This window comes from Litorimonas haliclonae (assembly GCF_965138505.1).
Taxonomy (GTDB): Bacteria; Pseudomonadota; Alphaproteobacteria; order Caulobacterales; family Maricaulaceae; genus Litorimonas; species Litorimonas haliclonae.
Map to the genome: position 1 here is coordinate 1 of NZ_CBCSCO010000006.1, position 110357 is coordinate 110357.

113 protein-coding genes and 2 tRNA genes are annotated in these 110357 nt (G+C 50.4%); 63 read left to right on the plus strand and 52 right to left on the minus strand.

All coding sequences use genetic code 11. The features are described from left to right. The 3 genes from ACNA05_RS12195 to ACNA05_RS12205 form a co-directional block, all read left to right on the plus strand. Window positions 1-838 (plus strand): S16 family serine protease (locus ACNA05_RS12195; protein WP_415811781.1); only part of this gene is annotated, 838 nt, incomplete at its 5' end. A gap of 220 nt (window positions 839-1058) precedes the next feature. Next, complete coding sequence (locus ACNA05_RS12200) at window positions 1059-1439, plus strand: DUF6152 family protein (RefSeq protein ID WP_415811782.1); 381 nt, start codon at window positions 1059-1061, stop codon at window positions 1437-1439. A gap of 23 nt (window positions 1440-1462) precedes the next feature. Continuing rightward, complete coding sequence (locus ACNA05_RS12205) at window positions 1463-1924, plus strand: DUF2214 domain-containing protein (RefSeq protein WP_415811783.1); 462 nt, start codon at window positions 1463-1465, stop codon at window positions 1922-1924. Between the two features lie 210 nt (window positions 1925-2134). On the opposite strand, the gene ACNA05_RS12210 is transcribed toward ACNA05_RS12205, so the two are convergent. The 5 genes from ACNA05_RS12210 to ACNA05_RS12230 all read right to left on the minus strand — a co-directional run bounded on the left by ACNA05_RS12210 (window position 2135) and on the right by ACNA05_RS12230 (window position 4449). Further along, on the minus strand, window positions 2135-2668 hold the full coding sequence (locus tag ACNA05_RS12210) for a hypothetical protein (RefSeq protein ID WP_415811784.1): 534 nt from the start codon (window positions 2666-2668) through the stop codon (window positions 2135-2137). A gap of 10 nt (window positions 2669-2678) precedes the next feature. Next, window positions 2679-3116 carry a hypothetical protein gene (locus ACNA05_RS12215; protein WP_415811785.1) on the minus strand — a complete coding sequence of 146 codons (438 nt, stop codon included), beginning with the start codon at window positions 3114-3116 and terminating at the stop codon, window positions 2679-2681. 102 nt (window positions 3117-3218) lie between these two features. Continuing rightward, window positions 3219-3530, minus strand: a complete 312-nt coding sequence (locus ACNA05_RS12220) for a hypothetical protein (RefSeq protein ID WP_415811786.1) — start codon at window positions 3528-3530, stop codon at window positions 3219-3221. Between the two features lie 407 nt (window positions 3531-3937). Next, a tRNA-Asp gene (locus tag ACNA05_RS12225) sits at window positions 3938-4014 on the minus strand. 78 nt (window positions 4015-4092) lie between these two features. Next, window positions 4093-4449 (minus strand): MmcQ/YjbR family DNA-binding protein, encoded by a 357-nt coding sequence (locus ACNA05_RS12230; protein ID WP_415811787.1) that lies wholly within the window; start codon window positions 4447-4449, stop codon window positions 4093-4095. Window positions 4450-4536: 87 nt separating this feature from the next. Here ACNA05_RS12230 and ACNA05_RS12235 point away from each other — a divergent pair. Together ACNA05_RS12235 and ACNA05_RS12240 are read left to right on the plus strand one after the other, a co-directional pair. Continuing rightward, window positions 4537-4612: transfer RNA gene (locus ACNA05_RS12235), tRNA-Val, on the plus strand. 835 nt (window positions 4613-5447) lie between these two features. Then, window positions 5448-6812: an NAD-dependent succinate-semialdehyde dehydrogenase gene (locus ACNA05_RS12240; RefSeq protein WP_415811788.1), complete on the plus strand. Its 1365-nt coding sequence runs from the start codon at window positions 5448-5450 to the stop codon at window positions 6810-6812. Here ACNA05_RS12240 and ACNA05_RS12245 read toward each other — a convergent pair. The 4 genes from ACNA05_RS12245 to ACNA05_RS12260 all read right to left on the minus strand — a co-directional run bounded on the left by ACNA05_RS12245 (window position 6809) and on the right by ACNA05_RS12260 (window position 12105). Further along, window positions 6809-7285, minus strand: a complete 477-nt coding sequence (locus ACNA05_RS12245; protein WP_415811789.1) for a MaoC family dehydratase — start codon at window positions 7283-7285, stop codon at window positions 6809-6811. The two genes, ACNA05_RS12240 and ACNA05_RS12245, sit on opposite strands and share 4 nt — an antisense overlap. Beyond that, the gene (locus ACNA05_RS12250; protein WP_415811790.1) at window positions 7285-8454 is read right to left on the minus strand and encodes an isovaleryl-CoA dehydrogenase; all 1170 of its coding nucleotides are present in this window, start codon (window positions 8452-8454) and stop codon (window positions 7285-7287) included. Before ACNA05_RS12250 ends, ACNA05_RS12245 begins: the two co-directional genes overlap by 1 nt. A gap of 190 nt (window positions 8455-8644) precedes the next feature. Next, entirely contained in the window at window positions 8645-10519 is a 1875-nt protein-coding gene (locus tag ACNA05_RS12255) for an acetyl/propionyl/methylcrotonyl-CoA carboxylase subunit alpha (RefSeq protein WP_415811791.1), read from the minus strand. A gap of 2 nt (window positions 10520-10521) precedes the next feature. Continuing rightward, window positions 10522-12105, minus strand: coding sequence for a carboxyl transferase domain-containing protein (locus ACNA05_RS12260; RefSeq protein ID WP_415811792.1), 1584 nt, complete (start codon window positions 12103-12105; stop codon window positions 10522-10524). Window positions 12106-12187: 82 nt separating this feature from the next. Between ACNA05_RS12260 and ACNA05_RS12265 the strand changes: the two genes are divergently transcribed. The 4 genes from ACNA05_RS12265 to ACNA05_RS12280 are packed head-to-tail and all read left to right on the plus strand — an operon-like array spanning window position 12188 to window position 14985. Then, window positions 12188-12811, plus strand: a complete 624-nt coding sequence (locus ACNA05_RS12265; RefSeq protein WP_415811793.1) for a TetR/AcrR family transcriptional regulator — start codon at window positions 12188-12190, stop codon at window positions 12809-12811. Further along, window positions 12804-13517 carry a CoA transferase subunit A gene (locus tag ACNA05_RS12270; protein WP_415811794.1) on the plus strand — a complete coding sequence of 238 codons (714 nt, stop codon included), beginning with the start codon at window positions 12804-12806 and terminating at the stop codon, window positions 13515-13517. The genes ACNA05_RS12265 and ACNA05_RS12270 overlap by 8 nt, the downstream gene beginning before the upstream one ends. After that, the gene (locus ACNA05_RS12275; RefSeq protein WP_415811795.1) at window positions 13517-14170 is read left to right on the plus strand and encodes a CoA transferase subunit B; all 654 of its coding nucleotides are present in this window, start codon (window positions 13517-13519) and stop codon (window positions 14168-14170) included. The genes ACNA05_RS12270 and ACNA05_RS12275 overlap by 1 nt, the downstream gene beginning before the upstream one ends. A 2-nt stretch (window positions 14171-14172) precedes the next feature. Then, window positions 14173-14985 carry an HpcH/HpaI aldolase/citrate lyase family protein gene (locus ACNA05_RS12280; protein ID WP_415811796.1) on the plus strand — a complete coding sequence of 271 codons (813 nt, stop codon included), beginning with the start codon at window positions 14173-14175 and terminating at the stop codon, window positions 14983-14985. A 14-nt stretch (window positions 14986-14999) separates the two neighbouring features. On the opposite strand, the gene ACNA05_RS12285 is transcribed toward ACNA05_RS12280, so the two are convergent. After that, the gene (locus tag ACNA05_RS12285) at window positions 15000-16259 is read right to left on the minus strand and encodes a sensor histidine kinase (RefSeq protein WP_415811797.1); all 1260 of its coding nucleotides are present in this window, start codon (window positions 16257-16259) and stop codon (window positions 15000-15002) included. Window positions 16260-16506: 247 nt separating this feature from the next. On the opposite strand from ACNA05_RS12285, the gene ACNA05_RS12290 reads away from it, so the two are divergent. The 7 genes from ACNA05_RS12290 to ACNA05_RS12320 all read left to right on the plus strand — a co-directional run bounded on the left by ACNA05_RS12290 (window position 16507) and on the right by ACNA05_RS12320 (window position 22061). Then, complete coding sequence (locus tag ACNA05_RS12290; RefSeq protein WP_415811798.1) at window positions 16507-17397, plus strand: ABC transporter substrate-binding protein; 891 nt, start codon at window positions 16507-16509, stop codon at window positions 17395-17397. After that, a complete protein-coding gene (locus ACNA05_RS12295) occupies window positions 17394-18392 on the plus strand; it encodes a FecCD family ABC transporter permease (RefSeq protein ID WP_415811799.1) in 999 nt (332 codons plus the stop codon). Before ACNA05_RS12290 ends, ACNA05_RS12295 begins: the two co-directional genes overlap by 4 nt. Then, window positions 18392-19150, plus strand: a complete 759-nt coding sequence (locus tag ACNA05_RS12300) for an ABC transporter ATP-binding protein (protein WP_415811800.1) — start codon at window positions 18392-18394, stop codon at window positions 19148-19150. Before ACNA05_RS12295 ends, ACNA05_RS12300 begins: the two co-directional genes overlap by 1 nt. A gap of 250 nt (window positions 19151-19400) precedes the next feature. Further along, a complete protein-coding gene (locus tag ACNA05_RS12305; protein ID WP_415811801.1) occupies window positions 19401-19682 on the plus strand; it encodes a hypothetical protein in 282 nt (93 codons plus the stop codon). 43 nt (window positions 19683-19725) lie between these two features. Beyond that, complete coding sequence (locus ACNA05_RS12310) at window positions 19726-21228, plus strand: ATP-binding protein (protein ID WP_415811802.1); 1503 nt, start codon at window positions 19726-19728, stop codon at window positions 21226-21228. A 7-nt stretch (window positions 21229-21235) separates the two neighbouring features. Further along, on the plus strand, window positions 21236-21631 hold the full coding sequence (locus ACNA05_RS12315; RefSeq protein ID WP_415811803.1) for a response regulator: 396 nt from the start codon (window positions 21236-21238) through the stop codon (window positions 21629-21631). Between the two features lie 55 nt (window positions 21632-21686). Continuing rightward, on the plus strand, window positions 21687-22061 hold the full coding sequence (locus ACNA05_RS12320) for a response regulator (RefSeq protein ID WP_415811804.1): 375 nt from the start codon (window positions 21687-21689) through the stop codon (window positions 22059-22061). A gap of 48 nt (window positions 22062-22109) precedes the next feature. On the opposite strand, the gene ACNA05_RS12325 is transcribed toward ACNA05_RS12320, so the two are convergent. Beyond that, complete coding sequence (locus ACNA05_RS12325) at window positions 22110-22802, minus strand: ParB/RepB/Spo0J family partition protein (protein WP_415811805.1); 693 nt, start codon at window positions 22800-22802, stop codon at window positions 22110-22112. Window positions 22803-23838: 1036 nt separating this feature from the next. Here ACNA05_RS12325 and ACNA05_RS12330 point away from each other — a divergent pair. Genes ACNA05_RS12330 through ACNA05_RS12340 form a run of 3 tightly spaced genes read left to right on the plus strand, consistent with a single transcriptional unit; the run spans window position 23839 to window position 25402 of the window. Then, window positions 23839-24255, plus strand: a complete 417-nt coding sequence (locus ACNA05_RS12330; protein ID WP_415811806.1) for a hypothetical protein — start codon at window positions 23839-23841, stop codon at window positions 24253-24255. A 26-nt stretch (window positions 24256-24281) separates the two neighbouring features. Continuing rightward, window positions 24282-24674 carry a response regulator gene (locus ACNA05_RS12335; RefSeq protein WP_415811807.1) on the plus strand — a complete coding sequence of 131 codons (393 nt, stop codon included), beginning with the start codon at window positions 24282-24284 and terminating at the stop codon, window positions 24672-24674. A gap of 44 nt (window positions 24675-24718) precedes the next feature. Beyond that, on the plus strand, window positions 24719-25402 hold the full coding sequence (locus ACNA05_RS12340; RefSeq protein WP_415811808.1) for a sensor histidine kinase: 684 nt from the start codon (window positions 24719-24721) through the stop codon (window positions 25400-25402). Here the strand turns inward: ACNA05_RS12340 and csgH are convergent. After that, a complete protein-coding gene (csgH, locus tag ACNA05_RS12345; RefSeq protein ID WP_415811809.1) occupies window positions 25383-25769 on the minus strand; it encodes a curli-like amyloid fiber formation chaperone CsgH in 387 nt (128 codons plus the stop codon). The two genes, ACNA05_RS12340 and csgH, sit on opposite strands and share 20 nt — an antisense overlap. Window positions 25770-26113: 344 nt before the next feature. Continuing rightward, window positions 26114-27208, minus strand: a complete 1095-nt coding sequence (locus tag ACNA05_RS12350) for a helix-turn-helix transcriptional regulator (RefSeq protein ID WP_415811810.1) — start codon at window positions 27206-27208, stop codon at window positions 26114-26116. 310 nt (window positions 27209-27518) lie between these two features. Here ACNA05_RS12350 and ACNA05_RS12355 point away from each other — a divergent pair, with 310 nt between their 5' ends. From ACNA05_RS12355 to ACNA05_RS12385, 7 genes are all read left to right on the plus strand, one after another. Beyond that, window positions 27519-28091, plus strand: a complete 573-nt coding sequence (locus ACNA05_RS12355; RefSeq protein WP_415811811.1) for a curli assembly protein CsgF — start codon at window positions 27519-27521, stop codon at window positions 28089-28091. 31 nt (window positions 28092-28122) lie between these two features. After that, window positions 28123-29271: a CsgG/HfaB family protein gene (locus ACNA05_RS12360; protein WP_415811812.1), complete on the plus strand. Its 1149-nt coding sequence runs from the start codon at window positions 28123-28125 to the stop codon at window positions 29269-29271. Between the two features lie 160 nt (window positions 29272-29431). After that, window positions 29432-29758, plus strand: a complete 327-nt coding sequence (locus tag ACNA05_RS12365) for a hypothetical protein (protein WP_415811813.1) — start codon at window positions 29432-29434, stop codon at window positions 29756-29758. Beyond that, window positions 29755-30969 (plus strand): hypothetical protein, encoded by a 1215-nt coding sequence (locus tag ACNA05_RS12370; RefSeq protein WP_415811814.1) that lies wholly within the window; start codon window positions 29755-29757, stop codon window positions 30967-30969. Before ACNA05_RS12365 ends, ACNA05_RS12370 begins: the two co-directional genes overlap by 4 nt. Window positions 30970-31070: 101 nt before the next feature. After that, window positions 31071-32855 (plus strand): beta strand repeat-containing protein, encoded by a 1785-nt coding sequence (locus ACNA05_RS12375; protein ID WP_415811815.1) that lies wholly within the window; start codon window positions 31071-31073, stop codon window positions 32853-32855. A gap of 66 nt (window positions 32856-32921) precedes the next feature. Further along, window positions 32922-33725: a hypothetical protein gene (locus ACNA05_RS12380; RefSeq protein ID WP_415811816.1), complete on the plus strand. Its 804-nt coding sequence runs from the start codon at window positions 32922-32924 to the stop codon at window positions 33723-33725. 63 nt (window positions 33726-33788) lie between these two features. Further along, window positions 33789-34388, plus strand: coding sequence for a hypothetical protein (locus ACNA05_RS12385; RefSeq protein ID WP_415811817.1), 600 nt, complete (start codon window positions 33789-33791; stop codon window positions 34386-34388). A gap of 233 nt (window positions 34389-34621) precedes the next feature. On the opposite strand, the gene ACNA05_RS12390 is transcribed toward ACNA05_RS12385, so the two are convergent. Then, window positions 34622-34747 carry a hypothetical protein gene (locus ACNA05_RS12390; protein ID WP_415811818.1) on the minus strand — a complete coding sequence of 42 codons (126 nt, stop codon included), beginning with the start codon at window positions 34745-34747 and terminating at the stop codon, window positions 34622-34624. A 440-nt stretch (window positions 34748-35187) separates the two neighbouring features. On the opposite strand from ACNA05_RS12390, the gene ACNA05_RS12395 reads away from it, so the two are divergent. Continuing rightward, the gene (locus ACNA05_RS12395) at window positions 35188-35967 is read left to right on the plus strand and encodes a class I SAM-dependent methyltransferase (RefSeq protein ID WP_415811819.1); all 780 of its coding nucleotides are present in this window, start codon (window positions 35188-35190) and stop codon (window positions 35965-35967) included. 407 nt (window positions 35968-36374) lie between these two features. On the opposite strand, the gene ACNA05_RS12400 is transcribed toward ACNA05_RS12395, so the two are convergent. The 7 genes from ACNA05_RS12400 to ACNA05_RS12430 form a co-directional block, all read right to left on the minus strand. Next, window positions 36375-37658: an aminotransferase class V-fold PLP-dependent enzyme gene (locus ACNA05_RS12400; RefSeq protein ID WP_415811820.1), complete on the minus strand. Its 1284-nt coding sequence runs from the start codon at window positions 37656-37658 to the stop codon at window positions 36375-36377. Between the two features lie 81 nt (window positions 37659-37739). Then, on the minus strand, window positions 37740-40340 hold the full coding sequence (locus ACNA05_RS12405) for a TonB-dependent receptor plug domain-containing protein (protein ID WP_415811821.1): 2601 nt from the start codon (window positions 40338-40340) through the stop codon (window positions 37740-37742). A gap of 39 nt (window positions 40341-40379) precedes the next feature. Next, window positions 40380-41735, minus strand: a complete 1356-nt coding sequence (locus tag ACNA05_RS12410; protein WP_415811822.1) for a DUF3526 domain-containing protein — start codon at window positions 41733-41735, stop codon at window positions 40380-40382. Continuing rightward, window positions 41732-43162: an ABC transporter permease subunit gene (locus ACNA05_RS12415; RefSeq protein ID WP_415811823.1), complete on the minus strand. Its 1431-nt coding sequence runs from the start codon at window positions 43160-43162 to the stop codon at window positions 41732-41734. Before ACNA05_RS12415 ends, ACNA05_RS12410 begins: the two co-directional genes overlap by 4 nt. Before the next feature lie 8 nt (window positions 43163-43170). Continuing rightward, window positions 43171-43905, minus strand: a complete 735-nt coding sequence (locus ACNA05_RS12420; protein ID WP_415811824.1) for an ABC transporter ATP-binding protein — start codon at window positions 43903-43905, stop codon at window positions 43171-43173. 650 nt (window positions 43906-44555) lie between these two features. Beyond that, window positions 44556-46757 (minus strand): S46 family peptidase, encoded by a 2202-nt coding sequence (locus ACNA05_RS12425; RefSeq protein ID WP_415811825.1) that lies wholly within the window; start codon window positions 46755-46757, stop codon window positions 44556-44558. A 142-nt stretch (window positions 46758-46899) separates the two neighbouring features. Continuing rightward, window positions 46900-48234 carry an alkaline phosphatase PhoX gene (locus ACNA05_RS12430; RefSeq protein ID WP_415811826.1) on the minus strand — a complete coding sequence of 445 codons (1335 nt, stop codon included), beginning with the start codon at window positions 48232-48234 and terminating at the stop codon, window positions 46900-46902. A 233-nt stretch (window positions 48235-48467) separates the two neighbouring features. On the opposite strand from ACNA05_RS12430, the gene folE reads away from it, so the two are divergent. The 6 genes from folE to ACNA05_RS12460 all read left to right on the plus strand — a co-directional run bounded on the left by folE (window position 48468) and on the right by ACNA05_RS12460 (window position 51743). Then, entirely contained in the window at window positions 48468-49079 is a 612-nt protein-coding gene (gene folE / locus ACNA05_RS12435; protein WP_415811827.1) for a GTP cyclohydrolase I FolE, read from the plus strand. A 27-nt stretch (window positions 49080-49106) separates the two neighbouring features. Next, complete coding sequence (locus ACNA05_RS12440; RefSeq protein ID WP_415811828.1) at window positions 49107-49745, plus strand: DUF1826 domain-containing protein; 639 nt, start codon at window positions 49107-49109, stop codon at window positions 49743-49745. Between the two features lie 174 nt (window positions 49746-49919). After that, entirely contained in the window at window positions 49920-50231 is a 312-nt protein-coding gene (locus tag ACNA05_RS12445; protein ID WP_415811829.1) for a hypothetical protein, read from the plus strand. Between the two features lie 237 nt (window positions 50232-50468). After that, window positions 50469-50927 (plus strand): transcriptional repressor, encoded by a 459-nt coding sequence (locus ACNA05_RS12450; RefSeq protein ID WP_415811830.1) that lies wholly within the window; start codon window positions 50469-50471, stop codon window positions 50925-50927. Between the two features lie 50 nt (window positions 50928-50977). Continuing rightward, window positions 50978-51334 (plus strand): MerC domain-containing protein, encoded by a 357-nt coding sequence (locus ACNA05_RS12455; RefSeq protein WP_415811831.1) that lies wholly within the window; start codon window positions 50978-50980, stop codon window positions 51332-51334. A 52-nt stretch (window positions 51335-51386) separates the two neighbouring features. Next, entirely contained in the window at window positions 51387-51743 is a 357-nt protein-coding gene (locus ACNA05_RS12460; RefSeq protein WP_415811832.1) for a hypothetical protein, read from the plus strand. On the opposite strand, the gene ACNA05_RS12465 is transcribed toward ACNA05_RS12460, so the two are convergent. The 5 genes from ACNA05_RS12465 to ACNA05_RS12485 all read right to left on the minus strand — a co-directional run bounded on the left by ACNA05_RS12465 (window position 51726) and on the right by ACNA05_RS12485 (window position 56771). Further along, the gene (locus ACNA05_RS12465; RefSeq protein ID WP_415811930.1) at window positions 51726-52988 is read right to left on the minus strand and encodes an ABC transporter permease; all 1263 of its coding nucleotides are present in this window, start codon (window positions 52986-52988) and stop codon (window positions 51726-51728) included. The genes ACNA05_RS12460 and ACNA05_RS12465 overlap by 18 nt on opposite strands. A 5-nt stretch (window positions 52989-52993) precedes the next feature. Further along, window positions 52994-53695 carry an ABC transporter ATP-binding protein gene (locus tag ACNA05_RS12470; RefSeq protein WP_415811833.1) on the minus strand — a complete coding sequence of 234 codons (702 nt, stop codon included), beginning with the start codon at window positions 53693-53695 and terminating at the stop codon, window positions 52994-52996. After that, complete coding sequence (locus ACNA05_RS12475; protein WP_415811834.1) at window positions 53685-54167, minus strand: DUF3299 domain-containing protein; 483 nt, start codon at window positions 54165-54167, stop codon at window positions 53685-53687. Before ACNA05_RS12475 ends, ACNA05_RS12470 begins: the two co-directional genes overlap by 11 nt. 200 nt (window positions 54168-54367) lie before the next feature. Continuing rightward, window positions 54368-55102, minus strand: a complete 735-nt coding sequence (locus tag ACNA05_RS12480) for a DUF2796 domain-containing protein (RefSeq protein WP_415811835.1) — start codon at window positions 55100-55102, stop codon at window positions 54368-54370. Between the two features lie 307 nt (window positions 55103-55409). Beyond that, complete coding sequence (locus tag ACNA05_RS12485; RefSeq protein WP_415811836.1) at window positions 55410-56771, minus strand: PepSY-associated TM helix domain-containing protein; 1362 nt, start codon at window positions 56769-56771, stop codon at window positions 55410-55412. Between the two features lie 598 nt (window positions 56772-57369). Here ACNA05_RS12485 and dusA point away from each other — a divergent pair. Continuing rightward, window positions 57370-58365 carry a tRNA dihydrouridine(20/20a) synthase DusA gene (dusA, locus tag ACNA05_RS12490; protein ID WP_415811837.1) on the plus strand — a complete coding sequence of 332 codons (996 nt, stop codon included), beginning with the start codon at window positions 57370-57372 and terminating at the stop codon, window positions 58363-58365. Then, window positions 58365-59204, plus strand: a complete 840-nt coding sequence (locus ACNA05_RS12495; protein ID WP_415811838.1) for a sulfite exporter TauE/SafE family protein — start codon at window positions 58365-58367, stop codon at window positions 59202-59204. The genes dusA and ACNA05_RS12495 overlap by 1 nt, the downstream gene beginning before the upstream one ends. Here the strand turns inward: ACNA05_RS12495 and ACNA05_RS12500 are convergent. Next, window positions 59201-59803 carry a TIGR02281 family clan AA aspartic protease gene (locus ACNA05_RS12500; protein WP_415811839.1) on the minus strand — a complete coding sequence of 201 codons (603 nt, stop codon included), beginning with the start codon at window positions 59801-59803 and terminating at the stop codon, window positions 59201-59203. The two genes, ACNA05_RS12495 and ACNA05_RS12500, sit on opposite strands and share 4 nt — an antisense overlap. Before the next feature lie 98 nt (window positions 59804-59901). On the opposite strand from ACNA05_RS12500, the gene ACNA05_RS12505 reads away from it, so the two are divergent. Both ACNA05_RS12505 and ACNA05_RS12510 read left to right on the plus strand, forming a co-directional pair. Continuing rightward, window positions 59902-60873 (plus strand): nicotinate-nucleotide--dimethylbenzimidazole phosphoribosyltransferase, encoded by a 972-nt coding sequence (locus ACNA05_RS12505; RefSeq protein ID WP_415811840.1) that lies wholly within the window; start codon window positions 59902-59904, stop codon window positions 60871-60873. 92 nt (window positions 60874-60965) lie between these two features. After that, window positions 60966-62009, plus strand: a complete 1044-nt coding sequence (locus tag ACNA05_RS12510; RefSeq protein WP_415811841.1) for a Glu/Leu/Phe/Val family dehydrogenase — start codon at window positions 60966-60968, stop codon at window positions 62007-62009. Here ACNA05_RS12510 and ACNA05_RS12515 read toward each other — a convergent pair. Next, a complete protein-coding gene (locus ACNA05_RS12515) occupies window positions 61996-62514 on the minus strand; it encodes a hypothetical protein (protein WP_415811842.1) in 519 nt (172 codons plus the stop codon). The genes ACNA05_RS12510 and ACNA05_RS12515 overlap by 14 nt on opposite strands. A gap of 127 nt (window positions 62515-62641) precedes the next feature. Here ACNA05_RS12515 and queC point away from each other — a divergent pair, with 127 nt between their 5' ends. Beyond that, window positions 62642-63364, plus strand: a complete 723-nt coding sequence (queC, locus tag ACNA05_RS12520) for a 7-cyano-7-deazaguanine synthase QueC (RefSeq protein WP_415811843.1) — start codon at window positions 62642-62644, stop codon at window positions 63362-63364. Beyond that, window positions 63361-64005 carry a 7-carboxy-7-deazaguanine synthase gene (queE, locus tag ACNA05_RS12525; RefSeq protein ID WP_415811844.1) on the plus strand — a complete coding sequence of 215 codons (645 nt, stop codon included), beginning with the start codon at window positions 63361-63363 and terminating at the stop codon, window positions 64003-64005. Before queC ends, queE begins: the two co-directional genes overlap by 4 nt. Before the next feature lie 19 nt (window positions 64006-64024). Here queE and ACNA05_RS12530 read toward each other — a convergent pair whose 3' ends face one another. From ACNA05_RS12530 to ACNA05_RS12555, 6 genes are all read right to left on the minus strand, one after another. Continuing rightward, window positions 64025-64648: a hypothetical protein gene (locus tag ACNA05_RS12530; protein WP_415811845.1), complete on the minus strand. Its 624-nt coding sequence runs from the start codon at window positions 64646-64648 to the stop codon at window positions 64025-64027. Window positions 64649-64727: 79 nt separating this feature from the next. Then, window positions 64728-65168 carry a hypothetical protein gene (locus ACNA05_RS12535; protein WP_415811846.1) on the minus strand — a complete coding sequence of 147 codons (441 nt, stop codon included), beginning with the start codon at window positions 65166-65168 and terminating at the stop codon, window positions 64728-64730. A gap of 91 nt (window positions 65169-65259) precedes the next feature. Next, entirely contained in the window at window positions 65260-67353 is a 2094-nt protein-coding gene (locus ACNA05_RS12540; RefSeq protein WP_415811847.1) for a hypothetical protein, read from the minus strand. After that, on the minus strand, window positions 67346-70144 hold the full coding sequence (locus ACNA05_RS12545; protein ID WP_415811848.1) for a DUF4159 domain-containing protein: 2799 nt from the start codon (window positions 70142-70144) through the stop codon (window positions 67346-67348). The genes ACNA05_RS12540 and ACNA05_RS12545 overlap by 8 nt, the downstream gene beginning before the upstream one ends. Then, complete coding sequence (locus ACNA05_RS12550; RefSeq protein ID WP_415811849.1) at window positions 70141-71043, minus strand: DUF58 domain-containing protein; 903 nt, start codon at window positions 71041-71043, stop codon at window positions 70141-70143. Before ACNA05_RS12550 ends, ACNA05_RS12545 begins: the two co-directional genes overlap by 4 nt. Window positions 71044-71045: 2 nt before the next feature. Beyond that, entirely contained in the window at window positions 71046-72053 is a 1008-nt protein-coding gene (locus tag ACNA05_RS12555) for an AAA family ATPase (RefSeq protein ID WP_415811850.1), read from the minus strand. 194 nt (window positions 72054-72247) lie between these two features. Between ACNA05_RS12555 and ACNA05_RS12560 the strand changes: the two genes are divergently transcribed. The 5 genes from ACNA05_RS12560 (at window position 72248) to ACNA05_RS12580 (ending at window position 76146) form a co-directional block, all read left to right on the plus strand. Then, window positions 72248-72847, plus strand: coding sequence for a DUF1285 domain-containing protein (locus tag ACNA05_RS12560; protein WP_415811851.1), 600 nt, complete (start codon window positions 72248-72250; stop codon window positions 72845-72847). Between the two features lie 2 nt (window positions 72848-72849). Continuing rightward, window positions 72850-73473 carry an NUDIX hydrolase gene (locus ACNA05_RS12565; protein ID WP_415811852.1) on the plus strand — a complete coding sequence of 208 codons (624 nt, stop codon included), beginning with the start codon at window positions 72850-72852 and terminating at the stop codon, window positions 73471-73473. A gap of 260 nt (window positions 73474-73733) precedes the next feature. Further along, on the plus strand, window positions 73734-74966 hold the full coding sequence (locus tag ACNA05_RS12570) for a CCA tRNA nucleotidyltransferase (protein WP_415811853.1): 1233 nt from the start codon (window positions 73734-73736) through the stop codon (window positions 74964-74966). 2 nt (window positions 74967-74968) lie between these two features. Then, the gene (locus ACNA05_RS12575) at window positions 74969-75616 is read left to right on the plus strand and encodes a glutathione S-transferase (protein ID WP_415811854.1); all 648 of its coding nucleotides are present in this window, start codon (window positions 74969-74971) and stop codon (window positions 75614-75616) included. After that, window positions 75616-76146 carry an adenine phosphoribosyltransferase gene (locus tag ACNA05_RS12580; protein WP_415811855.1) on the plus strand — a complete coding sequence of 177 codons (531 nt, stop codon included), beginning with the start codon at window positions 75616-75618 and terminating at the stop codon, window positions 76144-76146. Before ACNA05_RS12575 ends, ACNA05_RS12580 begins: the two co-directional genes overlap by 1 nt. A 15-nt stretch (window positions 76147-76161) precedes the next feature. On the opposite strand, the gene ychF is transcribed toward ACNA05_RS12580, so the two are convergent. The 4 genes from ychF to ACNA05_RS12600 are packed head-to-tail and all read right to left on the minus strand — an operon-like array spanning window position 76162 to window position 78780. Beyond that, window positions 76162-77259, minus strand: coding sequence for a redox-regulated ATPase YchF (gene ychF / locus ACNA05_RS12585; protein WP_415811856.1), 1098 nt, complete (start codon window positions 77257-77259; stop codon window positions 76162-76164). A gap of 4 nt (window positions 77260-77263) precedes the next feature. Continuing rightward, window positions 77264-77833, minus strand: a complete 570-nt coding sequence (pth, locus tag ACNA05_RS12590; protein WP_415811857.1) for an aminoacyl-tRNA hydrolase — start codon at window positions 77831-77833, stop codon at window positions 77264-77266. 59 nt (window positions 77834-77892) lie between these two features. Then, the gene (locus tag ACNA05_RS12595) at window positions 77893-78552 is read right to left on the minus strand and encodes a 50S ribosomal protein L25/general stress protein Ctc (RefSeq protein ID WP_415811858.1); all 660 of its coding nucleotides are present in this window, start codon (window positions 78550-78552) and stop codon (window positions 77893-77895) included. Between the two features lie 12 nt (window positions 78553-78564). Further along, window positions 78565-78780, minus strand: coding sequence for a hypothetical protein (locus ACNA05_RS12600; RefSeq protein ID WP_415811859.1), 216 nt, complete (start codon window positions 78778-78780; stop codon window positions 78565-78567). Window positions 78781-78790: 10 nt separating this feature from the next. Here ACNA05_RS12600 and ACNA05_RS12605 point away from each other — a divergent pair, with 10 nt between their 5' ends. Next, on the plus strand, window positions 78791-82033 hold the full coding sequence (locus ACNA05_RS12605; protein ID WP_415811860.1) for an Eco57I restriction-modification methylase domain-containing protein: 3243 nt from the start codon (window positions 78791-78793) through the stop codon (window positions 82031-82033). A 2-nt stretch (window positions 82034-82035) separates the two neighbouring features. On the opposite strand, the gene ACNA05_RS12610 is transcribed toward ACNA05_RS12605, so the two are convergent. The 4 genes from ACNA05_RS12610 to lgt form a co-directional block, all read right to left on the minus strand. After that, window positions 82036-82977 carry a ribose-phosphate pyrophosphokinase gene (locus tag ACNA05_RS12610; protein ID WP_415811861.1) on the minus strand — a complete coding sequence of 314 codons (942 nt, stop codon included), beginning with the start codon at window positions 82975-82977 and terminating at the stop codon, window positions 82036-82038. 106 nt (window positions 82978-83083) lie between these two features. Beyond that, window positions 83084-83833 (minus strand): peptidoglycan editing factor PgeF, encoded by a 750-nt coding sequence (pgeF, locus tag ACNA05_RS12615; RefSeq protein WP_415811862.1) that lies wholly within the window; start codon window positions 83831-83833, stop codon window positions 83084-83086. After that, window positions 83830-84939, minus strand: coding sequence for a class I SAM-dependent methyltransferase (locus tag ACNA05_RS12620; protein ID WP_415811863.1), 1110 nt, complete (start codon window positions 84937-84939; stop codon window positions 83830-83832). The genes pgeF and ACNA05_RS12620 overlap by 4 nt, the downstream gene beginning before the upstream one ends. After that, on the minus strand, window positions 84936-85856 hold the full coding sequence (gene lgt / locus ACNA05_RS12625) for a prolipoprotein diacylglyceryl transferase (RefSeq protein WP_415811864.1): 921 nt from the start codon (window positions 85854-85856) through the stop codon (window positions 84936-84938). Before lgt ends, ACNA05_RS12620 begins: the two co-directional genes overlap by 4 nt. 127 nt (window positions 85857-85983) lie before the next feature. On the opposite strand from lgt, the gene ACNA05_RS12630 reads away from it, so the two are divergent. Next, a complete protein-coding gene (locus tag ACNA05_RS12630; RefSeq protein ID WP_415811865.1) occupies window positions 85984-86361 on the plus strand; it encodes an accessory factor UbiK family protein in 378 nt (125 codons plus the stop codon). 299 nt (window positions 86362-86660) lie between these two features. Here ACNA05_RS12630 and ACNA05_RS12635 read toward each other — a convergent pair whose 3' ends face one another. The 4 genes from ACNA05_RS12635 to ACNA05_RS12650 form a co-directional block, all read right to left on the minus strand. Next, on the minus strand, window positions 86661-87173 hold the full coding sequence (locus ACNA05_RS12635; protein WP_415811866.1) for a hypothetical protein: 513 nt from the start codon (window positions 87171-87173) through the stop codon (window positions 86661-86663). 46 nt (window positions 87174-87219) lie between these two features. Then, window positions 87220-88899, minus strand: coding sequence for a winged helix-turn-helix domain-containing protein (locus ACNA05_RS12640; protein ID WP_415811867.1), 1680 nt, complete (start codon window positions 88897-88899; stop codon window positions 87220-87222). 522 nt (window positions 88900-89421) lie between these two features. Continuing rightward, entirely contained in the window at window positions 89422-89883 is a 462-nt protein-coding gene (gene lysM / locus ACNA05_RS12645) for a peptidoglycan-binding protein LysM (protein ID WP_415811868.1), read from the minus strand. A gap of 13 nt (window positions 89884-89896) precedes the next feature. Beyond that, the gene (locus tag ACNA05_RS12650) at window positions 89897-90271 is read right to left on the minus strand and encodes a VOC family protein (protein ID WP_415811869.1); all 375 of its coding nucleotides are present in this window, start codon (window positions 90269-90271) and stop codon (window positions 89897-89899) included. A 129-nt stretch (window positions 90272-90400) separates the two neighbouring features. On the opposite strand from ACNA05_RS12650, the gene ACNA05_RS12655 reads away from it, so the two are divergent. From ACNA05_RS12655 to ACNA05_RS12700, 10 genes are all read left to right on the plus strand, one after another. Then, a complete protein-coding gene (locus ACNA05_RS12655) occupies window positions 90401-90532 on the plus strand; it encodes a hypothetical protein (RefSeq protein ID WP_415811870.1) in 132 nt (43 codons plus the stop codon). 22 nt (window positions 90533-90554) lie between these two features. After that, window positions 90555-91532, plus strand: a complete 978-nt coding sequence (locus tag ACNA05_RS12660; protein WP_415811871.1) for a calcium/sodium antiporter — start codon at window positions 90555-90557, stop codon at window positions 91530-91532. Window positions 91533-91555: 23 nt separating this feature from the next. Beyond that, entirely contained in the window at window positions 91556-91936 is a 381-nt protein-coding gene (locus tag ACNA05_RS12665) for a 6-pyruvoyl trahydropterin synthase family protein (protein WP_415811872.1), read from the plus strand. After that, window positions 91914-92681, plus strand: a complete 768-nt coding sequence (locus ACNA05_RS12670; protein WP_415811873.1) for an SDR family oxidoreductase — start codon at window positions 91914-91916, stop codon at window positions 92679-92681. The genes ACNA05_RS12665 and ACNA05_RS12670 overlap by 23 nt, the downstream gene beginning before the upstream one ends. A 1-nt stretch (window position 92682) precedes the next feature. After that, window positions 92683-93096, plus strand: coding sequence for a dihydroneopterin aldolase (gene folB / locus ACNA05_RS12675; protein ID WP_415811874.1), 414 nt, complete (start codon window positions 92683-92685; stop codon window positions 93094-93096). Continuing rightward, entirely contained in the window at window positions 93093-93470 is a 378-nt protein-coding gene (locus tag ACNA05_RS12680; protein WP_415811875.1) for a DUF2237 family protein, read from the plus strand. The genes folB and ACNA05_RS12680 overlap by 4 nt, the downstream gene beginning before the upstream one ends. A gap of 9 nt (window positions 93471-93479) precedes the next feature. Then, window positions 93480-95357 (plus strand): excinuclease ABC subunit UvrC, encoded by a 1878-nt coding sequence (gene uvrC / locus ACNA05_RS12685; protein WP_415811876.1) that lies wholly within the window; start codon window positions 93480-93482, stop codon window positions 95355-95357. Window positions 95358-95386: 29 nt separating this feature from the next. Beyond that, window positions 95387-96067 (plus strand): CDP-alcohol phosphatidyltransferase family protein, encoded by a 681-nt coding sequence (locus tag ACNA05_RS12690; RefSeq protein ID WP_415811877.1) that lies wholly within the window; start codon window positions 95387-95389, stop codon window positions 96065-96067. Then, complete coding sequence (pgsA, locus tag ACNA05_RS12695; protein ID WP_415811878.1) at window positions 96067-96702, plus strand: CDP-diacylglycerol--glycerol-3-phosphate 3-phosphatidyltransferase; 636 nt, start codon at window positions 96067-96069, stop codon at window positions 96700-96702. Before ACNA05_RS12690 ends, pgsA begins: the two co-directional genes overlap by 1 nt. Before the next feature lie 221 nt (window positions 96703-96923). Next, window positions 96924-98309: a class II 3-deoxy-7-phosphoheptulonate synthase gene (locus ACNA05_RS12700; RefSeq protein WP_415811879.1), complete on the plus strand. Its 1386-nt coding sequence runs from the start codon at window positions 96924-96926 to the stop codon at window positions 98307-98309. Window positions 98310-98378: 69 nt separating this feature from the next. Here the strand turns inward: ACNA05_RS12700 and ACNA05_RS12705 are convergent, their stop codons facing one another. Beyond that, complete coding sequence (locus ACNA05_RS12705; protein ID WP_415811880.1) at window positions 98379-98651, minus strand: HU family DNA-binding protein; 273 nt, start codon at window positions 98649-98651, stop codon at window positions 98379-98381. Between the two features lie 250 nt (window positions 98652-98901). Between ACNA05_RS12705 and ACNA05_RS12710 the strand changes: the two genes are divergently transcribed. Together ACNA05_RS12710 and ACNA05_RS12715 are read left to right on the plus strand one after the other, a co-directional pair. Next, window positions 98902-99804 carry a Gfo/Idh/MocA family protein gene (locus ACNA05_RS12710; RefSeq protein ID WP_415811881.1) on the plus strand — a complete coding sequence of 301 codons (903 nt, stop codon included), beginning with the start codon at window positions 98902-98904 and terminating at the stop codon, window positions 99802-99804. A 30-nt stretch (window positions 99805-99834) separates the two neighbouring features. Next, entirely contained in the window at window positions 99835-101433 is a 1599-nt protein-coding gene (locus tag ACNA05_RS12715; RefSeq protein WP_415811882.1) for a serine hydrolase, read from the plus strand. Window positions 101434-101467: 34 nt separating this feature from the next. On the opposite strand, the gene ACNA05_RS12720 is transcribed toward ACNA05_RS12715, so the two are convergent. Together ACNA05_RS12720 and ACNA05_RS12725 are read right to left on the minus strand one after the other, a co-directional pair. After that, window positions 101468-101758, minus strand: a complete 291-nt coding sequence (locus ACNA05_RS12720) for a type II toxin-antitoxin system RelE/ParE family toxin (protein ID WP_415811883.1) — start codon at window positions 101756-101758, stop codon at window positions 101468-101470. After that, window positions 101751-101996 carry a type II toxin-antitoxin system ParD family antitoxin gene (locus ACNA05_RS12725; RefSeq protein ID WP_415811884.1) on the minus strand — a complete coding sequence of 82 codons (246 nt, stop codon included), beginning with the start codon at window positions 101994-101996 and terminating at the stop codon, window positions 101751-101753. The genes ACNA05_RS12720 and ACNA05_RS12725 overlap by 8 nt, the downstream gene beginning before the upstream one ends. Window positions 101997-102130: 134 nt before the next feature. Here ACNA05_RS12725 and ACNA05_RS12730 point away from each other — a divergent pair, with 134 nt between their 5' ends. The 3 genes from ACNA05_RS12730 to ACNA05_RS12740 all read left to right on the plus strand — a co-directional run bounded on the left by ACNA05_RS12730 (window position 102131) and on the right by ACNA05_RS12740 (window position 105673). Further along, on the plus strand, window positions 102131-103801 hold the full coding sequence (locus ACNA05_RS12730) for an NAD+ synthase (protein ID WP_415811885.1): 1671 nt from the start codon (window positions 102131-102133) through the stop codon (window positions 103799-103801). Window positions 103802-103824: 23 nt separating this feature from the next. After that, on the plus strand, window positions 103825-105177 hold the full coding sequence (gltX, locus tag ACNA05_RS12735; protein WP_415811886.1) for a glutamate--tRNA ligase: 1353 nt from the start codon (window positions 103825-103827) through the stop codon (window positions 105175-105177). Between the two features lie 82 nt (window positions 105178-105259). After that, the gene (locus tag ACNA05_RS12740; RefSeq protein WP_415811887.1) at window positions 105260-105673 is read left to right on the plus strand and encodes a hypothetical protein; all 414 of its coding nucleotides are present in this window, start codon (window positions 105260-105262) and stop codon (window positions 105671-105673) included. A gap of 418 nt (window positions 105674-106091) precedes the next feature. On the opposite strand, the gene ACNA05_RS12745 is transcribed toward ACNA05_RS12740, so the two are convergent. From ACNA05_RS12745 to ACNA05_RS12755, 3 genes are all read right to left on the minus strand, one after another. After that, window positions 106092-106601: a SixA phosphatase family protein gene (locus ACNA05_RS12745; protein WP_415811888.1), complete on the minus strand. Its 510-nt coding sequence runs from the start codon at window positions 106599-106601 to the stop codon at window positions 106092-106094. 64 nt (window positions 106602-106665) lie between these two features. Beyond that, window positions 106666-107415 carry a DUF481 domain-containing protein gene (locus ACNA05_RS12750; RefSeq protein ID WP_415811889.1) on the minus strand — a complete coding sequence of 250 codons (750 nt, stop codon included), beginning with the start codon at window positions 107413-107415 and terminating at the stop codon, window positions 106666-106668. A gap of 141 nt (window positions 107416-107556) precedes the next feature. Next, entirely contained in the window at window positions 107557-108297 is a 741-nt protein-coding gene (locus tag ACNA05_RS12755; RefSeq protein ID WP_415811890.1) for a DUF481 domain-containing protein, read from the minus strand. Window positions 108298-108508: 211 nt separating this feature from the next. Here ACNA05_RS12755 and serS point away from each other — a divergent pair, with 211 nt between their 5' ends. Beyond that, the gene (serS, locus tag ACNA05_RS12760) at window positions 108509-109777 is read left to right on the plus strand and encodes a serine--tRNA ligase (protein ID WP_415811891.1); all 1269 of its coding nucleotides are present in this window, start codon (window positions 108509-108511) and stop codon (window positions 109775-109777) included. Between the two features lie 143 nt (window positions 109778-109920). Next, a complete protein-coding gene (locus ACNA05_RS12765) occupies window positions 109921-110172 on the plus strand; it encodes a hypothetical protein (RefSeq protein WP_415811892.1) in 252 nt (83 codons plus the stop codon). The last annotated feature ends 185 nt before the right edge of the window (window positions 110173-110357 follow it).

Here is a 110357-nt window from a genome sequence, read left to right on the forward strand (position 1 = left end):
AGATATCGTCCGTTACTATACGCGGGAAGCCGGTGTGCGGAGCCTGAAACGCGAAGTCGCTAGATTGGCACGTAAATCCCTAAAGAAAATTGTTTCCAATGAAGCGACATCTGTAGATGTGACGTCAGAGAATATCGGCGACTTACTGGGCGTGAAAAAATTCCGCTATGGGCGTGCTGATGAAACGGATCAGGTCGGGACGGTGACCGGCTTGGCCTGGACGGAAACAGGAGGCGACATTCTTACGATTGAGGCCTTGTCCATGCCGGGTAAAGGCGGCGTCAAGATCACAGGGAATTTGAAAGACGTGATGAAAGAATCCATCTCGGCCGCCAACTCCTATGTGCAGGCGAGGGCGCCCGAGCTGGGCATCAGTCCGCGCGTCTTCCGCAGCACAGATATCCACGTCCATGTCCCCGAAGCCGCCACGCCCAAGGACGGCCCGTCAGCCGGTATCGGCATGGTGACCGCCATGGTGAGCGTGCTGACGCAAATTCCCGTGCGCAGTGATATTGCCATGACGGGTGAGGTGACCCTTCGCGGCCGCGTTCTGCCGATTGGCGGCTTGAAAGAAAAGCTCTTGGCGGCATTGCGCGGCGGTATCAAAACCGTTCTCATCCCGCAGGAAAATGAAAAAGACCTGGCCGACATCCCAGAGTCAGTAAAATCTGCCTTGGAAATTATTCCTGTCAGCCTGGTGGATGAAGTCCTCGAACATGCCTTAACGCGTGAGCCGACCAAGATTGAATGGACCGCCAGCGATAAGGCGGCGCTCGCCGGAATTATCATGGGCACGCAGGCTACCGATCCCGCTTTGGGCGGTGGGGCCACCCACTAATCTCTCTGGACACCTACCTCTAGCCCGCCTTTCGGCGGGCTTTTTATTTGCCTCCCCTTATTTGCCTCCCCGTGGAGTGAATTTCTCATGCGAAGAGAGCGATGTTAGAGGCATCGGAACGCAAAGGGGTTAAAGACGTATGATCAACAATCTATAACTGTGATTGTAATAATTAAGACTAAGGCGACAATCTCAGTGAAGACAGCGTCAGGAGGACAGTATGAAAAATTTATTTTCCAAAACCATGATAATTGGACTGTTTGCTGTTCTCGTGAGCTCTCTTCCGCTCTCGGCTTCTGCGCATCATGGATGGGCCTGGAGCACTGGCGGTAATATTGAACTCACCGGGACCATTACGGAATCAAAACTCGGCAATCCGCATGGGATTTTGAAGGTGGAGGTTAATGGTGAAATCTGGACGGTAGAGGTGGGCCAACCCTGGCGCAATGAGCGGGCGGGGCTGACCGATGAGGATTATGCTCCAGGAAAGGAAATCCGGTTCATTGGGGAGCCGTCTTCCGATGAGAGCGAGCGCCTTCTCAAAGCCGAACGTGTCTATATTGATGATCGCGAATACGAGCTTTATCCAGATAGAGATTAACAAGGCGGCCGTTTCGTTCTGTCATGCAGCCCATTCTGGAATCGCTCGCGCAAACCGATATAGCGACTTATTTACGCAATTCCCGATGGGGGTTTGCGGCCGTTAACACGGCACATATATTCGGCATTTCCATTCTCTTCGGAAGTGTTCTTACTCTCGACCTACGGCTCATGGGACTCTGGCGGAAAGTTCCTATCGCTCCGTTCAGTTATGCTCTACCGCGAATTGCCGCTGTCGGGCTCGCCCTTGCGGTAATTACGGGTATTTTATTGTTTTCTGTCCGTCCCAATGAATACGTTGCACTGGGCATATTTCGTGTAAAACTGGCTTTAGTTAGTCTCGGGTTCTTGGCGGCGCTTCTGGCGCATGCGAGAGGGAGCCTGCACAATGACGATAGACGACAACAAATGGTCATGGGTGCCGTCTCCATTTTCTGCTGGGCAGGGGCCCTTATTTGCGGCCAACTGATTGCGTTCATGGCCTAATTTATCGCCTGTCATGCTGAACAATTTGAACAAGCTCTACTCCGCAGTCGCCATAAAAATCCCGCATGTTTGAACGCCTTGCTCAGCCTCGTTGTGGATCGCCATCCTTTTACGATTAATCAATCGAAGCTAGCTGCACGAAACATTTGTATCAGAAAACTTTGAAAGCGGTGCTTTAGCGGTTAAAATTTGGAGAAAACTAGAGGGTGTTTAGCTAAAGTCTTCTGCATTCAAGACATGATTCTCTTTAGTAAATTTATAAGTATAGGTTTCGGTATCCCTCAAGGCCAAACCTATAGTTAATCTTATTTGACCGCTGCTTTCCTTCACTGAGCACCTTAAGCCAACAGGTCCAACCAATTCTGCACGCGACAAACTTTGATTGATCTCATCAGCTTTTTCCGCACTAAGATTTTTGTTGTTTTTCAACATCTCTGTCAGTCGGGTACCGAATTCTTTTCCTTCAGGTGCAGAGGAGAAATTAAGTAAATAATCATTTCCGGAACAATCAAAGGCATAGGATATAGTGTGTGGGTTAACGGCAAAGAAACCGCCACTGCTACCGCCACCAATTATAGCGTCGGTGAAAAGGCTTAATTTGGAAGACCTATCCACAAAATTTAAAGGTGAGGTGTCCATTCTCTCTAATGCAGAACTTCTTGACGTTGGGCGTTCAGAACCTGCGGAGGCACAACCGGAAATCAATAGGGCAGCAGCGCAAGCCAATAAAATTTTGTCTATCATAGTCACTTCTTTATAATTTTACACATTCGCCCAAGTCGGCATCCTCAGGAACTTTTGGCGGCAAACTGTCACCATTTTCCCGAGAACTTACGCCTTGGTTAAGGTAAAAGTTCCTATCTGAATATTCAAATACCCTTGCATCTCCCCAAGGATCTATAACCGTCATAGTAAGAACATTTGGGTCAGCACCTAAGGCGACCGTTGCATCTGCTGCTGCCCAATCATCTACAGAAGGATATCTATATTCTAGGTTTATATCGGCATATATTGACCCTTGGCGCGGATGGTTATGAACTACAGAAACGACACTCGGAGCATTTACAGAAGTTATAGGATGCGCGACGCCGTAGGGATCATTGTTAGTATAGAAGCCGTTCTTATAAAAAATAGTATTGCCGTTATCCTGAACTAAAAGAGTGCCATACTCGTTTTCTAGGTCTTCACCCATTTGGAATTCCATTTCGTTCAAAATATCTCGAAAGAAATCAATGAGGCCTAATGTTTGGCTGCAATCTTCAGGGTTTTCGAAATCCGTTATCTCATCCTGAATCTAAGCCAGTACGTTGAGATCCGCTAGATCATCCCAATTTTCAAATAGATAGTCTTCGTATGACGGAGCTTCATGCGGTCTTATTATAGTCGCGACCACAATAACTTGATCGATACCACTCCACATTCCGCCTCCCAAATGCGTGGCATTAGTATAATCAAAACGAGTTCTAGAAAAGTTATCTACCACATAATTATCTGCGCCGTTCAACCCATCCGTCCCTCCAGTAGTACCTCCGCCAGTTTGCGAACTAGCCGTGAAAGGAACCAAAAGAAAGGTTGTTGTTAATAAAGCTTTACCTAATATATTCATTGTTTGCCTGTTACTATAGATTGTATTTATACGTGAGGGATTGCGGTTGGTAGGAGGTGAGTCAAGGAAAATAAAAATTAAATAGTCAAGGAAATGTTAAAATCTCTATTACTACTCCCGCCATTTAGCCACTGTAATTATAATAAAATGAAATTTATTCTAGGTAAGGAAGTGCTGAAAAATTCTAACGTATTCGAGCCAGTTTCTTTGACCGCGCCAAAGTCGAAAGATCTAAATGTTGGGTAGTTTGATCCTTCAAAATAGTGGCGGTTAAATTTGAAACAGTGTTGCCGGAGTATTTTGCCCTGATAACTCAGTTTATGGGGTCGCAGAACGAATAAAGATTACCGGAAAACAAAAAACCCGGCCATGGGCCGGGCTGTTTTTATCTTCCATTTCCGGGGAAATGGCGCGAGTGACGGGACTCGAACCCGCGGCCTCCGGCGTGACAGGCCGGCGCTCTAACCAACTGAGCTACACCCGCTAAGATGTGAGAGGGGCTTTAGCTATCGAGACCGAATGCGTCAACGCTTGTTTTATGTGTTTTGCAGTTATTTTCGTTTTATCCGGGATAGGGCGGCAGGGCGGCCTGTCGGGCCTTTGTCAGCCCAAAGCGAACAAGGGCGTAACTTTCTTCCACACGGGCAAGAATGTCGTCTTTTTCCAATTTATCTGTCAGTAAATCCGCCCAGCTTCCGCGTTTCATATGCGTGTGAATCTCAGCTACGCCAGCTTCGATCAAAAGCTCCCGACTCTCTATACTGCCGAGCTTGATAAGCATGTTCGGTTTGCCGGGCCGAAGGACGCAAAACATTTTGTCATCCGATATTTTGAACACATGTGAGCCCATCCATTGTTCCGTCATATAGGCGCCGGGCAGGGAGAGGGCGAAGTCGGATATCGCGTCAAACAAGGCCATGATTCGAATCTAAGAATTTTTTGCATAAATGTGAAGTCTTCCCTTGCGGTCACCCTATAGATTGGCCTATCTAGCCGCTCCTGAAGAGGGCGGTTAGCTCAGCTGGTAGAGCATCTCGTTTACACCGAGAGGGTCAGCGGTTCGAACCCGTTACCGCCCACCATTTTCCAATCGTTGAAATCTGTACGGCTCAAGAGCGCTTATTGCTGCTGGGCCACGCTTGCGCGTTTCAACTTTGAAGGGGGAAGGAAAACGCAAAAACCGGCCAGCCGTTTCAGGCCGATCGGTCGGTAGCATTAAATGCTAACCAGGCACCCAAATTTAGCGGTATGCCTGAAAAAACCTATTCGAAAGAAATCAGGCCTACATCAAAACGGCTCTAGGCAACGTGACATGCGTCAACGTTGCTGGCTAATGTCAGCGTGGCAGAAGTCTCTACTTAGGTAACACCGATGAGGATAGCAGCCGTACTGGAGATCAGCGCAGCGGCAACACCCATAGCAAATAATTCTAGGGGTGAGAGTTCTTCCACGGTTTTAATTTTGTGGGACTCGGAGGTGTTAACCAATGGGATATGTAATAAATCTGTTATCATGTTGTCATAAAACTATCACAATAGCGTCGCACTTGCAATCGAAATGTGTAGCTCCTCTGTAATAAAACTGTCTTATTCCTGTAATAAAAGCGCTTCAGAGGAAAAAGTTTCAAAAATTCCGCAGAAAATTGGCAAAAAATAAAACCAAGGACTGCTTTCCAGATGAAATTTGCCTTGGGCTAGTTTTGAAGCTTATTGCGGCTTTGGAGCCTGTTTATGACATTCGGGGCGTTAAACTGGCTGGATGTGGACTTGGAAATAGGGCGTCCATTATATCGGTCAGCTTTGTTTGAGACCTGTGCACTTTATGTCCCTCGACACCGCCTCGACTTTGCAACAAATCTGACGGGCTGACGTAAGCTAACCTATAAGACTTAGCGCCATCCAATAAAGTGAGGCAATTATGACTATTAAGACGCAAAACCCGGCAACTGGTAAAGTCGTGAAAACTTTTGAGGCTCACACTGACGCTCAGGTGGACGAGGCGATAAAGGCTTCACTCGCAGCGCATAAAGTTTTACGGGATTGGTCGTTCGAAAAACGCGCCAAGGCGATGAATAAAGCGGCGGATATTTTAGAAGACGAAGCCGAGCGCTTAGGTGAAATCATGACGCTGGAAATGGGTAAAACGCTCAAGGGCGCGAAAGCCGAGGCTAAGAAATGCGCCTGGGTCTGTCGGCATTACGCTGATACGGCGGAGGACTACCTGGCCGACGAGATGATAGAGAGCGGCGCGTCCAAATCTTACCGGAAATATTTGCCGCTTGGTCCTGTCTTGGCTGTAATGCCGTGGAATTATCCGTTCTGGCAAGTCATGCGTTTTGCCGCCCCCGCTTTAATGGCGGGGAATACAGGGCTTTTAAAACATGCGTCAAATGTCCCGCAATGCGCTCTGGCGATAGAAGATATCTTCAAACGCGCCGAATTTCCGGACGGGGCCTTTTCAGCTCTCCTTATCGGCGGCTCCAAGGTAGAACGTGTCCTGCGGGATGACCGGGTCAGAGCGGCGACATTGACGGGTTCCGAACCTGCGGGCGCGTCAGTGGCGTCCATTTGCGGGGAAGAAATCAAACCCACCGTCCTGGAACTGGGTGGGTCTGATCCCTTCATCATCATGCCGAGCGCGGATCTGGAAGAGGCTGTAAAAGTCGGGACGACGGCGCGGACCCAAAATAATGGTCAGAGCTGCATCGCGGCGAAACGATTCTTTGTCCACGCGGATATCTATGACGATGTGAAGTCCCGTTTTGTCGAAGCGTTCGAAGCGCTCAATATTGGCGACCCGATGAAGGAGGACACGGATATTGGACCGCTGGTCAATAAAGACGGCCGCGATACGATTGCAAAACAGGTCGAAAACGCGATTAAGGACGGGGCCAAACGTGTCACAGGCGCGGAAGCCATTGATGGAGACGGGTATTACTTCAAGCCCGGCATAATTGAAGACATTCCGGAAAGCTCTGACGCTTACCACGAAGAAATCTTTGGCCCGGTGATGTTGCTGTTCAAGGTGAAGAGCTTGGACGAGGCCATTAGTATTGCCAATGAGTCCCCGTTTGGGTTGGGCTCGTCGGTTTGGACCACAGACAAGGCCGAACAGGAAAAAGCCATCACGCGAATCGAGGCGGGCGCGACGTTCATCAATTCCATGACCGCGTCCGATCCGCGTCTTCCCTTTGGCGGAATCAAACGCTCAGGCTATGGACGTGAATTGGCGGCAGAAGGCATTCGCGCCTTCTGCAACGTCAAAACCGTTAGTATTGCTTAATCGGATTTCGGCTTTTTATGCTGAAGGCCGGAGCGCTCTAGAGAGCAGACAAGCTCGTCATTTTGATTATAGGCGCGATGCTCGAATGAAACGATACCTTGGGTTGGCCGTGATTTAGACTCGCGCAGGCCTGTTATTTCCGTCTCGACATGAATTGTGTCTCCGGCAAATAAAGGGTTGGGGAATTTGACATTGTCCATGCCCAAATTCGCAACAGCCGTGCCCATCGTGGTTTCATGTACCGAAATTCCGATAACGAGGCCGAGCGTGAATAAGCTGTTGATGAGAGGTTTGCCAAACTCGGTTTCTTTTTCGCAGTAATCAGCGTCCAGATGGAGCTGAGCCGGGTTGTGCGTCATGGACGTGAAAAGGATATTATCCGTCTCTGTTAAAGTGCGACGGATCGGGTGTTTAAATACCTGACCAACTTCAAGCTCATCAAACCACTTACCGCCTACGATTTGATTTGGCATTACTTCGTTTCTCCGAATAGCTCGCGGCCAATAAGCCAGCGGCGGATTTCGGATGTACCTGCGCCGATTTCCATCAGCTTGGCATCGCGGAGCAGGCGGCCTGTAGGATATTCGTTGATATACCCGTTACCGCCCAGCATTTGGATGCCTTCCAACGCAATCTGCGTCGCGCGTTCAGACGCGTAAAGCACGCAGCCAGCCGCGTCTTTACGGGTAGTTTCGCCGCGGTCACAGGCGGCGGCGACGGCGTAAGTATAAGCGCGGGCCGTAGAGAGCGAAACATACATATCGGCAAGCTTGCCCTGCATAAGCTGGAATTCTCCAATGGCTTTGCCGAATTGTTTGCGCTCGTGGATATAAGGCAAGACCACATCCATCACGGCCTGCATAATACCGACGCCGATACCGGACAGAACAACGCGTTCATAATCCAGACCGCTCATCAGAATTTCCGCGCCTTGTCCGACTTTGCCGACGACGTTTTCCTCGGAGACAAAGCAGTCTTCGAAGACGAGTTCGCAGGTGTCAGAGCCGCGCATACCAAGCTTGTCAAGCTTCTGTGCTGTCGAAAAGCCTTCCATATCCGGAGTGATCAGAAAGGCTGTAATGCCTTTGGAGCCACCATTTGGATCCGTTTTGGCATAGACCAAAAGCGCGTCCGCGGTCGGCGCGTTGGTGATCCACATTTTATTGCCGTTGAGCAGATAGCCGCCTTGTTGCTTTTCGGCCTTGAGCTTCATGGAAACCACGTCAGAGCCTGCGCCCGGCTCGCTCATGGCGAGGGAGCCAAGGTGTTCGCCGCTAATAAGTTTAGGCAGGAATTTGGCCTTTTGCTCTTCATTTGCCCAGCGGCGGATCTGGTTGATGCAAAGATTAGAATGCGCGCCATAGGACAGACCGACCGAGGCAGAGGCCCGGCTGATTTCCTCAACGGCAATAGTGTGCTCTAGATAACCGAGACCGGTTCCGCCATCTTCTTCGCCGACGGTGATGCCATGGAGGCCAAGCGCGCCCATTTTGGGCCAGAGATCGCGCGGGAATTTATTTGTTTCGTCAATTTCGGCGGCTCTAGGAGCGATTTCCGCTTGCGCAAATTGATGCACGCTGTCGCGGATCATCTTAGCTTCGTCAGAGAGGCCGAATTGGAGCGTTGGGTAATTGGTTGTCATATTAAAATCTCACGTCTTTAAAATTTCCTCCACCGCCGGGGCGGGGGAGGTGGGCCCAAAGGGCTCGGAGGGGCTAGGCGAAACGATTGAGGCCAAAGGTTTGTTGGGCAACGCAGACGCGTTGCACCCCCTCCGTCCTGTCGGACACCTCCCCCGCTTTCGCGGTGGAGGAACTCGTTGAAGGAAAGCCTCACTCTTCGTCCTCAAGCGTCAGTAGAACTTCGCCGTCGCTTACCAAATCTCCGACGCTGAATTTTACCTCGTCAACGGTGCCGTCGCGCGGCGCTTCGAGGGTCATTTCCATCTTCATAGCTTCCATCACGATGAGCGGATCGCCTGCGGAGACCGTCTCGCCGGGTTTGGTGTTCACAGCGATAATTTTGCCGGGCATAGAGGCGGTGAGAGCGTTGCCGCCCACAGCATCTGCAGCGCCTGCCGCCATGTTCTCCAATAGGTAACTCAGGCCGTCGACAAATACCACATCCCCTTTAGGCAGAGGAACACGTTTGATGTGGCTTTTGAGAGTTTGGGTTGTGGGTGTAATCCGTAAGGTCAGGTCTTCGCCGTTTAGAGTACGGGTAAAGGTCTCACGCGGCGGCTGATTGAGACGCCAGCCATCTGTGACGCCAAAGTCGGCACTTGTGGCTTTAGGCGCCATCGCGAAAGACAGGCTTTCCATATCTTCCTGCAAAGTGTCGTCGTAAAACAGATCGTCACCTTCATCCGCGATAAAATTGGTGGAAAGCTGACCGGCAATAAATCTTGGATGAGCCAAGCAATTTGCCAGGAAACGCGCGTTTGTTTTGATCGGGAATACGCCCGTGCCGCGGCACATATCTTCCAGAGCTGATATCGCATTGGCACGTGTGTCGGCCGCCGCAATCATTTTGGCAATCATCGGATCATAGTGAAGGGACACTTCGCCGCCCTGTTCAACGCCTGTATCCACGCGGTTACGGGTTGGCATATTTAATATCGTGAGATCCCCGACACTTGGCAGGAAGTCATTCGCCGGATCTTCGGCGTAGAGCCGTGCTTCAATCGCGTGGCCTTCCATTTTAATCTCGTCCTGCTTGGGCAGTTTTTCGCCCTGCGCAACGCGGATTTGCCATTCGACCAGATCAAGTCCCGTAATCATTTCTGTCACGGGGTGTTCCACCTGTAGGCGGGTATTCATTTCCATAAACCAGAAGCCGTCTGTCTTGAGCGCGCCAGAGCCGTCCACGATAAATTCAACTGTGCCGGCCCCGACATAATTGACGGCTTTCGCGGCGTCGACTGCCGCCTTGGTCATGGCGTTTCGAACGTCCTCGGTCATGCCGGGGGCAGGGGCTTCTTCGATGACTTTCTGATGGCGGCGCTGGAGGGAGCAATCGCGCTCAAACATATGAACAACGTTCCCGTGAGTGTCGCCAAAAACCTGCACCTCTATGTGGCGCGGGCTTAGAATATATTTTTCGATCAGGACTTCATCATTGCCGAAAGAGGATTTGGCTTCGCGCTGGCAGGAGGCGAGGGAAGCGTCAAAATCCTTTGAGGCATCAACCTTACGCATGCCCTTACCACCGCCGCCGGCGACAGCTTTGATGAGGACGGGGTAGCCGATTTCGTCCGCCTTGGATTTCAGCACTTTCGGGTCCTGGTCCTCGCCGAGATAGCCGGGGGTCGTTGGAACGCCCGCTTCGTCCATTAATTTCTTGGCGGCGTCTTTGAGGCCCATCGCTTCCATGCTCTCGGCCTTCGGACCGATAAATGTCAGTTTGGCTTTTTCACAAGCCCGAACAAAAGCAGGGTTTTCGGACAAGAAACCATAACCCGGATGGATAGCATCTGCCCCTGTTTCTTCAGCGGCGCTAATTATTTTGTCGATGACAAGATAGCTTTCATTCGCCGGGGACGGGCCAATATGAACGGCTTCGTCGGCTTGGCGAACATGCAGCGCTCTGCGATCTGCGTCGGAATAGACGGCGACCGTGGCAAGGCCCATCTTGCGGGCGGTTTTGATAACTCGGCAGGCGATTTCGCCGCGATTGGCGATGAGAATTTTTCTGATTTGCTTCGACATAATTACATACGGAACACGCCGAAACGTGTCTCCTCTTGAGGCCCATTTGCCGCCATTGCGAGGCCGAGGCCCAGAACGCGGCGCGTATCTGTCGGCGCGATAATGCCGTCATCCCAGAGACGGGCCGACGCAAAATAGGGGTGACCTTCTCTTTCAAATCTTTCCCGAATGGGTTTCTTGAAGTCTTCTTTTTCTTTTTCGCTCCAGCCCTCGGAGCCGCGAGCAACGGTGGCCAGAACGCTGGCGGCTTGTTCGCCGCCCATGATGGAAATCCGCGCATTGGGCCACATAAACATGAGGCGGGGGCCGTAAGCGCGGCCGCACATGCCGTAATTTCCGGCTCCGTAGGATCCGCCGACCACGACCGTAAATTTCGGCACTTTGGCACAGGCCACGGCATGGACCATTTTAGCGCCGTGTTTGGCGATGCCGCCGGCTTCAGCCTTGGAGCCGACCATGAAGCCTGTAATGTTTTGAAGAAAGATGAGGGGGATGTTCCGCTGACAGCAAAGCTCGACAAAATGCGCGCCTTTAACAGCGCTTTCCGAGAAAAGAACACCGTTATTGCCGAGAATGCCGACCTGATAGCCGTGAATTTTTGCAAAACCGCAAACCAGCGTTTCGCCAAAATCTTTTTTGAATTCGTGAAAACGGGAACCATCAGTAATACGCGCGATAATCTCTCGGCAGTCGTAAGGCTGCTTTGCATCTTTGGGCACAATACCGTTAAGTTCGCTTTCGTCGTAAGCCGGAGGTTCGACGGGGTCGGGGAGGTAGCTCGGGTTCGCTGCGCCAAGCGTTTTGATACTCTCTCTTGCAATCTGGAGCGCGTGGGCATCATTTGCGGCGAGGTGATCGACTACACCAGAGGTTTTGGCGTGAAGCGCGCCGCCGCCAAGGTCCTCAGCTTCAATTTTTTCGCCCGTGGCCGCTTCGACAAGAGGGGGGCCAGCGAGGAAAATCGTGCCCTGATCGGCGACAATAATGCTCTCATCCGCCATAGCCGGAACATAGGCGCCGCCGGCGGTGCAGCTGCCCATGACAACGGCAATCTGAGCAATGCCCTGGGCGCTCATATTGGCCTGATTGTTAAAACAGGCGCCAAAGTCGTCTTTGCCGGGGAAAATTTCTGCCTGGTTAGGCAGGTTTCCGCCGCCGCTATCGACCAGATAGATGCAAGGGAGGCGGTTCTCTTTCGCAATTTCCTGCGCGCGCGCCTGTTTCGCGCAGGTCATAGGGTAATAGGTGCCGCCTTTCACTGTGGCATCGTTACAAATGATCATGACTTCGCGGCCGGCCACGCGGCCCACGCCGCAAATTAGTCCGGCGCTCGGCACTTGGCCTTCATACATATCATAGGCGGCCATTTGGGAGAGTTCGAGAAAGGGCGTCCCGGGATCGAGGAGGCGTTCAACGCGTTCCCGCGGAAGGAGTTTGCCGCGATCCAGATGTTTTTTTCGGGCGCGCTCCGACCCGCCCTCGGCGATCTTGGCAACCTTTTCTCTAAGATCGGCGACGAGGCTTTCCATATGCTCGGAATTGGCGCGGAAGTCGGAACTGTCGGTGTTGATTTTAGACTGAATCATGGTGACCTGTAAATTTGTTTGACCCCGTGTATTAAAATTTGAACCTTGAGTCAAATTTATTGAAGTGATATGGCTTTATTTCATGAACGCCTCAGCGACCATAAAAGCTCCATTTGACCGGGATAAGCAATTTGCGGCCAAGAGACGGGCGGTGATACTTTCCGCGGCGAGCGCGTTTCGTCGCCGTGGCTATCATAACACCTCCATGGTCGATATTGCCAAAACACTGGGGCTGACCAAGGCGGCGCTTTATTACTACGTGCGCAATAAAGAAGAGATCCTGTTTGAATCACATCTTATGGCTTATGAGTCGATGGAGGCCATTTTAAAGAGACCTCAAGCAGGCGAGGACGGGCTTGAATGTCTGGAAAATGTCTTTCGGGAGTTCGTGAGTCTGTTGACGCAATCCGGCGTTTCCTTGCTGACCGACGTCGACAGCCTATCAGGGAAAGGCCGGGAACAAATTCTGGCGCGGCGGGGTAAAATTGAGAGACGAGTTATTAAACTTGTAAAATCCGGTCAAAAAGACGGCTCCATTCAACGAGGTGATGCCCGCTTGCAGGTCTTTTTCTTTATGGGGGCACTTAACTGGCTCAACGCTTGGTATGACAGCGAAGGTCGGTTAAAGGGAGACGATATTGCCGATCATTTCGTGAAACAGCTTAGGTCTGGAATCGCGGCCGATATAGGAGAGATTGATGAATAAGGTATTCAACACACCAGAAGAGGCGATGGAAGGCCTCTGCAAAGATGGAATGACCGTCATGAGCGGAGGGTTTGGTCTTTGCGGTATTCCGGAAAACCTCATCGCGGCGCTCCGTGACAGCGGTGCGAAAGACCTGACGGTTATTTCCAACAATGCGGGTGTGGACGGTTTTGGTCTCGGTCAGCTATTGGAAACCAAGCAGATCAAGAAAATGGTCAGCTCTTATGTGGGCGAGAACAAAGAGTTCGAACGCCAATATCTCGGCGGCGAGTTGGAGCTAGAATTCAACCCCCAAGGCACACTGGCTGAACGCATTCGGGCAGGCGGCGCGGGCATTCCGGGCTTTTATACTAAAACCGGTGTCGGCACGATGATCGCCGAAGGGAAAGAGCATAAAGACTTTACCAATATGGAGGGCGAAACCGAGACCTTCATTATGGAGACGGGGCTGAAAGCCGACGTGTCAATTGTCAAAGCCTGGAAAGGCGACGCGGAAGGCAATCTGATTTACAAAGCCACAGCGCGCAACTTCTCACCCATGATGGCTACGGCCGGGAAAGTGACGGTGGCTGAAGTGGATGAAATCGTGCCGGTCGGATCTTTGGATCCAAATTCCATTCATACTCCCGGCATTTTCGTTCAGCGGATTGTGCAAGCAGAATGTGAGAAACGTATCGAACAACGTACAGTGCGGGAGGCCGTGTAATGACTGAGCAGAAAACTGGATGGACAAGAGACCAAATGGCCGCGCGGGCGGCTCAAGAGCTCGAAGACGGATTTTACGTCAATCTCGGCATTGGCATTCCTACACTCGTGGCAAACCACATTCCGGACGGGGTGAATGTTACGCTCCAATCTGAAAATGGTATGCTCGGCATGGGCCCGTTCCCGACCGAGGACGAGGTAGATGCAGATCTGATCAATGCCGGGAAACAGACCATCACAACACTACCAAAATCGAGCTTCTTCGACAGCGCGACGAGCTTTTCCATGATCCGCGGCGGGCATATCGATTTGTCTATCTTGGGCGCGATGGAAGTTGCAGAAAACGGCGACATCGCAAACTGGATGATCCCCGGAAAAATGGTCAAGGGCATGGGCGGGGCAATGGACCTCGTCGCAGGCGTCAAGAAATGTATCGCCCTTTTCGATCACACCAATAAACGCGGCGAGAGCAAGTTCCTCAAAAGTTGCTCTCTGCCCCTAACGGGCCAAGACTGTATCGACATGATCATTACGGACCTCGGCGTCTTCAATCGTGAAGGGGACCAGAGACGGTTCCGCCTAAAAGAGATGGCTCCGGGCGTGACTTTGGCGGAGATCAAAGACAAAACCGAAGCGGATGTAGTCTACGATTAGATATGACTTATTATAGATCCCAATTATTCGTACCTGGTAACCGCGAAGACAGATTTGAAAAAGCCTGTCAGGCCGGAGCGGATTTGGTCTGTATCGATCTGGAAGACGCTGTCGGGCCATCTGAAAAGGACGCTGCCCGAGAGAGCGTTCTGAACTGGCTTTCAAGGACCGAACATAGAAACGTAAGTCTTCGCATTAATGGCCTCGATACAGAGGTCGGGGAAAAAGATATTGCCGCCCTTTCTAAGAGCGGATTGACCCTTCCTTTCGTGATGATTCCTAAAGTCGCGTCAAAAGAACAGCTGGACAGCCTGTCTAAAAGGCTGCCCGAAAAACTGGGGCCGTTTTTTGCGATTATTGAAAGCGCATTAGGGCTGATCAATGCTGAGGAAATTTTCTCTCATCCACGTGTGTCAGTGGGAATGTATGGGGCAATTGATTATGCCGGTGAAGTCGATTGCGATCTGGCGTGGGAGACCCATCTGTTTGCAAGATGTAAGCTTGTCGCCGCAGCGGCTGCCTATGATGTACAGCTCTTTGATACGCCGCATATTCATGTGCGAGACCTCGCGGATTGCGAGGCTACAACGCTTCAGGCCAAAGCGCTCGGCATCCATGCCCGCAGCGCCATTCACCCGGCGCAGATAGAGCGCATTCATTCTGCTCTCATGCCTACGGATGATGAAATCTCATATGCTCAAAGGGTTGTCGCGGCTTACGAAGAAGCGAATGGAAATGTTGTTCTGCTGGACGGAAAATTCATTGAGGAACCCGTTGTAAAACGTGCCCGTCGGGTTCTGACTTACATATCCTAAGTCAAGCTCATCGATTATAGTTCAAAGTCAATTTGAACAAAAAGCCCTTCAGGCCGGTAATGCGTTTCTATTGTTCCGCCGAGCTGGCTTGCGCTTAAATGAATCATGCGAGAGCCAAAGCCTTTTTTGCTTGTCACGTCATTATTGATTTCCGGACCGCCTGACTCTGTCCAAGTGAGGGATGCGGAGTCTTGAGAGAGCCGCTTTGTTTCAATCTGAATTGTCCCGGCCACGTCATCAATCCACGCGCCGTATTTCACGGCATTTGTGGTGAGTTCGTGAAGTATAAGTCCAAACGGCGTAATTTTGTCCGCCTTAATCCCCACTGAATCGCCGGACAGGAGGAGGATGTTTTTGTCAGAAACATACGGTTCCATGACTTTTTGTATCAGAGTTTGTAAATCTGCGTGATCTGTCCCGTGTCTCGATATCGTGAGTTCGTGAGCTTGTGACAGAGCCATAATTCTGCTCTGAATTTTGTCATTGGCCGTTTTAACGTCTGTTTCCATACGCCCCGTATTCCGAACGATAGACAAGACAATCGCGAAAAGATTTTTAATGCGGTGGTTAAGTTCTCCGGCAACTAATTCCGTTCGGGCATTAGCCTCTTTCAAATCCACGATATACGCTTGAGCGCTGACCAGTTTCCCAGCCCGCCATATTAGAAATATGGCGATTGTTAACATGGCCAGCACCAAGGAAAGTATCCATTTTAAGTAGCTTTGCGCCCGGCGATCCCGTTGGTCTGCGGTGGCAATGGCTTCTCTCAAAATCTCGCTTTCTTCATCAATCAATAGCTGGATTCCGTCTCGCATTTCCGTCATAATTTCGTCCGCGCGATCTGTATTGACCACCGCCATGGCGGCGACTTTCTGACCGCTTTTTACCAAATTAATCGTTTTTTCCATGATGGTAAATTTTGTTGTGACGGCTTGCTCAATGAGCGGAATCTGTTCCATCTGTAGAAGAGTCATCTGGTCCTCTAAAATATCATTTAGAGCGTCAAACGATTCCTGATATTCTGTTCTCCCTTGATTGTAAGGCTCTAGGTAACTATCATCGCCCGAAAGGAGATAACCGCGCTGACCCGTTTCCGCATTTAGCGCCGACCTTCTAATACGTCGGAGGTGGTAGAGGATTTCAGTGGTTTTCAGCGCTTGTTCTCTGGCTTGAGCCTCACTGTCAAAGGTTTTGGAAAGCTCAAAGGTCGTCCATGCCATACTTCCCAGTATGATGGCAAAGACGACTAATATGGCGGGAAGTAGTTTATTCATTATCAGTCACCTAAATACATAACGGCCCTAAATACACTCATCCGATCTTGCGGTTATCTATAAGGGGCCAGTTTAAAAGGTAGAAGAATTTGAATGCGCCGGATTTAAACTGAGTAAAGCTGACTTTAGGCGCAAAGACAAATTCTTTTTTTTCTTAAGGTTTAAGCAACCGGCCGAGAAAGTATCTCTTTTTTCAGTGTTAAGAGTTTGGGTTTCTTTAAATGCCGTTTGCGCTATGACAGCGAAGATGAACCTCCAATACGTCATATCGATTATATTTATAGGACTTGCCTTTTCTGGTTGCGATAATACTCGGGCGGTCAATAGTTACGTCTCAGAGCCTTCGATTTCAGGCACGCCGTCTCCCCAGCCGCAACGTATTGTCAGCCTGGATTATTGTGCGGATCAATATGTGCTGAAAATGGTGGAGCCTCATCGTATTCTGGCCGTTTCGCCTGATGCGGATAAGCCCTTTTCTTACATGCAAGAGCAGGCTGAGGCTTTAAAGGCGCAAGGCCTTAAAAGCGTCAGATCCAGCGCAGAAGACGTTCTCATACTCAAACCGGATCTCGTCGTCAGATCTTATGGCGGCGGCCCCAATGCGGCAAAGTTTTTTGAACAAGCCGGCGTCCCTGTACTAAACGTTGGCTGGGCGGGGGATTTGGCCGGGATTAAACGCGTGACGCGCGAAATGGCAAAAGGACTCGGCGTGCCGCAACACGGCGAGGATATAGTGTCAGATATGGAAGCCCGCCTAAAAGCCCTAGATATCAATATTGAAGGCAACCGCGCCCTTTATATGACGCCTTCAGGCGTGACGAGCGGGCCCGGTTCCTTGGTAGATGAAATGTTGACTGCGGCAGGCTTGGAAAACTTTCAATCCGAACCGGGCTGGCGATCTTTACCTCTCGAAAGATTAGCTTATGAGCAACCGGATATGGTCGCCGCTGCTTTTTTCGATACTAATGATCGCTCGAGAGATAAATGGAGCGCCATGCGCCACCCTATTGCGAAGGCTCAAATAAACACGCTTCCAACGGTGGCTATAAGCGGAGCAGTCATGTCTTGCGGCGGATGGTTTACCGTAGACGGTATAGAGGCCTTGGCGTCGCGTCAGTATATTGAGGGCGATTTGTGACTTCTGCGCGTTACCTGAGTCCATTCCTGATACTGATTTCAGTCATGGCGATTTTTGCGGCCTGTCTGCTCGGGACGACGCCGATGGCGTGGGGCCGGGTCCTTGCCGCTTTAGTCGGTCAAGGAGACGTCACGGATAGCCTTGTTATCTGGCAAATCCGCCTTCCGCGTGCGCTTGCGGCTTTCATTGTCGGGGCGGCTCTCGGGGCCAGCGGCGCAGCGCTACAAGGGCTGCTGCGAAACCCTTTGGCGGAGCCAGGGGTCTTAGGGGTCTCGGCGACAGCCTCTCTGACAGCCAGTTTCGTGCTTTATTACGGACTTATCGGGACTCAGACGTGGCTCCTTCCCATTGCCGCGATTGTTGGGGCGCTGATTGCGACGGCGATCATTGCTTTGGCTGCTATCCGAACGAAGTCGGTCGTAACGCTTATCCTTGTCGGGGTAGGGCTTTCCAGTTTCGCGGGAGCGGTCATGAGCTTGCTACTAAACTTGTCGCCTAATCCGTTTTCTCTATTTGATTTGATCAACTGGACATTGGGCTCAGTCGCCAATCGAAGTTTCGAAGATATTGGTTTGGCGGCGCCATTTTTATTCTTGGGATTTTTTATACTTTTCTTATCCCGCCGCGGTCTTTCTGCACTCACCTTGGGCGAAGAGGCGGCAAGCGGACTAGGCGTGAATCTTAAAAGTCAGAGAATCTATGTCGTGCTTGGAGCTGGTCTGGCGACTGGCGCCGCTGTCTCATTGGCGGGGGCTATCGGCTTTGTCGGCATTGTGGCGCCGCATATCGTACGCCCTTTTGTGCGTCATGACCCGGCGCGATCGCTTATCCCATCTGCGTTATTGGCGGGCGTCTTTCTGGTCGTCGCCGATATTGGCGTCAGGCTTGTTCCTACCCAGTCAGAGTTAAAGCTCGGCGTCGTGGCGGCTCTCTTTGGGGCTCCGGCATTTGTCTGGATCGCGATGAAGCGGCAAAGGAGAGGGGCAGGGCCGTAATGAATTTGAAAGCAGAAAACATCACTGTGCGGGCGCAGGGCGTGACCTTGGTCAAAGATGCGTCTTTCAAATTGAAACCCGGCGAGTTGGTGGCTTTGCTGGGGCCTAACGGCGCGGGTAAGACAACGTTGCTGCGGGCGTCTTTAGGGCTATCCAAACCGGCAGAGGGACATGTCACGCTAGGCAAGGATGAGGTTCAGACTCTGTCGCCCATGCAAAGGGCGAGACGAGTGTCTTATCTGCCGCAAATTCGGCCCCTAGCTTGGCCTAACACGGTTCGTGATGTCGTTGCTTTGGGGCGTTATTCGCATGGCGCCAGTCTAGGGCGGCTGAAAGCGAAAGATGCCGATGCCGTGGATGCCGCCATAGACGCTTGTGATATTGCCGCCCTAAGCCATAGAAAAACGGATACGCTTTCAGGCGGCGAGTTAGCGCGGGTTCATTGCGCACGGGCCTTTGCCGCGCAGGCCCCGCTACTGATTGCAGATGAGCCTGTGGCGGCCCTTGATCCCCGTCACCAATTCCGCGTGATGGATTTACTCAAGAAATATGTCCGTAACGGACAGGGGGCGTTAGTCGTGCTTCACGATATAGCATTGGCCGCGAAATATGCAGACCGTTTTATTTGGATGAAAGACGGCCGAATTCAAGCTCAAGGAACCCCTGAGGAGACACTCACCGAAGAACGTCTCGCCCAGATTTACGGCGTCAAAAGCCGTGTGGACGGAACAAAAGTCGTGATCGAAGGAGCGCTGTAAACGCTATTTTGTGAGGCGGTTTGTTACGATTTGAAAATAGTTAACGCCGCATTAGTAGTTTTTTCGTTTTGTTTCACACTTCGTTCAGAAAATTTATACTACGGCCCAGCCTACAACCTTAAAAGGTTTTCGGGTGATTCATTTCCTCTCTCCAGATCGATTGCCTGAGAGTCTAGTAATATAATATTCTCATGTGTGGGCGATCGTGGATTTAATAGAAAATGAAAATGATTTTCTGGGCAATGAAACAGTGGAATCTTCAACGGGTAATGATTCGTCGACCGGATATAGCCGCATAGATAAAATTCGCCATATTCTCGAAACACATCAGGACCTTGAGTATAATACAAGTGAGCCTGTGGTAGAATACCTCAATAAAGCGACAGCCAAACATTTCGGCATCACAGCTGATTTTACGGATGAACAACAGGCCTTAAACACATTACTGATGGATATGAACGCAGACCCTCATGCGATTACTTTAGCGTGGGGAACCTATATCGAGATTATGAAATCAGAAACCAATGTTTGATAATATCGAGTTTAGCCGTCTTTACAGGCGAGAATTGGTGAAAATGCCTGAACAAATTATGCATCGCGAATATCATTCAATACTCGATAATCACCCTGACCTCATCTGCCGTTTTGACTGTGATTACGTAATTAGGTTTGTGAACCGAACTTTCGCCAGTTTCTTTGGGGCTGATGAAGTCCCTGGAGGATGTACGCCTGACAGTTTCATCGGAAAGGATCTGATTGAAGTGGTTCAGAAAGGGCAGAGACAAAGGTTGAAGAGGAGGCTCGCTTCTCTCACACCCGAACACCCTCAAACCGAAATCAGAAGTATGAGAGTCTCCAAGACGGGGGAGGAAATTATCTTCAAATGGACTTTAATCGGCCTATTTGATGAGGCGGGAGAGATATATGAGTACCAATCTGCGGGTCGCGACATCACAACTGAATTCAACCTGACCAAAGCGCTGGAACAACGAAACCAAGACCTGGAAGTCCTTCAAACAGAGATGCGGCTGGTCTTGGACGCAATGCCTAATAAAATTTGGTATAAGGATGATAAAAACATCATCCTTAAACTCAATGAAGAAGCCGCTCAGTCTATGGGAATGGATGTTAAGTCGGTTGAAGGCGCTGATACTTACGATCTTTTTGGGGATAGTGCTAAATCCTATCACGACGATGATTTGAAAGTCATAAATTCGGGGAAACCGCTACTTGGCTATGTCGAGCGATTTACGCCAAACGACGGCACCATGGGATGGGTGCAAACCGACAAAATCCCCTTCGATCATCCCGTGACAGGCGACAAGCGCATATTGGTAGTGTCCACAGATATTACGGAGTTAAAAGAGCAAGAAGCTCTTTTAAAGACTATCAATAAAAATTTGGATGATTTCGCATCCCTAACGTCTCACGATTTGCAAGCCCCCCTTAGACATATCGGAATTTTTGCGGAGCTCTTACAAGAGGAGTGTGGCGATAACGTAAGCGCTGATGGTAGGCAGTATCTTGCCGAAATCAGAGACGGCGTCGAGCATATGAAAGGGCTAATCAAAAGCTTCCTTAAATTTATGCGAGCCTCCCCGGAAGGCGTTGAAATTGGTCGGGTCAACCTGACAGATATTATATCCAAAGTATGCCAATCTCGAGAGGCAGATTTAAAGGAGCTGGGCGGCGAAATCTCTGTCCCTGAGGATGAGATTATAGTGCGTGGCGAAGACGTCCTCTTGGAGCAGGTGGTAGCCAACTTAATTGATAACGCGATCAAATATAGAGAACACACACGGCCCATAAAGATTAATGTGTCGGCGGAGAAGTCTCATGGGGAGTGGCGAGTTTACGTCTCAGATAACGGCGTTGGTGTGGATTCTAATTTTGCCCCTCATGTTTTTGATTTGTTTGGGCGCGCAAAACCACATTCCCATCGGGAGGGCTCCGGTGTAGGGCTTGCCTTGTGCAAGAGAATCATTACTTTGCACGGCGGAACAATTGCGTTGATCGACAAGCAAGGTATGGGGAGTGAATTTATGTTTACACTCAAAGCTGCTCGGTCGTTGGAGTAAAGGAGCCATGAGTAAAATTCTCATTATTGATGATGATAAAACGGACCGGCTGCTTATCAAAAAAGCAATGCTAAGGGTGAGATCCGATATAGAGATTATTGAACTTGATAGCGGCCGGGAAGCTGTTTCAACGATTAAATCAGAAGCTCCTCTGGCGACGTTATTAGATATCCGCATGCCGGGTATAGACGGATTTCAGGTTTTGAAAGCTATCAGAGAAGAGACCGAAACCCGCACTCACCCGGTCATTATGGTGTCCGGGTCTGATGAATCAAGTGACAAAGATATGGCCACTGAATTTGGCGCCGATGGCTATCTCGTCAAACCCGACTCGTTCTTAGGATACGGAGACTTGGCGCAAGTCATTTGTAAAACCGTGTTTGAAAGACTGCCACCAGAGTAAGCCGATTTTTTCCTCTTTGAAATTTTCAATCAAAGAATTTAGTTAGCGCGTTGCTATGAGCGATCTTCAAATTTTATTGATCGATGATGACTTGGTTGAGCACAGAATTTTTAGAAAATTTCTGGAAGACGGAGTGAACTCTGACGCCGAACTTACCTGTGTTTCTAAATTAGACGATGCAATCGACATTTTAAACGAAAGGGCGTTTGATTTAGTCTTCTTGGATGATCGCCTCAGCCCCTATTCAAGCCTTTTAGAAACATTGCCTCGGATACACCCCTATACAGGGGGCGCAAAAATATTTGCGATATCGTCGTCTCTGGACAGCCCGCACCTTATGGATGCGCGAAAGACAGGAGTGGACAGAGTCTATGACAAAAATGATTTGAAGGCGGTTTTATCATCTATTTTGCCACCGGCGGGGTCGTGAATTTTACCTTGTCCACTTTAAGGCCTGCCTATATTTTTTCTGTGAAATTTAAGCTGCCTGGAAGATAGAAACCTGTTTCCATTTAATCTCTTCAGATTGGGGAGACCGACTTGGTAAAATAAGGATGTCACCATTCGGAAGGTTCACCACTGACTCGCCAGAAGAAATAGCTGAAATAATGTCTGCGTAGCCTGCAAAGGGCCCTATTTCTTGAAGCAGCCGCCATTGCGAAACTTTATTGGGAAGGGTGGAAAAGGCGGAAACCTGTGCCAAAGAAAGCATCCCTTTTGAAAATAGTTGTTTTATCTTCTGATTGAGATTTTCAAGAGATAGTGCTTGTCGGATGATGGTCTCAGAGCATTCAAACTGGTCCGAAAGACTAGCGATGTCGAGACCTTTGGAATGAGCCTTCATAATCAGCTCGTATAAATCGTACTCCGAGAGGAGTATTGGATCTTCACCGGTAGGCGGTTCATTCTGCAGAACACAGGGCAAAGTCTCCAGCGAGCGTGGCAGTTGATTGAGTTTGATGAGCCGATGTATCGCTAATAAACGTTTATTGCCGTCCAAAACCTTGTATTTCGAACCAGTGCGAATGACTCGAAGGGGCTTTAGAAGACCATATTCAAAAATTTCGTCGGCGAGGGTTTTTATTTCTTTAGAGCCATAGAGTCGTTGAACGCGGTCCTTGATTTTAAAAGGCCTGATAAGTTGTGTGGTCGGTATTCGAAATATCGTCATGTCACTTTCCCAAAATTTTCGCTTCTTTTTTCAAGTTCAGTCGCGGCCCGAGGTATTCAAGCCCAGTTTTTGAATATGATTTCGAAAGTGAACAAAAACCGACAAGAACTGCGGAGTTAGGGTTAATATGCACATAGGCGAAGGGAAGTTATACGCCTGGATTGTGAGTAAACCGACGTAAAACTTGAGAATTTTAGACACTTCCTCTTAACAAACATGGTAAATTTTACGTTTACACATTTATTTTGGAATTATCGGATGGGGCGCTAACAGGACCATCTAGGGCGGGAGTACACAGCCTTTGATTGTTTTGCGGTCCGGTAGCTTAAACGTAAAGAGGCTAGGGGCCGAAGGGAGCGTAAACAAAATAGAGGGCCCCTGCATTTATAGTGCTCCTACCTGAACGGTTATGGTTAAAACGAAATTAGTAATTCTGTTCAGTTGGTTCAGCTTCGGGTCAATTGATTTGTTCTATGTAGATTTCATCGCGCTGATACATATTCACTTCTGAATTTGAACGGACGCGTCGGAGAAGCGAAAATGAAAATTTTCAAACTTACATTCGTCACAACTTTGATGGCCGTTGGAACTATGAATGCCGCCGCGAGTGAGCAGACATTAAAAAGTGATCCGCCTAATTCCACGCAATCAGCCTACTCCCAGAGCTATGCCAAGACACAAACAAGAGTCCCCCAATACGATTCGTCCAGAAAAGTTCGTGTCATTCGGGAACCAGTACCCCGCCAAAGCCGCGTTTTGCGACAAACCAGTAGGCGCGGCCTGGTCGTTACGCCGCATCACGCGGCAGGTGCCGTGAAAATTATTCCCTATGACAAGAAAGGAGGTATGAATTCATCGATGCGGAATCTCTATTCCGACTAGACCCCTAGTAAATCTTACCTCCCCTAGTCCTTAGGGCGCAAACTTGACCGCTCCTAGGAGCGGTTTTTTTTATGGAGGTGCGGCCAAGGAGAGTTTGGTTAAGCCTTAATTAAGCTACGCCCGCTAGTTAAGTGGAACTATAAGGACAACGAAAATGTCTCAAAATTCCAACAAGTTTGAAACTGGTGAGCTTGCCGCGTCAAAATGGCGGCATATCTTTAAGATATTCATGTATGTAATTTTGGCGAAAAAGCGCATCTATCACGAGGAAATGACCATGTTCATCTTCATGACAAAGCGCGTGAAGTCGATATTAAGCCCGGATTTGGTTTTGACAGATCATATGTTGAAAGATTGGTTTGTTCTCAATCGGGAAGAGGTTTTACAAACTGTACAATTGGGTCATGAGGAACGCGAAATACACGAACACATGAACCATCTCGACGAAGTGGAAGACAAACTTACAATTATAAGAGCCATGCAGTCCATTGCGAAATGTGATGGTGAGCTACGAAGCGATGAAAGACGACTAATAACCTACGTTGCGCGGCAATGGCGCCTTGCCGCATAGACACAAGAAATATTCGAAACAGCTATATGATGCATATTTTATTACTTGATGATGAAAAAATTGAGGCGAAACTCATTGACCTGGCGCTGAGAAAATCAATCGGCCAAGGCTTTCAGCTCGATTTTGCCCTAACGGTTGCGGAAGCCGTCGATCGCCTAAAGGCGAAAAAATATGATTTGATTTTGCTGGATAATATGATGCCGCGCGGCGTGTCGGCAAAAAACACATTGCCCGTGCTGCTGCCGCATAAGGGGGAGGCGGAAATAGTTCTTATTTCCAGCTTGGTGGATGAAGAATTTCTTCGAAGCGAAGTCGGGCAGCACATCGATGACATTGTCGAAAAGTTTTATCTCAAAGAATATTTCCAAAAGAAGTTCAACACGTCGCCACCGAGTGCTTTAAAATCCGCCTCTCGATAGATGTCCTCTTTTAAGCACCTAGCTGTTTTAGTCGCGTGAACTCTATGGGGATCGAAACCAAAAGCCAGATTTCCGACTTGTCGAAAAAGGCAGGTCACGACCTTAAATCCCCGTTACGAAAAATTCGGCAGTTCGCTGAACTCATGAGTCTCGAATACTCAGACGCCCTAAACGGTGAAGGCGAAATTTACTTGAACGCGCTTACTGAGTCAGCAGAAGAAGCCTCCGACGTGGTTAATAGCCTTTTGCTCTATATCCGTTGTTTGACAGAAACACTGAGTCTTACTCAAGTCAGTTTAGAAGACGTTATAGAGACCGTCTCTACCCGCATATACGCAAGTTTCGGTCAGTCTATTTTCTTAGATTACAACACGCTTCCGACGGTCAATGCAGATCAAGGTATGATGACCTTGCTCTTTATGCATTTGATCGAAAATGGATGCCGTTTTGTGGCGCCTGATACCTCGCCTAAAGTCTCAATTGAGTCGGAAAGAACGGACAGTCACATTATCATTCACGTCGTCGACAACGGGATAGGGATTACAGGTGAGGGGGCAGAGAAAGTGTTCGAGCCTCTTATGCGTCTTCACCCCAAAAGTGGCTATAAAGGGTCAGGACTCGGGCTGGCGATTTGTAAAGTCATTTGTGACGCCCATGGCTGGGATATTGGGTTTTCTAATAACCCTCACGGCGGGACGACCTTTAAGCTCACTCTTCCGGTGAGTTAGAGCCCAGACTAATCTTATCTGTCACTTCGTGGCCATCAGGCCCGCTAACAGTTAATATCGCAATCACTTCTGTGCCGGATGTATAATCAACTGAGCTGAGTGATAATTGCACAGCTTCGCCAGCGGAGCTTTGAACCGACCCGCCTTGACTTGTTGACGAGCGTCCAGAGGCGCTCTTTTTTTCTAACGTCAGTTTGTATTTCAGCGTGGCATCCACGGGCCATTCGGCCATGCTTCGCATTTGGGCCTTACCGTCCTTTTTATCTAGCTCTATCCAGGCTTTCGCGTTGTTTTCATGACTGACCGCAGGTGACGCGGCCGCGAGAGCAGCCAAGACGACGCTAGATTTAAAAAAAAGTCCAAACATTAATCACCTCTTGTGACAACGGTTGAAGCAAGACATCTTGACCAAAGTCGGGTCCGATAAAACTTGCCTCAATCAAAGACGATGCGAGCTGTACAGCATTTACAGCTATAGTAGCCGCCCAGAGTCTTTTGCCGCGACAAAACTGCAGCCGCGCGTTTTAACGCGTTAGCAAGAAGAATTATCTGCTGAATCCATTTTTTGTCAAGTCGCTCTCTAGGGGCCGAGTTATGATATGGCGCAGATAGGCCGCGCTGTGGGGGATTGAAAGGACTACAGCTTCGCGACAAATTAACCCCTCGAATGGTTGAATGGGGTGTCGTACTCCTTTTAATTGAAATCGAGTTTCATTCCCTCGCACTGGATAAATCCAGCTCTCGGACGGCTTGAACCAAATCTTGACGTTTCGGATATAGCGTTTTCTGCAAAATATTCTTCACGTGCCATCGCGCCGTTTCGTAGTTGATATTGCACTGGTTCGCCGCCTCACGAAGATTATCGTCAGATTGAAGATGTTTGATCAGCCGTTGCTCCGCTAAAGTCAGCTTAAATGTTTTTGCAAAAATTTCTGTATTTACCGAGGGCGGCGAATTTGACTCGATGGATATCCGAGCCAAGGTGAAATTGCATCCAGGGCTGGTCCAAAGGATACTGTTAGGGACTTTCTGAATACCGAGTTTAACGCATCGAGTTTGGTCGATTGCCTTTTTCTTTCCAAAACCCAACTTAGCCGATGAACATTTCCCCTTAATGGCATGAGAGATGGCAAGGTGAAGGTACTCTGTTACCGTTGAATATTCAGAGCGAAGGAAATTGCCAGTATATTTTAGAGTCTCACAACTCTCTAAAATATGACGTAAATTGCCGGTCAGAGAAACTACCAGTAAATCGTTGTTTATGAGAGCCGTGGCAGTATCGCTGGACGGAATGTCTCCACAGAAGCCTAATACTGATACCGAGTAATGGAATGCGTTCACCAAGTGAGGTTGCAAGGATTTCAACTTTTCAACCTCTTTTGCCGAAAAAGGCTCTTTTTGAGTATCTCTATATATACTGAGAGCTATTCGACCGAATTGCACGGTGTCAAGAATCACAAGGTGAAGGCTGTTCCCGATTTCGTTATAAAGAGGAGTGTTTTTTAGATTTTCATTAGAGGCAGGATTTTGTCCACTCTTTACCATTTCCTCAATAATCCGCTTTGAAAACTTTAAATGCGGATCACTTCTATCTAATCCCTTATTGTATTTTTCAACATTCAAATAGTTGAGCCCATAGGAATAGGGGACCTGATAAGAACCGCTATGATCGGCTCTCAGAAACATGGCGCGGTCACCTTGGATCCACTGACAGATATTTTGGAGTAGTGTTTGCCACTCAATATCACCCAAAGCGGCAGAACAGCATTGAGCTTGTAAATCTTCGAGGCGTGCTCCCTTCATCACTGAGGGGCTCTCAAAAACAAAAGATAAAATGAGGCTCGATTTTCGGTCCCAATAGCCCATTGAAAATGAGCTAAGCGCCAATAGGATCTTAACGACCAGGTACTGTTCATAAATGCGCCCACATTTCGCGTTACCGGTGAATATAGAAATTTAAAACACCTTAACTATCTAGAAAATTAACAATTAATTTATAAAAGTCAACCCATCTGGGGGGTGCCCTTCCGTTCAAAGGGGAGAATAAGTTAACCCATACTTGGGGGCGCATTTTTCAAATATACTCTCAAGCTCAAATTGGTCATCGGGGGATCATATGAAGCTTAAAATCGCAGTTCTGCTTGTGGCATTTTCAGCCACAAATGCATTTGCTCAAGACTTGGTTTATGAACCAGTAAATCCATCCTTTGGGGGGAATTCCTTTAATTCGGCCCATCTGTTGGCAATCGCGAATGCTCAGAACGATTATGAGCAAGAAGTCGACGAAACAGAAAATACTGATTTGGATCGGTTTGTAAGATCTCTGCAAAGCCGTCTTTTATCTTCTCTGTCAGGACAAGTTGCAGAAGCAATTTTCGGCGAAGATGCTCAGGAAAGCGGAACCATTGTTTTTGGTGATCAGACAATCTCATTTGAGAGAACGCTTGACGGTATTCAACTCACCATCACGGATGCTGATGGCAATACCACTGTAATCACTATTCCAACGCTATTAGTTAATGACCCGAACGAAGCAACCGGAGCGCTTGAAGGTCCGCTATCTGCGAATAAAGTCGCAAATCTAGATCCAATTGGGCGAGATAGTTTATCTGCGCCCAGTTCACTGGCTCAGCCGACCTTGTCATCTCCGACATTAGCAACGAGCGCGACCGACCAACCTATCCAATAAAACAGATTAAAAACTAAACTGGGGCAAAGTTTTGAAAATCGTCAAACGACATATTACTAAGCGTTATCTTACAGCGACCGCGATCGCGACATGTCTGGTGTTTGGCGGCTGTACGACTGTGCCAGCCTCCCAATCCTGGCTTTCAAAAGAAGCAGGTTTGTCGAAGGTAACAAAAACGCAGGCCGCCTTGCAAGAATTGGGCGATCCAAGTTCTAAAGTAACGGTTGCTGTATATAATTTTGAAGATAAGACCGGGCAGTTCAAACCTACAGATGCGGGACAGACGCTCTCGCGTGCTGTCACTCAAGGGGGGGATGAACTTCTCATAAAAGCTCTCCATGATGCAGGGACAAGAAGTTGGTTTACAGTTATTGAACGCTCTAATTTAAATAACCTCCTGAAAGAACGCCAAATTATTACCGAAATGCGGGCGCGTTATCTGGGCGAGACCCAGATAAATTCTAACGCGCTCCCTCCTCTTCTCTTTGCAGGTATTATTTTAGAAGGCGGGATCGTTGGTTATGACACCAATACGGTAACAGGTGGCGTCGCCGCTCGTTATCTGGGAGTGGGCGGACAAACGGACTATCGCCAGAATGTTGTTTCTGTGCACTTGCGAGCTGTGAGCGTTAAGACGGGTGAGGTGCTAGCTTCTGTTACTACGGAAAAAACAATCGCTTCGGTGGGTATTGCCGCGAACGCTTTCAGATTTGTTTCCTTCGATAACCTTCTCGAAGCGGATGCCGGCATCACATCAAATGAACCTGGCTTACTTGCTTTGCGCCAAGCCGTAGAAAAGTCCGTTTATGCTTTGATAATGGAGGGCGTAGAAACTGGGCTTTGGGATTTCAAAGACCGTGCAGCCGGGACAAAATTGCTTCATCAGTATCAATATGAGCGAGATGGATCTTATAAAGCTGCGAAGCTGGCATCGTCTAAAATGAATAAGTCCTCGAAACAAAAGCAAACCGCGCAGAGCCATTTGATACCGCAAATGACTCCGCGAACTGCCGCTAAGACAGAGAAGGCACCCAAGGCCCAATTAACAGCGCAGTCTGGAAGTCAAGTAAAAACCTTGAAACCAGAACCCGTTGCAGCAAATTCGAATTCTCCCCAGCCGATTAACTCTCGGCCGGATCAGCCAACTCTCAAGGCTTTGAAACAAGACACGCCGACCTGAGTCCAGGTCAGCCTGATAGACGCTTAATTTATTTAGCGTCATTTAAGAATTTTCATCGCGCCAGCTATGATGCGGTGAAAAAGGAAAATGTCACTATCCTGTAAATGTTGGCCAGTTGCCAAAATTTAAAAAGGAAAGTGACGATTTCCGCGGATTTTGAATGGAATTGCAGTTCCGTTCAAAATTTGTCCAAGGACAGCGGCAGAATTTGCCGAGAGACATGGATGCAAGTTGGACAACACATGCTGCGGTGGTTTTTGCCACCCTTGGAAACCGTCAACCTGTGCGTACCACAGAGTGGAGCCGGATTCCAGCCTGTTTACAGGCAAACGCCCTGCTGGGTGGCAGCAAGCTTTCAGAATGTGTTGAACCGGCCTCCAGTGGCTCCTCGAAAATTTCCGCTCTCCTTGTGACGAAAACACTCGAACGCGCCATTCCGGCGCAAAACGCTCTTAAAGTGGGGCAAAACAGGAGACTGAAACCATGAAAAAACTATTTGTTCTTACGGCGTCAATGTTGGCGCTTTCTGCAGGTGGCGCATATGCGCAGGTGCAGACATCAGACATTCTACAAAACGGAATGAATAACGAAGCAAACGTTGACCAAACTGGTGGTGAAGAAGGGCTGTCAGACATTGACCAGAACGGCGATGACAACCTAGCAGAAGTTACCCAAACTGAAGATCCGACAATTGGCTCTAATGCCTTTGGGACTGCCGCTAACTCAGCCACGATTAGCCAAGTCGGAAATCAGAGCCGTGCGCGTATCGAGCAAAACAGCACGAACCCTGGCGGAGACACCAACGTTGCCTCAATCGATCAGGTTTCAAGCTATGATCCAACCGACACAGATACGGACAGCACTGTACCTTCTGGCTTTGCGAATAACGGCCGTATCATCCAAGACGGTGAAGACAACCAGTCAAGCATTTCTCAGACAGACAATAGCCTTAACGGCGTCGGTTTGACCGGGGCGGCTGCTTACAACTCGCAAGAAGGAAGTGGTCATCGTTCTACAATCACTCAATACGAAGTGTCAGGTGATACTGAATTCGACCCGGCATCACGTGTAGACGTTTTCCAATCTGGTATGGATAACACATCTGAAGTGTTGCAAACTCGCCAGGCGAACAGCACAATTGTTGATCAGTCAGGAGCCGGAAACGACTCTTATGTGAGCCAGCACCGTAGCAACAACCTGGCTTTGGTCACTCAGACTGGCCAAGACGGTACAAGCAGCGTCAAGCAATCGCAGTATGATGAAGCGACTGTCAATCAAGGCGGCTTCAGCAATGACAGCACGATTGATCAGGGCGGAAGCCGACTCGTCGCGTTTGTAGACCAAATTGGGTCGAATAATGACTCCGGTATTATTCAACGTGGTTCTGATAATGAAGCCAATGTTGACCAATCTGGATCAGACAACACCAGCCGCATAGATCAGCGTGTAGGGTCATTCAATATGGCTGAGGTGCTGCAAACTGGTGTTGGAAACAGCAGTAAAATTCGCCAAGGGAACCCAGGCTTCGCTGCCTCGGATAGTCTTGCCACCGTCTTGCAAACAACGGACAACAACGTTGCCGATATTATGCAAGAAGGAAGCGATAACACCGCGACCATTAACCAGACTGTGACTAGCGGAAATGTTTCTAACATTTCTCAGAGCGGTTCCGGCAACTCAGCCACAACCAATCAGTAAGTTCCAGTTCGGCAGGCCAAATTCGGCCTGCCGAATATTACGCGCGTTGGCGCATTCATTAAATGCAACAACCTTTCGGGGTGCAAAAGGAAATTAAAACAATGAAAAAATTATTTATTACAACAGCGTCCATCTTGGCGCTATCGACCAGCGGCGCTTACGCGCAGATGGTTCAAACATCTGATATTGATCAAGACGGTACCGGAAACATCGCGGCTGTTAACCAAACTGGTGGCCAAGAAGGTATGTCGGTGATCGATCAAGACGGTGACGAAAACTTGGCTGATGTGACCCAGTCTGAAGACCCAGTGGGTTCTAACAGCTTCAACACAGCAGCAAACTCTTCAGATATTACTCAAGAGGGTAACAATGGCGAAGTCTTTGTCGTTCAGGAAAACTCCGATGCGGGTGCAAGTACAAACACAGCGACAGTTGAGCAAAATAGCGACAATGCGAATGCAACGGGTAACGACGGCAATGGCGACGGCAATTTTGCGTCTAACTATGCGTCGATTGCACAGGGCAATGCAGGTGCCGCTCCAGCAACTGGCGTAGGTAATACTGCTTCTATTTCTCAAGGTACACTCGGTGGAGCGGCCGTGAGCGGAAACGAAGCCTTTGTGACACAAGACGGCAATGGAAACAGCTCTGCCAACTTCCAGACTGGTAACAACGACTTTTTAAGTGTCGCGACAACTGGCGATGGCAACACTGCTGATAACTCTCAGTCAGATGGTGAGGACAATTACGTCACGGTCGTTCAGAATGGTTCCGACAATACGTCCATGACAGATCAGGCTGGCGACTTGAATATTGCAAATGTCGCCCAGGACGGTTCAGACCACGTTTCTGATGTTCTGCAAGACGGTTTGTTAAACGTTGCGAACGTCAATCAAGACGGCGTAAACAACGACTCCGATATCGATCAGGAAACAGGGTCTTTTGCCGCTGGCACTTTGGCAAATGTCACTCAGTCAGGATCTGACAACGAGTCAGACGTAACACAACTCGCAACTGGTAATCCTTCTGGCCTAGTTGGCGCAGACGTGGTTCAGAGCGGGACGGGTGAAACATCAATCGTAAACCAATCTGCGACAGGCGATGTATCAGGTCTCTTGGGTGCGAGTGTGAATCAGTCAGGATCTGATAACACGTCCTTGGTCACTCAGGATGCAAGCAATTTATTAAGTGGTGCATTCGAAGCTGACGTGACTCAAGCTGGTACTGATGGGTCTGCCACGATTGACCAGTCATCTGACTCTGCCGTAGACTATACGTTGGCGGCAACTATCAATCAGATTTCTGGAAACGGAAACACTGCGTCAATCGTTCAGCGAGATGATGACAATACAGCGACGACTACGCAAGTTGGTAACGCTAATACATCCACCGTAACGCAAGATAGTGGATTTTTTGTATCCATCCCTTTCGTTGGTTCGGTCGAATTTAACGAGTCAGGTGGGAACACCGCAACCGTTGTCCAAGACGGAGACGATAATGATTCTACTGTGAATCAAGGCGCCACCGGAAACATTGCATTTGTTGATCAGATCGGCGTCGGTAACGATAGTCTCGTCAATCAATCAGGCGACAATAGCAATGCCGATGTTAACCAAAATGGCACCGATGGGAGCTCAGTTGTTACACAAAATGGCGACAACCAGTTCGCTATGTTGACACAGGGCGGCTTCGACAATTTAAGCGAGATTACTCAAGACGGTGACGGAAACGATGCCTGGGTCACTCAAGGTTTAAGTGACAATGAGAGCTACATCACGCAAGATGGTGACGGAAACGACGCCACTCATAACCAGCTGGCCACAAGTGGTAACATCGCGACTACCATTCAGATGGGCACTGGCAATGCGGCGACTGTAAATCAGTAAGCTCAATAATCTAAGAACAGGACCGCCCCTCTTGGGCGGTCTTTTACCCAAATGTTGGAGATGCAAATGAGACAGAATTATTTCACGACCATTGGCCCAAAGGCCTTTCAATTCGTTTTGTTTGCCGGACTTTTGGCTGGGAGTACTTTTACGGCCAACGCTCAGAGTAACGTGACGAGGAACGGAAGTACGGTAAATATCGAACAAGTGGGGCCCGAAAATCTGGCAATTGTTTCAAGCGACGGACGGAATACGGCAAATATTGCCCAAAATGGCGGCGGAAACACAACAACCCTTATAACTAAAGGGCAAGGGAATGGAGATCTGTTTGGGAAGGTTGAGCAAGAGGGCGATAACAATACGACTATGGGCACCGTTGACGGTGACGACAACCAATTTAGCGTGGAACAAAAAAGTTCCGGTGCATCTAACGTCGCAAACTTCACTCAACTTGGCAGTCAAAATAATGCAACGATCAGTCAGGACGCAAACGGACTTCCGGACGGTCTGGCCAATTCTGCGGAAATCACACAGACCGGGATTGGCAATTACGCAGCCTTAAATCAGACAGCCTTGATTGGAGAGACAGGATTGTTTTCTAACGTTGCGAGTATAGCCCAAGAAGGAAACGACAACCTTGCGACGTCTACTCAATTTGGAGATAATAACTACTCGGAGCAGGTACAAGTTGGAGATAATAACGTCTCGGATATTTTGCAAACCGGTGATGACAATACGGTGATACATCGCCAGTTTGGTGATAATCTGTCTTACCTCCAAGGAGCGCAGATTGAACAGACCGGCGGCGCTACTATCACAATTGAACAATATGATTCTTATAATATGCCACTTGGCCCGCCAGTGCCGTAAATAGAGTTTAGAGTTTCGAGGGAACTAAGATAGGTTTGCCTCTGCTCAATTCAGGGAAGAGTTATGACAAAGTCACTAACGGTTAGTTTCGGCGTATTGGGTCTCGCTTTGACAACGTTGCTTTCGAGTTGCGCGAGCTCGGGCCCTGCCGAGACGACAGCGAGTATTCCTGCGCGAAATGAAGTAAGGGCCGCGCCCCGGATTGATAAGGACTCAACGTCTTCCATCGCGCAAATCTCGAGCCGGGATCAAAGAGAGGCGGCCTATCAAATTTCAAAAAACCAGGCAGGCGCATCTCTTACGATTGAACAGTTGCGAAACTATGCAGATAGGTGCGGGCCTGAAAACCTCAATGAATCTCCGCCTGAAATCGACTGCTCAGCGCTCGGTTTAAGGATTAAAAAAGCCTACAAAACAGAAGATCAGGTCGTCGATGCTTTGATTACTCTTGATAGACTAGGGCGGAACGCCTCCGCTGAGGACGTAAGCGATGACTTGAGGGATGGCCGCGCTGATGGGTCCGCAAATGCACAAGCTATTGCAAGTGGGATTTTCGAACCGGCTCCGCCGGCCCCTGAAGCCCCGCCGCCGCCAGAAGAGGTCGAGGAATTGATCACGAATGGCTTCATTGACGCGATCATCGCCAATACCCAAGGCCAGTAATCTATCCAAACCCAAGCTTAACGAGGGATACACGGGCAATTCGCTGCAGCACGAAAAAGATTTCAGCTCCAAAAAGATGAGGTGTAGGGGGTGTCGGGTGTAGTCGAGTGATCTGCAATGAAGGCAGTCACGGGATAATTTAAAAGACTTCCCCCGACGTCTAATCTTAGACATATCGATTTTATTGCCGTCTAGGCGAAAAGCGAAATGGCGCCCTTGCTGTGGCATGTTGATTACGTCCGGCCAGAACGACGCGATACATACCCCGCCTTGATGCCTTGCACTAGGCTAGAGAACGCCGTCTGATCCAGCGTGCCGTAAATTTCAGGCTCAGGCTGTGTCCGCTTAATTGGCCGCATAATATATCCCAAAACTTCTGTCGTGGAACCGTCCGGGCCGATTTGGTCATGCTTTCAACGAGCATAGATGCGAACGCCAATACCGCCGAGGAGATTACAGCTATTGCATTGTGAAAATGGTGATGCCTTCACAAAAAAGGCATTCAATTTTGCGAACAAAGCTAGTCCTATCCAATATTTTGAAAATCTAGGCTCGACAGATCATAGTGGGGTATGTAAATTAGGCTATGTTATAACGTATAGTTATATATCGTGATGCATGACTGTCGCTTTGACCCAAATTCTTCAAAATCTATGAATCTCATTGTACAAAATAAAATGTAACATTCGGGAAAGGCGGTTTTCATTTTTTTCCTTTCACCATTCGATTTTCGAGCCCTCTCGGCAAGAGGTGTCACTTACAAAACATAAAATTTCACATGCAAGTATGGAGCTTGGAAATGAAACAATATGAAAACGCCGGTCATTGGAATAAAGCTGCCCAAGCTTATAAAGAGAGCGCACACAAATTCACGTCTCTTTTTGCCGCGGATGCACTACAGTATGTCACACTGGACTCGCAATCTAATGTGCTTGATGTGGCTGCAGGAACAGGTGCGTTGGCGCTAGAAGCTGCGAAAACCGGGGCACAAGTTACGGCCATAGATTTCTCTCCCGGCATGGTAGCCAGTCTGAAATCAGAAGGAGTTCAAAATATAGATGCTCTGGAAATGGATGGGCAGAGCCTCAAATTTTCAGACAACAGCTTTGACATAACTTTTTCAGTTTTCGGAGTGATCATGTTTCCTGATTGGCAAAAGGGTTTGGCCGAAATGAGCCGAGTAACAAAACGAGGCGGCCATTGCGTGGTCACGACGTGGAAAACTAAAGGGGCGGCTACATTTCTTTTACTCAATGAAGTTCGAGAAAAGCTCTTTCCTGACTCTCAAAGCATCGTCATGCCAGCGGCCATGCAAGCATTAAATTCTCAGGACGCCTTTGTTCAGGCCTTCAAACGTGCGGGATTTCGTGACGCAAAAATTCACACTCTGACGCATGATTTCTTGCTCAATATCTCTGACTTAGACCACCCAAACCGGATGTTCGGAATGTCTTCCGACTGGACGAGCCTTACCGATGAAGACCAATTAAGGGTGGTAGAAGAGGTCCGAAGAATGTTCTCTGGAGAAAATGTGCTTCCAATTCCTTCAACGGCCTTGATTGGTGTAGCCGAGCGATAAAACACAGAGACTTCAACACATTTGTGTTCAGCATTTTTTGAGTTTAATTAATCTTGAAGGTTTCCAAATGAGGGGCTTTGCAGACTTTGTCAGTTTAACTGAACGGTTTTGTCACGTTAGCTTATCTGCTCTCGATTTTATTCGCCTTGCATAGGTGAGTCCAATTTTCCCCATCCGTTTTCTGATTTGTAAAAAAGTATCAACGCGGCGCTATACCAAGGGCTGGTGAATGTCTCGGAAGTATAGATTGAACATGAGGTGCGTCCGGGCGCCACGACAAACAAGGTTTGGATGGTGGAGATAAGGAGTGCAGATTGAGAATTTCACGCTTCGACCCCAGCGGAATTTCAGAAAGCAGGCGTTAATTTGGCAAAACCTATTAAATTGCTGATTTAAAAACTACGCGTTTAACTTAGTATATTTCTCAATGCATTGTATAAACGATCACAGTCCTCGGGCGAGTTACTTAGGGACGGCGTGACGCGGATACAGGCCCCTTTGGCTGGTGCCTTTCTGGCTACAGTGAATATGCCAAACTCACTCAGTAGTCTTTCTACCGTGGCTTCATTCTCTTCAAACGTTTTCTGTCCAGTTAATCGAAATGACGTTATCCCCGCCGACATACGTGGGTCAGATGGCGTCAGAACCTCAATTCCTTGGATTGCGCGGGCGGGCTCTGCCCAAATGTCTCGCATTGTTTTCAAACGTTTAGCCTTCCGCCCCCATCCTACACGGTCATTGTAATCCAACGCATCGTGAACGGTTAGAACTGTGGCAAAATTCATCGTGCCGTAGTAAATTCGGTCTGAGGTCTTAGGCGTCTTAGATGGACCTTGAGACATATTTCGGGCAATGTCGGTTAGACGGTCTTCATTGATATAGAGAAAGCCAACGCCGAGCGGGGCCTCAATCCATTTATGCAAGTTGAAAGCAACGAAATCAGCACCAAGATCCTTTAAATCGAAGTCTATTTGACCCCAAGAATGAGCTGCATCGACAACGACATCGACGCCGCGTGATTTTGCAACTTTGATGATCTCCTTAACCGGCACAACGAGACCTGTTTGATTGCTTACATGGGTCAACACCATATATTTGATGTTCGGGTGATCATTCATTGCCTGCACATAGGCTGCAACGACATTATCATGCGTCGCGGGTTCGGGCAGGTCGATCTTGATAACCCTTGCCCCGCGCTTCTGTGCTAAAGTTTCAAAGTTCTGTTTGACGGAGCCATAATCTAGATCTGCATAAAGAACGGCGTCGCCGCTGCCGAGCGGAAGATAACCACCAATCAGAGCTTGCAGCGCCTCTGAGGCATTGCGAGTTAGCGCTACTTCTGATGGCTTACAACCAAGATAGCCTGCCAGCCGGGCTTCTACACCAGCTTTGTCGTCGTGCCATTGACGTCGCGCGTAATAGGAACCGTCCCGATTGATCCGCATAGTATGAGCTTCGAAAGCTTTCCGAACGGAAATAGGCATCTCCGTCCAATAACCATGCTCAAGGTTCACGATGCTATCATTTCGGTCATATCCCGCGCTGATATGATCCCAAAATTCAGTTGGCATTGCCTTATCAATATCTGGTGTCGCCGCATGTGAAACCGATGCTCCTAAAGCAAGAGAGGCTCCGGTGACCGCAAGGCCGCTCGCACCAGAAAAAAACTGCCTTCTATTGAAAGGTATCATTGCGACTACTCCCGTCTATTTTTTCAGGGGGCCTGAGCGATATTAAGCAGGTAGGCCCAATTATCACTCAGGCTTAAACGTTTAAAAATTCACACTGACCGCACCATACACATAGGCTCCAGCGACGCCAAATGGCGAGAGATACGAATAGGGGAAAATACCGCGATTATCCGAGCCGCGTGTCCCTGCAAGTGTGTTTTCCACTGTGGTTGCGACCTGTTCATCAGGATAAATATCGAAGATATTATCTGCACCGAGTTTAAAGGTGACGCTATCTGTAAAATCATAAGCGACGCTAACGTCGGTAACGATTTTAGGGCCGAAGGTTTCAATAATATCGAAATTCCCATTATCGCGTGAGACGAGCGTTGTATCAAAGCCGCTGACGAGGACATCAACTTGCGCTTGGCTTCGGTTCGTGAGGTCAGCTTGGGACACATCCCCGTAGCGCGTATTAGTCAGGTTTACGAGCCACGGGCCTTTATTCCAGCTAAAGTCCAAAGCGACTTTCGAGTCGGGCGTCCCATTTGCGAGGCGCGTTTGCGAACGTTGGTCGAAGAGCGGTGCCGTGATACCAAGATCTGATAAAGCAGCAGGCGTATCGGCGATCCGGTCAAATTCTGTGTCTTGGAAAGTGGCTGCCAAGGTTGACGTTAGATTGCCGCCAAATAGCTCTGTAGCGTAGCGCAGTGTGAGATCGATACCTTGCGTTGTTGTATCCACAGCATTTGTTTCAAATGTCACAGCCCTGGTCTCACCAAAGCCGTTTTCGCGAAGCAAATTCGTCAGAGCCGCGCTGCTAAACTGCGAAGACAATACAATGCGGTCATCCAAATCGATTTGATAAAAATCGACCGATGCCGAAAGAGGGCCGGCACTATATGTGCCGCCAACGGAAATATTGGTCGAGGTTTCCGCTTTAAGCGGGCCTGCGCCGATGAACGGCGCGAGGTCATCTAAAGGGGATACAATACGTGTGGCCGTCGGAACGCCCCCTGCAAAGCTAATTTCGGAACGCTGGAAAAATTGCTGTGGCAAGGCGGGCGCACCGAATGATGTTCCGACGGACCCGCGGATATTGAGCGCATCGGTGAGTGAGACCCTTGAAGCTAACTTGAAATCGGTTGTGGAGCCAAAATCAGAATAGTCTTCGTATCGACCCGCGAGCGAGACTAAAAATTTGTCGGCCCATTCTTTTTCGAGTTCTGCATAGAACGCAATATTATCGCGGCTTTCGTCAACCTCTTCATTGGGATCAACCCCACCAGCGGGTTGAGCGCCTGCGGCGGATGTGTTGCCTGCGGCCGGGCCGTCGAGGATCGGCACGCCGCCAAATTCATAAACCGCCGGCTCGCCCGCAACGGCTTTGAACGTCTCGTAGCGATATTCTGCGCCAAAGGCCAAATTAAGAGGTGATCCGCCGCCCATATTGAACTGTCGCGTAAAGTTTAAATTTGTTGTCCATTGCGACAGACGCGTGCCGCCACGGTCAAACTCTGTCGGACTGGCGTCGCCGAGGGAGACATTGTTGGAGTTGGAGTAGCCCAAATCTGTTTTACTCGTGCCGTAAACGGTCGAGACTTCCCAGCCAAAGCCCGCAATATCATCTCCGCGAAGGCCGACTGTTCCCGAGTAATCAACCAAGTCGACTTCCTGAAACGGGATAAACCCATCGGGATGGATAGAGCGCACCGTTTGGTTTTGTCCCGCGCGGCGGAAAAAATTCGGGTTTGTGCCTGATAGGTCGCTGTAACCCCCAAAAGCAAAGAGTTCGACCTCATTCGAGAGCGGAACAGCAGAGTTTATGAACATGCTGATATTATCATATTTTGGTTGACCGAAGATGAAGGTATTACGGTCAATTGTCGCTTCACGCGGGTCAAGGCTGCCATTAGACGGGGTTAAACCAGTGCCCGAGCCGAAGTCGTTGGAAATTGCGACGGGTTCCCCGTTAGGACCAATGCCGAAATATTGCTGCCGCGTATCATCGCGCGATCGATCACTAAAATCTTGGGCTTGATATTGACCGCTAAGACGCACAAAACCGCCGTCGCCGACTTCCCAGCCATACCCCCCCGCGAGGGCAATTTTCTCGCCGTCGCCTTCTGTTGTTACCCCTGCCGTCGCGGTCAGCGAGGCGCCAACAGAATCATCCAGGATGAGGTTCATAATACCGGCGACCGCGTCCGATCCGTATTGCGCAGAGGCGCCGTCACGCAAAACTTCGACACGTTTGAGCGCAATGGCTGGGATCGCATTTAAGTTATAAGCAACGTCACCGCGCCCAACTTGGTTACCGACATTCAAATCACTATTGGTGTGACGGCGCTTGCCATTAATCAGCACCAAAGTTTGTCCTGGAGAAAGGCCCCGCAGGGTGGGTGACTTCAAGAAATCTGCGACGCCCGATGTCACGGGGCGCTCCGTATTGAAACTTGGAACCTTGATACGTAGCATATCCTGTAGTTCAGTTGCGCCGCCGCTTGTCAGTTCAGAATTAGAGATAGAGTCGACCGGTGATGGCGAGTCCACGGCGATACGCTGACCAAAGCGTGTTCCGGTGACCACGACTTCGTCCTCAAGTGCGGTCGCGTCCGGGCCCAAACCACTGACCTGCGCATAGGCGGGTGTTACAAATGCGGCGATCGATAATCCGGCAAGAAGAGACATTTTAAGAGACATAATAAGTCCTTTGAGAGAGAGGGTAGAAGATATTGGAAGTTAAAGAGGAGAGGTGTGGCGCAAACGCATTGTCGCCCATCCGCCGATTAGGAGTGTTAGAAATAATATCCAAGCGAGCGGCACAAATGATGGGCGTGAATGGGACGCCGGAGTATAAACGGGGAGGGCGTCAAAAGACGACCCGTCAATTGCGCCGTCATTGACAACCTTGCTTGACAGCGCGCCGCTCAGCGTAGGGAGGTAGGCTTGCGCAGACTTTTTTCGGCGGGCGTAGCTCGGCCCGTCTGTGCCAGAAACCCCCGCAAGTAAATCAGATGTCAGCAGGGGAGGTGATAGATAAGCTAAACGATACGCAAATTTGGCCTGACTTTCTTCGTGGGCTTTCTGTTTGGCCTGAATTGGCGCAATCGCATCCGCAACAGCCGCGCGCACGTCAATGCTTTTCTGAACGCTCGACTTGCGAACCTCAAGGGCTGACGAAGAAAGTTCCGGATGATCATCGTCATAGATTTTAGCGGAGCTTATTTCTGCGGCGCGGGCTACGGCAATTGACTCAAATTTTGAGGGCGGCGGGTTGATGAGTGAACTGGCCGCGAAAATCGCCATGGGTGCGACAAAGACCAATGTCGTCCAGATACCTATCAGGAGCATGGCCGCCGTCTCCGCCGCAATAGGCAGCGTGTTGACCAATAGGATAACAGCCCACCAAAACAGCAAACCAATAAAGGCGACGGATAACCATAGCAGAATATCGAGCCCACGTCCCGTCGGGCCAAGCGCCCACATTATCAGCGCGCCAATAAGGATTGGCACGAAAACGATGCTAAAGCGATTAAGACTGCGCGCCGTAATGAGCGGTAGCGGATTGCCCGCTTGTGCCACCCAGAGACGGGCCGTGCCGCGTTCTCGATCGCTTGTGAAGATACCGTATCCAATAGCAATGAGCAGAAGCGGTGCAATCACAATCACGACAAATGATAGATCAAGGGCGCCGCGCCGCAGGCGCTCCGGGTTGTCGATCTGATAGCGCCTAAACATTATGTCAGGCCGCGTTCTGGACCGAACATCGGCAGAGGCAGGTTCGATGGCCGACCGTCCTATAGCGAAGTCGGCCATGAGGGGCGGGGCTAATTGTACGGTAGTAACAAGACGAAGGGGCAAAATCACGGCGGCGGCGCGATCCGTATTACTTGCATTGACCCAGTCTTTACGCTGCTCAGCCCGATAGTCTTGCGAAGCCTCATAGACCCGCGCATAATCATTTTGCAGATAATTATTCCACGAAGCGCCTGTCACAACGGCAACTAGTGTCGCTAGAAACCCGACGCCAAGAATAAATATAGCCAGACGGTCGCGCAGCAATTGAAGCGCGTCAAATTTGATCAGTGTTATCATCCTAGCATCTCCTGCCGAAGAGCGCGTGTTGCGCGGCTCAGTAGCCAGAACGCGCCGATTAACCACGCGAGCAAAATCAGGATATCCAAAACAATCGATTTTACAGCGTCGCTGATAGGTAATGGTGTTGGCTCGAACACCTCAAAAGAGCTCCACAACTCTTCATCAGCAGTGTAGTCCTCAACCCCCACAGCATTGATCATCAGATCGCGGTTAAGTGCATTGACGACCGTCTGGCGTTCTGCTTCGGCTTGCATCTCGAAATGGCGCAAATGACGGTTATCTGTTCCTGCGAGCGCGGCAGAGATGTTCTGCATTGCAATAAAGGGGGAGAGGATTGCCCCTAGGCGCATCGTCTCGCGTTGATCGGCATAGACCTCCTCCAGCAGGGCGTATCGCCGCGCGTAAACTTCATTGCCAAACCGCTCGCTCGCATCGAGCCGTGCGCCGCGATAGCTTATCGGAAGATCGTCTGTGGTTTTCACGCCATATTCGGCTAACAATCCTGCCTCTAAGGCCTTATCGCGGGTCGCGCGATCACCGCGTTCATCAAACCCGTTGCTGATCTCTGAACGGGCATCCGCCCAGAATTGAGCCGCAGAAGGCGTGGGGTGAATGACTTCGGCTAGACCGGACACGGCGCGCGGCATGACCGGCACAGCTAAAACCCAAAGCCCCACAAGAATAAGTAGAACACGTGCCGTTTTCTTTATGAGGGTTGAAATAGAAATAGCGAATAAAACCGCCAAAACTAGCCAAGCGATATGAAAAACTGACCACAACATCGTGCGGATAATAATGTCAGCTGTCACCGCACCCGGTGCCATTATAACCGTCGCGCCTGCCGCAAGCAGGATGGGGATGCTGACCAGGCCTATCGTTACCAAAAGGCCGCTCGTTTTTGCGTACAATAATTGCCGTGGTGCGGCCCCACTAGCCAGCATAAGGCGTAATGTACCACGTTCACGTTCGCGCGCGACAAGACCTGCACCGAGGAGGAACGCCAACAACGGCCCGAATGTTTGCAAAACCCAACCCGCGCTTAATCTTCCAAGATCAAGCGTAGCGGCCCGCGTCTCAATCGGACGAAAGGCGGCAGAATTGCGCGCGTGCGCCTCCAACCAGATGGCAGACCCCGCATAATCGGTTGCAGCAGGATCAAGCAAAGTTGGTGCGTCTAGGGGTCGGAAAGTCCATTGCGCAAAGTGAGCGGCGGAATGAGGGTTTCTCTCGCCTTGCGCTAGCCAACTTTTGCGCTCTTGAGCGGTAGCGGCGGCCCGGTCCCGCGCATTGGCATCTACTCGGGCGTAGCTCGTCATAATGGCGGCTAGTGACAAAAGCCCAACAAGAACAATTGCCACGACCAGCCGTTTATCGCGCACTATTTCCGTGCGGTCTTTACGTGCGATGAACTTGGCGCTTAACATGCTTGCGCTCATGCCGCTTCATCCGTCATGTGACGCAAGTATAGCGCTTCTAAATCAGCTGCCGACAGAGAGTTGGCATCTACCAGATCGATAAGTTGTCCCTGAGACATAATGCCTATACGGTCAGCCACTTCTTTGGCGCGGAAAATGTCATGTGTGGACAAGAGAAGGGCCACGCCTTCGCTCGCAATTTGGCGCAACACTGTAACAAGGTTGTTTGCGGCCTTCGGGTCAAGGCCTGAAAGCGGCTCATCTAACAGGATTGCACGGGCTTTTTTTGCTACGGCAATGGCAAGACCTAGCTTCTGTCGCATACCCTTCGAATACGTCGAAACTGGCGCGTCTATCGCGCGCATTGGAAACTCAAGCCGCGTTAACAACGTCTCGCGCTCACGGTCGCTTATAGGAGCGTTGCCAGAAAGCGCATGAAAAAAGTCTAAATTCTCGCGCCCCGAAAGCGTGGGATAAAGACTCACAATTTCTGCAACGTAACCGATTGCAGCGCGCGCTTTCGCGGGGTCCTCTGAAACGCTCCGGCCTAAGACACTGACGTCTCCGCTATCGGGCTGTAAGAAGTCTAAGAAAAGATTTATTGTCGTCGTTTTGCCCGCGCCATTCGCGCCGAGTAGGCAAACAATCTCACCTTTTGCAACCGAAAGATTGAAGTTATCTAACGCTGTGTTGCTGCCAAAAGCTTTGGTAAGGTTAGAGGCAGATAAAACTGATGTTACGGGGTCGGACATGATTCTGCTCTTGTAAATTCGTATGAGATAACATTACGCTTATGTTACCTAATAACATCAAATACGATTGTGTCTATTCAAAATGACGAAAAAAGTTGGAAAAACCGGCAAACGAGTGCGCTTGATGCTGAGTGCAGTCATTTCTCGTTTTGGATTGCCGTTTGGGTCTTACACAATTTCACATTTGGTCGTTTGCTAGGCTCTTGTAAGAAGGGTGACGACCGCTATGAGAAAATTACCGCTGGGCGCAATTAAGATATTAAAGTTGATAGGACACAAGGATGTGAAGCTAGATTTCTCAGCAGGATTGCAATTTAATATGTTGTAAAATGTCGGAAGCGCCTTCAGGAGATACTTCAAGTAAAGATTAGACAGTTTTAGTGAATAGCTGATCATTCACACGCTTACGTTTTGCAAACCTCGCAACTCCGGAAAATCATTGAAGTTTGAGGCATTCACGACGGACATACTGTTGACGATTATCTTCGAACGGCTCGTTGGCCACCTCGCTGTAAACCCCACTCAACGTCGTTTTCTTTCAATTAATTTTCTTGGCTCTTTTACAGTCGCGCGCTGCCTTTCAGACAGCGCGCAATTACCAAAACGCTAACGTTTTTAGGTAGATAGTGACCGTGGGGCCGATACCTAAATTATCGAGCGGATCGTCCCCGCGCGTTAACAATGTCCATCTCATTTATAAGATTTTCAGAATTGTCGACTTTCTCCATGACCCACAACATATAACGACTATCGACATGAATCGAGCGCGTGGTCCGCGGATCAAAATCCCAATCCGAGTTTACGCTTTCGATAGTGCCGTCAAACAACAGACCGACAAGTTCTCCACGCGCGTTAAGTGTCGCGGAGCCTGAATTCCCGCCAGTGGAATCAAGATCAGTCAGGAAGTTGACCGGGACCGAATTGATTGAATCCAGCTCGTAGCGACCATAATTCTCAGCTTCAATTAAATCGAGTTGTGACTGTGGAGAATTAAATGGATCGTCACCTGTATCCTTTTCGGCGATGCCTTGCAGAGTGGTGAACGGATCATAGCGCATACCGTCTTTGGGCGAGCCGCCTAAAACATTTCCGTAAGTCACACGTAATGTCGAGTTGGCGTCCGGATAGGCTGTGAACCCCCGGTCTTTTTGCCAAGCAATAATAGCTTCCATATATTTGGGTTGCAAAGTCGCTCGCCGCCCCGCGCGGTCCTTGCTGGCGGCTTCCATGGCGAGCTCATTTTCGTAAAGCGCGACAGCTAGCTGCATAAACGGGTCAGTGCTTTCTTCGAGCTCTGAAGGTGTGGCCTCCATCAACTCAAGGCGTGTCTCGAGATTTCCGAGCGCGGTCTGCGCGTAATAGCTATCAAGCTTGGCCGAAATCGCCGCTTCAGTCATATCGGTCTCGAGGTCGAGCGCTTCATCTAGCGCCTCAACTCGCTCACTTGCAGGCTGGTCTAAGTAACCTTGTAAGAAGACTATCCACTCTGCCTTATCGACTACTGGATCGTAACGGCGATCCATGGCTGTCAGGCCTTGCTCTATGCGGCTCATGTCGCGTTCCTGATATCCACTCTCGCGTTCGGCATCCGGCTTCAGGCGTTCATGTGACAAGCGGTACAGTCGCTGGGCCGCATTTAGCAATTGCGGCCGCGTCGCGTTATTGTACCAATAATTGCTTCGCGCCGCTGCCGCTGACTCTTCGCTAAGCGCGTCAAGATTAGAGATGGCTTCAGCATATCCGGAATCAGGGGCTTCCTCTGCAATCCAAGTACTGAGCGCTGCTTCGCGCTCCGCCCGGCGATCCACCAAGCCAACGCGGCGTGCGCCCTCAATTTGTCCGCCCAAATTTTTCTTATAGTTATTTAGCCCCGCGAGACGGGATTCATATTTTATTCGCGCATCGCTTCCGGGTTCAGAGGCATCATTGATAGCTCCTATCCAGTCATTGAGCAAAGTCTGCCACGTGGGATATTGCCAATTAAAAGTATTTTCGACTTCTGCTAAACGCGCATAACGGGATGTGCTGCCCGGATAGCCAGCTACCATGACGAAATCGCCATCGTCCAATCCTTCCGCTGAAACTTTCAAAAAATGTTCCGGTTTGAACGGGACGTTCTCTTCGCTATAGTCGGCTGATTTTCCTTCCGGTGAGACATAGCCTCGGTAAAAGGCAAAGTCGCCTGTATGGCGCGGCCACTGCCAGTTATCAATGTCGCCACCATATTTGCCGATTGACCCAGCGGGCGCATAGGCAAGACGGACATCCTTGATTTCGAGTTGCTTTATTAGCTTATACTGTAACCCGCCATAGAATGAAGCAACACTGCAACGATGACCTTCATCTTCCTCGCATTCGGCAACAAGCGCCTTGCGGTTAGTGTCAATCTTTGCAAATCGCTCTTCCCCGGAAAGGTCTGCGGATAAGTCTCCTGATACCTGATCTGTAACATCGGTTAGATCGACTGTGACATAGATGCGGGAGCCGGGCGCGGCGGGTAACTCGGCGTTGAGGTTTGTTGCGAGAAAGCCATTTTCCAAATAATTTTGTTCTTCTGTGGAATTATATTGGATAGATCCGTACGCACAATGATGATTGGTCACAACCAGACCTTGGGGTGAGACAAATGACGCGGTACAGCCTCCAAGAGAAACCACGGCACCCATGGGAAATCCGGTCAGATCGGAAATCTGTTCAGTTTTCATTTTGAGCCCTTTGGCCCGTAGGTCACTGGCAATCTCCGGTAGTTGATCAGGGGTGAACATGCCTTCGACGGCATAGGCCGCCGGGGCTGTTGCAAGTGCGAGTGCGGAACTCGCGAGTAAAATTTTTCTCGTAGGTAATTTAAGCATAGTTATCTCCATTCATTTTGTTTTGTTAGTACATATAAAATTAGACTTATAATGATATAATATTGCGAGAGGGGAATCCGGTGAAACGAGGGCGTCTATCCCTCGTTCATGCAAAGATACGGCAAAATTTCCTCTTCAAAGCCTATACAGCCCAAGGCCCAGTAATTGCGAGTGTTCTCGTTGGCGCATAAGCATTTACGAACAGCCACTTACCGTCAGGTGAAAAACAGCCTCCGGCAAGTTCAGTCTGGAGCATCAATTGAGCAATATCATAAGGCGCACCTTCGGGCGTGATTCCGCGAATGTGATTGTCTACTCGATCCGTATACTGATCTTCGCACACAATCAGGTGTCCATTAGGCGAGACGCACAGATTGTCACCATAATTAAATTGTTCTTTGCTTTCACTTTCAAAAAAAAGTTCCACCTGATCAGAACCAATTCCTCGGCCCGGTCTTAACCGAAAAATCTGACCCAATTTCTTTGCGCCGCCGCTTGTTGAGCAGAAATAAAGATCATCTTGACCCATATGTATTCCTTCGCCGCGTGCTATCAGTGACGCCCCTTTATCACCAGCGCGAAATCGCAAATCATCTTTTGGCGCTTCAACATCTTCAAGATCGACCCAACGGGCTGCAAAAGATTTTCCAACTGGCATGTTTCCAAAGTTCCAGTTTCGCGTGTCAGGAACGCCGTCAATTACCATAGCCTGTAATTGCCCCCCATTGGAAAGGTTTCCGGGTACGTTTGGTATAAAGCGGTACAACACGCCTTCGTCACGGTCTTCGGTCATGTACACAAAGCCTGTTTCTGGATCGACGCAAGCCGCCTCGTGATTGAACCGTCCCATGGAGCGTAGGGGAAGTGCTTCTGTCAGACCTGCTGCATTGGCGGGAACCTCAAAGACCCACCCATGGTTTAAGGCAAGCCCTTCACCATATTTTTGACCTGGTCCAGTAGGCGCTTCTTCACAGCTTAGCCAGCTATTCCAAGGTGTGACCCCACCAGAACAATTGCGAATCGTCCCGCCTAACGACCGAAACTGTCGCTTCACCTCAAGAGTGGATGCATCTAAGACAATATTGGTCGTTCCGCCTGGCAAGATGTTCCCGTTAAATGTCCCAAACCCTGTTTCTATGGAACCGCCAGCGCCATCCGCGGCAACTAGTTCATGATTTCGGATTAGAACGATCTCGCCATTCCCCAGATCAAAACAGCCCATGCCGTCAGCCTTATTTGGAACCGTCCCTCCATCATCCATCTTGTCTCCAAAACTAGATATCAGTCGATAAGAGAATCCTTCGGGTAAGTTTAGCAACCCATTAGGGTCAGGCTTTAATTGTCCATATCCGGTAAACGCTTTCTTGCCACTAGGCGCCGGAACGCCTTTGGTAATGCATCCACTTGCAACAAGCGCGGCGAACGCACTCCCTGTCTGGGTGAGGAATTGACGGCGGTGTAATATGTTGCGCGGCATGAGCTTTTTCTTTCGCGGTTACTAAGAATTCAACATCTGATACATAGTGTTATAATATATTATAACCTTTTACTGGAAAAGTGTAAAATAAGCTATATGTATTTTTTCTCTCGGAGTTGGGCCGTGCCCGAAAGTCTAGGGCTAAGTCAATCTTCGGGTTTGTTATTAGATTCCAGTAATGCGTTGATCGTCTAATGCGTTGATCGTCGTTTTTAAGGTCAGGAAAGTTCAAAATGTATAATGCCAAACTCAAGCGTGATGTTAGCGAGCATGTAACCCAACGCCCCACAATGGATGAGGCCATGGACGCTGTTCGAACGTTGCTTGCATGGGCTGGAGACGACCCGAACAGAGAAGGCTTAATCGACACACCTAAACGCGTGGCGAATGCCTATAAAGAGTTTTTCGCGGGTTACGAAATGGACCCGGCCGCCGAACTCTCACGAACATTCGAAGAAGTCGAGGGCTACGATGATATCGTGATGCTCAGAGATATCGATGTAGAAAGTCACTGTGAACATCACATGGTTCCAATTTTAGGTCGGGCTCATGTTGCTTATATGCCGACAAATAAAGTCGTCGGAATTTCAAAAATTGCTCGTGTCGTTGAGATATTCGGAAAACGCCTCCAGACGCAGGAGACTATGACAGCTCAAATTTTGGACTGTATTTGCCGGGCGCTCAAGCCAGCCGGCGTTGCCGTACTCATTGACGCTAAGCATCAATGTATGACCACACGCGGCATTCATCACAAAAACGTGGCAACCATCACGACCCAGTTTTCGGGCGTGTTCAAAACTGACAACGATTTACGCAATCGTTTTTTGCGTTTTGCCGGTCAGTAAAGAGTAAATTTGCGAGGGCAAATAAAAATGGAGCTGCAATCAGATTTAATAGGGGAAACCGCGATTGACGTGGTTCAGTCGTCTTGTCTCAATAGTTTTGAGCGCATTCATGACGAAAATGTTTATGGCGTAGTTTGGAATAGAGAGATCCCTTCCAAAGTTAGTTCCCTCCTTGAGATGACCGAGTTTAATCACCCAACCAGTGCTCGATTTTTTGTTCCTATTTCTAAAATTTCGGAGAGAGCGGCTCAGGCTCTGGAGGTGTTTGGGTTGCCAAAATGCCCGGCGCAGGCCTGGTTGGCAAATGACATACAAATGCTTGCAACAAAATTAGGAGCGATACTTTCAGCCTCAAAACTTCAGGTGCGTGTTGAGCTCGTAGATACGGACGCGTGTAAGAAATTTCATCGAGATAATGTCAAAGCTCGCCTTGTTTGCACTTATAAGGGCCCCGGGACAGTTTATGGCGTTGCGCGAATTGGGGCTGAACCAGATCAGATTAACCAAGCAGATACAGGCCATCCCGTTCTTTTAAAGGGAAGGCTTTGGTCCAAAGGGGCTGAGACGTATCTGCTACACCGATCGCCTCGTATAGAGAGCGCAGGACTTTCACGTATAGTCGTGGTAATGGATGAGGTGCTTAACGAATACCAGACCGAGCTTTAACGGACGGGCCGCCAGCAAGCCGGAAAGGTCTAGGGTCACTATAATCTCAGATCATTCGGAATAACGTTTGCTTATGTTATAGCATTACGTTATTGATTTCCAATGGGTACGTCTGCGGATACATTACTATTCGATCGGCAAGGGAACCTCTTTACGGTCCTTATAGGCATTATCATGCTGATTGCTTTCGTGTTTGGACAAATGATATCGGTCAATCACAATCATGAACATGCACATGAAGTCCCATTGCCGGAGCCCTGCGAGGTCTGTATTTTGGCGGCTAGCGATGATAAAGACAGCAAAATCGCAGCATATCAAAACCCCGATATAGTGGATACGACGGCTTGGTTTCTGAAGCTTACCAAGCTGACTTTGATAGCTCCAACGCCGGCGCCATCAATGACATATGACGCTCGGTCAATTGGCCCTCCGCCTGATCCTGATATCAGGCTCGACTTAGCGCGGGCGCCACCCTTTTATATTTAAAACCATTAACGGCTCTGTTTTAGGGCCGGCCAATCGGCTCGCATTGAACGTGTAAGTGGTCTGATTGAATGAACTTTAAATGTAAAAGGAGATATCCGTGTGCTCGCTTAAATCTTTTTTCCTGTTCTCTCCAGGTCCCGGCATATTAGCCCTAACATATTCTGCTCATGCTCAAGAAATTGGATGTGAAATTACCTCTCTCGGTGAGCGCCATATCTGGATGGAAAGAGGTTTCAGATGACAGGCGATTTAAAATCAGAGGGGCTGAAATTATCAGAGCACCTACAGCATGCCGAGCGTGTAGCCTTGGCATGTTCAGGACGTTTAACCCCGCTTCGGCGACATATATACAAATGCCTTTTGATAGCTGACGCTCCTCTTGGGGCCTACGAAATCCTAGGTATGCTCGATGGTGTCGGCGCGTCGAAGCCCCCAACTGTATATCGATCGCTCGATTGGTTGATTGGAGTGGGCTTGGTAAAGAAAATAGAATCCATCTCCAAATATATAGCTAAAACATCACTTGATGACAGTAACCGCATGGCCCTTCTTTTATGTGAATCATGCGGAAATGCTGAATTTTTTGACGCTGCCTCGGTTCTTGACAGTCTAGGAAACTTTGCGCGCGAAAAGGGATTTGAAGAACACCAGACAGTAATTGAAATTCTTGGCCTGTGCTCAGAGCATCAGCGCTAAACTGCGAGTTGGTTCTCAATTAAATTAAGAATGATTAGAAAGAATGTTTCATGAAAGCTTACGCGTCCATAGATAAAGCCGGATTTGGCCTGTCGGCATTATGTATCATCCACTGTCTGTTTTTGCCTGTGATCGGCATCGCTTTGCCCGTTATCGGAGAAATATCTGAAGTTGAATGGTTGCACAAAGTGTTTGTCCTGCTGGCGTTTCCTGTGGGCGTCAGCCTTCTCATATCGTCACGCTCAATTTTTGTTCGTTTCACCGCCACCTTAGGGCTCGCATTTTTAATTGGCGGCGCATTTTTTCCTCAATTGCACGATATTGAAACCGTGGTAACTGTTGTGGGGGCCTTCATGCTCGGCGGCGCTCATGCCACGCGGCTTCTTACCAGACACCATACACACTGAAGTATTTCTACCTCGGTTTGACGAAATATGAGTTTTGTGCGATGTTCCCGCTATGAAAAACATTCTTTTGGGCTCATCAGTTATTTTGTCATCTTTCGTCCTGGGAAGTGCAGTGTATGCGTGTGACATGCACGGCGCCGGGTATGGCGGATTTGGGCTTCGAAATGCGCAGTGGCAGAGTTATAACCCAAGGGTTTCAAAAACAGACCCCTCACTAAATGAGTCAGTTATGCAATCGCCGACTGACGCTGCACTTCGTAACAAATCCATGCCAAGCTTTTCTAACGCAGCGAGTTTGGCTGCAGCAAAAGCTAAGGCGAAACTTCAGGAAACTAACGAAGACGAAAGTTCTGAACGATCAGAACAAACGGGTAAAGTTGAACAAACAGCCCTAAACGCGGATCGTTAATCCATCTGACAAAGATCGCTTCAGTGCAATTAGAGCAGGGACCAACCCTAAAACAGCTGACGTTGCGGTGACAAAAATTATTACGCCCAAATCAAATTGACTTGGCCAGACGCTTAAAGCGCTGATGTTAAACCGTGTTTCTAAAAAGGGTCGGAGTACCCACATTAATCCGTATAGTGCTGTTAATCCCAGAACGCTTCCGGTGAAGGCCAAAAGTGCCGCCTCACTCACCAATAGCCCAACGACATGTCTCCCTCGGGCTCCCATGGCTCTTAGTATGGCCATTTCACGACGGCGTTCGTTTAAGGATGTTAGAATTGACGTGAGTATCCCAATTAATCCGACAGCAATGACGAAACCAGAAACGAGTGCCAATGCGCGCTCTACGAGTGAAACCACATTCCAAAGTTGGCTCAGGGCAACACCTGGAATAACAGCTTGCAAAGGCTCAGCTTTATAAGTGTTCAAGTCGCGCTGCAGCCCTAAGATTTGCACGCGTGAAGTTGCCCCGATTAGCATGGCTGTGATGCTCTCTGGTACAAATGTTCTTTCCTCTAATTGGTTTGCCGTGCTCATGCGACTTAAGGGGGTGGGCATACCATTGCGCCATCCCAAATGGATGGCCTCTATCGCCCCTAAACTGACAAAAACTGACCGGTCAACAGGTGTGCCAGTGGGTTTCAAAATGCCTGTGACTGTAAACGGTAAATCGTCATGATTTACAAAACTCGTCCCGCCAAGCCCGTGGGCAAGGGTCAATTTCGAGTTTAGGCTATATTCCAATTCTCTCGCAACTTGTGCGCCGAGAACAACATCAAATAGACCCTCAAAGACTATGCCGTCTTGAAAAGATAAGGTCTGAGAGTCCGCATACTTGTACCGTTTGAAATAGCTGGGTGTTGTTCCAACGACTCTAAAGCCCCTGTGGGAGTCACCTAGACTAATCGGCACGACCCAGTCGACATCTTGGCGGGATTTTACATCCTGATAAGTTTCCCACGTCACATTGTTTGTCGGATCACCTATTTGGAAAACAGAATATAGCACGAGATTAATAGGACTCGACCGGGCCCCTACAATCACATCCGTATCGCTGATCGTGCGTTCAAAACTGGTTCTTGCGCCTTGGCGTAAATTCTCAACTGCGACGAATAGCAAAACTGCAGCCGCGATAGAGATAACGGTCAAAATAGCCGTGATTTTGCGCGCCCATAAAGATTTAATGGCGAGAGACAAGATAGCCATATTGTTCATATCGGCACCTTCTGATTCAAATCCGTGAGTGAGACAGACCGATCAAAATAGGTGGCTAGGGTTTGGTCATGACTTACAAAAAGTAGTGCGCTTCCAAATTGTTCCCGGCTCAAATTGAGGAGTTCGATGAAACGGTCTCTATTGTCATGGTCAAGAGCCGAGGTTGGTTCATCTGCAATGATCAGATCTGGCCCGCCAATCAAAGCTCTCGCAACAGCAACCCGTTGTTGTTGGCCAACACTCAGCTTTCCAACTGAGCGGGAAAGTTGGTCATCCGTCAATCCCAACCCCCGAATGAGCATTTCCGCAGCCGATACGACAGATCCACCGGCTGCTATTGCTCGGTCACGCCGTCGTGAAGAGAAGCGACAAGGCAAAATACAGTTTTGAGTGATGCCAATATAAGGGAGCAGATTGAATTGCTGGAAAATAATTCCAAGGCGATCGGCTCTGACCTTATCTCTTTGCGCGGATGAAATGTTGGTTAATTCAGTTCCGCAAATAGATAATTCACCCAATTGCGGCGTTAGCACACCACCAATCAAACCTAAAAGCGTGCTTTTGCCAGACCCGCTTGGTCCTTTAAGAAATACACTCTCTCCAGGACTAATTTCGAATTCCTCAATATGAATTAGAACCTCTTTAGGGTCGTAGCCAAATTGCAAGTTCTCAAGTCTTAAGACTGGCTCAGTACTCATAAGGTTCGAGTTTGGTCAAAGTTAGCTCATAGGCGCTATTGCCTAAATCAGACCCAAATTTACCTGTTTTCATGACGCCTTCGATCCAAACAGGTTCGTAGATATCTGCAATCTTGGTAGCGGTCGGCGACTTTACGAAAACGATCTGATTTGGGGGCGGTGGCGGGGTATGTAAGCAAGCACCAAAATAAGGTACTAGCAAAAATTCGGTATACTCAGATGCGGCATTAAAATCTAAGGGGACAACATATCCCGGTAAACGCACATTTGATCCATCTAAGTCCTCCACTACATTATAAGTGCCAATCTGCTCCATAGTGTCTTGCGCACTACCTTCGTCAATCATGCTCATTAGATCGTCTTCAGCCTCAGCGGCCTGTGAAAGTGTGAGCTGCTCGCGAAATTTTTTTTCCTGCTCTTCATAAAACTCAGAGTAGAGCTCCGACAGGATTTGCTCCTCCCCTATGGGCATCAGATCCTCCCACGTCAGGGTTTCAACTTCAATTTGGGGTGTCTCAGAACTGGGTGGCTGGGTTGATGCATCAGTCGCAGGGGAAGGGGCAGGGACAGAAGCAGGTATCGCAGTATCGGTAGATGTTTCGCTGGCGGGATCCCCACAAGCGACCAGACATATAGCTGATGCGAGAGAGGCGATTGATCTTTTTAATGAAATCACTTTGATAAATCCATTCGAGTGTGCCTGTGGTTTAACGTCATCTGTTGTTGGGTAGTCGGGCCCAGAAATGTGACATTTAATTCGGATAATTGTTCAAAATAATCGAATAAGTTGACGCTTATATTGGAAATCTTTGAAGGGGTTTGACACTCGAATTCATAGCGTAAAATCAAATCTTTGTGTGTGCTTTCTTCGTGACCTTCGCTATGGCTATGCTCTTCGTCTTCGGCGTGATTATGGTCATCTCTGTGATCATCGTGTTCATCCCCGTTATTCTCGTCAAAAAGCTGTACGCTTTGATTTTCTGACCCGACCTGACATCTTGCTTCGTCATTGAAAGTGAAAAGCTTCGATCCTTGTCGCAATTGCGTCTCTGCTTGGGAAACGATTGATTTTTGGAGGTCAGTGTCGGGCACATTTTCAAACCCTAAAATATTGTAAAGCGGAGAATCTAGTTCGATCGTAACAACGTTACCTTCCACCACGACCGCTAGGTTTGCATCTCCGTGTGTGTGGCTATCAGCGGAACGAGTTACTTGCGCTCGGCCGTTGTCAGAAGGGGACGGAGTGCCCGCCGAGTTTTCATTGTTCGTGCGATAATCTGCAGTCTCATTTGTATTTGCTGGCACTCGTTCGTTAGGAGAAAGAACAACTTCATCCTGACCGGGTTTGCCGTCGCACGCCACGATAAATCCCGCAGCCAAAATAAGACAAGTTTTCGCGCGAAACACACTTTTCATCACACAAACCAAGATAAAGTTAGCAATGTTATTTAGTTACATTTTTTGAGCGGCCAATACAAGCGTTTCGTGATTAAATACGTCTTTGGATTTTACCGATATTTTAGCTGCGGCGACATCCTATCGTGGATTCACGCCTTTACGTAATCACCAGAGATTGTGATACGTGGCTTGTATCTGTTTTAGAGATTTTAGTGATTTCCACTAAGTTGGAATTGTGCGCCTTGTTGAATTTCCTCACCTATCTCTGTCGGACGAACGGGACGATCCCGCATACAATTTCGCCCTGTGATATTCATTACAGGCTACGCGGCCCAAAAAAGCGTTGCAAATATCGCCCCACGTAGTCAGCCATCAATACCATTAGAATCGCAAGGGCCGTGAGAGGCACGAGTAAGGATACCCCTAGTAATACAACCGAAGCAATGGGCCAGGCCTTTACCCCTACGTCGGGTGGTGACAAGTGAAACCCTTTCGTAGGGCGACGTATCCACCACATCGCGATACCCGAAATAATAATTGTAATCACGCCCAGACAGAAAATAATATTCGTGACGATATTCCACGAACCAAGGCCCCCTTGGTGCAGCGGGATACCTGCGGCCATTGCCTTTCCCATCACCGAATAATCTGAGAAGCCAATATCGGCCAATACGTCGCCGGTCTGTGAATCCCAGTGTATTGTACGATCTCGTCGCGGGTCTGAAATGTCACCGCTTATTGTTGCGGCCACCACCGTCCAGGCCCCGGTTTCCGGCTTTGGCAAATGGACCCGGTAACCCGTAAAACCGGCCGCATCGGCCAAGGCGATAATTTCGTCGATCGTGATTTGCCCGATTGACGGTTCGGCATTATTTGCAATCGGCAACGGCGTCTGCTCTAGCGCCCAGCTGACCGATTTATGACCTTCATGGTTGAGGTGTTCATGGGTCAAGAGGTGTTCATGGGTCAACGTCGTGTTGGGAGGAGAGGAACGCTCTGCCGGAAAAGAACTCCAAGGCTGGACAAACTTGCCGCCCCAGATCGAGGTCCAGGCAAGACCGGAAATAAGGAAGAAGAGCAGGAAAATCGAAATCCAGACTCCGACCGCACTATGTAGTCTGCGCCAGCTCCTCCGGTCGCCTCGCGGTATTCGCGGCGTCAGAGCTTTTGCGAGCGATTGCCCTCGCTTTGGCATCCACAAAAAAACGCCGGTCACAATAAGTAGGACCCCGAACCCGGCAGCAATCTCGATCAAATATTCACCCAATGATCCGAGAAAGAGTGTTCCATGAAGCGTTTTCGCAAAGCTATAAAGGGTTGTCGCGGGGTCAAGCGTTCCGAGAATTGCGCCCGAATGCGGATTCACGAAAACGGTCGTGTCGACGTCCCCCAGCGTAACAAGAAATTGAGAGGACAGTCCCGGATCGTTTGAGGGGATGTAAGTGTTGATCGCCGCGTTCGGATAGGTATGTGATACCGCAGCAAGCTGATCACTTGCGGGGAGTATGCCTTGTTGCTCACTAACAAATAGCAGGTCTCCATAAACCGCGCCCTCAATCGGACTTTTGAGCGCCATAATAATACCGCTAACCGCAGCGATGAAGAAAAACGGCGCGACGATCAGGCCGGCATAGAAATGCCATCGCCAAATCGCCCGATAAAAAATACCTCCACTCATTACGATCCCTCACCGAAATTATAGGTTAGCCTGACACCAAAGGTATGGGGCTGGACTGGTAGAACGTGGTCTTCGGTCCCTAGGGAGAAAACAAAGAGGTTATCGCTGTAATAATAGGTCTCGTCTAGTAAGTTGGTTGAAGAAGCGTCGATTTGTCATCGGCCAAAAATGGGTTCCTACATCGATGTCCAAAGTCGTAAAACCCGGCAAATAAATGGCGCCGCCATTTGGCATCTTACGTTTTCTGACATTATAAGCGGCGGCGCGCAGTTAGACGGATCTGATTTTAAATCGGGCCGCTCGGGTTGCGCTGTCCTAGGAATCCAGCGAGCCCACGTCATCCAATGTCTACTCGGCCATGCGCAATCTATTCTAAACCGCAGAGAAAGGATCAAGGAGAAAACTAGCGAACACCGACGCTTGCATTACCGTAAAGCCGTCGCTTAATATCAACCCATTAAATGAACAAAGTCGCTCTTAGCCTGGCTTATAACCTGTGCCGTTTTATAAGACGACGGACGCCGCAGATAATCGGGATTATTCCCAGTGAATGAGAGTTCGCACGCATCCTTTCTAACTGTCTGAAGTATAACAAAAAATGTATGAATATCAAGAGTTTAAAGTAAGTGTTGCGCCCATGATGGACTGGACCGATCGGCATTGTCGGTGGTTTCATCGCCAGCTGTCAAAGCGGGTAGAGCTCTACACTGAAATGGTAGTGGCCGATGCGGTTATTCATGGGCCTCGGGACAGGCTGCTGGGTTTTGACGCCATAGAGCACCCGGCCATTTTGCAAGTCGGTGGCAGTGACCCTCATAAGCTCTCGGAGGCCTCAAAAATTGGCGAAGACTACGGGTATGATGGCATCAATATAAATATTGGCTGTCCGTCTGACAGAGTTCAATCGGGGCGGTTCGGCGCCTGTTTAATGGCTGAGCCAGACCTCGTAGCGGAATGTTTTACTGCAATGCAAGCCGCCGTTTCTGTTCCCGTAACAGTGAAATGCCGATTGGGGATTGACGATCAGGCCTGCGAGGAAACGCTACCGAGGTTTTTGGAGATCGTCTCGAACGCGGGGTGTGACACTTTTATCATTCATGCTCGCAAAGCTTGGTTGCAAGGTCTGAGTCCGAAGGAAAACCGAGACGTGCCGCCTTTGGATTATGATTTAGTGCGAGCGATGAAAGAGCAATTTCCAACTCTGAAAATAGAGCTGAATGGCGGCTTAACGGACATCGAAACCTCACTGTCGGAAACGATGACTCTGGACGGATTTATGTGGGGAAGGGCGGCTTATCATTCTCCTTGGATACTCAGCGAAGTGGATAGTGGGGTATATGGCGACTCCGCTCCGGGATTTGACCGAAGCGATATTGTGGAGCGATTAGTTTCCTATTTGCAATCGATAGAGACAAAAGATCGTTCTGCCAAAGCGCTATTGCGTCACGTTATGGGTCTTTATAGCGGACAGGTCGGCGCTCGGCTGTGGAGACGAACCCTAAGCGAGGGCGCGGCGAGCGGGCTTAGCCCCTCTGAGGTTTTAACTCAGGCGCACCAAGCGATACAGGATGCTTCAGATCGGGCGGCGGCTTAGTGGACCTGATAACGTTGCTCTTGCTCGTTTTGACGCTGCTTGGTGTCGCCATGGTATCTGGCTTTGCCTCGGGGTTGTTCGGCATTGGCGGCGGCGCGATTATGGTGCCGGCGCTCCATTATGCCTTCAAAGCAATTGGCGTGCCTGACCAAGCCGTTATGCACACGGCTGTCGCGACGAGCGCCGCCGTCATCATCGTCAATAGCTGGCGTTCTGTACGCAAACATGCCTCCCGCGGCTCTGTGGACATGGAGATCCTTTTGCCGAACCAAATTTGGCGCAGTTATGGGCTTTGGATAGGGCTGGGTTCTTTTCTGGCAGCCAGTTGGATTGCGCCGAAGCTTTCGGGGGAGGCGCTCACAGCTTTATTTGCGGTCATTGCCTTTTTCGTCGCCTTGCAATTTATTTTTGGCCGACCTGATTTTACATTGAGAGAGTCTGTACCGGGGGGCATAGCGCCGCCGGTTGTCGGCTCTACAGTCGGCGGCCTGTCGGCACTGATGGGGATTGGCGGCGGATCTCTGAGCGTTCCTTTGCTTAGCCTATGTAATGTGCCGATACATCGCGCCATAGGAACCGCGTCAGGTTTTGGACTGGCAATTGCGCTCCCGGCGACGGCAGGATTTATTTTTTCGGGATGGGAGGTTTCTGGCCGTCCCGCTTTCTCTCTGGGCTATGTCAATCTTGCCGGGTTCGCTATTATCGCCGGGGTGTCGCTCTTCTTTGTTCCGCTTGGCGTGAAATCGGCCCATGCACTGGACGGAAAAAAACTGAAACAGATTTTCGGTATATGTTTGATGCTGGTGGCGTTGAATATGCTACGCGAAAGCGTGTTCTAGAACCGCAATGTCAGCGCGTCAGGCGTAGCCTGTATAGATTGCAGCTCTCCGAGATAGGTCATACCGAGCAGAGAGACATCCAGTCCCGTAGGAACAACCATGGCGTCGACGTCTTTCACGGTGATGGCGCCTACAGAAACTCGGTCCAATACGATACGGGCCGCCATATTCTCTCCGCCTGCTGTGCGAATGGGCAGGTCATAAACCAGGTCACGGGTTTTGATACCGGCTTTTTTGGCGTCCATTTCCGTCAAAGCCACCATACCCGCACCTGTATCAACTAGGAACCGAACTGAACCCGTATTCACCCGGGCCTGCGTCCAGAATTGACCGTCATTTGGGTTTTTGCGTAAAGTAACCACAGAGGCCGATTTACGAGCTTTTGGTTTAGTTTGCGACGCTGTCTGGACTTGAATCTCTTCCTCTTGTGTGGGAGCGCAGGCGGCAAGGATTAAACTGAGCGCGAAGCCAATAACAAGACGTCTCAGGGCAGTTTTAAATGAGTTTTTCGGGTCGCTATATATGAAGGCTTTGCGCCAAAATGGCTCAACAGTGTCAGCCTTCGAAAGAGGATTAAATTTGTCCGTCGTCATAAACATGCAAACTGCCTATCGTAAAACCCTTTGAAAGGTTTTAACAAAAGGAATCTAAACGCGGAAAATTGCGGTCTACGGCAAACAGGATAGTAAATAACAAGATGAACGAAGAACGCCCTTTTGATGATATTCTCGGCCTGATCGACACGATGCCGTCTCTTCGGGATGGGGAGGCAGGCGCCTTGTCGAGAAAAATGGAAGACGTTTGCGGACGGTTATCGCCTTTAGGCCGGCTTTGTCCGGACCTGGCCAATATAGCGGCGTGGCAGGGGCGCGAATTCCCCAGCCTCTCGCGCCCTTTAATTGCCGTGTTCGCCGGCACTCACGGCATTTCGGGCGATGTCTTCGGTTCTGATATTATTGAGGCCTCAAAAGCGCGCGTTAAAAGCCTGACCGAAGGGAAAGCCGCCATACGCGGCATGGCGGCGGATTTGGGCGCGGCGTATAAAGTTTATGAATTTGGGATAGAACACCCTTCCGCCGATTTTACAAAAGAGCCCTCTTTGAGCGAGCGTGATTGCGCGGCCGCAATGGCTTTCGGAATGGAAGTTGTCGCCGAAGGCGCAGATGTCATTGTGCTTGGCAATGCGGGATACGGCGCGGCGACGGCCGGTGCGGCCATTGCAAAAGCTTTGTTTGGCGGCGCCGCCGATTACTGGGCGGGGGGCACAGAGGAAGGGGCGAAAGCGCGTATCAAAGCCGTGGAGGAGGGGGCGCAACGCCATAACCGTGATGATACGCCATCGCCACTTGAAATCTTGCGGGATTACGGCGGACGAGACATTGCGGGTATTGTCGGCGCTATTTTAGCCGCCCGCCATCAACGTATACCGGTGATATTGGATGGTTATGTGGTCTGCGCCGCCGCGGCGGTCTTGCACCGTATCAATCCCGCTACGCTGGATCATTGTATAGCCGCGCAAGTGACAATCGAACCCGCCCATCAGGCGTTGCTAGACCGTTTGGACATGACGCCGATTATGGATCTGAAAATTAATATCGGGGACGGGACCGGCGGCGCTTTCGCTTTATCTGTTTTGAAAACAGGTGCTGCTGGATTGACAAGTTTATAGTATATCGTCTGTATTTTCTTCGAAAATACGCAAGAAATTTCCCTGAAATTCCGATATAGCGCAATCAGTATAATTTCAAATGAGGCCCGCATATGGCTGTTTTTTCTCATGCTGATTTCGCTGATCATGAAGGCGTTTATTTTGCTGCTGACCCCGAGTCTAATCTTCGGGCGATTATTGCGGTTCATTCGACCGTAAGGGGGCCAGCTGCCGGAGGGACACGGTTTTGGCGGTATGAGTCTGATGAGGCCGCGCTGACGGACGCCCTGCGTCTGTCCAAAGCAATGAGCTATAAAAATGCGGCGGCTGATCTGCCTTTGGGCGGCGGGAAAGCCGTGTTGATTTATCCAGAAGGTGAATTTGATCGGGTCAGCCTGTTCGAGGCGTATGGCCGCGCAATTGATCGGCTTGGCGGCACATATATCACGGCAGAAGATGTCGGCGTGTCTCCGGAAGACATGGATATTATTCACTCTCAAACAAAATATGTTGCGGGCCTTTCAAAAGGGGCGGCCGCTTCGGGCGATCCGTCACCTGTTACCGCCGAAGGGGTTTTCCGAGGCCTGAAAGCAGGTGTGAGACACATTTGGGGATCTGACGATCTATCGGAAAAAACTGTCGCGGTTCAGGGCTTAGGTCATGTCGGATATGCCCTATGTGAAAAGCTTCATGCGGCGGGCGCAAAACTACTTGTCGCTGATATCAATGAAAGGGTTTTGGAGCGGGCAGAGGCGTCTCTGGGCGCGACCCGTGTTGAAAGCCAAGATGTCCACGTACAAAAGGCGGATATTTACTGCCCCTGCGCTTTGGGCGGGGCGCTTAACGCGCAAACTGTTCCGGATATTCAGGCTAAGTTGGTTGCTGGAGCCGCGAACAATCAATTGGCGTCAGCTGAAATCATGCCGCTTCTGGAAAGAAACGGGATCACCTACTTACCTGATTTCGTGTTGAATGCGGGCGGAATTATTAATGTCGCCACGGAAGTCGCCGGGAACTATAGTCAGGAATGGGTAGAGCAAAAATTGGTTGGTCTCGAAGCGACAATTTCTAAAATTTTGAGAGTTGCGGACGAAGAAGGTGTTACCACTCTTCAGGTGGCCAACCGTATTGCCGAAGACCGTCTTAAGCGAGAGTAGAGGGGCAATTAGCTTTCGGCGCTTTCAGATCGCCGGGCTCTCCAACATCAATTTTAAAGTCTGGTTCAAACTTGTCCAAATACTGAATAGCGACGATTACGGCTTGGCTCAAAATTTTTCCCGAACCTAAGGCCGTTTTCCGCTTGGATTGATAGATAACGCTCTCTTCGCCACTGGGCGACGAACAAGCAACGGCAACGCCTGGCATTTGGGCGTTATCACCAAAACGGGAAGAGCCGATGACGCCGCTCTTATAAACTTCCACTGAGACAGGACCCATAGTGTGTTCTGCGCTGATGTAAAATGGCGCATTGGTCGCGACGGCATAACGTTTCTGGCCATTTTTGGCGTCAATAAGGACGACACTCGCCATTGGTTTTTCAGTCACAGAGATTTGGCTTAAGATTTTTGCCGCGGCGGGCAGGCTGGCTAATTCAAGGCAAAGCAGACCCAATAGGAAATATCGTTTCTTGAAGCCTGTTCGTTTGAGCCATTTGAGAACCATAATTTCACCTGTTTTATTCGGGTCGGCTTCGTAAATGCAGGATATGTGCCATTTTTGGACCGGTTCACGGGTTCGGCTGTCGGTTTGACTGGAAAGAGCGGCTCAAACTGGTTAAGGGGCGCAAATTATGACACGCTCAAACAAAGCTCTCTTACTGTTCTCTGGGGGACAGGATTCCGCGACATGTCTTGCTTGGGCGCTGGATCAGTTCGACCATGTGGAGACAATCGGCTTTCACTACGGGCAGCGCCATGACGTCGAGATGAGCTGCCGCGAAACGATCAGGCGCACGATCCCGGATTTGAAACCTGAATGGGCAGGCAAACTCGGCCAAGATCATGTTCTCGACTTGTCCGTTCTAGGACAAATGAGCGAGACGGCTTTGACGCGGGACGTTGAAATCGAAATGAACGAGGACGGGCTGCCCAATACATTTGTCCCCGGCCGTAATCTAGTCTTTCTGACTTTTGCCGGAGCGCTCGCTTACCGGCGGGGAATTACGGCGCTAATTGGCGGCATGTGTGAAGCTGATTTTTCAGGCTATCCAGATTGCCACAAAGATACGCTCGACGCGCAAATGAACGCCCTCTCTCTCGGCTTGGCAAAACCCATGACGCTAGAAACACCTTTGATGTTCCTGTCAAAGGCTGCGGCGTGGGAGCTATGCGGGGAGCTGGGCGGCGAGGCTTTGGTCGAAGTTGTAAACCGCGAGACACATAGTTGCTATAAGGGCGATCATGAAACTTTGAATGATTGGGGCTATGGATGCGGAACCTGTCCTGCTTGCGAGCTTCGCGCCGCAGGGTGGAGAGGGTATGAAGCAGGGCAGAAAGGCTCATCGGGCAAATGAGCTACGCCGTTAAAGAATGTTACCTGACTGTTCAGGGAGAGGGCGCGCAGGCCGGAATCACGGCGGTGTTCCTTCGCTTCGCCGGATGTAATCTGTGGTCCGGGTTAGAGCGCGACCGAGCTAAAGCTGTCTGCCAGTTTTGCGATACAGATTTTGTCGGAACGAACGGCCCGGGCGGCGGAAAATTTAAAACCGCTAACGCCTTAGCTGACCATATCGCAGAATTTTGGCCCCAAAGCGAACGAGCCCAAGCGGCGCCCAAATGGGTTGTCTGTACGGGCGGTGAACCCGCGCTCCAACTTGATAAGGAGGCAATAGAAGCTTTCCATGAGAAGGGGTTTAAAATTGCGATTGAAACAAATGGCACAATTGCATTGCCCGAAGGCCTCGATTGGATTTGCGTCAGTCCAAAAGCAAATGCGGACCTCGTGCAGACAACAGGTCATGAGTTGAAACTTGTCTACCCCCAAAAAGAAAACAGACCCGAGGATTTCTCGGATCTGGATTTTGGCGTTTTCAGCCTACAGCCTTTGGATGATACAAATCAGGCGGCTCACTCAGAAGCCGCCTTTGAATATTGTCTTGAACACCCTAAATGGCGCCTGAGTGTACAGACGCACAAATATTTAGGGGTGCCCTAAAGTCTGAAGCCTTTAGTTCCTATTCGGCTAAATCTTTGGCAGCTTTACGGGAGAAACGTCCAAAAGCTTGTTTAGCGTCAGACCATGTGCCGGCCGTGTAATTGGCTTCCCGGATATTTGTCTCGTAAGAACGATAGTCCATAGTCCCAAGGGACGTTCCGTCGGCGTCAAAAAGCTCACCCTTGATCTCTGCTCCGCCGACACCAAAACTTTGAAGGGATAGCCCGGGCTCACGGGAAAGTTGTTCAAATGTAGGGCGATTATTCTTAGCGTCCTCAATAACTAAAACCAGTTTCGCGGGCGCGTTTTCCTCGACTTGAAACCCTTCTTTCTCAAGACGGTTTGTCATATCCTCAACCAAATCTTCCCGTAATTCCTCCAGAGCCTTTTCACCGTAAAATCCGTTTCCAGAAAATCCGCTGTTCAAACTACCTCCAGACCCGCGGTCACTCAGTTTTTTGGGAAGGTTAGTGGCACGATGGGCCAAATCTTCACTTAGTTGAACGTCCAAAGAAACTGGGGTTGTCAAGGTGGCGGATAAATTGCTCTCATAACCATAGCCGCCCGCCGATGCAGAGAATGGCAAAGCAAGGCTTGTCGCAGCGAGAAGAGAGATGGCCCCTAATTTAATTGACTGTTTCATAATATACTCCTTTTGTAAGTATATAACACAAATTGCCCGCCTTTTCAATCTTCGGCGGCGGCCATATCCGGCTTTTAGATTAAATTGCATCCACTAACACGCCAAGAATATTGCTCGCACCGCGTAAAGTAGAGAGCTCGCGATCAAGCTCATAAGACTGAATTTGGCGGGACGTGACGTAAACCCGCCCGGTTAAATCGACGGCTTGAATCGTTATCGTTAAAACTTGAGCCGTGGTGTCGAGCGCTCGATCTGTGATTTTGACCGGAATGGAGCCTACATAATAGACACCTTTGCCCGTCGCTATGGTGGATTTTCCGACGAGCTTTCCCGTTCCGTAAACGGCTTGGCCTGCCAATTTCCCAGTGCCGTAAACTGTTTTACCGCCAACTTCCGCCGTCTTTCCAGCCGCGTGGAATGGCAAAGAGGCCACTTTACCGGTGGTTTTTGCCACTAGGCAGCCGCTTAGAGATGTCGCCAATAAAGCTAACGCCGTAAAAGACATGATTTTCCGAAACATGAAATCCCCTTCAAATTGGAAGGTCTGCTTAGGACAAGTTCGGAAAAAAAGCCTTAAAGTAGCTTAAGCCTGAGGAAGCGTTAGCGGTTGCTTACAAACCTTCCCGCCACCACGCCATCGCAAGACAGATGAAGAAGAGAGAGAAGAATAAAAGCGGCGGCACAAGAGGCTGTCTTTGACTTCGGGTGACGGTGTAATCTTCATAAGCGCGGAGGCCGAGCCAGCTATCGCCGGAGGCGTCGGAATCCAGGTCGATGCGCCTAACTTGGGGCAGCGGATCCTGCCCTAGGCCGACGAGGTCGATAAAGCCGTCAGAACTCTCGGCAATAGGCAGGAGATTTTCGGTCGTTGGAAACAGCTCCGCATATTCTTCGGGGTTGAGCGCCCCAATTGCCGTGATGGTGCTGACATCGCCTTGTTGGAGCCGATAGGCGCCAAACCCTTCTGCGGGAAGTTGGCCCCGGAACAGCCCTTCGGAAACTTCGGAGAGCGACACGCTGCGTTCCGCGCCGGAAGGCGTGATAACGGAAACAGGAGCCTGAACATCTTCGAGACTACGGCGCTCAATCAGGATGTCGCCTCCATCCGCAGAAGCCCGGAGCGTTTCAGCCGCCAAATCCGGCTCGCCCATCAACCAATGGGCCGTTCTGCGGAACATTTCCCGATAAGGCCCGCCTCCGTCATAGCCTTTTGCCCAAAGCCAGGATTGATCAGACATTAACATGGCAACGCGGCCTTTACCGATCTTATCGATTACAAAGAGAGGCGCGCCGTTGTCGCCTTCCATAAGAATATCCCCGCTGACAGGGACATTGTCGATCAGGCGGAACCACCGCCCCCAATTCTCGGCTTCCTGGCCTTTGAAAGAGGAGGTGATGGGATGCCTTCGGCCTTTGCTGTTGAGCGCCGGCCTAAACGTTTCCAGCGTTACCTCTCCGGTCGGCCGCGTCGGCAGAATAGAGGCGAGGGGAGAGCGGAACAGGCTATCCTGACTGGCAAAAGCCGGCCCTGTTCCCAACAGAAGCGCGCCGCCATCTTCTACATACTCAACGATATTGCTGAAGTAACTTGGCCGGATGATGGAGAGCGCCCCGCCAACGCGACCCCGGGAAGACCGTCGGCGATAATGATCAAATATAATAAGATCAAACTCGTCCAGCTTTTCCTCAAATAGCTGCCGTGTCGGGAACTGGATGAGGGAGAGTTCACTCTGGCGGGCATTGGTCGCATTCACACGGGGCATGGTCAGAATGGTGAAGTGAACCAGATCAATGGCTGGGTCGCTCTTGAGGAGGTTCCGCCAGGCGCGTCCCCCATTGTGTGGCTCGCCTGTGATTAGAAGAACCCGCATCCGATCGCGAATGCCGGAGATTTCGCTGACGAACACATTATTGTTCAGCGTCAGCTCATTCTCAGCCGCGACAACGTTCATTTCTACCGTATTAGAACCGCGTCGTTCAATCTCGAGCGGGATGGAAAGAGAGTCGCCAATCGTGATTGGAAAGCGAGCTTTTGGTACGCCGTTCAATTTTACTTCTATGAGCGCGCGTTCGCCCTCATGACCCGGGTCGTCGACTTGGAGGTCAAACTCGGCGATCTCTCCGACAAGGCCAAATCGCGGGGCTGTGATAGCGCGTATGCGGCGGTCTCTAGCCTCAGGATTACCTATAACCAGTGAGTGCAAAGGCACATTCTCCGGTAAAATGGATTCCAGAGTTTCCATATTATCGTGAACTTGTCCGTCGGTGAGGGTAATCACTCCGGCGATGCGGTTATTCCCCGCGGTTCCCAAGGCTTCGACAAGAGCCGAACTAAGCTTTGTTCCGGTTTCATCGCCTGTCACATCCACCTGAATAATGTCCAGAGACCCGTCTTGCTCCAAACCTTCTCTCAGGCCGCTTAATATGGCGCGCCGGGCCTGTGGGCGCTCACCGACGGTCATGGATTGGGACACATCATTTAGGACAATGACTGTGTCGGGCAGAGGCTCTCTATCTTCATCCACTTGTTGAGGGTTCAGAACAGCCAATATCAAAAACAGACCGGCTGTTAGGCGCCAGAAGTAACTTTTTAGTCCTGACGTGGCAGTCAGCAAAGCCGTCACAAAAATCGCAAGTCCCAGCCCAATGATGAGCCACATTGGCAGGATGGGGTCAAAAGCCAGGGCGGAGAGGAGGTCAGTCATCGATACCTCCTTGCGATGTGTTTTCATCGTCGCGATCAGCCGGTTCTAATCCAATGTCTCTCGCACGCTCTTCGCCGAGGCGTTGCACGAGTTCGGCGGAGTGGACCTGATCGGCTTTGTAATTTCCGGCCAGAGTGTACATCGCCAAGTTCACTCCGAACCGCGCTGCAAATTCGCGTTGGCGGGGCAGGGTGTCATCAAGGTCAATAATCGGGCGATTTTCCTCATCCAGAGCCCAAGCGGCCGCCCAGTCGTGACCGCCGATAATAACCGGACTGACGCCGTCGCGCCCGGCGGCATTGCTCGCCGCGTCCACCCAGACCTGCCCATTGGCATACCGTCCCGGATAAGACTGGAGAAGGTAAAAGGCTTTGGTCAGAACATGGTCATTGGGAACGGGTGTTAATCGTGGAATATCAAGAGCTTGAGTTAGATTAGCTAATCCAGGGTGGGCGGAATTTCCTGTTACGGCGCTATCGGCAGAATCGCGTGTATCAAAAACAATTGTCCCGCCGCTTTCCATATAAGCGTTCAAGGCTGTGACAGCCATATCTGAAGGCGTCTGTGCGTCGCGAGAAACCACCCAGTATAGGAAGGGGTAAAGAGTCAGAGCGTCTGTGGCCGGATCAACTCCGTCGACGCCTTCGACATCGATGGTTGTTCTGACCCGCAACTGTTTTCCAAGGCTAAGCAAACCTGTTTCGGTCAGGCGGTCCAGTCGTCCATTCCCTGTCTCGACGTAAGCAAAATGTAGCCCGGTCGCCGCGGTGCTGACTTTCTGGCTGATTTCCTGATTGGAGGTTTCAGCGTCACCGCTTTGAGCTAAGGCCTCAGGTGCAGACATGCCTGCTACGAAACAAAGCGCGATCACACCTGCGACCTGGGGAGATCTTTTGAGAAAGCTTGGACGGCGCCCTGACATCAAAAGCGCAAATAAAGCATCCAAAGCTAAGCCGATTAGGCCAATGGCGAGGCCTATACCGGCTAAGCTCTGTAATTTCGTACTGCCATACTGCTTTCTGGTGGCGCCGCTGGGGAGGGACAGGACGCTGACATTCTTAACATCTTGAAGGGTTTGAAGCGCCCGGCGGCGTGTGCCCTGCGTGTAAAACCCCGGCGGGGTCTGCTTCGTGGCCTTGGCCTTTTCAAATTGCGAGTCTGATAGGGTCACAACGCTGGCGTCTGGCGCCTCAAATCGGCCGAACCCATCCAAGACCCGATTGGCGATCCAGTTTCCGCCTTCAGTTTCCTCGGTGGGCTGCGCCCGGTTTTTAGCCAGTGGCAGGATGCGGCGGAGCATATCGACATAAAGACCACTCAGGGCCAAATTCGACCATTCCGGTCCAGCCGTCACATGAAACAACACTATCAACCCTTCGCCCTTCGGGCCGGCGGTTACGACTGGCGAGCCATCTTCCAATCTAGCCCAACTTCTTGTGTCTGTCTCAATCCCCGGCTGCGCCATAACTTGTTGAGAGACAGTGACTTCGTCAGAGACTTCCAATCCGAAAAAGGGACTATCTGTTTCAAAAGGCGCAAGCGTCTGCGGCGTTTCCCAGCTAAGCGCGCCGCCAATGGCCCGTCCGCCGCCGCGTAAGTCGACAGGAATAAGGTCGTCCACTCGTTTCGCTAATTTGGGTCCGGCAAAACGGATCAACACGCCGCCTTCTTCGACATACTCGGCGAGTCTTTCATCACTGGTTCTCTGACTATCGGGCATAACAATAACGCTGGGGTTAACCGTCAAAAGCGCGTCCAGGTCGCCGTCATAAATATCGGCGTAAGGCTCGAGCGCGGTGCGGGCATAGAAGGGTTCGGAGAGAAGCGGGCTCGCCGTATCGCCGCTACTACTTAGAACGCCGATAAGCGGACGGCCCCAACTGTCATCCAACAATTTCACCGCACCAGCGGATTTTGAACTGGAAAGTTGAATATGTGTGACCCGGTTGCGAAGCTGGGCGGGTAATTCGAACCGTGCTGTGGCTTCGGCATCGCCCGGGGCGAATTGAAGGTCGGATCTCGCTAGAACTGCATTGTCATTACTCATAGCTTGAACTGTTAGATCGACAGGAACGGCGCCGGACACAGGTCTCATCCATCCACTCTCAAATCCGTTCGGAACTTCGCGGGTAAAGGTCGGGAGCGCCACTTCGGAAATGCCAACAGGCACATAAACATTCAAATCTGTGAGGGGGCTGAGCAGATCATCTGGTAAAGATTCATCAGAAAAAGTGAGGCCAGACGAAAGAAATGTACCATCTTTATTGTTTAAATTCAGGTCGTTAAGGAGGGCAATTAAACTACTTACTCCATCTATCCAAGGCTGGGGTTTGAGGGTCTCTATTGTTTCTAGGGCGGACTGAGCGGGTTGGAAGGCGGGCGATTGCTCGTCTCCGGTTGTCAAAACCAAGGCCACCTCGACATTTTCCCGTCGGGCTTTTTTCACTTGCGCTTCGGCTTCATTTAGAATTTCTGACCAAAAGGGCGCGGAGAGCCAGCTATTATCTATCATGAGCAAAAGTGGCCGCTGAGTTTCAGCGGCAGATTTCTTAAATATCGGACCGGCCAATGCAAAGGTAATAAGTGCAATCATCAACAAACGAAACAGCAGCAGCCAGAACGGCGTCTTGGCGGGTGTTTCCTCTTCGGTCTGAATGTCGGCAAAAAGCCGCAAAGGCGGAAAGCTCTGTGTTTTAGGTTTGGGCGGCGCAATTCGCAATATCCACCAGACAAGCGGCAAGGCAAGCAAGCCCAGCAAAGCAAAGGGCGCGAGAAAAGACAATCCGCTCATGAACGGTAATCCGAAGGCTGCCCCGATAGCAGACCGTAAAGCCGGTTTAGGGCAAGTGTCGCGGGTTCGTCCGTTTGATGCCGAATAACCTCCCAGCCCAGTCGGCGGGCCAGAGCGTCAATATCTGATTTATGCTGCTCAAACCGCGCCTGATAAGCCTCTTGCGCCGTTTCCGCGCGGCCAACAAGGAGTGACTTAACAGTCTCCAGGCCTGGCATTTTGAGCTGCAAGCGACCCTTATAGGGGAAGGCTTGTTCAGCGGGATCGACAATATGGAGCAGAATGCCTTGTGTTGGGCGCTCGGCGACTTTTGCCAGCTCTTCTGTCCATGTTTCTATCGGGCCCAAGAAATCGGACGCAATAACCACTTTGGAATGTGGCCGCATATCGCTCTTGAAGTCTGAATGCGTGCCGGGGGTGGTGATGAAATCTTCAAATAATCGATCCAGACCCTTGCGCCCTGTGCGGGAGCGATGCTCCGAGCCTAGAATAGCGCATCGCTCACCCGCTTGCATCAAGAGATGGCTCGTCGCGAGGCAGAGGACGGCGGCCCGTTCGCTTTTTAAAGGTAGATTTTTGTGAGAGGTCCAATCCATCCCGGCGTGTTTGTCTTGCCAGAGATAAACCGTATGCGCCGCTTCCCATTCATTATCGCGGACAAAAAGAGAGTCGCCGCGTGCAGAGCGCCGCCAGTCAATTCGATTGGCTGCGTCCGAGGAATCGTAAGGTCTATATTGCCAGAATGTCTCGCCTTGGCCGGCTTTGCGCCGTCCGTGAAGTCCAGAGGCCATAATCGCCGCCACGCGTTCAGCCTCGGCAAGAAGGGCCGGGTAATTTGAGGCTAGTGTCCGCGCTTCCAGGCGCAGAGAGGCCGGATTATTTAAGGTCGTCTGATACATTCCTAGCGAAGACTGTCTTTCAATTGATCAATGACATGGTCAATTTTCGTGCCGCTGGCCCGCGCCGCGAAGGTGAGCGCCATGCGGTGGCGTAAAACAGGGCCGGCCAAATCAAGGACATCATCAACACTAGGGGATAATCGCCCGTCCAGCAAAGCCTTAGCGCGGGTGGCAAGCATGAGCGCCTGTCCGGCGCGGGGGCCGGGGCCCCAAGAGACGGCTTCGCGAACGCCCCCTAATTCGGTCTGATCCGGGCGGGCATTACGGGTAAGCGCCAAAATTGCGTCCACCACTTTTTCGCCGACAGGCAAGTTTCGAACCAGAGTTTGCATGGCGATAAGGTCTTTGGACGTGAACGCTTTGGCTGCCTTGGTCGTTGCCGCGCCGGTTGTTGCCAAAAGGATTGACCGTTCTGTGTCGAGCGTCGGGAAGTTCACATCAATTTGCAAAAGAAACCGGTCGAGCTGCGCTTCGGGGAGGGGGTAAGTCCCTTCCTGCTCAATCGGGTTTTGGGTCGCCAAAACATGAAACGGTTTCGGAAGAACATGTTTCGCGCCCGCAATTGTGACATACTTTTCCTGCATCGCCTGGAGCAGCGCAGATTGCGTGCGAGGCGAAGCGCGGTTGATCTCATCCGCCATCAATAACTGACTGAAAACAGGCCCTTTTATAAAGCGAAAGGCGCGTTTCCCACTCTCTGATTGTTCCAGCACTTCTGCGCCAAGAATATCGGCGGGCATTAAATCCGGGGTAAACTGAACCCGTTTTTCAGACAGTCCCAGAACAGTTCCGAGGGTTTCAACCAATAAGGACTTCGCGAGTCCAGGCACCCCGACCAGAAGGGCATGGCCTCCCGAAAGGATTGAAATGAGAGATAAATCCACGACATTGCGCTGCCCTATAATGACGCGGCCTATTTCATTCTGGGCCTCGGTCAACTTGCCAATGGCTTTTTCAGCGTCAGCTTCAATATTTTTACCGGCGGGAAGGGATGTGTTCATTGCGGTCATATGTCTCTGGCTTATCCAATAATGTCTCTGTCCTGAAGGACGTCTTATTTTTAGTTTCCGCTGCCCATTTGAAGCGCTTAGTGGAAACGGTTTGGGCTTATCATGCGTAATGCAATTAAGTCTTGCGGAATCATCCGCTATGACAAAGCTGTGATTCACACAGAAAACCCTGAATGACGCTAGGACGAAAGTCTATGGAAATCCCGTTAAATGGCGGTAAGTCGCAGTTCTCTTTGCAGGACCTGCTCGCCGCGCTGAAAAATACCGAGGAGGGCGAACGCCCGGTTGAACAATGGAATCCCGAAAATTGCGGGGAAATGGATATGGTCATTAAGGCCGATGGGTCTTGGTGGCATGAAGGCACGCGGGTGACCCGGTTGCCGCTCGTTAAACTCTTCGCCTCAATCTTGCGTAAGGATGAGGACGGAAAGACTTACCTCGTTACTCCCGTTGAGAAAATAGAGATTAAAGTCGAGCGGGCGCATTTTATTGCGGTTCGCGTCGATATTGAAGGTGAGGGGCAAGACCAACGCGTCTTTTTCACAACTAACCTGGATGACGTAGTCGAGGCCGGGCCTGACACGCCAATACGGGTCGAGACTGACGTGAAGACAATGGAGCCGTCTCCTTTCGTAACAGTTCGAGGACGGCTAGAGGCGGCGATGGCCCGGCCTGTTTTTTATGAACTTGTAGACAGGGCTGTTCCCCGCAAAACAGATGACGGCGAGCAGTTAGGTATTTGGGCCGGGGGAGCGTTTTTCCCGCTCGGCCCGGCAGGCGCGCATAAAGTCTAACTATGGATTGGCGAGAGGCGAGCGAGAAGGAGGTTATTTCGGCCTTGAGCGACGTGCTCTTGCCTGTCGAAATAACGGACGGATCTGACGCCGTGAAACGGGAGGGACAGAGAGTGGCTGCTGTTCTGGCTTTGCTTGTCGAGCGCTCAAATGGCTGGCACGTTGTGCTCACTCAGCGCCCCGAAACCATGCCGTCCCATCCCGGTCAAATCAGCTTCCCCGGAGGGAAACGCGAGCCAAACGAAACCGTCGAAGACGCTGCGATCCGAGAAACCGATGAAGAGATAGGGGTTGGCTTCAAAGACATAACTCTGATTGGTCGACTATCGTCTTTTGACGCGGTGAGCTCTTACCGTGTGACGCCGTTTGTCGGGGTACTTCGTCCAAGCGCCGTCATGAAGGCCAATCCGGGAGAGGTCGAAGATATTTTTGAAGTCCCGATGAGTTTTTTGATGGACCCGGCCTCCCATAAACCGCGAGAGGTTTTCTTTGACGGAAGAGATCACCGCCTTATAGATATGCCCTATGACGGGCCTGACAAAGTGCACCGTAATATATGGGGAATGACGGCCATGATGATTTACCGGCTCTATGAGCGACTTTATAGAAAGTCTGTAACCGCTTGAAGCGGAAGATGTTTCTTTTTGGTGCGGCGGCCTGCGGATTAGCGGCTTGCGCCGCGAACGTCGCCATATGATTTTGGCCTCGCCGCACTGTTGGCCACCCGATTTCTGCGTTGGAGCCAAAGGCCCCCACCCGGGAGAGAAGTTTACTCTCGGTATTAGCAGCGGAAAAAGGTCTCTTAGAGACCGGATTTCCAGACATCTATCGGGGCTTTGGTGAAAAAACCATGGACGCACGCGGTCTCTAAGTTAGGGTCGTCTTTATGACAGACCTTACGCCAGAGAAGTTTCCATGGATGCGGGACAAAGCTATGACCGCTTTGTTCAAAGCCTTTCCAAAAGATAGCCTTCGTTTCGTTGGCGGATGTGTCAGGAATGCTCTCTGGGGCGAAGCTGTGACCGACACGGACTTGGCTGTGGCTCTAAAGCCTAATGAGGTGATATCCGCGCTCAAATCGGCAGGTATCCGCTATATCGAAACGGGCGTTGCTCACGGCACAGTGACAGCAATTATTCAAGGAAAGCCGTATGAAATCACCAGTTTACGGCAGGATATTGAAACGGATGGCCGCCACGCCGTTGTCACTTTTACAGAAGACTGGGCCGAGGACGCGCAGCGGCGAGACCTTACCTTTAATACGCTTTACGCCAACCAAGATGGACGTGTGTTTGATCCAACTGGACAGGGCCTGGAGGATTTAAAAGCCCGCCGCCTTCAGTTTGTCGGCGAAGCTGGTGCGCGCGTGAAAGAAGATTACCTTCGCATCTTGCGATTCTTCCGTTTCCTCGCGTGGTATGGCGGCGACTCGAAAGTCGACGCGGCGTCCCTCAAGGCTTGCCGCGAGAATCGCTCCGGCATTAAAGAGCTTTCGGCGGAACGCGTTTGGTCGGAAATCAAGAAATTGCTCCTTGCGCGGAACCCTTCCCGGGCGCTCCATATTATGCTCACCAATGACATTTTGGAGTTTGTCCTCCCTGAAGCCAATAATGTCGACGGGGTTGACCGTCTTTTGAAATTAGAAACCAGAGAAAATTTAGACCCTGATCCGCTGCTCCGCCTGATGGCGATGAGTGCGAGGGAACCTCTCCAAATGGCGCTTTTGTGTAAGCGTCTTAAAATGTCAGGGGCGGAGACGAAACGGTTGCGAAACTGGGCCGAAGACAGCGAAGCTTTATCTCTAGACTTGTCCGAACGAGATCGAAAGGCAGTGCTGTACCGCGCAGGGAAGCAGACTGTTTTGGACCGCACGCTCTTGCGCGCTGCGGGGGAAAGCGACCCTATTAAGTCAGCACATTGGATGTCATTTGCAAATTTGGCGTCGGATTGGGAACGCCCTGAATTTCCTTTGTCGGGGAAAGACTTGAAAGCCGCCGGGGTTGAAACCGGGCCAAGAATGGGTAAAGCGCTGCAAGCCCTAGAAGCTCTCTGGATTAGAAGCGGGTTCACGGCGGAGAAAGATAAGCTTCTTACGGCACTGAAATTATTGGGGAAATAATTATGTCATCACTGACGCTCTATATCGGCAATTATAATTACTCATCCTGGTCTATGCGGCCTTGGATGGTTTTGCGCAAAGCGGAACTTCCGTTCAAAGAAGAGGTGATCGACCTAGATGTACCGGGATATAAAGATAAATTATTGGCGCTGTCCGATGAAGGCACCGTGCCTGTGTTAAAGGTAAACGATGACTTTCTCCCGGACAGTCTCGCGATTTGTGAATTTGCCGCCAAGGCCGTGCCGAATTTATGGCCCAAAGATGAGGGCCAGAAACAACTCGCCCGCGACGCGGTCGAGCGGATGCATACAGGATTTGCCGCTATCCGCCGCGAAGCGCCGATGAATTTGCGCCGCCGGACTTCTGGAAAAATGCCGGAGGAATGTTTGAAAGAGGCTGCGAAGATCTGCGAGCTTTGGGATGATCTGTTGTCCCGTCATGACGGTCCGTTCCTGTTTAATGAATGGTCCATTGCGGACGCGTTTTACACACCCGTGGCCACGCGTTTTGCGAGCTATGACCTGCCGCGCACCACGCGCTCGGACACCTACATCTCAGAATTAATGAGCGATGAGGATTATCTGGAATGGGAAAGCCGCGCTTTCATGGAAGAGCACGTTCTGCCCGAAACCGAAAAAGTGAATTTATAATGTTAAAGCTCGAAGATTATATCCGAACAATTCCCGATCATCCCAAGCCGGGAATTATGTTCCGGGATATTACGCCGCTTCTGGCCAGCCGGGTCGCCTTTAATGTGGCCATTGATAAAATGGTCTCCGGCGTGACCTATGAAGGACTGGACGCCGTCGCCGGGATTGACGCGAGAGGCTTTATATTTGGCGCCGCTGTCGCCTCCGCGCTGGGGTTAGGCTTCATTCCGGTTCGTAAGAAAGGCAAACTGCCGGGAAAGATTATCTCTGAAGACTATGACCTCGAATATGGCAAAGACAGCCTGGAGGTCTCCGTGGACGATGTAGAAGCAGGACAGCGCGTGATGTTGATCGACGATCTCATTGCGACGGGCGGGACGGCTCTGGCCGCGCTAAAATTGCTCCGGCGCTGTGAGGTGGAGGTCGTGAGCGCCGCCTTTGTTGTCGACCTGCCGGATCTCGGTGGGGCTGACAAGCTGAAAGCGGCGGGATGCCCCGTCTCCGTCCTGATTGGATATGCCGGGCATTAGGGCAGGCGGTAAAGCCTAAACGTTGAATTTGAACAGCATGATATCGCCGTCTTTAACAAGGTAATCCTTGCCTTCCTGGCGGACTTTGCCGGCTTCCTTTGCGCCTTGTTCACCGTTATTATCGACAAAATCATCATAGGCTGTGGTTTCAGCGCGGATGAAGCCTTTTTCAAAGTCGCCATGGATAACGCCTGCGCATTTCGGAGCGGTCCAGCCATGTTTGAACGTCCAAGCACGGGCCTCTTTCGGGCCGACCGTGAAATAAGTTCGAAGGTCGAGCAGGTTATAGCCTGCGCGGATGAGGCGGTTCAAACCCGGCTCTTCCAATCCGATGGCGTCTAAATATTCCGCCTGTTCCTCATCGTCCAGGACGGCCATTTCAGATTCGATTTGAGCGGAGATGATAACTGACTGAGCGCCTTCGGATTTCGCGTGTTCGACGACCTTTTCGGAAAACTTATTGCCGGTGGCCGCGCTTTCCTCATCGACATTGGCAACATATAGAACAGGTTTTGCGGTCAAGAGCTGAAGCATTCTCCAGGCTTTCTTGTCGTCTTCATCAATCTCGGCCGTGCGAGCGGGCTTGCCATCTTCCAGAACTTCAATCGCTTTTTCGATCAGGCGCATCGTTTGCAAAGCGTCTTTATCATTTTGCTTGAGTTTCTTCTCAAGACCCGGCTTGCGTTTTTCAAGGCTTTCCAGATCGGCGAGCATCAGCTCTGTTTCAATCGTCTCATAGTCTGACATGGGATCAATGCGTCCGTCGACATGGGTGATGTCGTCATCTTCGAAACAGCGCAGGACATAAACCACTGCGTCAGTTTCGCGGATATTGCCAAGGAACTGATTGCCCATGCCTTCACCTTTTGACGCGCCTTTGACGAGGCCGGCAATATCGACGAAATTCATACGCGCCGGAATGATCTGCGCTGAGCCGCCGATTTTCGCGATTTTGTCCAGACGAGGCTCCGGAACGGCGACATCGCCGACATTAGGCTCGATCGTGCAGAAAGGGTAGTTAGCTGCTTGTGCATTGGCCGTTTTGGTAAGTGCATTGAAAAGTGTGGATTTTCCAACATTTGGAAGTCCAACAATACCGCATTTAAAACCCATGGGTTTATCCTTTTATATATTCACTTACGCGCGTCTGGAACAGATCGGGCTGTCCGCTGGCGAGTAGATCAGCATATTTGCCGAACGCATTTAGGATGTCGTCTCGCAAATTCTCTTCATCTTTACGGAAGTCGGAGAGAACGTGGCTGTGGACTTTATCTTTGTGACCGGGATGGTCGATACCGATGCGCACGCGCTGATATTCATTCCCGCAATGTTTTTTGATGGAGCGAAGACCGTTATGTCCGGCTATGCCGCCGCCAACTTTTAAGCGGACTTTGCCGAAGTCCAAATCCAGCTCGTCATGAAAGACGGTCACATTTTCCAGAGGAACTTTATAAAACTGCATAGCTAGTTGAACGGATTGACCGGATTCGTTCATAAATGTCGTCGGCTTTAGGAGCAAAACTTTCTGTGAGCCAAACTGGCCCATGCGTACTAGACCCTTGAATTGGGTTTTAGGCGGGGAAAAATTATGATCATCTCCAATGGCGTTTATCGCCATGAAACCGACATTATGACGGTTCCCGGCATATTTTCCGCCGGGATTACCAAGACCTACCCAGATTTGCATGTCAGGCTCCGCTGTTCGCCGTTTGCCAGCGAACAGTCTGCCAAACCACGACAAAATGTCTAGTCTTCGTCAGTCTGCTCAGTGGCAGGGACTTCGTCGGCGGCGACATTTTCGCCTTCTTCGCCCTCAACAGCTTCGTCCTCGTCTTCTTCGATCAGAGCGCGGGAGGCGATAAGTGTTGCGATAGTAAAGTCACGGTCCGTAATGGATGGCTTGACGTTCTTCGGCAAACTCACATCAGACATGTGAAGTGTATCGCCAATTTCCAACTTGGATACGTCAGCTTCGATGGAGTCCGGAATTTCGCCCGCCGGGCATTTCACTTCGATAGCGTGACGTACAACGTTGAGCGTTCCGCCTTCTTTCAGGCCAGGGGACTCTTCTTCGCCGATGAAGTTCACAGAAACTTCAACTTCAATGATAGTCTTGTCTGTCACGCGGAATAGGTCGACGTGAACAGGCATGTCGCTAACAGGGTGGAACTGAACGTCCTTGGTCAGAACTTTCTGCTTTTTACCGTCATGCGAAATTTCGATCATGGATTGCAGGAATTGGCCGGAGTTGAGCGCTCGCAGAACCTCGTTATACTTGAAAGAAATAGAAACAGGCGCTTCGTCTCCTCCATATACAACACCGGGCACAAGGCCGTTACGGCGGGCGGCACGGGCATTCCCGGAACCTGAATTTTCACGGATATCTACGTCCAGAACAACACTCATTGTCTTCGTCCTTTAATGGTCAATCGGCGGGCCGCTTAAAAAAGACAAAGCCGCCATCGGGGCGGCCCATTCATCTGTCTCTCGCAAAACACGCGTAAAGTCGCGCGCTCTATAAGCAAAGCCGAGAGGGAGCGCAAGTCCGTAAGGTGTGAAAATATACACGATTAAGCGCAATTTTAGCCCCAAAATTTTAGAGACTGCAACTTGCCCGTCTTTAACGGAGGTCATAGGACGGGATATGCCGCTATTCAATGCCCGATTCCTAAAAAAGACTATTGGCGAGACTCCGCCTCCGATTCCGGCGGAGCATCGTACGATCCTTGAAAGCTGGTCGGCAGATGTAAAAACAAACCGCATCAAGGAAGTCACCGAAAGTCAGATTGAAAGCCGATTCTACGAAGAAATCGTCAAGTCCGTTCTGGGCTATAGCGGGGAAGGGGCTGCCGAAACATTCCAAAGCGAACCGAAAGTCAATATCGGCACGGGCATTGTCGATCTGGCGCTGGGGGATTTTGATAAGTCGGGACGTAAGGATGTAAAGGTTCCTTTCGAATTGAAGGGCGCAAGAACTTCTGACCTCGACGCCATCATGTCCGGACGTAATATCACGCCAGTGCAGCAGGCCTGGCAATATGCTGTCGCCAATTCCGGCACAAAGTGGATATTGGTCTGTAACATGACAGAGCTGCGGCTTTATTCTTACGATCGGGGCATAAACGAGTATGAGCGGTGGGAGCTTTACCGCCTGACCGACCCCTATGAATATGCCCGGTTCAAGCTTTTACTCTCCCCGGAGAACCTGCTCACGGATGTCACGCGCGGTTTGCTCCGCAAATCCCGCGATGTTGATCAGGAAATCTCTGAACAACTCTATGCCGATTATAAGGATTTGCGGCTTGGCCTGATTGGCGAAATCCGCCGCACCCGCAAGGATATTCCTGCCGAAACCGCCATCAAGACGGCGCAAACCATTCTTGACCGCATCCTCTTTATCGCCTTTGCGGAGGATACGGGGCTCCTACCGGAAAACACGATCAAGAAAGCTTATGAATTTCGAAATGATTACGGCGATCCGGTTCCGGCGTGGCAGCAATTCAAGGGCCTGTTCCGCGCCGTGGATAAGGGAAATGAAGCCCTAAAAATTCCGCGTTACAATGGCGGGCTATTCGAGGAAAACGACCTGATTTCGTCATTGGAGCTGAGCGACACGCTCATGGCCGGGTTCAAGGCCCTGGCCGACTATGATTTTGCCAGCGAGGTGCGCGTGACGGTGCTGGGGCGGATATTCGAACAATCCATTACCGATCTGGAAGAGCTGCAATCCATCGCGCAAAACGATATTGATTTCGACGCCCCCAAATCGCTCGGCACGACGGGACGGCGCAAACGTGAAGGGGTTATCTACACGCCAGATTATATCGCCGAATTCATTGTCGATCAGACCATTGGAACGCGGTTGAAAGAGCTGTTTTCCATGTGCGTCGCCAAATATGCCAAAAAGGGCGAGGTTGAAGATTATGAAAATATCATCTGGAAAAAAGGTAAGTCGGTCAATGGCAGCACTGATATCGACGCCTGGCGGGCCTATCGTGAGTTGATTTCAGAGTTGAAAGTCGTCGATCCGGCCTGTGGGTCGGGCGTTTTTCTGGTCACGGCATTCGACTATCTGAAAACAGAATATAACCGGGTAAATAACAAGATAGCCGAGCTCGACCCGAAAGGCGCAATGGACTTGTTCGATACTGACCGCGAAGTCCTGACGAAAAATCTCTACGGCGTGGATGTGAATGCGGAAAGCGTGGAAATCACCAAGCTCTCGCTCTGGCTGAAAACGGCCAAATATGGCAAGGTACTGGACAGCCTCGATGGGAATATCAAAGTCGGGGACAGCCTGATCGGCACGTCCAATTTCGCTTATCACGAACATAGTTTTGACTGGCGCACGGCCTTTCCACAGGTCGAGGACGGATTATTTGATATCGTTCTCGGCAATCCGCCCTATGTGCGTCAGGAACGGTTCAAAGACATCAAAGAGGCGCTAAAGAAACGTTATGAGGTCTATCACGGCGTGGCGGATCTGTTCGTCTATTTCTTTGAACGCGGTATGCGGCAGTTAAAAGAGGGCGGACGCCTCGGCTATATCTGCTCCTCGACCTTTTTCAAAACAAATAGCGGCGGGCCGCTTCGGAATTATATCGCCGCGAACGGCTTGATTGAAACCATGGTGGATTTTGGCGATCTACAGGTCTTTGAAGGGGTCACAACCTATCCCGCCATTTTGACAGTTAGAAAAGGCACGCCCGCCCCCGGGCGTCATACCAAATTCTGGGTGCTGGACGACCTGCCCAGAGATAATTTTGCCGCCGCTTATGAGGATAAGGCGCAGGAATTTGACCAGTCTGATCTGTCAAGTGCGGCGTGGAAATTCGAAGCGCCGGAGCTGATTGCGCTCCGCCGAAAACTGACCGAAGGCCGCAAAACCTTGAAAGAGGTTTATGGGTCGCCCTACCGCGGAATTTTGACAGGCCGAAATGAAGCCTTCGTTATTGACCGCGCCACGCGTGATAGGTTGGTGAAAGAGGATGGACGGACTGTTGAAAGATTGAAACCTTGGTTGGTCGGACGAGATTTGAAAAAGTGGCGGGTCGAGCCGCAAGATCAATATCTGATTTTCTTTCCCAAAGGGTGGACAGAAGAGACTTATGGCGAGCTTACGGAAACCAAAGCTTGGCAAAAGTTGGAAACAGACTTTCCAGCCATTTGTGAACACCTTCTCCCATATGCGCAGGTGTGTAGAAAACGGACAGATCAAGGGGATTACTGGTGGGAGTTAAGGGCGTGTGATTATTACGATAAATTTGAAGAACCGAAGATTATTTATCCTGATTTGTCTCAAGGGCCAAAATTCTCCAGTAATATTAAATGTTATTCTCCCAACACAACATACTTTATTCCCCAAAATGACGAAGCACTCGTTGGTTTGCTCAATGCTAACATTACTTGGTTTTTCTTAAGAGGAATCTCTGATGCAATGAGAGGTGGTACTTGGCGCATGTTCTCTCAGAACATTGAACGAATTCCTATTCCGTTTATTACTTCGTCTATTCGAAAAGAAGTAAACTCTTTATCAAAAGTTTGCCAACAGAGCTGGGAAAAGACATTTCTAATTATGCGTCGTGTCCAAAATCGTATCCCGGACCTTTGCCCGGACGACCGCGATCCGAAACTGTCCAACAAGCTGAAAGACTGGCACAGACTACCCGACTTCGCCGCGTTTCGTAAGGAAATCAAGCGCGTTTATAAAACGGATATTCCGCTCTCGGAACGCAGCGAGTGGGAGGCATGGCTGGAAACGGAACGCACCGCCATCGGAGCGTTACAAGGGCAAATTGCCAGCGCCGAGGCCGAGATTAACCGAATTGTCTATGAGCTGTTCGATCTCACCCCGGAGGAAATCGCCCTGATCGAGGCAAATGTATAAGCCTAACTGAACAGTTTGGAGACGCTTTCGTCATTGGCAATACGGCGGATAGCTTCGCCGAGCAGGGTCGCTGTGGAGCATTCGCGAATCTTCGGGCAATTTTTGACGGCGTCCGGTTGCGCAATGGTGTCTGTGATAACAACTTCTGTCAGCTCTGACTTGGTAATGCGTTCCACCGCCGGATCGGATAATACGCCGTGGGTGATATAGGCAGAAACGGTATTGGCCCCGTGATCCTTGAGCGCTTTAGCTGCATTGCAGAGCGTCCCACCGGAATCGATGATATCATCATAGAGGATACAGCTACGTCCTGCGACATCGCCGATAATGTTCATGACTTCTGATTCGCCGGCTTTGGGGCGGCGTTTATCGACAATGGCGATATCGGCATTAAACATTTTCGCGATAGCGCGGGTTCTTACGACGCCGCCCGTGTCCGGAGAGACAAACAACAGATTTTCCCGATCCGACGCCGTAAAACGATCTTTGATGTCATTCACAAAGACGGGCTGTCCGAAAAGATTGTCCGTTGGGATGTCGAAAAACCCCTGAATTTGTCCGGCGTGGAGGTCAACGGTCAGAACGCGGTGAGCGCCCGCCTTAGAAATCAGATTAGCTACGAGTTTGGCCGAGATCGGGGTCCGTCCACCTGTTTTTCTGTCCTGACGGGCATAGCCGAAATAAGGAATGACAGCCGTGATGCGCTGCGCCGAAGCCCGGACAAGCGCGTCGATCAGGATGAGGAGTTCCATCAAATGATCATTAGCGGGGGCCGAAGTCGGCTGAACAAGGAATATATCCTCACCGCGCACATTTTCATTTATTTTGGCGAAAATTTCCTGATCGCGGAACCGTTCTATATCAACGGAGGTGAGCGGAATATCGAGAACATCGGCGATGCCCCGGGCGAGAGGTTCATTGGCCGTGCCGCTGATCAGTTTCATGCGATTTTATCCGTATCAAGAGCCGCTGGCAAAACGCCGGTAGGCTCGGTCGTGTTAGGGGCGTCTTAGGGGGGCGAATCAGGTGAGTCTAGAGCTGAGAGGTGATTCACCTGCGGATTATGACAGAAAGATTACGCCCATAGCCTTTCACCCCCTCATGGGTGTTGCGGCGATAGCTGAAATAGTCCTCGGCTTGGCCATAAGTACAGTCGCCAAGCCAGGCGCAGCTTTCAATGCCACTCGCTCTCAGGCGCGACAGGATAAAACCCGGCAGGTCAAAATGCGGAATGTCTTTTGCGCTATCTTTGAAAAACCGCTCAAATGTCTCGTCGATGTCCATAAATTCCGATTTGAACGCGTCCCCGACTTCGTAATTGGGTTGGCTGATACACGCGCCTAGCACCGCAGACATATTGGCGGGGGAGGCGCCAGCCTCACACATGGCGGCAACTGTGCTCTCGACAATTCCGCCCAGCGCCCCGCGCCATCCGGCGTGGCACGCGCCGATGACTCCGGCTTCTGCGTCTTCAAACAGGACAGGGCCACAATCGGCGGAAAGAACGGAGAGAGCAATGCCCTTGGTTGTCGTGACTAGACCATCTGCCTTTAAAGGCGAAGAGGGCGGCTCTGAGATGATTTCAACCTGATCCGAATGGATCTGATGAAGACTGACCAGGTGATCAGCCTGGAGGGCGTCTGATATCCGCTTTCGGTTTTCGGCGACATCCATCGGACTGTCCTCCGAGCGTTCTCCGGCGTTCAGACTTTCGTAAATCCCTTGAGACACGCCGCCTTGCCGACCAAAGAAACCGTGGCTTGAGGTGAGGGAGGAGTGGGTCTTAAATGGAGGCGTCATTCTCGAAATCCTAACGGTGTTTGCAGGCCGGGGGATTGTAGACACACGGCCTTAAACAACTCTCCCATTTCCGCTTCATCCGTCAGGCGGTGAAGTTGCCGCGCTATGACGGCCTTCGAATCAGGTTGAGCTCGAGCGAGGGCCACGGCGCGCATTTCCAGCCCAAGTTTAGACAGAAACTCCCTCTGGGTCACGGGGCCACTCGTGGTTAAACCTTCGGAGTCTCCCACCTGGATCAAGGTTTGGAAATCAACCCGCGCGGTCAGGTCACTCTCGCCCGGCTGCTCGAACACACCAATTTTCTTATGCCGCTTCAGGGCTTGGAGCGTGTCGCCAAATTCTGTGACTTCCGGGCCATAATCAATAAAGAGCGCGCGGCCCGGATGCGCTTTAAATCGCGTCTTCAGAGTCTCTATGATTTGATGAAGGGAAGGGCAGGTTTCTAGTAACTCGTCCTTTCTGGCCTCGCTTTGGGCGTCAGGAATAAAACTCTTCGCCGTTGCACCTATCGGCTCAGGGCCAATTTCAAACCGCAGACGGCCATCTTCATCCAGTCCCACATGGCGTTCATGCCAGCCGTCTTTTCCAGCAAAGGGATCGCGTTGCACGAATTGCCGTATAGGGAGGCAGTCGAGAAATTCATTTCCGACTACCAAGGACGGGCCGGCTGGCGCGGTCTCAAGACTTGTAACCCATTGAACCGGAAAACCGAGATGTCCGAGTGTCTGCCCTTGCACGGCTTCGAGGGCGGAGGAGGCTTCGATCAAGACGACCTGAACAGCTTTTTTAAAATCTTTATCCAAAGACGCCGCGCGAAGCATGTCGCCCATCATTACGCCGCGGCCAGGGCCGAGCTCAATTAGGAAAAACGGATCGGGCTTTCCTAAATCCATCCAGCTTTGCAGGGCGAAAAGCCCCAGAACTTCACCGAACATCTGGCTGATTTCGGGGGCAGTGATAAAATCTCCGGCGCTGCCGAGAGGGTCGCGGGTGGGATAGAATCCGTCCACCGGATCAAGCAGGCACAGCGTCATATATTCGGCGACGCTGATGGGGCCAGTTGATTTTATAAGCGCCTTAATCCGGTCTTCGAGCTTCGTACTCATTTTTTAGGTTTAGCTGTCTCGGGGTCGGCCACGCGTTTCGGCGAAACAGGGGAACGTTTCCAGGCCCAGATCATCAAGATTGCGCCGATTACGATCATGGGAAGGGAATACGCCATGCCGCGCGTGAGTTCGCCGATAAGAGGGTAAGTCCCGAACTGCGGGATATTGTCCGGCGTCCGGACAAACTCAACGCTGAAACGGAACAGACCATAAAAGAACATGAGCGCGCCAAAAACGACGCCCGGCTTGGTCAGCGCTTTAAATCTCGTGCAAAGAATACGTAGGATAAGCCAGAGAACAAACCCCTCGAGAAAGGCTTCGTAAAGCTGGCTCGGATGGCGAGGTTGAGAATCCGGAGCGGTTGAAAAAATAAACCCCCAAGGCACATCTGTGACGCGGCCATAAAGCTCTTCATTGACGAAATTTGTGAGCCTGACCAAGCCCAAACCAATCGGCGCGCCGACGCTTGCCATATCTCCGATGCGGAGCTTGGGAACCTTTGTCCGCCAGCTCGAATAAGCGCAGGCCGCGACCACGCCGAGAAAGCCCCCATGAAAACTCATCCCGCCTGTCCAGACTTTGAAAATATCCAGAGGCGCTTCCCAAATTGTGGAGGTAGAATAGAAAAGTATATAACCGAGACGCCCGCCAACAATAATGCCGAGCAGGCAGTAGAACATCAAATCCTGCAGCATGGTTTTGGTCGGCACGACTTCGGGTAGGCGCGTGGCCCCATTGGCGATCCAGATATCTTTACGCTGGCACAGGCGATTGGCGTAATAATAGGCCCCGAACACACCCACGAGGTAGGCGAGGCCGTACCATTTGACCGAGAGCGGCCCGATAGAAAAAGCCTCGTCACTCAGCCAGGTCGGAAAGACAATTGCCTGAAAGTCAGATATCAATGCCAAAAACATGCAAACCCTGCCAAATTATGTGTTCAAGACATTATTTGCCTTTGATAAGGACTCAAACATCTGGAAAAGCCTCTAACCCGTCCCTATCTATGAATCAAAGCCAAACTCTGTTTAAAAGGCCAAAGTGATGCAAAGCAAATCCCGTCCTCTCGACGATATTTCAAATTTCCTGACAAATGCCGCCGGGGCGCTCAAAGGCGTCGGTGATGAAGTCAAAGCCATGTCCCGCTCTCAGGCAGAAAAATTCATTGCCGATATGGATTTGGTCAGCCGGGATGAACATGAAGTTCTGAAAGCGCGGCTAGACAAAGCCCTCGCCGAAATCGAAGCGTTAAAAAAGGCAAAGAGCCCGAAACCCGCTGCCAAGAAAAGCGCATCCACCAAGAAACCTGCCTCAACCAAAAAAACCGTTTCTGCCGCGAAAGAAGGATCTGCAAAAAAATCTGCGACAGCAAGAGCAGGTGCAAAGAAGCCTGCCTCAACCAAGTCTAATAAGTCGTCTTGACCCTCTGCGACGACTTTTGAACATATAATTATATTTTTCGAGGAGCCTCCAAATCGGAGGCTTTTTCATTGCCCGCAATATAATTACAGAGCTGTCAGCTAGATGAACCTCTGACAACAGGGGCGTTCAGTTTCTGTTCAACCGTGTTACTCTATAACAAGACTTGCGTGCGTCCCCCCTGATTCGCCCCGTCATCCGAGACTTTGCAAATCGGGGCACGTAGCAGGGCGGTTGCTCTTTTCGATGGTATGGTGGTTCTCTCTCTCCCCCGCATCGAAAACAGCGCCGCCTCTGTCTTTTTAAGGGAAGGTATGTCCGCCGCCATTGCCCGTTGATCCTTCAGGGTCAAAAAAGAAGAGGCGATTATAGGTCTTGCCTGCAAGACGGATACCGACGGACAGATATCCCGATATCTTCCATTGCCCGTTCTCCGCCTTAACCGGCAAGGTCATATCTCCTTCGACAATTACCTTCATCCGGTCGGATCCAGCTTGGGCGGCCGTAGGCGGCGCCCAGTGGTCTACTCTGGAGGCTGCGCTTTCTTTGCTGAATGGGGACAGGTCATACTTCCCGACACTGGAAGTTCCAATTGAAATTATCGTGCAGTCAGTGACGGAGACGCCAATATCATCGGAAGCATTTCCCGTGGCCGTTATTTTAAAACCGAGCGTATCTCCGGCGGTGAAGTGATAGGTTCCGGCAAGGGCGCCCTCTATGACTTCAGGCGACCCCTCGGGTGAGGTAATTTTATATTGTAAACTTCGCGTGATTTGGTTCACGTCAAATTCGAGTTCTAAAACATAATCAGTCATAAGCGCCCATATTAAATGTGTGATGAAGTGAATTTTATAGCGGAGGTCAGTTTTCCAAACTGGCCATCGTCATATGATAATCAGTATCTTGCCGTAAGAGCTTTAATTCTGGATCATTCTCAATCTCAGTTTTTTGATACCCTGCTTTTAAAGTTTTCTCGAGCATTGAAAGAGCAAACTCTCTGTCACCTATAATCTCGGCCGTTGCCATGGCCCGGTAGTAATAGATTGAATTGAGAGAATCCTTACCATTTAACTCGCTAAGAAATGCAGAGGCTTTGTCCAAGTGACCTAGTTTTGCACTATACAGCGCCATGCGGCTTTTTGTATTAAAATCCTCGGGGGCAATTTCCAGATCAGATTCCCATAGCTGGATGGCTCGAGTATAGGCCTTTTGAGACTCTTTTTCCTTTCCCGGAACCCAGCGATAGGCATCCCCCAGATTTGCCCAATAAAGAGGGAAGTGAGAATTTCCTTCAAGCTCAAGAGTTTTCTCAAAGGCATTGGCCGACATCTCATATTGGCCCTGAAAAAATAAGTATGTCCCGAGGTTGTTGTAGAGCGAGGCGTTTTGGTGAATTTTCAGCCCGTCCTGTAAAACTTTAATCGCTTCGACTGTTTTGTCCTGGCGGTGAAGTATTTGGGCGAGTTGCGAATAGCTACGCGAGTTTTCAGCATCAAGAGTAATGGACTTTCTCGCCATGTGCTCAGCTTCATCAAGCCTGTCCATATGAGCAAACAGGTCAGCGGCATAACTCGGAAAGATCGGATTGTCAGGATACAAATCCATCCCTTTTTCAAGAGTGGCTTCAGCGCCCTCTAAATTTTCTTCTCTCCCAGAAATCCGATACCGGCTCTCCAAGACGAGCGGGTTGTCAGGATCCAAAATATCAGCCCGGTCCAAATGTTCAGAGGCAGTGTCCAAATCCCCTTGGAATTCTTTGACCCAGCCAAGAGAAATGTGGGAAAGCGCGAGTTGGTCATTATACTCTAACGCTTGGCGGGCCGCGCCCTCAGCTTGTTTCAACAGGGCAGGATCGGATTCTTCGGCAGTATATTTGCGGATAAGCGAAAGGGCGAGACCGGCGCTGGCCCCTGCATGTTCTTCATTCTTCGCTAAAATACTGGAAAACGCTTCTTGCGCGTCATCAATGGCGCCCGCGTGCGAGAAATAGTGAATGCCGTGAAGTCCTTGCCGCATACTTTCACTTACGGGCAGGTTTTGCGGTTTCGATGCCTGAATGCCCATGACCATAAAAACGGCTGTTGCCGCTGCGGCTCCGGCCCCGATCCATCCCAAACGCTTTTGTTTTTTTGGAAAGGCCTTGATAGATTTGATAGTGGCTGAAGGGGAGCGAACTACCGCGTCATCAACGCGCTCTGAGCTATCATGCGGCGCGTCAGAAGAAGGCGCCCACTCTTCGACAGGGGCAACCAGACGATAGCCTTTGCGAGAGATAGTTTCGATATAGCGGCGCTTGCCCTTTTTATCGCCCAAGGCTTTTCGGAGCAAAGAAATAGCGCGGGACAAGCGCTCATCCCCGCCAAAGTCCACACCCCACACGGCCGTAATCAATTCTTCCCGGGAAAATACGGTCTGCGGCTGCGCCGCTAGAACGGCAAGGAGTTTCATAATTTTCGGTTCGACGGAGATGCGACCTTTGGGGCTCTCAATGGTGAGCGCGTCAAAGTCAACTTGCGCATTTCCAATCTTAGCCGTTTTCATGGGAGGTGGCTTTTCGAAGAAGTGAAATTAAATAATCCGGTTTTTGACCGTAACTGACTATTTTCTATACGAAATACTCCCGAAAGGCGCAACCTAAGAAAAACCTAAGAAATATATCAGCGAAGCCACAGGACTTTTATGGCCCAAACCTGCGAAACAGTAAATCACTGGTCAAGGCTGTCCTTTTTACAGGCTTTGATTGGTTAGAGGCTGGCACAAAATATCGCCAAACTTGTCTGTTGCACGCCATGTGGGTGTGTCTTGTCTTGCTCCAATAAGGTGAGACGCAATGGCTCGGGCAAGCCCGTCCGTAAGGATGTTGGAGGTCGTTTTGTGTTTTAACACAGCCTTGAAAATGGATATTATGTGGGCGCGAATATCCATGCAGGCAGAGTTGTCGGTGTCCCGCGACTCTGTCTGTTGCTATAAATGTGGGTGTCTCCGTTTCGCGCAATGGCGGAGATATATAAACGAAGCGGGCTTTCTAACCAAAGCCCGCTTTTTCACTCTTGTATCTACCGCCTAAGAGCTGGCCGTGTTGAGGGCTGGGATACGAAGGACTTGGCCGGGATAGATTTTGTCGGGGTCGGACAACATAGGTTTATTTGCTTCAAAAATTTCCGGATAGAGTTTCCACGTTCCATAATATTTTTTAGAAATGGCGGATAATGTGTCGCCGCTCACAACCGTGTGAAATTGAGACTCGCGGCCTTCAATTTTAGCCGTTGATTCATCTTTCACGCCGCCAACGCCTTCTACGTTTCCGACTGCGAGAATGATTTTTTCTTTCATTTCCTGACTGACAGCTTCGCCTTTAATTTCGACCGTGCCGTCTTCGCCAAGTTGAATATCCATACCGGAGCTATCCAAACCGTGATTGTCGACTTCTTTCTTTAAAGTCTCTTCGGCTTCTTTTTTATCCTTACCGAATAACTTGCCGAGACCTTTACCGGCAGCTTTTGCAAACGGAATCATTCCAAACATAATATTTCCTTTTTTACTTTGGGATCGCAGTAGGCGCTTCCCATAACTCTATCTTGTATCCTTCGGGGTCTATAAACCAGCCAAAAGTTCCATATTCTGTCGGCTCGATCTCTCCGAGGATTTCAGCGCCGCCGGTTTTCGCCCTTTCTATCAGAGCCGGGACGTCCTCAACCTGCAAGTTGATCATGACGCGTTCCGATGACGGTTTGAAGTAATCCGACTCATTAGGGAAGGGGCTGAACATGGAACGGGACTCAGATTTCCGTTCCCATTCAAATGTTCCCCAATCCGTAATGTCGAGACCCATGACGTCAGTCCACCACGTCCGATAAGCTTTCACATCCTTGCAACGTAAAAACACACCGCCGACCCCTAAAACCTTAGCCATAAAACCTCTCTTTCTTTCACTGTAAACCTATCATAGTGCAGTTGGCATTTTAGTCTAACCCGTTTATAGAGCCTGCAATGTTTGTAAGAGAGACCTCAAGGCGGTCGACTCGAATTAGGGATGAAACTCATGATTTCACTTATTCAATCCGGTATCAGCATTTTTGGTCTGTTTACCCTCAATCCGGCTCTGTTTGCCTTTGCTCTCGTCTTTATCATTTTCGGCGGATTGAATTTTCTTGACTATAAACGTTTCGATTAAATCCGAAACTGTGATCTGAACCATGTTTCTGGCTTTCGGATTATTATTGTTAGGTATTGTTCTCCTGCTGGTGGCAGGGGACTTTATGGTGCGCGGTGCGGCGGCGCTCGCGCGGCATTGGGGCGTTCCGTCCCTTATTGTCGGCTTAACGATTGTGGCTTTTGGGACGTCCGCCCCGGAAATGGTTGTCGGCGTACAGGCCGTTCTGGACGGCGTCGGAACGCTGGCGATGGGCAATGTCGTCGGCTCGAACATTGCCAATATTCTCTTAGCGCTAGGCCTTCCGGCGATTATCATGGCTATCCCGACAAACGTTAGCGGCGTTGCCCGGAATAGTTTATTCTGCCTGATGGCAACCGTAGCGCTGGTGGCGCTGGCCTTTATTCATAATCCGCTGATTTTTTGGCAAGGCGCTCTGCTCTTTACGGGCATTTTGATTTATCTGGTTTGGATGTTTACTCTGGCCCGAGCCGGCGCAAATGATCCCATACTCGAAGAAATGGCGGAGCTTGATGAAGGGCAGGGCGGTCTCCCCATCAATCTTTTCGTGTCTCTCGCTTGGGTCTTTTTCGGCCTTATCGGTTTGGTTCTAGGCGGCTGGTTAATTGTCGAGAACGCACAAGAGATTGCCTTTGGGTTTAACGTCTCTGAAACAATTGTAGGGCTGACAATTGTGGCGATTGGGACATCGCTCCCAGAAATCGCAACGGTTGTTATCGCCTCGTACCGGGGACATTCAGAAGTCGCGCTCGGCAACGTCCTGGGCTCTAATATATTCAACTCCTTGGCTGTTACAGGGGCGGCGGCGATGTCGGGTGAGGTGCTAGTAGAGCGGAATTTGTTTGTCGTTGATATATGGGTAATGCTCGCGGCCACATTTGCACTTTTGGGCTTTGTCCTGACGCGCAAACCGATCGGGCGTAAAACAGGTTTTATCTTTACGGCCGGATATGCCGGGTATATTCTCTATCTTTTGGCTATCGCCAGAAACATGATCTAAGCGGCTGACGTCTGGACTCACTTATGAGCGCTTACCTTGAAATCGAGAAAGACTTCCAGTTCGAAGCGGCCCATTACTTCGGCCATCCAGACGCCAATGATCTGTTCAAACATATCCACGGCCATAGCTTTTACGGCAAGGTCGTCCTGTGCGGCGACCCGCAATCCGATAAGGGCTGGATTCGGGATCTCTGGAAAATCGAGACAATCGTTAAAGAGGTCGTAGAACCCCTCGATCACAGTCTTCTCAATGAGGTTGAAGGCTTAGAACAGCCTGCCCTCGAACAAATTGCGATGTGGATTTATGAACGCCTTGCTCCAAAACTTGGCGGATTAGTCTGCGTGGAGATCGGGCGCCCCTCCTGCGGAGAACGGGCGCGCTATGTCGTCAACAAAGATGCGTAAAACGGTCCTGATAACGGGCGGCGGCGCGAGAGTAGGGGCCGCGTTAGCCAAAGGATTGGCCGAAGACGGATGGGCCGTCATAATCCACTATTTCCGAAGCGCTGACAAAGCCGACAAGCTGGCCGCAGAAATAACAGAGTCAGGCGGAGAGGCTTTTACTGTTCAGGGAAATCTATCTGTGCCGCAGGAATGCGACACTTTGATTGAAAGAGCGTCGGATGTGGCCGGAGGGCCAATTTCGGCTCTCATTAATAATGCCTCGACTTTCGAGAAAGACAGCGCACACGACTTTTCCCGAGCGACTTTCGATTTTCACATGGACGCAAATCTGCGCGCGCCCCTCATTTTGTCTCAACACTTCGCCGACCAAGCAGTGGACGGCGGAGTGATCATAAATCTGATTGACCAACGGGTTTTGAAACCAAACCCTAAATTCTTCACCTACACTCTGTCCAAGGCGTCTCTTCATTGGGCGACGACAACGATGGCGCAAGCTTTCGCTCCTAAAGTGCGGGTGAACGCCATTGGGCCGGGGCCTGTTTTACAAAATAGCGGCCAAACCAAAGAAGAATTTGAAAAAGAGGCGTCAGAGACTCTGCTCGAGCATGGCTCCCCGCCAGACACATTGCTTCAAGCGGTGCGGTATCTGCTCGAGGCCCGCTCCGTGACGGGGCAATTTCTTGCGGTGGATAGCGGGCAGCATTTACGCTGGGAAACACCGGATATGATGGTAGGTGAAGATTAAAATGTCAAAGTCTAAATCTATCTATCGCCGCTTGCGCGACAGACAAACCGTCCAGCCAAATACCCGGATATTTGTTCGTGGCTTACAAATTCTGGCGTCTATCGGCGTTCACCCGCACGAACATGAAGCGACCCAGCCCATCATTCTGGATATTGAATTGGATATGACCGGTATGGAGGCGCCAAAAGATGACCGCCTTCATGAAACATTGGATTATAGCGTCGTGGCGGAAAAGGCCGAAGAGATAGCGCTTGAAGCTCATGTGCAATTGGTTGAAACTTTGGCTGAACGTATTGCCGACTGGGCATTGGGATATGACCCAAGGGTGCAAAGTTGCGCCGTAAGAATATCAAAGCCACAGGCTTTGCTGAAGGCCGAAGTGGCGGGCGTAGAAATTCTGAGGCGTCGGAAATGACGGATAGTCTCAACGTTTTAGGTAAGCCGCTTAAGTCCTGTTCTACAGATCCTATGACCGGGTTTTTCAGAAATGGGTGCTGCGAGACAGGTCCGAGTGATCGCGGGCGTCATATCGTCTGCGCCGTCATGACTGACGACTTTTTGGAATACTCAAAAGCGCAGGGAAATGATTTGAGCACGCCGATGCCGCATTTCAACTTTCCGGGTTTGAACGCCGGAGATCAATGGTGCCTGTGTATGGAGCGTTGGCGCGAAGCCCATAAAGCTGGGAAAGCGCCGAAGGTTGTTCTTGCCGCCACCCACCAGATTGCGCTTGAGCGCGTGCAGCTTTCCGTGCTCGAAGAATTTGCGATAGACGGAGACAATGCCTAACTAAGAGGCATGTCATCCTCCGACTCAGATATTTCTGAAAAGAAAGAGAAGCCTCTAATCGGGCCGAAGCGCATTGCCGATTATGTAACGCGCCTGCCGAACAAGCCCGGCGTCTACCGCATGATGGATGAGCATGGCAGCGTGCTTTATGTCGGGAAAGCGAAAGACCTGAAAAAGCGGGTCACCGCATATACAAAATATGATCGTCATCCCACTCGGATTCGCCGAATGATCCGCGCGACAAGCGAAATGGAATTTGTCATTTGCGAAACCGAAACCGAATCGCTTTTGCTCGAAGCGAGTCTGATTAAGCGCCTGAAACCCCGCTATAATATTTTGCTGAGGGACGATAAGAGTTTTCCTTATATTCTGGTGCGGAAGGATCATCCCGCCGCGCAGGTGAACAAACATCGTGGCGCGCGAAATATCAAAGGCGATTATTACGGTCCTTTTGCCAGTGCAGGCGCCGTAAACCGGACCTTGGATACATTACAAAGAGCCTTTCGCCTCCGCAATTGTTCCGACAGTATTTATGAGGGCCGGACGCGGCCCTGTCTCCAGCATCAGATAAAGCGCTGCTCCGCCCCCTGTACAGGGGAGATTTCTCTAAAAGACTACGGCGACTTGATTTCTGATGCCGAAGATTTTCTGAAAGGAAAGTCCGACAGCCTGCAAAAACGTCTGTCAAAGGAAATGAACGCCGCCGCAAAAGAACTGGACTTTGAAAAAGCGGCCGAGCTCCGGGACCGGATTCAGGCAATGTCCAAGGTTACGACGAATTCCAGCGGCATCAACCCGACCACGTTTTCAGATGGAGACGTTATCGGATTGCATTCCGGCGGCGGGCAGAGCTGTATACAGGTCTTCTTTTTCCGCGCAGGACAGAATTGGGGGAATAGCTGTCATTTCCCGCGCCACGCCAAAGAACAAAGCAATGCGGAGGTCATGGAAGCCTTCATCGCTCAATTTTACAATAACAAACCTATTCCCAAGAAAATTTTTGTGAGTGAAGATCTTCCCAATCACAATCTTGTCGAACGCGCGCTGACCGCGCAATCCGGCCGTAATATTGAAGTTATCAAGCCCCAGAGAGGCGAAAAAAAATTGCTCGTCGGGCAGGCGGTGACCAATGCGCAAGAAGCCCTTGGCAGGAAGCTGGCAGAAACCGCCTCGCAAACCAAATTACTGGCAGACCTACAGGAAATCTTCGGAATGGAAGTGCCGCCGGAGCGCATCGAGGTTTATGATAACAGTCATATTCAAGGTACCAACGCGATCGGAGCTTTTATTGTGGCCGGACCAGAAGGGTTCCAGAAGCGCGATTATCGAACGTTCAATATCAAGGATACCGATACCGAGCCGGGCGATGATTACGCCATGATGCGTGAAGTTTTTCGCCGCAGATTCTCTAGGCTGGCGAAGGACAATACTTTGCAATGGCCTGATCTCGTCTTGATTGATGGCGGTAAAGGGCAGCTTTCGGTGGTCACCGAGACCTTAAGGGAGCTAGGCGTTTTGGAACGCACAACCCTGGTCGGTATAGCCAAAGGACCGGATAGAAATGCGGGACGGGAAAACTTTTTCATGAATGGGCGGGAAGTTTTCAGTCTGCCGTCCCGGACGCCGGCTCTGTATTACCTTCAACGGTTACGCGATGAAGCGCACAGATTCGCCATTGGCACACATCGTGCGCGGCGGAAAAAAGAGATGAAAACGAATCCGCTGGACGGCATTCCTGGCGTCGGGCCGGCGCGTAAAAGGGCGCTCTTGGCGCATTACGGGTCAGCTAAGGGAGTCAAAGGCGCTTCCGCCGCAGAACTCTCCCGGGTTGAAGGGGTGAGTTCTGCCATGGCGAAAACGATTTATGATTACTTTCACGAACGATAGCTGTTAAGACAGGGCAGGGAGATTAAACCATGTCGAGACCAGATAATGTGACAGCTCAGCATAGTTCATCCATGAGCCCGAAGCAGGCGGGCGGCGCTTTTGCCGATGGTCTGACCTTCGTCCGTATTTTGATGACGCCTGTTATTATGGCGGTCATAATTTTGGCGTGGCCAGAGACCAAAATGGCCGTCTTTGCGTCTATCTTATTTTTAGTGGCGGCCCTGACCGATATCTTTGACGACTATCTCGGCGGCGCCTCGCGCTCTGTTTATCGAAAATATGGATGGGTAGATGATATTGCAGATACGGTTCTGATTACCGGAACCCTGATTGCGCTCATTCTCGTCATGGTCACTAAAGGTCTCCTGATCTGGACATTCGCCGTCCCCGCCTGTGTTCTTATTTTGCGCGAAATTGCTGTCGGCCTTTTTAGAGGGCGGGAGCTTCGCCAATTTGGCTGGCCCGACAATAAACTCTCTAATGCAAAAGTGGGGATGTCTGTTTTGGCTGTCTGTACACTCGTGGCGACGCCCTGGCTTTCGCAAATGGCCGATATGTTTCGAGAGGCTAACGATCCGTCCAGACTGTTGAATGTTGGCTCGCCTTGGGTCTGGCTTTTTGGCGTTATTTGTCTTTGGATCGCCGCTATTCTCAGCATTGTGACGGCCTTTATTATTTTCCGAACCAAATTTACAGCGAATGATGCTTAATGTCTGACACCCATTCTACGGACCCTTCTGATCGTCACTCGCTCTATTGGTTGCCAAATGCGCTAACCATTGCGCGTATATTGAGCGTTCCGCTTTTTATTGCGGGCATATTATCGCTCGCCTTTAAATGGGATCTGTTTTTAGCCAAAGCCTGGGTTCTTTTGGGGCTGTTCATCCTCGCCGCCTTCACGGATTACCTTGATGGCTATCTGGCGCGTAAATGGAATGTCGTGAGCGGGTTTGGTCGTATGATCGACCCGATTGCCGATAAACTATTGGTGGCGGGCTGCGTTATTGCCTTCTCTATCGCGGCGCTGGGCAATCCTTGGTTTTTAATCCCGTCGCTTGCAATTGTTTTTCGCGATATCTTGGTCTCCGGCGCGAGAGAGCATGCCGCTCTGGCAGGGCGCGCCATGCCGCCGACCAATCTTGCCAAATGGAAAACAGCCTTTGAAATGTTGGCTATTGCGATTTTGATCGTCTGGATTTTAGCCAAAAGCTACCTGCCCATAGATTCTGTTATCCCGGATATTGTAATGGTGGCTAAAGTGTCAGGGCTGGCATCTTTGTGGCTGGCGGCAATTTTATCAGTTTATACCGGATCTCTATATTTAAGAGCCGCGTTGAAAGACTAGCTAAAACACGCGTTCACCTCCAAGGCGACACCTATATTCCTCTTAAGAGTGATTTTGCGCAATAAACTTCCTTTGACCCGTGGAAATTTTGCAGTTCAATGTTATTTTTTGCCTCTTTGCCTGTCGCAATCGTGATAAAGACCCTCTAGTCAAATTAAGACAGGACTGATAAGTCGCGCAAAATTGGAATTGAGGCGACCTAGAAATATAAAGCTATGACCATGACGCAGAAACGATGGACCCCTTCAAGCTGGCGCGGACTTCCCGCTTTACACATTCCGGATGATTATCCGGACGCTGAAGCGCTGACCTCTGTTGAAAGCACACTTAAGGGCTATCCACCGCTTGTATTTGCCGGGGAAGCCCGCCGTTTGAAACAACGTCTAGGCGATGTTGCGCTTGGGAAAGCCTTTCTATTGCAAGGCGGGGATTGCGCTGAAAGTTTCAAGGAATTCCATCCTGATAATCTACGCGATATGTTCCGTGTTATGATGCAGATGGCCGTCGTGCTGACTTACGGGGCAGGGCAACCCGTTGTCAAAGTTGGCCGGATCGCCGGGCAGTTCGGTAAGCCGCGTAGCTCTCCCATCGAAGAGCGCGACGGCATCACTCTGCCAAGCTATCGCGGCGACAATATTAACGGCATGGAGTTTTCGCCCAAAAGCCGGACGCCCAATCCGAAACGGCTTTTGAAGGCTTATGGTCAGAGCGCGTCGACGCTCAACCTGCTTCGCGCCTTTTCAACAGGCGGTTATGCCAATCTCGAAAACATCCACAAATGGAATTTGGGATTTGTCGAAGGCACGAAGACGGACCAGAAATATAAGAAAATGGCGGATAAGATTTCCGACGCTCTCGACTTTATGGCAGCCTGCGGCGTGACAGCTCAAAATATCCCGCAAATGGCGCAGACGGATTACTATACCTCTCACGAAGGTCTACTGCTCGGCTACGAAGAAGCCATGACCCGGATCGATTCCACCTCCGGGCGTTGGTACGATACCTCTGCCCATATGCTATGGATCGGCAATCGGACACGTCAACTCGACCATGCCCATGTCGAGTTTTTCCGTGGTATTGAGAATCCTATCGCGATGAAAGTCGGTGAGGGGCTTGAGCCGGATGAATTGATGAAACTTCTCGATGTGTTGAACCCCTCAAACGAGCCCGGACGCATGACGCTTATTGCCCGCTATGGTCACGACAAAGTTGCCAAGGGACTTCCGACACTTGCACGCGCTGTGAAACGGGCCGGACGTCACGTGGTTTGGTCAAGTGACCCGATGCACGGCAATACGATCAAGACGGCTTCAGGTTATAAAACCCGACCTTTCGACAATATCTTGTCCGAAGTGAAAACCTTTATGCAAGTCCTTCATTCCGAAGGTTGTTGGCCGGGCGGCGTTCATTTCGAAATGACCGGACAAGACGTCACGGAATGTTTGGGCGGTTCTGCCAAAATGATTCGCGAAGAAGATTTATCGTCGCGCTATCACACACATTGCGACCCGCGCTTGAACGCAAATCAAGCTTTGGAACTTGCTTTCCAAATCTCAGAAGAGCTTCGGAGTTATCGCAAAGAAGATGCAGCGCGTCTGGCGAGCTAAGCTAAGGGCATAAAAAAACCGGCTTGGAAATCTCCGAGCCGGTTTCAAACTAAAACATAGTGTTAAAGTCTAGAGGTCTTTCAGAGCCGCAGAAGCTTTGAATTGAGCAGACGTTTTCGCTTTGCTCATCATCATTTTGCCTGTGGCTGGGTTGCGCATCTCGCGGCTGGCGCGATGCTTGGCAACGAATTGACCAAAACCAGGAATAGCAACAGTTGAGCCGTCGCCATTTTTCATCTCAGCGACAACGACTTCGCAGAAGGCGTTTAGAAATTCACCAGCAGCTGCCTGAGTAGAATCAGTTTGGCTTGCGATTGCGCTTACGAGTTCTTTTTTGTTCATTTTGGATCTCCCTTTATGAATTAACGGACCCGCTTCGTTTGACGGGCTCCTTGTGAAATACCGTAACTATTTTGAACGGACTGTCACTAAAAACACGGTATTATGGGGGTTTTCAGGCAAATTTTTGGGGATTATTGCCTAAAAAAGGGTGTTTGCGAGCTTCCGCCATTCAAATTGCGCAAAAATGTAGAGAATCCACTCAAAGTGATTCTCTGCTGACAGAGCTGACAAAACCCTTCAAAGACGCATTATGGAACCTAAGAAACTCAAAATCGGGCTTATCGGAGCCGGTGTTTTCGGCGGCTATCACGCCAATAAATTGGCGGCGCATGAACAGGTAGACTTTCTCGGTCTGTTTGACCCCGACGTAGAAAGATCTTCTGCATTGGCCGAAAAGCACGGCGTAAAAAGTTATAAAGGTCCATCAGATTTATTCTCAGCTGTGGACGCCGTTGTCATTGCCTGTCCGGCAATCTACCACGGAGAAAATGCCATCGCCGCTTTGCAAGCAAATTGTCACGCCTTGATAGAAAAGCCGATCGCAACGTCTCTCGAAGAGGCCGAAAAAATTGTAAGCCTCGCCGAGGAGAAGAACCTTATTGTACAAATCGGTCACCAAGAACGCTTCGTTGCCGCAGCAATCGGTTTGGACAAAACGGGCGAAACGCCTACTCACATTATAGCGGTGAGAAACACAGGGTATTCCCCGCGCGGAACGGACACCTCTGTCACGCTTGATCTCATGACACATGATATTGATCTATGTTGCCTGCTGATGGGGGAGGCGCCGATCTCTGTTTCGGGCGCGTCGGAGCCCGTTAAATCGAAAACGCCGGACACCGCTCGCGCAGAGCTTAACTTCGCAAACGGCACAGCCATCCTGTCGGCCAGCCGCGTGGAGGAGGGCGTTAGCCGCCAGATGACTCTTAAATATCCGAGCGGAACTGTCCTGATTGATTTCGCGGCCAAGACATTACAGCACAATACGTCTTTCGCTCTGAACGCAGACTTCGGCGCTGTTCCGTCCGCTGCGGATAGTCTTGGCGCGGCAACGAACAGCTTCATAGCCGCCATACTGGATGGCGCTCCCGTAAGCGCCTCGGCGCAAGACGGATTGACGGCGGCGCGGGTCGCGTTACAAATTGATGGATAAGCCCGCAAAGGGTTTGAAGGGGGAAATATAATGAAATGGTTTATTCGGATTGTTGTCGGTATCGTCGCGATACTCGCGCTTTTATTGGCGCTAAACTTCACGAAAATTAAAAGACTGGCGACGGTTAACTCCCTGTTTGACGAAGACAAGATCGTCCAAAACTTCTCCCATATGGATGCGGCGTTCCTTCATCATAACCTAAAAATTGGTGAGACGCCGTTCCTCTGGCCCGAAGAAGCGCAAACGCTCCCGGAGTCGGTGACAGTTGCGGGTGAGGAAAGAGATCTGTCAGAGTTGCTGGAAGAGTTGGAAACAACGGCGCTCGTAATTATCAAAGATGGCAAGCTCTTACACGAAAGTTATTATAAAGGCACAGACGCCGAGGATCGCCGCATTAGCTGGTCGGTCGCGAAATCCTTCATGTCGGGGCTTTACGGGCAAGCTCTAGCAAGCGGCGAGATTGAAAGTCTGGACGACCCGGCGGATAAATATGTGCCGGAGCTGGCTGGCTCGGCTTATGAGGGGGTCAGCCTCCGCAACATCCTGAATATGAGTAGCGGCGTGCGCTTTGACGAAGACTATATGGACCCGGACTCCGATATTAACAAAATGGGCCGGGTTCTTGGTCTGGGCAAATCAATGGATAAGTTTGCGGCCGAGTTGATAGAGCGCGAATTTGAACAAGGCAGCAATTGGCAATATGTTTCCATTGATACACATGTCGCGGCGATGGCGCTCCGCAAAGCGACCGGAAAATCTCTGCATCAGCTCTTTGAGGAAACTTACGGAGCGAATCTCGGCTTTGAAATATCGCCTTATTATCTGACGGACGGCTACGACGTGGCTTTCGCGCTGGGCGGGTTAAATCTTACCACGCGGGATTACGCCAAGTTCGGGCAGCTTTTCCTGCAAGACGGCGAATGGAACGGGGAGCAACTTATCCCCGCAGATTGGGTTGCGGATTCGACGACAAACCATTCCCCGAATATCCACCCCGACCGCGGCACAGGTTATGGCTATCAATGGTGGGTGCCTATGCCGCAGGAAGGGCCGAATGAAGGCGATTTTTTCGCCGTCGGCATTTACGGACAATATATATACGTAAATCCCCAGGCGAATATGGTCATCGCCAAAAACGCCGCCCATAGGACTTTCGCGCAAGCCGGCAAAAGCGGCCAGACCTCCATCAATGACAACATCGATATGTTCCGCAGTTTGGCAGCCTATTATTCAGGCCCTCCGAAATATGACGCGGCGCTCGCCGAGGAGCTAGGTGCCGATGATTATGGTATGCGGTCCTATGTAATGACAGTGCTGAAAACGGGACCTGCGGAGATTACGGATCCAGAAGAACGGAGCCACATATTCAGAGGACACTTCGCCAATATGAAGACTTTGGCCGAGGAGAAAAAGCTGGTCTTGGCGGGGCCGTTTGTCGAAGACGAAGAAAAACGAGGCCTCTATATTTTCAATGTGCAGACGATTGAAGAAGCAAAAGAATTGGTCAAAACTGATCCAGCGGTAGAGGCCGGTATTTTCGTCCCCGAATTCACGAAATATTACGGCTCAGCGGCCTTGATGGGGGTGAATGAAACGCATCTGAAAATTCAGAAAACGGCGGTGGAATGATTAATCTCCGTCTTTTTATGAGGTAGCTATTTGATTACAGAAAAGCTGACTTCGGGTTTTGGCGTCCCAAAATGCGCACTATGACAATTTCTTCTGGATCAATACGATAATATATCGCGTGGACACCGCAAACACTGCGTCGGTATCCTTGTCTAACATCATTAACCGCCTGATATAGAAGCGGTTGTTTAGCCAATTCATCAAAATGTTTTAAAAGTCTGTTTTGATATGAGACGGCGGTCTTCACACCAAACGTATCAATGCCATATTCAAAAATTTGTTCAAAATCCAGATCGGCGGACTTCGCGAGTCTATAGCTAGCCATTCTGTGCTTTTCTGGCCAGGACATCCGCCATAATTTCCCTCGGAGTTCTTTCGCTCATCCCACTTTTCTCGCCTTCTATTAAAGCAGAACGGATGGCCTCAATTTCATTCTGATCGCGTCGGGCTTTACGGATTAGGTCATTGATAACCTCACTTTTGCTATTGAATTCCTGACTGCTTATCTGATCCTTCACCCACTGTTCGTTGGGGGGCGATATGGAAATTGAGGAACGTGTCATAATATGGGCTCTATAAGGTGGTGTAAATGTGGTGCTAGATTACACCAATTATGTATTGTAGTAAATTTGTTTATAAGCGAAATGATGATTAAGAAACCTTGCCGCTTTCCCCCCGCGCCGCTACACCCCTTTTCATGACGACACGCCTTAAAATTGCTTCTGCTCAGCTTAATCCGACCGTGGGGGATTTGGAGGGGAATATTGCTCTGGCGAAGGAAGCTTTTGAGCGGGCGAAGGCGGACGGGGCGGATATTTTAGTCCTGCCCGAACAGCTTATAATCGGCTATCCGGCTGAGGATTTGGTGCTGAAACCGGCTGCTGTCGAAGACTGTAGGTCGCTCGCCGAAGACTTTGCGAAATTGACGAAAGACGGGCCGGCGGTCGTGTTCAACCTGCCTTGGGCCGACGGCGCGCATCTCTATAATGCGGCGTTGTTTATGCGAGGCGGAGAAATCACAGACGCGCGATATAAACACCACCTGCCGAATTATGGCGTTTTTGATGAAGCCCGTATTTTCACGCGGGGGCCTCTGCCTGATCCTATTGAATTTAAAGGGGTTATGATCGGACTGCCGATTTGTGAAGACCTGTGGCAGGAGGGCGTGGCGTCCCATCTTCGGGCCCGCGGAGCGGAAATCATGATTTCACCGAATGGCTCGCCTTGGCGGCGGACGGCTCTGTCCGAACGCACCGAAGCGCTCGGAGATAAAGTCCACACCTCCGGCCTGCCGCTCATTTACGTCAATCAAGTCGGCGGACAGGACGAGCTGGTCTTTGACGGCTCCAGTTTCTCCATGAGCGCGGCAGGCGCCATTGTCCAATCTCTCAAAAGTTTCGTGCCGGATTATGACGTCTCCGTCTGGGAAAAAGAAGGCGGCAAATGGGTTTGCAAAAAAGCGAAAATCGAAGCGCAGCTCACAGGCTATGAAGCCGATTGGCGCGCGACTTGTTTAGGGCTCGGCGATTACGTCAATAAGAATGGTTTCAAACAAGTTGTCTTAGGCATGTCCGGCGGCATAGACAGCGCAATGGCGGCGACAATTGCCGTCGACGCGCTCGGCAAAGACCGCGTTTGGTGCGTGATGATGCCGACCAAATATACAAGCTCCGACAGTCTGGAAGATGCCAAAGCCTGCGCGCAGCGCCTCGGGTGCCGTTATGACGTCATTGCGATAAAACCTGCGATAGACGCTTTCGATGAAATGCTTGACCCATTGTTCGACGGGACGACACCCGACACGACAGAAGAAAACATCCAATCCCGCTCCCGCGCCCTGACTTTGATGGCCCTGTCCAATAAATTTGGACCGATGTTGCTCACGACAGGCAATAAATCTGAAATGGCTGTGGGTTATGCAACGCTCTACGGGGATATGTCCGGTGGCTATAACCCTTTGAAAGACCTATATAAAACCGAAGTTTTTGCCCTGGCAGAGTGGCGAAACGCCCATACGCCGGATGACCTTCTCGGCGGAGACGCTCCGATTCCGAGGCGTATTATAACCAAACCGCCTTCGGCGGAACTTCGCGAAGATCAGAAAGACAGCGACTCCCTGCCGGAATATGACGTTTTGGACGACATCCTACGCGGCCTGATAGATTATGAATGGCCTGTCGAGGCGCTTTTGGAACGCGGTCACAAGCCAAAAGATATAGCCCGCATTCAAAATCTCCTCTATATCGCCGAATATAAACGCCGACAGGCGCCGCCCGGCGTAAAAATCGGGATTAAAAACTTTGGCCGGGATCGTCGCTATCCGATTACAAATCGTTATCGCGACGCGGTTCCCCAAATAGAACCTTAAAGTCTAAATCAGAAGAAGAATGTATGTCCGCCTCAAATACTCCCCGCGTTAGATTTGCCCCGTCCCCGACGGGGAAGCTCCATGTCGGCAATGTCCGTACGGCGCTGCTTAATTGGTTGTTCGCCCGCAAAAACGACGGCGCTTTCATTTTGCGAATTGACGACACTGATCTGGAACGTAGCACGAAAGCCTATGAGGACGGCCTTCGCGAAGATCTGACTTGGCTTGGCCTGAAATGGGATGAGACGTTCAGTCAATCCGACCGTTTTGATCAATACGAAGCCGCGGCGGATAAGCTGAAAAAAGAAGGCACGCTTTACCCCTGCTATGAAACGGCCGATGAGCTTGACCGTCAACGGAAACTACAACGCGTGCAGGGCAAGCCGCCCGTTTATAACCGCCATGCGTTGAGCTTGAGTGATGAGGACAAGAAGGCGTTGGAAGCCGAGGGCCGCCAGCCGCATTGGCGCTTCAAACTTTCCGGTAATCCCGTGACATGGGACGATGTCGTACGCGGAGAGCAATCCATTGATACCGCTTCGATATCCGATCCCGTGCTTATTCGCGCGGACGGCTCCTTCCTCTATACGCTCCCGAGCGTCGTGGACGATATCGACGCCAAAATCACGCATGTTATTCGCGGCGAAGATCATGTGACTAATTCGGGCGCGCAGATTGAGATATTCCAAGCGCTATCAGATCACCTCCCGAAATTTGCGCATATGCCGCTTTTGGTCGGCGCGGACGGAAAGGGTCTTTCCAAACGGCTTGGCTCGCTCTCTATGGGCGAATTACGCGATCAGCATATTGAACCGCTCGCCATTTGTTCATTACTCGGTAAAATCGGAACGTCTGACCCGATTGAGGCGCGCCCGTCTATGGACGTGCTAGTTGAGGAATTCAGTTTTGATAAGGTGGGCCGCGCCCCGGCCCGGTTTGACGAAGCAGAGCTTTTGCTCATTAATGGACGTCTGCTCCACGAAACACCTTACGCGGATGTGAAAGAGCGTCTGGACGCTCTCGGCGTCTCCGGCGGCGAAGCGCTCTGGCTTGCTGTTCGGTCTAATGTCGAGAAACTCTCAGACGTCGAGGACTGGTCTCGAATTTTGTTTGAAAAATCTGAGGGTAAGATTGAAGAAGAGGATAAAGAGTTCTGCGCTCAAGCTGCGGCGCTGATGCCCGGCTCAGTGGATGAGGACAGTTGGGGCCCTTGGCTCACTGCGGTGAAAACAGAGACCGGGCGCAAAGGGAAGGGGCTGTTCATGCCGCTTCGCCGCGCTCTGACAGGCATGGATCACGGCCCGGAAATGGGCCCGCTTTTGGCGCTGATGGGGGCAGACAGAGCCAAAGCCCGGCTAAACGGGAAGGCAGGTTAGGCCAGGTCGCCTCACAAAACTGTGTGTTGGATGTCAGGCAAGTCGCCGTTATTCGACACACAACAATTAGAGAGAGACCACTATGCCAAAAAACCTTAAACCCGCTCTTTTACTGACACGACTGTTCATTGCTTATTTCATGCTCATGTGGGCTTTGGACCGCTTTTCAGATGCCGAGCATGCTGAAAATGTGGCAAACAAATTCTATAAAGTCGGAGACCTAAGTCTTTCCGCGGTTCCGCCCCAAGCCATCGGGGTCTTTTTGCTTGTCGTGATTTTTGCGTTTGTCATTGGCCTTAAAAAACGGATTTCCTACGGCCTTGTTATGGTCATTCACGGACTTGGAACACTATTTACAATCAAACATCTTGTGCCGTTTTCCGACAGCTTCACTCTTATTTTCCTCGCCGCTCTGCCCACGCTCGGCGCGATGATATTGCTCTTTATCCTTCGCCGAGAAGACACGATATTGAGCCTGAAAGGGAAATGGAGCTAATCCCACAAACAAATTGGCTGGCCTTGAGCTATGAGGGACCAAAGGCTCGAGACCAGCCCGTTTGCTAGCATGTGCCACAGGGAGTGACAGCGCTTCGGGGTTGTCGGAAGTGGGATGGGGAGGCCGACAACGTTTTCCTTATGCGCCTGATCCTGTATTTTGTCATCAGGCGAGGTCACGCTTCTCGTCTCTATGGTAAATTTACACTGAAAGCTGGTCTTTTGAGGCGTTTACGAAGGCTTTCATTTACGCCGAAAGAAAAGCCTGACCCATATCGGGTCAAACACAACCATAATAAGAACGACAGCCGCACCCCACATCCAATGCGCGCCCTTTAGCCATAACCAGAAAAAGAGCACGAGAAGCAATGGGTAATAGAGAAACGCCCAGTAGACTTTCAATATCGCCGCAAAGGTTTTCACTTCAAATCCTTAGGAATGATTAGATCAACCAATCGCCAAGTTTTTGGCGAGAACCAATTATCCGTAATCGGTGTCTTGGCCTTGTAAACGGCGCACGCTGCCGTCGGGAATTTATGGTCTTGGCCGCTGAGGTAGTAATGAAGTTCGGCCCAACCAGGATTGTGGCCTAGCAACATGAGATTGCAACCCGGGAAGGGCGTGTTTTGGCAAATTTGAATGACTTGTTCCGGTCCCGCGTGATATAAGTCCGAATTGTAATGCACTTCTTGTGCGCCCGGAATAGAGCGGATAAGGCGCATCGCTGTCTGGCGCGTCCGTTTTGAGTCAGAGCTCCAAATAATATCCGGCGCATACCCCCGGGCGTAAAGTTCCGCGCCAACATCTGTGGCAGCTTTTTCGCCCCGCGCATTTAATGGTCTTTGGTGGTCGCTCAGCCCCGCCTGGGCCCAAGAGGATTTGGCGTGGCGCATTAAAAGAAGATAGGGCGACGTATCGGATTTAGTCATAGGCACAGTCTACCCTGAAACCAGCGCCAATCCTATCCTAGACACTTGTTAGCGCTCAGCGGGCCTAATTCATCTTATAAACAATGCCGACGCGGCTAATCGTATCTGTCTTTTCTCGCCCCTCTGGAACGTCACTATGCGTTTCGAGACGGAACGAGGCGCGAACCGCAAACTTGTCGAAAAGGTCCGACGTAATTCCCGCTTCGTTCACAAGGAAGGTGTCCTGTTCGGAATACAACACTTCTGTATCGTTTGAAAATGTCACCTGGTCGCTGAACGCGTGCTCAAAGTCGGAATAGAGCCGGGCACTCAGAAAATCTTCATTCATGCTTGGCACGCCGAGCGGATTATTCGGAGCCAGACGAGCTTTCTGCGACCGATATCCCGCGCCGCTTTCAATTTGCCACTGAGTAGGGTCATCCACGATAACGCTATACCCGACCCCGCCGCCAGCAAAGTATCCGCTTTTATAGGCGCCAAAAGCGTCATTGAAATAGTCGGCATTTGCGTATCCGTAAACGGCAGGGGCGAAATCACGACCGATTTTATAGCCCAGCCGATAGCGACGCTTATTCGTTTCGCCTTGGTTTTTCCCGTAATCGGCAGAGATTTTAGCAGAATGACGCCAGTCGCTCCCGCGATTTTCAAGCTTTGTCGCAAAGCCAAGAACAGTCGTGTCATTATTTCCGGTCGTTTTCGACCCGTTGAGAGACGCTTCGCCTGTCCACCCTATGTCTTCCTCTGCCCAAGACTGTCCTGCCGCTCCCAAGCTGAGGGAAATGGCGAAAACAGCTGAAAAGGCGAGGCGGTACATAGTGGGCTCCTTAGGGAATTTAAGGGGTAAGAGAAATGTGAGAAGTCGTGGAAGCCTATAGGAAAAGGCGGTTAACTTGGCGTTAATCAGTTGCAGTCGGCCTTGATTGACCGCCTGCAACGGATCCAACTTTAATGCTGTTTATTTCATAGTGTACACAATACCGATTCGGCTAATCGTGTCGGTTTTTTCTGTCCCGACCGGAACGTCCGTATGGTGTTCGACGCGGAAAGAAGCGCGAAGCGCAAAGCTGTCAAAGAGTTGCGACGTTACACCGATTTCATTGGTCAGGAATGTGTCAGATTCGGAATAAAGCAATTCGGTATCGTTATAAGCAGACACTTTGTCGTTGAACACATAATCCAAGTCTGAAGCCAACTGTCCGGCAATCTCACTTTCTGTCCGGCTTGGTTCTCCTGTAGGATTGTTCAACGCCAGACGTGCTTTCTGCGAACGATAGCCGCCTCCGGCCTCAACGCTCCAGGTCAAAGGCGCATCAAGCAAAATTTGATAACCGACACCCCCGCCGAGGAAATAGCCCTGTTTAAACGCGCCGAAATCATCGCTGAAATAATCGGCATTGGCATAGCCGTAGAGCTGCTCAGAGATATCGCGGTCAATTTGATAGCCAAGTGCGTAGCGATTTTTGTTCTCTTCGCCGTCTGCTTTGCCGTAATCGGCAGACGCCTTGATCGAATGTTTCCATTGGTCTGTTTCTTTGGCCAGCTTCAAACCAAACCCGACATCTGTCGTTTCGGTGTTACCGGTTGTCAAAGAGCCGTTCAGCGCTGCTTCGCCGGTAAAGCCTTCGGTAAACTGAGCGTGAGATACTGTGGCAGCTCCGGCCCAGACCAAAGCAGAAATTGAAAGTGTACGTAACATGGGAATAATCTCTTGTGTTAGGGGATGCCCATCCGGGGCGGAAAACGCGGGTTATATAAAAATGTTTATGAACATAGGTTAAATGAACGCTTGCGGCGGTTAAAGGCGGGATGACAGGTCTTGCGCACTTGTTGAGAGCCGCGCGGACCGTTATAGCGTCGCCAACTCAGACACTTCGGTCGGATTGACCCAGAGATAGAATAGACCTGACATGCACGATATCAAAGCCATTCGCGAAAACCCCGCCGAGTATGACGCCCTTTGGGCCAAACGCGGACTTGAGCCGCAAACCAAAAAGATTTTGGATCAAGACGCGCTTATCCGTAAAGCGACTCAGGTCATGCAAGAGGCCGAGGCGGCCCGGAATAAAAGCTCCAAGCTTATCGGTCAGGCCATGGCAAAGGGCGACAAAGAAGAAGCCGAACGTCTCAAAACCGAAGTGGCCGGCGCGAAAAACGTCATCGCCGCCATGGGCCAGCAGGTCGAAAGTGAAAAGGCGCAATTGGATATGCTCCTCGCCAGTCTTCCCAATGTCCCGTTTGAAGATGTGCCCGACGGAGAGAGCGAAGACGACAATGTCGAAGTCGCGAAATGGGGCGAGCCGAAAGAGTTTTCCTTCGAGCCGCAATCCCATGATGACCTCGGAACCGCGCTCGGCCTGATGAATTTTGAAACCGCCGCCAAGATGAGCGGTAGCCGTTTTGTGGTGCTGAGCGGCGCGCTTTCCCGCATGGACCGCGCTCTGGCGAGCCTGATGCTCGATATGCAGACGGAGGAGGGGTTTGAGGAGACGACTCCGCCGTTTCTGGTTTGGAATAGAGCTTTGTTCGGAACGGGTCAGCTTCCAAAGTTTGAAGAGGATTTGTATAAAACGGACGGAGACCATTATCTCATTCCTACCGCCGAGGTTTCCCTAACCAACACGGTTCGCGAATCCATCCTTGATGCTGACGCGCTCCCCAAACGCCTCACCGCGCATACCCCCTGCTTCCGCTCCGAAGCAGGTTCTGCGGGGCGGGATACCAAAGGTATGATCCGCCAGCATCAGTTTAACAAGGTCGAGTTGGTCTCTATCTGCAAGCCCGAAGAGAGCGAGGACGAGCATAAAAATATGCTGCGTTGTGCCGAAGCGGTGTTGCAGAAACTGGAGCTGCCTTACCGCGTGGTTGAGCTTTGCACAGGCGATCTCGGATTTGGCGCGCGCAAGACTTACGACATCGAAGTGTGGCTCCCGAGCCAGAATACCTACCGCGAAATTAGTTCGATCAGTAATTGCGGAGACTTCCAAGCTCGCCGTATGCAGGCGCGCTATAAGTTCGCCGAGAAAGACAACCGTTTCGTCCATACGCTCAACGGCTCCGGCCTCGCGGTTGGCCGTACGCTCGTCGCTATCTTGGAAAACTATCAGAACGAAGACGGCACGATCACAGTGCCAAAGGCTCTCGTGCCGTATATGGGCGGGTTAGAGACGATTGGGTAAAAGGGCATATCTCTTACTGCCGTCATTACCCGACTTGATCGGGTAATCCATGCGCCTAGGGTTACTTCAATTGGATTGTTGGCGAATTTGTTTTGTCGACAGCGCACGCAATCGTTAGTCCGTATAATACGTAAGAACACCGCATGGATTCCCCGTCGGAGGCGGGGAATGACGAGCGTAAAGGAATGATCCGCACTTACCCATCCAAAAACCTCAACCCCTTCAAACTCTTACAAAGAAATCAAGAGATAGATCCGCACTTTGCGTTTTGCCCCTATTTTGAAGATGTTCTTCTGAACACGGACAGGAACGCGTCAGGTTTTGGTTCAGGGGACGGCGAGGTTGAGCATTCGCTTGTGACAGGGCGAACTGTGCCGGGCCTGCTGCGAGTGTGAGCCTGCCTTGCCGTGCAGTGTCGGACTGAAACAAATCCGGTGAGTGCGACTGCGGGAGAAACAAGAGGCCGCTCGGGTATAAAATCGCTGCTGCAGAGCGTGACGCTTTGTGAAAATTACTTTTTGACGTCTTTATCGGTTGTTCCGACAAGGCGTCACGCTCTGCGGGCTGTCCACTTAATTTC

Excerpts from the sequence above, each read along its gene's own strand:
- ACNA05_RS12200 (WP_415811782.1), top strand. The coding sequence starts at position 1,059 with ATGAAAAATTTATTTTCCAAAACCATGATAATTGGACTGTTTGCTGTT.
- ACNA05_RS12205 (WP_415811783.1), top strand. The coding sequence starts at position 1,463 with ATGCAGCCCATTCTGGAATCGCTCGCGCAAACCGATATAGCGACTTAT.
- ACNA05_RS12210 (WP_415811784.1), bottom strand. The coding sequence starts at position 2,668 with ATGATAGACAAAATTTTATTGGCTTGCGCTGCTGCCCTATTGATTTCC.
- ACNA05_RS12215 (WP_415811785.1), bottom strand. The coding sequence starts at position 3,116 with ATGGGTGAAGACCTAGAAAACGAGTATGGCACTCTTTTAGTTCAGGAT.
- ACNA05_RS12220 (WP_415811786.1), bottom strand. The coding sequence starts at position 3,530 with ATGAATATATTAGGTAAAGCTTTATTAACAACAACCTTTCTTTTGGTT.
- ACNA05_RS12230 (WP_415811787.1), bottom strand. The coding sequence starts at position 4,449 with ATGGCCTTGTTTGACGCGATATCCGACTTCGCCCTCTCCCTGCCCGGC.
- ACNA05_RS12240 (WP_415811788.1), top strand. The coding sequence starts at position 5,448 with ATGACTATTAAGACGCAAAACCCGGCAACTGGTAAAGTCGTGAAAACT.
- ACNA05_RS12245 (WP_415811789.1), bottom strand. The coding sequence starts at position 7,285 with ATGCCAAATCAAATCGTAGGCGGTAAGTGGTTTGATGAGCTTGAAGTT.
- ACNA05_RS12250 (WP_415811790.1), bottom strand. The coding sequence starts at position 8,454 with ATGACAACCAATTACCCAACGCTCCAATTCGGCCTCTCTGACGAAGCT.
- ACNA05_RS12255 (WP_415811791.1), bottom strand. The coding sequence starts at position 10,519 with ATGTCGAAGCAAATCAGAAAAATTCTCATCGCCAATCGCGGCGAAATC.
- ACNA05_RS12260 (WP_415811792.1), bottom strand. The coding sequence starts at position 12,105 with ATGATTCAGTCTAAAATCAACACCGACAGTTCCGACTTCCGCGCCAAT.
- ACNA05_RS12265 (WP_415811793.1), top strand. The coding sequence starts at position 12,188 with ATGAACGCCTCAGCGACCATAAAAGCTCCATTTGACCGGGATAAGCAA.
- ACNA05_RS12270 (WP_415811794.1), top strand. The coding sequence starts at position 12,804 with ATGAATAAGGTATTCAACACACCAGAAGAGGCGATGGAAGGCCTCTGC.
- ACNA05_RS12275 (WP_415811795.1), top strand. The coding sequence starts at position 13,517 with ATGACTGAGCAGAAAACTGGATGGACAAGAGACCAAATGGCCGCGCGG.
- ACNA05_RS12280 (WP_415811796.1), top strand. The coding sequence starts at position 14,173 with ATGACTTATTATAGATCCCAATTATTCGTACCTGGTAACCGCGAAGAC.
- ACNA05_RS12285 (WP_415811797.1), bottom strand. The coding sequence starts at position 16,259 with ATGAATAAACTACTTCCCGCCATATTAGTCGTCTTTGCCATCATACTG.
- ACNA05_RS12290 (WP_415811798.1), top strand. The coding sequence starts at position 16,507 with ATGAACCTCCAATACGTCATATCGATTATATTTATAGGACTTGCCTTT.
- ACNA05_RS12300 (WP_415811800.1), top strand. The coding sequence starts at position 18,392 with ATGAATTTGAAAGCAGAAAACATCACTGTGCGGGCGCAGGGCGTGACC.
- ACNA05_RS12310 (WP_415811802.1), top strand. The coding sequence starts at position 19,726 with ATGCCTGAACAAATTATGCATCGCGAATATCATTCAATACTCGATAAT.
- ACNA05_RS12315 (WP_415811803.1), top strand. The coding sequence starts at position 21,236 with ATGAGTAAAATTCTCATTATTGATGATGATAAAACGGACCGGCTGCTT.
- ACNA05_RS12320 (WP_415811804.1), top strand. The coding sequence starts at position 21,687 with ATGAGCGATCTTCAAATTTTATTGATCGATGATGACTTGGTTGAGCAC.
- ACNA05_RS12325 (WP_415811805.1), bottom strand. The coding sequence starts at position 22,802 with ATGACGATATTTCGAATACCGACCACACAACTTATCAGGCCTTTTAAA.
- ACNA05_RS12330 (WP_415811806.1), top strand. The coding sequence starts at position 23,839 with ATGTCTCAAAATTCCAACAAGTTTGAAACTGGTGAGCTTGCCGCGTCA.
- ACNA05_RS12335 (WP_415811807.1), top strand. The coding sequence starts at position 24,282 with ATGATGCATATTTTATTACTTGATGATGAAAAAATTGAGGCGAAACTC.
- ACNA05_RS12340 (WP_415811808.1), top strand. The coding sequence starts at position 24,719 with ATGGGGATCGAAACCAAAAGCCAGATTTCCGACTTGTCGAAAAAGGCA.
- csgH (WP_415811809.1), bottom strand. The coding sequence starts at position 25,769 with ATGTTTGGACTTTTTTTTAAATCTAGCGTCGTCTTGGCTGCTCTCGCG.
- ACNA05_RS12355 (WP_415811811.1), top strand. The coding sequence starts at position 27,519 with ATGAAGCTTAAAATCGCAGTTCTGCTTGTGGCATTTTCAGCCACAAAT.
- ACNA05_RS12365 (WP_415811813.1), top strand. The coding sequence starts at position 29,432 with ATGGAATTGCAGTTCCGTTCAAAATTTGTCCAAGGACAGCGGCAGAAT.
- ACNA05_RS12370 (WP_415811814.1), top strand. The coding sequence starts at position 29,755 with ATGAAAAAACTATTTGTTCTTACGGCGTCAATGTTGGCGCTTTCTGCA.
- ACNA05_RS12375 (WP_415811815.1), top strand. The coding sequence starts at position 31,071 with ATGAAAAAATTATTTATTACAACAGCGTCCATCTTGGCGCTATCGACC.
- ACNA05_RS12380 (WP_415811816.1), top strand. The coding sequence starts at position 32,922 with ATGAGACAGAATTATTTCACGACCATTGGCCCAAAGGCCTTTCAATTC.
- ACNA05_RS12385 (WP_415811817.1), top strand. The coding sequence starts at position 33,789 with ATGACAAAGTCACTAACGGTTAGTTTCGGCGTATTGGGTCTCGCTTTG.
- ACNA05_RS12390 (WP_415811818.1), bottom strand. The coding sequence starts at position 34,747 with ATGCGGCCAATTAAGCGGACACAGCCTGAGCCTGAAATTTACGGCACG.
- ACNA05_RS12395 (WP_415811819.1), top strand. The coding sequence starts at position 35,188 with ATGAAACAATATGAAAACGCCGGTCATTGGAATAAAGCTGCCCAAGCT.
- ACNA05_RS12400 (WP_415811820.1), bottom strand. The coding sequence starts at position 37,658 with ATGATACCTTTCAATAGAAGGCAGTTTTTTTCTGGTGCGAGCGGCCTT.
- ACNA05_RS12405 (WP_415811821.1), bottom strand. The coding sequence starts at position 40,340 with ATGTCTCTTAAAATGTCTCTTCTTGCCGGATTATCGATCGCCGCATTT.
- ACNA05_RS12410 (WP_415811822.1), bottom strand. The coding sequence starts at position 41,735 with ATGATAACACTGATCAAATTTGACGCGCTTCAATTGCTGCGCGACCGT.
- ACNA05_RS12415 (WP_415811823.1), bottom strand. The coding sequence starts at position 43,162 with ATGTTAAGCGCCAAGTTCATCGCACGTAAAGACCGCACGGAAATAGTG.
- ACNA05_RS12420 (WP_415811824.1), bottom strand. The coding sequence starts at position 43,905 with ATGTCCGACCCCGTAACATCAGTTTTATCTGCCTCTAACCTTACCAAA.
- ACNA05_RS12425 (WP_415811825.1), bottom strand. The coding sequence starts at position 46,757 with ATGCTTAAATTACCTACGAGAAAAATTTTACTCGCGAGTTCCGCACTC.
- ACNA05_RS12430 (WP_415811826.1), bottom strand. The coding sequence starts at position 48,234 with ATGCCGCGCAACATATTACACCGCCGTCAATTCCTCACCCAGACAGGG.
- folE (WP_415811827.1), top strand. The coding sequence starts at position 48,468 with ATGTATAATGCCAAACTCAAGCGTGATGTTAGCGAGCATGTAACCCAA.
- ACNA05_RS12440 (WP_415811828.1), top strand. The coding sequence starts at position 49,107 with ATGGAGCTGCAATCAGATTTAATAGGGGAAACCGCGATTGACGTGGTT.
- ACNA05_RS12445 (WP_415811829.1), top strand. The coding sequence starts at position 49,920 with ATGCTGATTGCTTTCGTGTTTGGACAAATGATATCGGTCAATCACAAT.
- ACNA05_RS12450 (WP_415811830.1), top strand. The coding sequence starts at position 50,469 with ATGACAGGCGATTTAAAATCAGAGGGGCTGAAATTATCAGAGCACCTA.
- ACNA05_RS12455 (WP_415811831.1), top strand. The coding sequence starts at position 50,978 with ATGAAAGCTTACGCGTCCATAGATAAAGCCGGATTTGGCCTGTCGGCA.
- ACNA05_RS12460 (WP_415811832.1), top strand. The coding sequence starts at position 51,387 with ATGAAAAACATTCTTTTGGGCTCATCAGTTATTTTGTCATCTTTCGTC.
- ACNA05_RS12465 (WP_415811930.1), bottom strand. The coding sequence starts at position 52,988 with ATGGCTATCTTGTCTCTCGCCATTAAATCTTTATGGGCGCGCAAAATC.
- ACNA05_RS12470 (WP_415811833.1), bottom strand. The coding sequence starts at position 53,695 with ATGAGTACTGAGCCAGTCTTAAGACTTGAGAACTTGCAATTTGGCTAC.
- ACNA05_RS12475 (WP_415811834.1), bottom strand. The coding sequence starts at position 54,167 with ATGCCCATAGGGGAGGAGCAAATCCTGTCGGAGCTCTACTCTGAGTTT.
- ACNA05_RS12485 (WP_415811836.1), bottom strand. The coding sequence starts at position 56,771 with ATGAGTGGAGGTATTTTTTATCGGGCGATTTGGCGATGGCATTTCTAT.
- dusA (WP_415811837.1), top strand. The coding sequence starts at position 57,370 with ATGTATGAATATCAAGAGTTTAAAGTAAGTGTTGCGCCCATGATGGAC.
- ACNA05_RS12500 (WP_415811839.1), bottom strand. The coding sequence starts at position 59,803 with ATGTTTATGACGACGGACAAATTTAATCCTCTTTCGAAGGCTGACACT.
- ACNA05_RS12505 (WP_415811840.1), top strand. The coding sequence starts at position 59,902 with ATGAACGAAGAACGCCCTTTTGATGATATTCTCGGCCTGATCGACACG.
- ACNA05_RS12510 (WP_415811841.1), top strand. The coding sequence starts at position 60,966 with ATGGCTGTTTTTTCTCATGCTGATTTCGCTGATCATGAAGGCGTTTAT.
- ACNA05_RS12515 (WP_415811842.1), bottom strand. The coding sequence starts at position 62,514 with ATGGTTCTCAAATGGCTCAAACGAACAGGCTTCAAGAAACGATATTTC.
- queC (WP_415811843.1), top strand. The coding sequence starts at position 62,642 with ATGACACGCTCAAACAAAGCTCTCTTACTGTTCTCTGGGGGACAGGAT.
- queE (WP_415811844.1), top strand. The coding sequence starts at position 63,361 with ATGAGCTACGCCGTTAAAGAATGTTACCTGACTGTTCAGGGAGAGGGC.
- ACNA05_RS12530 (WP_415811845.1), bottom strand. The coding sequence starts at position 64,648 with ATGAAACAGTCAATTAAATTAGGGGCCATCTCTCTTCTCGCTGCGACA.
- ACNA05_RS12535 (WP_415811846.1), bottom strand. The coding sequence starts at position 65,168 with ATGTTTCGGAAAATCATGTCTTTTACGGCGTTAGCTTTATTGGCGACA.
- ACNA05_RS12540 (WP_415811847.1), bottom strand. The coding sequence starts at position 67,353 with ATGACTGACCTCCTCTCCGCCCTGGCTTTTGACCCCATCCTGCCAATG.
- ACNA05_RS12545 (WP_415811848.1), bottom strand. The coding sequence starts at position 70,144 with ATGAGCGGATTGTCTTTTCTCGCGCCCTTTGCTTTGCTGGGCTTGCTT.
- ACNA05_RS12550 (WP_415811849.1), bottom strand. The coding sequence starts at position 71,043 with ATGTATCAGACGACCTTAAATAATCCGGCCTCTCTGCGCCTGGAAGCG.
- ACNA05_RS12555 (WP_415811850.1), bottom strand. The coding sequence starts at position 72,053 with ATGACCGCAATGAACACATCCCTTCCCGCCGGTAAAAATATTGAAGCT.
- ACNA05_RS12560 (WP_415811851.1), top strand. The coding sequence starts at position 72,248 with ATGGAAATCCCGTTAAATGGCGGTAAGTCGCAGTTCTCTTTGCAGGAC.
- ACNA05_RS12565 (WP_415811852.1), top strand. The coding sequence starts at position 72,850 with ATGGATTGGCGAGAGGCGAGCGAGAAGGAGGTTATTTCGGCCTTGAGC.
- ACNA05_RS12570 (WP_415811853.1), top strand. The coding sequence starts at position 73,734 with ATGACAGACCTTACGCCAGAGAAGTTTCCATGGATGCGGGACAAAGCT.
- ACNA05_RS12575 (WP_415811854.1), top strand. The coding sequence starts at position 74,969 with ATGTCATCACTGACGCTCTATATCGGCAATTATAATTACTCATCCTGG.
- ACNA05_RS12580 (WP_415811855.1), top strand. The coding sequence starts at position 75,616 with ATGTTAAAGCTCGAAGATTATATCCGAACAATTCCCGATCATCCCAAG.
- ychF (WP_415811856.1), bottom strand. The coding sequence starts at position 77,259 with ATGGGTTTTAAATGCGGTATTGTTGGACTTCCAAATGTTGGAAAATCC.
- pth (WP_415811857.1), bottom strand. The coding sequence starts at position 77,833 with ATGCAAATCTGGGTAGGTCTTGGTAATCCCGGCGGAAAATATGCCGGG.
- ACNA05_RS12595 (WP_415811858.1), bottom strand. The coding sequence starts at position 78,552 with ATGAGTGTTGTTCTGGACGTAGATATCCGTGAAAATTCAGGTTCCGGG.
- ACNA05_RS12600 (WP_415811859.1), bottom strand. The coding sequence starts at position 78,780 with ATGACCTCCGTTAAAGACGGGCAAGTTGCAGTCTCTAAAATTTTGGGG.
- ACNA05_RS12605 (WP_415811860.1), top strand. The coding sequence starts at position 78,791 with ATGCCGCTATTCAATGCCCGATTCCTAAAAAAGACTATTGGCGAGACT.
- ACNA05_RS12610 (WP_415811861.1), bottom strand. The coding sequence starts at position 82,977 with ATGAAACTGATCAGCGGCACGGCCAATGAACCTCTCGCCCGGGGCATC.
- pgeF (WP_415811862.1), bottom strand. The coding sequence starts at position 83,833 with ATGACGCCTCCATTTAAGACCCACTCCTCCCTCACCTCAAGCCACGGT.
- ACNA05_RS12620 (WP_415811863.1), bottom strand. The coding sequence starts at position 84,939 with ATGAGTACGAAGCTCGAAGACCGGATTAAGGCGCTTATAAAATCAACT.
- lgt (WP_415811864.1), bottom strand. The coding sequence starts at position 85,856 with ATGTTTTTGGCATTGATATCTGACTTTCAGGCAATTGTCTTTCCGACC.
- ACNA05_RS12630 (WP_415811865.1), top strand. The coding sequence starts at position 85,984 with ATGCAAAGCAAATCCCGTCCTCTCGACGATATTTCAAATTTCCTGACA.
- ACNA05_RS12635 (WP_415811866.1), bottom strand. The coding sequence starts at position 87,173 with ATGACTGATTATGTTTTAGAACTCGAATTTGACGTGAACCAAATCACG.
- ACNA05_RS12640 (WP_415811867.1), bottom strand. The coding sequence starts at position 88,899 with ATGAAAACGGCTAAGATTGGAAATGCGCAAGTTGACTTTGACGCGCTC.
- lysM (WP_415811868.1), bottom strand. The coding sequence starts at position 89,883 with ATGTTTGGAATGATTCCGTTTGCAAAAGCTGCCGGTAAAGGTCTCGGC.
- ACNA05_RS12650 (WP_415811869.1), bottom strand. The coding sequence starts at position 90,271 with ATGGCTAAGGTTTTAGGGGTCGGCGGTGTGTTTTTACGTTGCAAGGAT.
- ACNA05_RS12655 (WP_415811870.1), top strand. The coding sequence starts at position 90,401 with ATGATTTCACTTATTCAATCCGGTATCAGCATTTTTGGTCTGTTTACC.
- ACNA05_RS12660 (WP_415811871.1), top strand. The coding sequence starts at position 90,555 with ATGTTTCTGGCTTTCGGATTATTATTGTTAGGTATTGTTCTCCTGCTG.
- ACNA05_RS12665 (WP_415811872.1), top strand. The coding sequence starts at position 91,556 with ATGAGCGCTTACCTTGAAATCGAGAAAGACTTCCAGTTCGAAGCGGCC.
- ACNA05_RS12670 (WP_415811873.1), top strand. The coding sequence starts at position 91,914 with ATGTCGTCAACAAAGATGCGTAAAACGGTCCTGATAACGGGCGGCGGC.
- folB (WP_415811874.1), top strand. The coding sequence starts at position 92,683 with ATGTCAAAGTCTAAATCTATCTATCGCCGCTTGCGCGACAGACAAACC.
- ACNA05_RS12680 (WP_415811875.1), top strand. The coding sequence starts at position 93,093 with ATGACGGATAGTCTCAACGTTTTAGGTAAGCCGCTTAAGTCCTGTTCT.
- uvrC (WP_415811876.1), top strand. The coding sequence starts at position 93,480 with ATGTCATCCTCCGACTCAGATATTTCTGAAAAGAAAGAGAAGCCTCTA.
- ACNA05_RS12690 (WP_415811877.1), top strand. The coding sequence starts at position 95,387 with ATGTCGAGACCAGATAATGTGACAGCTCAGCATAGTTCATCCATGAGC.
- pgsA (WP_415811878.1), top strand. The coding sequence starts at position 96,067 with ATGTCTGACACCCATTCTACGGACCCTTCTGATCGTCACTCGCTCTAT.
- ACNA05_RS12700 (WP_415811879.1), top strand. The coding sequence starts at position 96,924 with ATGACGCAGAAACGATGGACCCCTTCAAGCTGGCGCGGACTTCCCGCT.
- ACNA05_RS12705 (WP_415811880.1), bottom strand. The coding sequence starts at position 98,651 with ATGAACAAAAAAGAACTCGTAAGCGCAATCGCAAGCCAAACTGATTCT.
- ACNA05_RS12710 (WP_415811881.1), top strand. The coding sequence starts at position 98,902 with ATGGAACCTAAGAAACTCAAAATCGGGCTTATCGGAGCCGGTGTTTTC.
- ACNA05_RS12715 (WP_415811882.1), top strand. The coding sequence starts at position 99,835 with ATGAAATGGTTTATTCGGATTGTTGTCGGTATCGTCGCGATACTCGCG.
- ACNA05_RS12720 (WP_415811883.1), bottom strand. The coding sequence starts at position 101,758 with ATGGCTAGCTATAGACTCGCGAAGTCCGCCGATCTGGATTTTGAACAA.
- ACNA05_RS12725 (WP_415811884.1), bottom strand. The coding sequence starts at position 101,996 with ATGACACGTTCCTCAATTTCCATATCGCCCCCCAACGAACAGTGGGTG.
- ACNA05_RS12730 (WP_415811885.1), top strand. The coding sequence starts at position 102,131 with ATGACGACACGCCTTAAAATTGCTTCTGCTCAGCTTAATCCGACCGTG.
- gltX (WP_415811886.1), top strand. The coding sequence starts at position 103,825 with ATGTCCGCCTCAAATACTCCCCGCGTTAGATTTGCCCCGTCCCCGACG.
- ACNA05_RS12740 (WP_415811887.1), top strand. The coding sequence starts at position 105,260 with ATGCCAAAAAACCTTAAACCCGCTCTTTTACTGACACGACTGTTCATT.
- ACNA05_RS12745 (WP_415811888.1), bottom strand. The coding sequence starts at position 106,601 with ATGACTAAATCCGATACGTCGCCCTATCTTCTTTTAATGCGCCACGCC.
- ACNA05_RS12750 (WP_415811889.1), bottom strand. The coding sequence starts at position 107,415 with ATGTACCGCCTCGCCTTTTCAGCTGTTTTCGCCATTTCCCTCAGCTTG.
- ACNA05_RS12755 (WP_415811890.1), bottom strand. The coding sequence starts at position 108,297 with ATGTTACGTACACTTTCAATTTCTGCTTTGGTCTGGGCCGGAGCTGCC.
- serS (WP_415811891.1), top strand. The coding sequence starts at position 108,509 with ATGCACGATATCAAAGCCATTCGCGAAAACCCCGCCGAGTATGACGCC.
- ACNA05_RS12765 (WP_415811892.1), top strand. The coding sequence starts at position 109,921 with ATGGATTCCCCGTCGGAGGCGGGGAATGACGAGCGTAAAGGAATGATC.